We start from the raw sequence: 115,343 nt of genomic DNA on the forward strand, positions 1-115,343 counted from the left end.
ACGTAGTTCAGTTGGTAGAGCGCCAGTTTGTGGCACTGGTTGTCGTGGGTTCGAGTCCCATCGTTCACCCCATGTAAAAATATTAGTAGGCTGTAAGGAAATTGATTTAGCTTAATTATTTGCAAAAGCATCCTATTATAATTATTATTTTGGTTCACTAGCTCAGTCGGTAGAGCACATGACTTTTAATCATGGTGTCCCAGGTTCGATTCCCGGGTGAGCCACCAAATTGTTTAACCTAAAGCAGAGAAGGTATAGTTAAATATACTTTCATGCTTTAGTTTTTTTTATTATTCAGGAAAAATTATAATCGTATTAGAAAAGGTGAGTTAGGGCAATCAAGAACCTATATTCTGGTCTAAATTTAGCATATAGTTTTCTAGAGTTTTAAGTGTAAATCTCTTATTGTATAATATATAATAAAAATAACAGCTCTAAGGTAAATGTTAACCTTAGAGCTGTTAGATTTTAATAATATGCTGGGATGTTATTAAATATTTTTCTTAAAATAGTTTTTTTCTTTAAAATGGCTGTAGAGTAGCACATATCTTTAAAAGAAGCATATTCCTTAACAGTATGATTTTTGTAAAATACAAAATTTATAAGTTCAATTTCTTCTTCGCTTAAATTTCTAAGAGATAACTTTAAATCCTCATAATCACAGATTTCACATAATGAAGCCTCAATAGATATTTCTTGTGAAGGGATATCTTCTTCAAAACTAGCATTAAAACTTAAAGCATCATGACTGTCAGTAGAACTTCTGAAATTTGTTTTTCTAATCAAATCATTTACATTATTCTTTATTGCATTAGTAGCATAAGCAACAAACCTATGCTTCTCCAAATTATACATGGAAACAGATTTAAAAAGTGATTTATAACATTCCTGCTGAATATCGTAGGTGCTGTATCCATCAACAAAAGTTTTCTTTGAAATATTATAGATTAAAGGCTTAAACTCATCAGTTAATTTTTCTTTTGCGGTTTCATCATTATTTTTACATCTTATCACCAAATTTTCAATGTAATCAAAATTCATATGAACCTCCTTTCTCACTTAATGTTGCAAATTAAACTAATTGACTCACATATGTTGTATTTATTGTTAAGTTAATTTCTACATGTAGATATACGGCCAAGAATGTACAGTTTATATAAAAATAGAAAATAATTTATATTAATTTATTGGAGGTTAGCCTGAAGTAATATTTTTACTACATTTTAGAAGTTTTTGATTTACTCATCTAAATACAATAATGCATTTATGGAAAGTTTTGTAATACGATTAATTACGTGGATGACTAAGAAATGTTAGTAAGATAAGTTTTCTTATCTTTTGCAAGAATAAATAGTAGTGAGAATTGGTTGATTAATAGATAAGAATGGGAACAATAAGAGATTTAATGTGCTTAGAAGTATTTACATATATGATGTAGAAAATGTGTTTGGATACAATATGAAATTTAGTATAAAAAGAACTGTGGTAAAAAATAAATACAAAAATTATTTGGAAATAGGATTTTTGAATAAATTAAATTTGAAAAGTGTAAGAAAATAGTGGGAAATATTCATAAGAAATCTAGGCAAAAGGATAAAAAATGCGGCATAATAATAGTAATAGGCTATTTACTATATAGATATAGCCTATTACTATATTTTTTAGAAAAATGTAAAAACAGTATTATTAAAATGGACATTATGTCTGTAATGGGAAGCTTTTGATAAGTTTTTTTGAGCATTTAAAAGCAATCTAGTTTTTTACAGAAAAAGTAAGGTGTAAGCAAATTGTATACACTAATATAAAATATATTGATTTAGCAAAGGACAATGATTTTATATGGAGTGGTTTGAGCAGGTATGCTCTTAGTTGCAGGCCCATAGACAACAATTAGGTTTCTATTCCCTGGATATCTATTAAAGGCCTGATCGTTTGTTAGAATTATCTCAGTAGATTCGGCTATGTTGAGCTTTAAATTTCCATCGCTACTTATAAGTAGATAGTCAAAATAATCTACAGTAACATTTTGATTTTCTGTGTTTTTTGCCATAACAATTGCAGGATATTGCGGAGGATAAATAAGAAGAGCAGGTGCGTTTGCGTCAAAGAATCCAGTGACCTCGTCTCCAGCCACTACCATTTCATGATCCACAAAATAAGTTCCTGGAGATATCACAAAATTTACTGGTCCTCTTTCGATGCTTTCGAGTGACATTAATTTATAGCAACCTGCTGATTCATCATCTTGGGTTGGATAAAAATCTTCAATCATTGTAATGGTACCACTAATGGCCGTAAAACTTTGTATTGTATTTCTCCAATTTGCATTGAAAGAGAGGTGAGCTACTTGATTCATGTAGTAAGGGCAACAAGGAAATTGTTTATTATACATGTATTGTATTCTCCTTTATTTTGATGTAGTTATAAGTCTCATTATAATAGTATATTAGCTACGTTGAGAAGTGTTACTTAGTATCAAGTAGATATATGCACGAAGAGTAAACTTAGTCTGTTAATTTTAGAAGATATTTATCAAAAGCTTTTTAATCTAAGTATTACTTTTGCAAAGAGACTAAAATAGTCATTTAATTGATCACAATAACATTGATAAAAAAACGAGCAGGCTTCTTTTTTATTACTACTGAAACCAACCTATGAATAGGAAATGTTTTTGGTATTTTAAAATATATATTATGTATGGAGTATATCATCAAATAAGCTTTGAAAGTAGTAAATCTATGTAGAGGTATATAAGCTAATAGATTATAGAAAATGAGGTGTTAATCGATGATAAGTAATGAAGATATGAGAATTAGTAAATTTATAAGCCTTATACTCAGGCATAAACCAGAAGAAATTGGATTAACTTTAGATGAATATGGATATATTAGTACTCCTGATTTAATTAAGGGATTAAATAAAAAAGGATATAAGGTGACAATTTCAGATATTGAAAGAATTGTAGCTGAAGATGGTAAACAAAGATATTCATTTAATAATGATAAAACTAAAATTAAAGCAAACCAGGGCCATTCAATAAAAGTTAATCTTGAATTGCAAGCTATTAAGCCGCCTAAAGTATTATATCATGGAACTGCAAGCAGGTTTATAGATAGCATATGCAAAGAAGGTATTAAAAAACAGAATAGACAATACGTTCACTTATCAGCTGATATAGAAACAGCAACAAAAGTAGGTAAAAGACATGGAGAATTAGTTATATTTAAAATTAACAGTGAGCAGATGAATAAAGATGGATATAAATTCTTCCTATCTGAAAACAAAGTGTGGTTAACTGATTATGTTCCAGTAAAATATTTTGAGGTTTTTAGAACTAATTAGAATCCATATAATTCTATAAATAACCAGAGTTAGTTGTCAAAAATCAAAAATAATAACTAAAGCTAAAGAAAATTTAAATTTAATTGATTTTTATGTTTACAAAATGGAAGAAAAACTTCTTTAAGTATATATAAGGCAAATGAGTTAGCTAACCTCAAAAGCTTAATTAAAATTATTTTTATATTTTAGGAGGCAAAATTATGGGTTATTTAGGAATTAACATGTCAGGATCAAGTATACCAGTATATTCTACAAATATTGAGGATAATACAAGGATAGGAAGTTTGGGATACAAAGAACGATTTGCAGTTACAAGCAGTGGACCAATTGCAATAGTTATAAAGTTTGTAAATTCTTCAGGGAGTTGGGTTGATGGTAGATTAGATCCAGATGCTGATATTAGTGATTGGTGTGAATATTTATTTAGATCAAGCGCAATACCAGCTGGATATTTCCGCACTGATAGTGCAGTAAGAATGTATGATTCATCAGGAAGTTTTCAAGCATCATATCCGGCAGGCACAGTAGTAGTACCATATACTGAAAGTAGATCACAAAATGGTACAAGTCACCCAGATTATCTTAGAATCAGAGCATTATATGATAGAAATGGAAATCAAATTTCTGATGATACTTATGGTATGTTCATAGATTGCAGGATAAGATATAATTCAGGTAATACTCCTGTTTATGGAGATTGGAATTAATAAGATATTGTATTAATTTAAAATAGAGGACTGTAGTAGATTTGTCATTAAGCAAATCTTGCTACAGTCCTTCTTTATTGTTCTGTTATTTCTTTCATATAATCTATTCCAATGATAGTATTATTCTTTGAATTTGGGGTGAAACCAGAGTTATGAGATTCGTCATAATCGTATGCTAGACCTAATACAAAATTACCTTGATTAGAGGAGTAAACTATGTGAGTTTTTCCAGTGGAATTATCATATTTATTTCTTATTTCTTTTATATCATTAGGCAACACGCTTTTAGCAAGTTTTATTGCATCCTCGTAGGTTACTTTTGTTGGATTTACTTCACGTGCATAGGTATAGTCAGATAATATATTTTTGTATTTTTTATTATCTACATTAGGTATTCCAGCTTCACTGCCAACAAAGCTATTTTCAGTTTCATAGTAAGTAAGAGAAGAATCAGTTTTATCATAATTCAGTTTAGATTTATCCACTTCTTTATATCTTTTATCTCTTTCAGTATTATCTCTTTCTTCGTTTTCTTCAAAAATTGACTGATCTCTTGGAGAGTTTCCACGAGTTTCAGAATTATCATTTTTATTTGTATCTTTACTTGATTCTTCAGTTTTATTTTCAACTGTAGTTTGGTTTTTATCAGAATTTTCATTTTTACCTATTGAGTTGCAGCCTATAGCTGTAAAAGATAATATAATTAATGTTGCAAGTGTTATGTAATTAAGTTTTTTCAATATATGTCCTCCTTATATAGCTTTAAAAAATAGTAATAAGAGATTCAAATATTAATAGTCAAGCATTTAACATCATATTAAAGCTTTATCATGTTAAGCGTTAAAGTAAAAACTTGTATAACAAAATGTTAACATATAATAATAATAATTGAAACAAGGATAGAAGGAAAGAGTTACGGAAATAGAAAAGGATATATCCATTGCTATTAGGCTTAAAAACCTCATTAAATAAAAATTATAAGAAAATTATAGGTAAACTAGAGAAAGTGTGTAAGAAATTAAAAAAAAGAAGGCTTATAATAGTAAGTGGGAACAGAAGATAAGTTCCCTCTCATAAACATTAAATCTTCTATATAAAAAGTATCTGGCTTATTAATTTTAGCTGGGTACTTTTTTGTAATGGAAGTAATTTGTGAAAAGGTGGTGAGTGCTTGGCAATAAAATTTTAAAAAGCAAGCAGAAAATAAAATAGGGATTACAGGAGGAGGTTCATGATTAATGAATTAATTAATTCAATTAATGAAATGTTAGTTGAAAAATTCCCAAATACAAAAATATATACATCAAAGCTAGAGAAGGAAATTGTAAGACCTTCTTTTTTTATTCGCTACGTTACCAGCAGGCAAGCAGACTTAAATAGAAATAGTTATATGAATACCATAACTATGAAGATTATTTACTTTGGTCCGCTAGATGAGCTTATGAATGTTGATTTAATAGCTCAAAATGAAGTTTGGGATGCAATGAGGGAAATCTTTAGTGATGGATATATAAAGGTACTAGGGAGAACTGCAAAGATAAGAAAGTTGAGAGGTAGAGCAAAAATGTCAGAAATACACTTGAAACTCAAGATAGATCTTGCACAAGACAGAAACTTTAATGCCCCTCAAAGCCCTAAAGCAGGCACATTTAATTTTAAAATTTAAGGAGGAATAAAAATGGGAGAACCATCAGTAGAAATTATTTTTAAAGAAGCAGGAATAACTGCTGCAAAGAGAGGAACAAGAGGCGTAGTTGCACTTATATTAAAGGATACAATGCCAGCAAATTATAGTAATCCAATAAAAATGGATACTATAGATGAAATTCCAGAAGCTTTATCAGATTTTAATAAGGAACAAATAAAACTTGCCATGATAGGATATCAAAATCCACCAAAACAAGTGATTGCTTATATAGAAGCACCAGATGCAGCTAATTATTCAGAAGCTCAAAATTATTTGGAAACTATTAAATGGGATTATGTAGTAGTTCCAAGCATTGGTCAGACTGCAGATGGAAAGGCTGATACGGAGGCAAATATTACTTCAAGAGCAACAGATTTTGCTACATGGATTAAACAATTAAGAAGTGCTAAGGATATTAGAGTTAAAGCAGTACTTCCACATTGCCCAGCTGATAGTGAAGGAGTAATTAACTTTGCTACCGACGATATAAAAACAGCAGCTAGAACTTATACTGCTGCAGAATACTGTTCAAGAATTGCAGGAATGCTAGCAGGAACTTCGCTAAATATTAGTGCTACTTATGCACCACTTGCGGAAGTAGTAGATGTTCCGCATCTAAAGAAAGAAGAAAGAGATGCAGCAATTGATGCAGGAAAATTAATTTTAATTAACGATGGAAAGAAAGTCAAAATTGATAGAGCTGTAAATAGCTTTGTAACTACTATTGAAAATAAAGGTGAAGATTTTAAAAAGATTAAGATAGTAGATATTATGGATTTAATACATGATGATATTAAATCAACAGCTGAAGATAATTATATTGGAAAATATCCAAATGATTATGATCATAAGTGCTTGCTCATTGCAGCTATTAATGGTTATTTTGAAGGGCTAGAGCTTGAAGGATTGCTTGATAGCAGTATTGAAGGGCAAAATAGAGCAGAAATCGATTTAGATGCGCAAAAAGCTTACTTAAAGAGCCAAGGTGTAGATACTTCAACTATGAAAGATCAAGAAATAAAAGAAAGTAACACTGGTTCACAAGTTTTTGCTAAGGGACAAGTTGTTATTTTAGATGCAATAGAAGATATTAAATTTCAAATATATATTTAGGAGGTAATTATTATGCCACAAGCAAAGGATATTATAAATGGGACTTGGGGAGAAGTTTGGATTAATGGAGAATATGTTTCAGAGGTGTCAGCTCTTCAAGCAAAAGTCACTTTAACAAAGGTAGATGTTAATTTTACAAGGGATCTATGGAAGAGAAGTAAAGTAACAGGTATAGAAGGAAAGGGAACATTGAAATTACATCATATATCATCAAGAATGGCAATTTTAATGAAGGATAACATCAAACAAGGAAAGCAAACTGTATGTACTATAATTTCTAAATTAGCTGATCCAGATTCAGTAGGGGCTGAAAGAGTAGTACTTAAAGATGTTACTTTTGATGAATTAACATTAGCAGACTGGGAAGTTAAAAAGAATGTTGAAGATACAATTGCATTTACTTTCTCAGGCTATGATTTCTTAGACTTAATAGAACCACAATAAAACTACACTTAAGCGTAGAACCAACCAAAATTCGATACATATTTATTCCATAGGACTAAGAAAATTTTGCTGGAAGCCACTAAATGTCAGGTTGTATTCGCTTTAGTTTGTTCCAAATATAAAATTAGGACAAACTAAAGTGAAACAACCAACCATTAAGTGGCTTCAACAGCTTATTTTCTAATGCCTATTCCACAAATATGTATCGAATTTTTATGGTTAAATATACGCTTAAGTTCAGTAAATCAATAATATACAAAATAAGAAAAAACTTTAGTGAATTAAAGAGAAAAATTTTTAAACTTACTTAATTTTAAGAAATGGAGATGAAAGTTATGAATTTAGTTGAACAATTATTAAAAATAGATGCTGGCAAAATTGAGGTGCCTTCTAAGGAGTTAAAACTTAAGCTTGCTAAACTTGGAAATATGGAGATTACATTCACATGTAATGCTATTTCCATGGAGAGATACAATGAAATTCAAGAAAGAGTGCTTCAAGTAGATAAGAAAGGAAATATTCAAGGATTTGCAACAGCACAAGCAAAGATAGAAACAGTTCTTGCAGGAGTGCCAGAGCTTAGATCAGAAGAGCTTATGAAACATTTCAAAGCTCCAACACCAAAGGAACTTATGAATAAGATATTCTTACCTGGTGAAGTTGATATTTTAGCGGATACTGTAACTGAAATTTCAGGAGTAGAATCTACTAACAAAAAAGAAGATATAAAAAACTCATAAGCACTGATGAAACTGTTAATCTCTTATATTACTGCTGGAAACTTCATGGCAAGTGGCCAGCAGAAACAATTAATAGGGGATTTGGAGAAAAGATTATCATCAGTGCTTTTATTGAACAAGAAGTTGAAGATAAAAATAAGCAAATAGAATCCCTACAAGGGGGTGAGGTTTAATGGCGAATACAGTTAATATGAACCAAATAAATATGACTCAGATTAATACAGTAGTAAATCTTACGCAAAACGTTATCATCGGAGTTCAAAAGGCTCAAGAATCTATTGAGAGTTTAGGTGCAAAAGCTGTAGAAACTTCGCAGAAGGTGAATGAAACAGTTAAATCAGCTGGATTCGGTAATAAAATAGCTAGTGGTTTAAATTCAGCTAGGCAGGCTATTGGAGAAGTTGGAAATTCAACGGCTGGTTTTCTAAAGGATTGTATCGATGGAGCCGCAAAATCAGAAAAAACTAACAAAGATTTAGCACAAACAATTAAATCTACTGGTGGAGCCGCAGGATTCACAGCTGAAGAAGTAAGTAAAATGGCATCACAATTGAGTAATGCATCTACATTTGGTGCTGGAGCGATTAAAACAGGTCAGAGTATGCTACTTACATTTACTAACATAGGGAAGGATATTTTTCCTGCAGCCTCGCAAGCAATGGTAGATATGGCACAAAAAATGGGGACTGATCCTGTTGAAGCTAGCAAAGCATTAGGAAAAGCACTTAATGATCCAACTAAAGGACTTGCAGATTTAAACGGAATTGGCATTACATTCACAGATCAACAAAAAAAGCAAGTAGAAGCAATGCAAAAAACTGGGGATACGGCTGGGGCTCAGAAACTAATTTTAAACGAATTAAATAAAGAATTTGGTGGTCAGGCAGCAGTGGCAGCAGATACTTATGCTGGTAAGCTACAACAATTATCTAATACTATAAGTGGAATTAAAAGCAATATAGGTGATGCTTTATTACCTTATGCCAAAAAAGTAGCAGAAGTATTTTTGAATGTTGCCCAATCAATAAAAAATATACCACAACCAATAATGGACATAATTGCAAAGGCTTTAGGTCTTACAGCTGTCTTTGGAACATTAATTGGTGGCTTTGGCATGTTTAAGAATATGATAGGGACGTTTTATCAACCTCTTTCAGGAGTAATGGGTTTGTTTACTAAGTTATCACTTCCAATTATGATTGTTATCGGCGTAATCGCATTATTGGCAATGGCATTTGCTACTAATTTTGGTGGAATAAGAGACTTTGTTGTATCTGTTTTTAGCAAAATATCAAGTGCTGTAAAATCAGCAATTGATGTATTTAAGAAAACAGGAAGTGCAGCAGAAGGAATAGGAGTATTTTTTTCTAGTTTATTCGGGCCTAAAGTAGGTTCAATTGTAACAAGTACGATTAAAGTTATAATTGCAACAGTTAAATCAGTAATAGACTTTATTAAGGCACATATGCCACAAATACAAAGCATAATTCAAAATGTATTTAAAGGAATCCAATCAGTTTGGAACTCTATATTAAAGCCAGTACTAACATTTGCTATTCAAATTTTCAGTAAATTAATAAGCTTTGTAATTTCTAACTGGCCACTTATAAAACAAACTATTACGACTGTTATGACAGCCATTAAAACTGTTATAAGCACTGCTTTAAATATGATAATGGCCTTTTGGAATGTTCATGGGCAGACTATAAAAACAGTAGTGTCTTCAGCATTCAACATAATTAAAACAGTAATCATGACTGTACTTAACGTAATAACAGGAGTGATTAAAACTGTAATGCAAGTTATAAATGGAGATTGGTCAGGCGCATGGAATACTATAAAAAGTACTGTGGGAACAGTATTTAATGGTGCCATAGATATTATAAGAAATATATTAAATGCAATAGGTGCAGTATTTAAAGATGTGGCTAAAACTGCTATTAGTTGGGGTAAAGATATGATAATGGGAATTGTAGATGGTATAAGAGGAGCAGTGGGTTACATTGAAGATGCTATTTCAGGTGTAGCTGATAGGATAAGATCATTTCTTCATTTCTCAGTTCCAGATAAAGGACCTCTTACAGATTATGAAACATGGATGCCAGACTTTTTAAAAGGCATGGGCCGTGGTATTAAGGTTAATACTCATTTAGTAACTGAACCAATTAAAGATCTTGCAGTAGGAATAAAAACTGGTGTAAATAAAAACTTATCATCAGGAAACAAGACTGGTAGCCAAGGATTTAAAGGTACTTCTGGATTAACTAAAGATGATAGCTCACAAAATGGATTTGCAATAACAATAGCGAAGCTTGCAGATTCTATAATAATTAGAGAAGAAAGCGATATAGATAAAATTGCAACAGCTCTAGCCAATAAATTGAGTCAAACAGCTCTTGGAATGAGTTAGGAGGTATTTTAAAATGATAGAATTTTGGTTTAATCAAGACGATACATGGTTACAACTTCCTGTACCACCTTCTAGTTATTCACTTAAATTAGCTAACAACAATTCAGTAGTTAATGTAGAATCAATTGGAGAAATAAATATATTAGGAGATTCAAAGCTTTCAGAAATATCTTTTGAGAGCTTTTTTCCTGTCCATAAATATAAATTTTGTGCATATTCTGATATTCCTAAACCATTTGAGTGCGTTGCACAAATAGAAGCTTGGAGAAAAAGTAAAAAGCCAATAAGAGTGATACTTACAAATACAGATATCAACGATCTATTCTCTATAGAAACTTTTGAGTATGGAGAAAATGATGGAACTGGAGATATAAACTTTACATTAGCATTAAAGCAGTATAAGGCATTGAAGTTAAATGAAAAAATTGTAGGTCAGTGGGGGGCAAGCTTTAGTTTAACCGATGTAAATAATATATTGGGTGGTAATATATGATTAAAATATACAGCTTATATGAAGGTTGGCTTTTAACAGATATAACTCCAGTTTGTAAAAGTATTGAATTATCAGCATCAATAGATCAGCCAGCAAGAAAATGCTCATTTAGTATGTTATATTCCTTATCAGATATAAATGAGCCTAGAGTTCAAATATGTCCAGGAACATTAATAAAGATTGTAGATGAAACTTATGGAGAAATTTTTAGAGGTGAAGTTGTAGATAGGACTTTAGGAAGTTCAAATCAAGAAGAAACTTTTACTTGCTATGATTATATGAGGTTCATTATGAGTTCATCAACAAGTATGAATATTAAGAATATGTCGCCAGAAAATGTCGTATATAAAGCTTGTGAGGAATTAAACATCAAAGTTGGTGATGTAGTGGTAACTGGAATGCCGATAGGTAGACTATGTATAGATAAGAGTTATTATAGCATAATAATGCAGTGCTATAGTGAAGTTAGCAAGCAAAATGGAAAACAGTATGTTCCTATTATGAAAGCTGATACGTTCAATGTAATTGAGAAGGGGCAAATAATATCAGATTATTTGCTTCAATCTGCTAATGTGGATTTGTGCAATAATAACATAATAGATATGAGCTATAAGGATTCCTTAGAAAATATGATAAACAGAGTAAAAATTTTTGACGTTAACAATAACTACGTAGATCAAGTGGAGAATTCAGAGCTTGTAAAAAGATATGGTGTTTTCCAGACATCGTACACAGTGGAAGATGATAACAACACATATGATGTAGCGCAAAATAAGTTATATGGCTTCAGTGAAGAAATAGAAATTGAAGCCATTGGCAATTATAGCTGTTTAACAGGATATGCTGTTAAGGCAAAAATATGGTATTTAGACATATTGAAGGATGCAACTCTTTATGTTAATGCTGATACTCATACCTGGGAATGTGGAACAGGAAAATATACAATGAAGCTTACAGTAAGCTTAAGTAACAAAATGGATTTACAGGAGGTTGATAGCTAATGGATCCATATGTAAAAATGTTAAATTTAATGAAAAGAAAAGGTGCAGAAAGTAATCCTCTTTCCATATGCATTGCTAAGGTTAATTCTCCACCTCCTGAAATAATAATTCAAACAAATGATTTGCAGCTATATAAGGATGATCTTTATATAGCTGATTACTTATTATCAGGATATTCAAGACAAGCATCAGTAACAAATACTGATGGTACTGCAGTAAGCTTTCTAGATACAATAAAAATTGGTGATGAGCTAGCAGTATTGCCTACTAAGGATAATCAAACATGGATAATACTTTGTAAGGTGGTGAAATGTAGTGGCTAGTATATTACCTGAAACAAATTTAAACATGGCAAATAAACTTGCAGCATTTTCACAAGAAGAGAAAGTTACAGATATTCCTAAAGAATATGCTTGGGATTTTGAGAAAAATGATTTCAAACTTAAGGATGGAAAATTTCAAATTGTAGAAGGAATAGAAGCATTAAAAATATGGATATGGAAAGCTCTTAAAACCAGCAAAGGAAAGTATCCAATTTACAGCGATGCATATGGAAATGAATTTGAAAAAATAATTGGTAAAGGGTTCAGTAAAAGTTTAATCGAAAGTGAGGCTAAAAGGTTAACTTTAGAATGTTTAAAGGAAAATAAACACATATTAGGCGTAAAAAACTTTGAGGTGGATAAAAACAATGATATTTTAACCATAACTTTTACAGCAATAACTGATTGTGGGGAGGTGACAATTGATGTATGAAAATAATACTGAAGAAAATTTAAGATCACAAATGCTAGATAGTATTGATTCTGGAATATCCAAAAGTGAAGGATATTTTGTATATGATGCTATTGCTCCATCTGCTAAAACCATAGCAGATTATTATAAGGCTCTAGATACAATTTTGAAATTAGTATTTGGAGAGGAAGCTCCAGAGGTGCCCCAAGATGAGTATGATAAATTTATAGATAAAGATGCAGCAAGACATGGCTTAGAGAGGAAGCAAGGCTTATATTCAGTGGGGCAAGTGACTTTTTTAGGGTTAGAAAATTCTATAATATATGAAAATAGCATAGTTCAAACTGTTGAAGGCTTAAAATATAAGGTGACATCTCAAGGAAAAATTAAAGATGGAAAATGCATACTAGGAATTAAAGCAATAGAAATAGGCTCTAAATATAATGTTCCAGCTAATGCTATTGTTGAAATACCAATTAAAATAAATGGGATAACTAGTGTGAAAAATGAAAGTGCAACTACCAGTGGAACTGATACTGAAACTAGTGAAAATTTATTGGAAAGAATCATATCTAAAGAGAGAGAAGAGAGCAGCAGTGGAAATATATATGATTATGAAAAATGGGCTCTTCAGATATCTGGTGTTGAATATGTGAAAGTAAAACCTCTTTGGGATAAAAGCAATGGAATGAATGGAAATGGAACTGTAAAGGTAATAGTTGCAGGAAATAATGGAATGGAGCTAGATGATACTATAGTACAAAAAGTTAAACAATATATAGATCCAGCAGATGGTGAAGGAAGTGGAAAGGCACCAATAGGGGCTAAAGTAACTGTAGTATCAGTCAATCCATTAAAAATTGATGTTAATATACTTGGTCTTACTGTATTAGATGGATTTGATATAAAGGATGTTAAAGACAATATAAAAGAGTCTCTTGATAATTATTTTAAAACAATTCCAGTAGGCGGAGTTGTAAAAATAAATACTGTTGAGGCAAAGGTAGTAATGACAGCCGGAGTTAATGATATATCTTCAGTAAAAATAAACAATGATACTAAAAATATAATTACAGCGGATGAAGATAAGGCATCTTTGGGAGGGATAACTTATGAGTAATACAGCTGATTTTGAAGCATTTAAAAATATTAATATTGTAAGTCCTTCAAGTGAAAATAGTGGAAATGAGTCAAAATATAAGCTAGAAAGCTATGTTATTGATGAAATGAAGAATGGCTATATTTTCCAGGAAATATTTAATGCTTACGGACATAGCTTCGATAAATTAGGTTTGGATATTTCAGATTTATTCTTGCAAATTTTGCCTCAAACTGCAACTGAATGGGGATTGAAATTATGGGAAAAACGAGTTGGAATAACTACAAATAATGCTAAATCAATTGAAGAAAGAAGAGCAAGGGTATTAGCAAAGCTTAACTCTAAAGGCACAACAACAGTTGAAGTAATAAAGCAGATATGTAAGAGTTTTGTTTCAGAAGCTGAAATAATTCAGAATAACCCAGAATACTATTTTGAAGTGAATTTAATAAGTGATACAGGCTTTCCTTATGCTTTAGATAGCTTGTACGATTCAATAGAAATAGCTAAGCCGGCACATTTAGGCGTTAAATATAAACTAATATCCGTAAATCAATCACAAATGTACTATGGCTTAGCATCAATTATGGGAGAGACTATGACAGTTTATCCATGGAGAGCTAAAAATATTGAATTCAGCGGAAAAATGGAAAGTGGTATCAGCCAATGTACAGGTTCAGAAAGCATAACAATATATCCCAGTAAGGAGATGAGTTAATTTGGCAGAAAATTTTTATACGATTTTAACAAAATTAGGGAGAAAAAAATTATCAGCTTCAGCAGTTTCAGGTAGTAAAGTAAATTTTAAAACCCTAAAAGTTGGAGATGGAAACGGATCATATTATGAGCCTTCAGAGGAGCAAACATCAATTGTAAAAGAAGTTTGGTCAGGAAATATAAGTGCAATTTCAGCTGATGAATCAAATGAAAACTGGATAGTTGTAGAAACAGTAATACCAGCAGCCGATGGAGGATTTTTCATCAGAGAAGCTGGTATTTTTGATGATGCTGGAGATATGATTGCAATCACCAAATTATCAGAAACCTATAAACCAACAATTTTAGAAGGAAGCACAAAAGATTTAGTCATAAAAATCGTACTAGAAGTCAGAAATGCAAGCAGCATAGATCTTAAGATAGATCCAAATGTAGTAGTTGCAACTAAAGGAGATATACAAATACTACAGTCAAAATTTCAAGAAGTCAGTGCTAAGTTATCAGGGAAAATGCAATTGTATATTAATGAGACACTGCCAGCTATACCTGACAGAACAAGTGATACTTTGTATTTTAAAATAACAGATAAAATAACCAATGGCTTTGCAGACAATGTGAAGGTAAGTCCCAATATGGGTATTAAAATAGTTCAATAAGAAAGGATGATTATATAATGGCGAATTTAGATAAAGTAAGGATTCAATTATTAGATGAAAGTACAGGTGCAGTATTAAAGGAAGTAAATGTATTAACAAGCGCAGATGCAGTTACATTTGCTGATGGACAAACATTTCAACAAAAGTTAGATGGAGGATTATTAAAAGGTCCTCAGGGAGTTCAAGGTATACAAGGTGTGCAAGGACCAGCTGGAGATCCTTTTACAATTGCAAAAGTGTATAGTTCAGTTTCAGCTATGAATACAGGATTTGCTACAGATGGATTAAAAATAGGGAGCTTTGTGTTAATAGATACTGGAAATATTAATGATGCTGATAATGCAAAATTATATGTTAAGGGATCAACAGCATACACATATATAACAGATCTTAGCGGAGCAACAGGTATGCAGGGACCACAAGGAATCCAAGGCATACAAGGCCCACAAGGAGCAGCTGGAATTAGAGGATCTCAATGGTATAGTGGAACTGCAATAACAGGTACTAGCACCTCAGCAACAGTTTTTACTGGAAGTGGTATAACTTCAGCGCTAGTAAATGATCAATATTTTAATACAAGCACAGGAAATGTATATGTATGTACAGCTTCAGGAGATGCAAGCACAGCAAAATGGGTATATTCAATATGTTTAAAAGGAGCCACAGGCGCAACAGGTGCTGCTGGACCAACTGGTGCAACTGGACCACAAGGACCAGCAGGAGCAGACGGAGCAAGTATTAAAGTTGGTACTGATTATGCAAGTGGAACACAAGTTAAATTATTTCTAAAGACTATTTAAGGGGGAAAACAAATGGCAACAAAAAATATAGAAATACAAGATAGTACAGGAAATATATATTACCCACATACTGATGCATCAATTGTTAAATTTGGAGATTCAAATGTTAATGCAACATTGTCAGATATGGTATATCAGGTAGCGAGTGGATCTGCCACAGCAATAACACTTACAATTAAAGGAACTCTAGTAACTGGATATCCAATAACGTTTATAGCAAGTGCAAACAATGGCGGCGCTGCTACAACTATAAATGGTAAAAAATTATATAAGCCAGGAACAACAACATCACCAAACTTAATAGCAGGAAAGGCGTATACTGTATGGTATAACTCGATAAGTGACTGTTTTTTTATCAAAGCTAGTGCAGAAGGGGATGCAGATGTTTCTAGTGTACTAGCAACTAAGAAATTTAGTAATGATAATGATACAGGATTAGTTGGAACAATGCCTAATAATGGAGCTGTTTCATCTACTTTAACAAACAGTAATCAAGAATATATAATACCAGCAGGATTTCATAATGGGTTAGGAAAAATTAAAGTTATAGTAACTAATTTAGCAGCTGAAGCTATAAAAGCTGGTACGACTGTGGGTGGAATAGTTGGCACATTTACATCAGATGCTACTGCAGCTGCTTCAGATATCTCTAGTGGTAAAACTGCATATGTAAATGGAAATAAAGTTACAGGTACAGGCAGAGGATATTCACCAGGAACTACAGTTCTTTCTGGAAATATAGATTTAAAGTTCAATCAGAAATGGAAAAGTACTGAACATGGGTATTATAATACTGGTAATTATATGTGTAGTGATGGAAATTATGTTTATGGTTTTTTTTCACAATCAAGTCAATCAGCTGATTATATCGCTAAATATGATTTAAATGGAAATCTAATATGGCAAAAAACAATTGGTTATTACAGTGTAAAAATGTGCACTGATGATTCAGGTAATCTTTATGTATCATATCTTGATTTAGTTGTTACAAAATATGATACAAATGGTGTACAAAAATGGTCCTTTTCTAATAGTTATTATGATACTGCAACAGCTATGATATATGTAAATGGATATCTTATATTAAATCAAAACACCGGTATGATTAGATTTAACACAGCAGATGGAAGTTATAGTTCTGTTGCTGCTGATCCATCTAATACATCTGTCAAATGTATTGCACTTGCTGCTGGAAAAGACGGATGCTTTTATGCTGCAATGTCAAATAAAAATATAGTAAAATTTGATACTTCATTTAATAAGATATGGACTATTAATCCATCGACTTCTTCAAATCGTGTTAGTTTATTTGTAGATAACTCAAATAATCTTTGTATATTCATTACTGATAGTAAAGCATATAAATATGATTCCAATGGAAATAAAATATGGGAACAATCTATGGGAGATGGAGATTTAAAATTTGTAGACAAAAATAATTATTGGTATATAATAGGAGAACGTAAAACATCAATAACACAATTTAATCCAAATGGAGAAAGAACATGGATGTTCAATGATTCTGTATCAGATGCTTTGATACCTGAAACAATGTATGTAGATAATAATTTAAATGTTTATTATATGATTGATGCCATATGTAAAATGCGTTCTGAATATACAATAATAAGTTAATATAAAAAATGAAGGCTTTTAATAGGTCTTCTTTTTTATTTGTTTATATATAAGAATTTCCAAGTAATTTTATATTGAACAAAATCTGGAAGAAAGGAGAAATGTATGTATTTAATAAAGTTTTAGTCAATTAAATAAAAATGCAGTAAAAGATTACTATTAAGCTAAATAATCTTTTTTTATTTTTGTATAGTATATCATGACATGTAATAATGCCAAGTTTTTAGTATCATATAGACAAAAGAATTAACATTTATTTTTAATGGAAAGGAAGTAATACATGAATGAAGAATTGATTAAAGATAAAATTGAAACGTATGAAAGAAGGCTCAATAATCATGGAGAGAGATTAGATAAGCTTGAGCAAGATTCAAGGGAACTTAAGACAGAATTGAAGAATTTATGTGAAAACATTAAATCATTAACCAATATGATGAAGTGGTTTATAACTGCAATAGGAGGAGCTTTAATAAGCTTCTTCTTTTTTGCAATTGAAACCAAGATTTTAAGGTAAAGGATGGGGATAACAATGAAAGAAATATTAATTAATCAAATTTTACCTATAGTAGATACTTCAGTAGTGGCAATTTTAGCAGTGATAATCAAGCAGGTTGGAAATTCAATAATAGATTTCTTTATTCAGAAGAAAAGTGAAATAAGCCAAAAAATAAAGATCAATGAGCATCAGGAAGAAATAAATACTGCTAGGGAAGTATGGAATATAGTAGAAGAGAAATTTAGAATTACAGAAAATGCAACTGAGCTTTTAACATCGAAGGCAGATGAATTTGATAAGGTACTTATGGAGCGTATTCCAGGATTATCGAAAGAAAATTTAGAATTTTTAAGGCAAACTATAGCTGGGGAAGTTAATAAAGGCAGAGATATGTTAACAAAAGATTCGAAAGAACAATAAATCTTATAATAGAATATAGTTACAATTAGTAATACACATTATTTAATAAATATGGCTTTAATAAAAAACGCTTATTACTAATTATTTTCAAACCAGACTTAATGTTTATGTATATTATGCAAGCATTAAGCCTGGTCTTTTTTTGTTTGCATCAAATGAAATATGGAAATTATATATTCATGCATTTTAACCTTTTACTACACTCAATAAATGATAAGTACTATTTAATTCTATCACTTGGAATATTTGACAAAGGGCAAAAGTAAGATAAAATTATATATGAGTTCCAAAAATTTGTTAATCGAAGTTAAACCTTTAAAGCGGAAGTATAAAGTGGAATAATTTTAATGATTAGAAAGCTTGTTAAGTGGAGCTTATATATTATAAGAACTTAGGGGGAATAATAATGGTAAAATTAAAAAAATTAATAGCAGGATCACTAATAGCGGTATCAGTATTAGCGCTAACTCCAATAGGTGCAAGTGCAGAATGGAAGAGTAATAGTACTGGATGGTGGTATACAGAAGGTGACTCATATTCTACAGGTTGGAAAAAGATAGAAGGAAAATGGTATTATTTTTATGCTAGTGGTTATATGGCTAAAAACACAGTTATTGATGGATATGTCTTAAGCAATAATGGGGATTGGACAGGCCTAGAAACTAAATCTGATAAGATTTCAGTTTCATATCCTTCAAATTGGACTAAAACGACTTTAAAAGGAGATGATATTTACTATCTAGATAATCAGGGGACTAATGTGAACTTGGTTATAGATGGCATGGAGGGATATTCAGAAGAGGTTTATTTTAATTCAGCAGAAACTTATATAAAAAATCGCTCAGATATAAATAATTTACAAATTAAAGAGCGTAAATTTAATAATAATAATGCGTTAACTCTAAACTATTTTCATAATATTAATGGAATGGATGTGCAAGTAGAACAAGTAATGATTTGTAATAGTAACAAAGCATATTTATTTACACTTATGCAACGTGGAAAAATATCAGATGAAAATATGACATCTTTTGAAAGTATGTTAAATACAATAAAATTTGCATATTAATTCTTTAAATTAGGGGATAATCTTTAGTAAGGAGAGATATGCTTTTAATTATCTTACCTTGCTAAAGATAATACATATAATCAATGAACAATAGAAGATTAATTTGAAATAAATACATAAATAATTTTGAAGGTTCAAAATTATGCCACAGTTATAAATTTATACTTATGATTTAAATAGGTTATATTTTTAATTAATACTGAGATATGTGAAATAAGTTCCAACATAGTAATATTGTATTTAGGTAAAATTACATAACATAATAAACAATATATTTTAAAGATTAAATTATATGAGAAGGCGTATATATTCTTATAGAAAAGGAGAAAAAATGAGTACTACAAATGAGCAGAAAGTATATGAAATATTAGATTTATTAGGTATTAAGTATACTAAATATGAGCATAATCCAATATATACAGTTGAAGAAGCCCAAAATTTAGATATCGATATTCCAGGAGGTCATTGCAAAAATCTTTTTATTAGGAATAGAAAAGGAGATACCCATTACTTAGTTGTTTTAGATGAAAATAAGAGAGTTGATTTAAAGGCTTTAGATAAGCAAATTGGAAGTACTAGGTTATCGTTTGCATCAGAAGAACGTTTATATAAATATTTAAAGCTGAAACCAGGATCAGTTACTCCTTTTGGATTAATAAACGATTCTAATAGAGAAGTCATAGTATTAGTAGATAAAGAGTTAGGTAATCAAGATATTGTGAATTTTCATCCTAATGTAAATACAGCGACCATAGGAATTTCTTATAAAGATTTCGAAAAATTTATTATGTGGCATAAAAATGAATTTAAATGTATAGAGATATAGCTTAAATGGAGGAAAGTTTTATGGAGATATTAGGCAACTTAGGACCAAGCATAGTATTTCTTGTTGTTGGAGTTATACTAAAATTGTGGCCTCCTAAGGAGGTAAATAATTTTTATGGATATAGAACTTCTTTTTCAAAGAAAAACAATGATGTATGGAAAGAAGCAAATAGCTATAGTGGAACAATGATGATATTAGGCGCAGTTATATCAATAATTTTTTCCATCACGATAACTTTTTTATATGGGAATAATCCAGGAAAATCAAATATAATATGTGTTATGGGATCTTTAATAATTGTTTTAATATCAATATTTTATACAGAGGTTCATTTAAGAAAAGTATTTGATAAAGACGGTAAACGTAAATAAGAGTAATAATTCTACTTTTTACGTAGTTTTGTAGAAAAATATGTCATATTATGCTAAAATATCCCTATGCGAATATTATAACTAATGATAATTGTTATTAGCAATGGGGGTGTCATAAATGAAAGAAGAAAAGCTTAGTGAATATAAGAAAAGTCCAATTTTTTTAGTTATAGAAAATGGTTTAATTGTTGATGTTAGTGCACAGTTTATAGAATTAACAGAGTATAGATATGAGGAATTATTGAATAGTAGCATAATTAATGTATTTGAAAAATTAAGGGTTGGTCCAAACGTTAATACTAGCGATATTGATGAGAAGATCAACTATTTTTTGTTCACGAAATCTTTAGGAGTTAAATTTGTTAATATAAAAGTAATATGTGAGAAAGAAAAAGAGATATATATCTTTAGTGAAAAAATGAATTCTAATATTGAAATTAAACATTCATTTTTAAATGAATTAATTTTAGATAATTATTATGGAGTAGGAGTATATAGTCTTCCGGATATGACGCTTCTTAAAACTAATGAGAAGTATGTAAGTTTTATGGATGCGCCTTTTAATAAAATAGAAAATTGTATAGGAAAACATATATCTGAGTTTGTGACGGGTTTTAAGGGAAGTGCATATGAAAGGCTTTGGAATAACTTGATTAGAACTAAATGCGCATGTAATATAGATGAATATCAATATGATGGTTTTAGTAGAGGAATTACTTATTGGAGAATATCATTAATACCTATTTTTGAAGATGGTGAAATAAAATATTGCGTTGCAATGCTTACAGAAACAACTGAACAGGTGGTACATAGAAAAAAAATTGAGGAACAGGCAGAAATAATTAATCAGCAGAATTATACGTTAAAACGACAGGCAGACATGTTGAACTTATCAAGAGAAGCTATTTTTGCTTGGAAATTAAATGGAAGTATTACTTATTGGAATAAAGGTGCAGAGCTTATGTATGGCTATACCAGCGATGAGGCTGTTGGCTGCATAAGTCATGATTTATTAAAAACTGTTCGTTCGGTAGATATAAAAACTATTAAGGAGAGTATACTGGAAGATGGTGTATGGAGCGGTGAAATAGAGCATACTAAAAAAGATGGAAAAAAACTTATCATTGAAACAAGTCATCAAATTTTTGTTGATGAATATGGGCAGCTAGTAGTACTTGAAACTAATCGTGATATAACTGAAAGGAAGAAGTTAGAAGAGGAAATTAAACATCAAAAAGCTGAATTAGATGATATTATACAAAGTATAGACGATGCGCTGGTTATTTATGATAGTAATAAAAATTGCTATTTAACTAATAAATCTGCTGAAGAATATTTTAAGGATACTAATCTTAGGAGGATAAGTAATCCCAATAATTTTAAGTTTTATGATTTAAATGGAGATGAAATTCCTAAAGAAAAAATGACTATTTCAAAAGTATTTAGGGGAGAAGTAGTTATAAATGACATAATGACTCTAAAAAATGCTACTACAACAAAACATATTAGTTTAAATGGAAGACCTATTTATGATAGCAATGGAAATATAAAATTTGCAGTTCTTTGCTGTCATGATATTACACATGATATTGAAGCACAGATGCTTATAGAACAACAAAATAAAAAACTTGAAGCAATTATTAGCAGTGCATCAGATGGAATGTTTTTGTTTAATCCAGATAACAGTGTAACTTTATTAAATAAAGAATCAGAAAAATTTATATACGATATTAATGGATATAAAAGCATTGGTGATACGTGCAAAGATGCTAAATACTATGATAAAGATGGAAATCTGCTTGAAGTAAATGATCTACCAGGTATTAAGTTAAAGAATAGTGAGAGTATTAAAAACTTCATTATTACAGCTAAAGGACCAGATAAAACTATTCATTATAGTGTAAGCGCTTGCCCAATATATGATGATAGGAAAAATTTAATTACAAAATTGATTTCTGCTCATGATATTACGGAGCGGTTTAATAATGAAAGAAAAATATTGGAGCAAAAAGAGCAGTTACAGGCCATTCTTGATAATATGCAAGATTCAGTTTATGTTTTTAATAAAGATGGCGAAATTTTCTTGAAAAATAAGATGGCACAAAAAAGAATGAGCTATTATTGGGATTATAATCATCCAAAGGATACAAACAAAAAGTTTTTAGATTTAGATGGATCTGAGATTATAGCAGAAGATATACCACATTGTAAGATTATACGTGGAGAATATGTTAAAGAATACTTTATGAAGATAAAAATAGGGGCGTGTGAGCAATATGTTTCCGTGAGTGGAACTCCCGTTTTTGATAAAGAAGGAAACTTTGCTTATGGAATTATTAATAGTAGAGATATAACAGATTTCATGGAAAATCAGAAAGCTTTAGAAAAAATTCAAATCAAGCTTTTGGAAGCTGAACGAGAAAAAAATGAGACTCTTGAAAAAGCATTAGAAATGAAAGATGAATTTTTATCACTTATATCACATGAGTTTAGAACACCTCTTAATGTTATAAATTCTGCTATTCAAGCAATAGATTATTTTTGCAGTGAAGAATTATCGGACAGGCTCAAAAAGTACTTAAGGATGATAAGATTAAATTCATTTAGGCAGCTAAGACTAGTAAATAATATATTGGATATTACTAGAGCTAATGCAGGAAGAATAAAAGTTAATAAAAGCAACATAGATATAATATTTATGACTAAGGCTATTGTTGATTCGGTATATACGTATGCTAGTCAAAAGAGCATTGATATAATATTTTCATCATCCGTTAAACAAAAGATAGTTGGGATAGATGATGAAAAGTATGAAAGAATACTGCTCAATCTCTTATCAAATGCCATTAAATTTACTCCAGAAGGAAAATCAATTAGTGTAAAAATACTATCAAGAAGAGATGGCATTTGTATTGAAGTTAAAGATAAAGGTATAGGAATACCTCAGGAAAAAGCTGATGTAATTTTTGAAAGGTTTGGTCAGGTTGATAGTTCATTATCAAGGCAAGCAGAAGGAACTGGGATAGGTCTATCTTTAGTTAAGAAATTTGTTGAAGCAATTGGAGGAACTATATCTCTTAAAAGTAAGGTCGGAAGAGGAAGTTCTTTCTCAATATTTCTTCCTAGTGAAAGCATAGTTCAAGAGAAGGGTGAAAGCGAAGTGGTAGAGTTTTCTGGAAATCGTCTAATACAAACTATACATGTAGAGTTTTCGGATATTTATTCATAGAAAATTACCGTAGATTTTTATTAAACTATCTCATTGCTAAATGCAATTTATAAAAATATATTGCTAGTATTTATTACATATTCCATTTGAATTTTTATAGATTCTATGCTATAATTTTGAAAGATTTAATAGAATATTTTTTTATCGGTTGGACAAGTTTACGCTTGATTCCAAGAAATTTGTTTCTAGGGTGGGAAACTCTTATTTGAGTTTCCCACTTTTTTTATTACTATATCTAGCTAAAGTGCTAAATTAAAAATGCCAAGAGATTAACTTTAAATCATTTGTAATTTTGTTAATTATGGTGAAAATCTAATAGGAATTAAGCAGTAATCAAGTTCATTTTATGAAGAAAGGGCAGTGTTGAAATTGTTTTATGTATTAATATTATTATTGGTAGTGACATTTGTATTACCAATAGTATCAAAGAAAGTTGAAAATAATCTTGAAATATTTTTATTTATAGTAGGAGTATTAGCATGTGTCACATCAGGAGCTATAAATAAAGAATTATTTTTGGGAATTATTCAAAATAAATTTATGTATACAATAGCTGTTGCAGTACTAATTGGCGGATTTATATTTAAAGCTCTATCAACTCATATAGAAGGAGCACTTACATATATTCTTAAATATGTACCATTAAAATTTTTTGTATTTTTGTTAATAGTTATTATTGGGTTTTTATCAAGCATAATAACTGCCATTATTGCAGCTCTGCTTTTAGTAGAAATAGTTAGCATATTGCCGATAAGTAGAAAAAATAAAATCAATATTGATGTGGTTGCATGTTTTTCAATTGGAATCGGAGCTGTATTAACACCTATAGGAGAGCCATTGTCTACAATGATTGTTTCAAAACTTAATGTGAGCTTTTGGTATCTATTAGATAAGTATGGAGTTTATATAATACCTGCTATATTTATTCTTGGAATTATTGGTACATTTTATGGTATTCAAGAAAAAATAGAATCAAATGATACAGAAGAAATTATTATAGAAGAAACTAACAAGGAAATATTCATAAGAGCACTTAAAATTATTTTATTTATTATAGCTTTGGAATTACTTGGAGAAGGTTTTAAAACATTAATTGATACTTATGTAATAAATCTTCATACTGGCTATTTATACTGGTTTAATATGTCATCAGCCGTCCTTGATAATGCAACACTAGCAGCTGCTGAAATAAGTGTGAAAATGTCTGAGGTACAGGTTAAAGCGGTGTTAATGGGATTACTTATTAGTGGAGGAATGATGATTCCCGGGAATATTCCTAATATCATTTCTGCCGGTAAATTAAAAATTAACAGCAAGGAATGGATGAAGCTTGGGATTCCACTTGGAATGACTATCATGATAATTTATTATATTATTCTATTTAAAATATAGAATTTTTTGAAAAATGTAAAAATATTTAAAATCTATCAATAACGCTGATAATAAGAATCTAAAGCTAAAAAATGGTATTAATTTGCCATAATTTGAAAAAATGAGACTGTAAATAATTTCCGAAATATATTATAGTAGAATTATAATATATTAAGGGGGAACGTTGATAATGAGAGCAACAGGAATGGTAAGAAAAGTCGATGAACTCGGAAGAGTTGTAATTCCAAAGGAAACAAGGAAATTACTTTCAATTAATGAAAAGGACTCTTTAGAAATTTTTGAAGAAGAAAAGAAAATAATATTAAAAAAATATGCTCCTGGATGTATTTTTTGCGGCAATATAAAAAGTGTTACTAAATTTAAAGAAGTTGCTATCTGCGAAGAATGTATAAAAGAATTAAAGAAATTAAATACATAAGAAAATTACTAATGATGTAATTCTATTTAATCAAGGCTTAGATTTTTAGTATCAAACAAAAATCTAAGCCTTGATTTTAATACCATCTATTGATTATAAATTATTCTTAAAAGGAAAAAGTTATATTAACGAAACTCATAAATCCTCAAGATTTTATTATAGAAGTAAGTTTATTAGTAATTTTATTTATTAACAGGCTCCTATTTAAATGATAAAAGTGATAAAATTAGAGTATAATAACCATATTTTTTAATGAGTAATAATATCAATTATGGGTATTATATAATTGTGGTATTTTAGTAAATCTAAGTTAAAATATTTATATAAAAGGAAAGGAAGTGAGTATTTAGGCTAAGGAACTTATAGATTCGTATAGTGATATGCCTAAAGAAATGAGATGAGTTTATTTTTTAATAAAAAATCAATAGTAATAATTGTTATGACCTTGTTTATAACTATAATGGCAGGATGCTCGAATTCAAGTAAGCCTTCAGGTGATGCAGCAAATGATGGCAAAAACAGCAGTGAAACTAGTGAAAGCAGTGAAGACAAAAATTCAAAGTCAGATGCTTCTTCAGAAAATAGTAATGTTGAGACGTCAAATACTGAAAACAATGCACAGAAAGCCGTTCTTGATAATATTAAGAAATTATCTGAAGAGGGGAAGATTATTAACTGCGATTTCCCAGTAAAAACTTCAACTCTACAAGATATAGAAAAAAAGTGGGGAAAAGCAGATAAATCAGATTGGGTAGGAGAAGCAAAAGGGAATTATGCTACTTATTCAAATAAGAATGTTGTCTTTGGTACTAATAAAGGTGATCAAGTTTTTGAAGTTAGATCATTTGACAGTCAGCTAAAACAAATTTCACTTTCAGATGTTAAAGACTTTTTTGGTCAGCCAGATCATGATGTTACATCAAATGGGGAAAGGATTATAGGCTATAAATCTGGAAGCGAGTTTAAGATTTTATTTGTTTTTAAGGACTCTGGAAATGATCCTAAATTGGACCATTACTCGGTATTATATCCTAGTGGAACTAAAAATAATATGTCTGGTGATAAGGGCAGAGAATGGTAGATTAGTAATAAGGATATGCTTTGGAATATTTATTTTGAGGCATATCCTTATTATGTAATAAAAAATATAAATTAGTAGACATCGCTCCTAAAAACTCTAAGACAAATATCATAATATTTTTGCCTGCCACTAAGGCCATTTAATCCACCATTAACAGCTCTTGTTATAGTTTCAACAGAAGATCTGCTATCGCAAAGAGAATTCATATTATTAGTATACCACCAGAAACCAGCACTCATCCAAGGATAATTAGCTGCTACGTAGTTAACTCCGTCCATAATGTTTTTATCACGCATATAATTTGAAAAGCTTTGGTAGTTACTTCGTCCAGTTATTTGTATATAACCAGCACCCTTAAATTTTGGACCATCTCCAGGATATATGTTTCCTAAATCCTCACGACCTTCGTATTTATAACCAGGATCAACTTCTTTAGTGTAAAGTCCACATTCAGATTCATAACTGCATTGGCTTATAAAATGCCTTAACCTTGGAAATGTTATTATAGCAAATGTTTTTAAACAGCTATTTAGCTCATTAATTTGATTAATGGATACATTTTTCCAACCTACTTCATTAAGCTGATTTATTGAAACAATTTGTTCAGATGTTGAAGACGGCGGTGCACTTGGTGTTTGACTAACCAAAGCTGCTAATGTACTAGATCCAACCATTCCATCCGCCACAAGACCGTTTTCTCTTTGGAATTTTACTACTGTATTATAGGTATTAATACCAGCAATACCATCAACAGTTAAGACATAGCCTTTCCTATTAAGTTGCTGCTGAATTAATTGAATATCTGTTTTTAAAATAGTCCAAGTAGTATCATCAACCACACCATTAGCAGTTAATCCCTTTGAATTTTGGTATTTTATCACTGAATTATATGTTGTAGTTGAAAATTCCCCATTAACTATATCGAAATAGCAACATTTGATTTTTAAGGCATATTGCAGATAAGTAACGTAAGAACCAGTAGAGCCTTTTTCCAGTAACATAATCATATCTCCTTTAAAATTGTTAAACTAATCAAAATTTAAAAATGCATAACTTTATTTTCATATTATGCTTTATATAAACTCAAAAACTAAGTTTTCGCTAAAGATTTCACTTTAGTTAATTAGATAATGTTACTAATAAATATATTATGGATTTAAGGTAGTTATACAAAAAATTTAAGTGTTAACTTATGCTAAATGTTGAATATTTTTTAGGAGAAATTCCAACTGCATTTTTAAAGGTTTTTAGAAAATTAGTATAATCATTAAAACCACATTTTTCACAAACCTCATTAACATTTGTGCCATTAGCTAACAATGACTTAGCTATGGTTATTCTTCGTGCTGAAATATATTTATTTATAGTAGTTCCAGTAGCTGATTTAAATATTCTACATATATAAGATGGACTTAAATAAAAATGATTTGCTAAATAGTCAATGGTAATAGGTTCAGTAATATTTTCATTTATATATGTTATAATTTCCTGGACTTGTTGATTGTACTTGTAAGAGTGATCGTCAACATGTAAGTTATTATTTGCAATATAAATTCCATTTAATAAAGTAATTAGTTCTAAAAAAGATGCATATTCAATTATGTCAGAGCCATATCCATTAGTAGCTATTATTTTATTGATAAAATAAAGAAAATGTTGTTGCTGTTCTTTATTTAAAGAGACTTTATGATTAGAATTTTCACTACGATTTGTAAAACAATAACCTAAATCTGTTTTATCACTTGATATAGATTTAAGAAATTCTGGATGAATTGATATGACAATTCGTTCATGAGCCCTATCAACCTTGGAAACGTGATGACTTTCATATTGGTTAATTACAAATAGATCTCCAGGGCTAATGTCGTATAGCTTATTATGAATAAGTATTTGTTTTCCGCCGGATATAGAGTAATATATTTCATAACAATCATGTATATGTATGTCCATCGTTTTTTCTTCTTTATATAGGCGTGCAATAGAGAAATAGCGCTGTTCTAAGCAGTTCTTTATGGAAGCTTTACAAGAATTTTCTTCTTTCATAAATAAAACTTCTCCTTTCATTTTTAGTGTAAGTTTACTTTAAAAACATCAGTACCTAATATATAATGCATTCATTATATATCTATGGTTCAAGATTTGCAATATTTTCGAAAGGATATAACAAGAAATTGATTATATGTAGTGATATACTGTAAATATAAAATGTAACACATAGAGGAGGATTTTGATTATGGGAATTATGGACGGATTTTCATTAAAGGGAAAAATTGCATTAGTAACAGGTGCTTCTTATGGTATAGGGTTTAGTATCGCAAAGTCTTATGCTGAAGCAGGAGCTACTATTGTATTTAACGATATTAATCAAGAATTAGTAGATAAAGGGCTAGCAGCTTACGCAGAATTAGGAATAAAAGCTCATGGTTATGTTTGTGATGTAACAGATGAAGCTAAAGTAAATGAATTAGTTGAAAAAATTGAAAAAGAAGTAGGAGTAATTGATATTCTTGTAAATAATGCAGGTATAATCAGACGTATTCCAATGCTTGAAATGAAAGCTGAAGATTTCCGTAAGGTTATTGATGTAGATTTAAATGCACCATTTATTGTGTCTAAAGCAGTAATACCAGGAATGATAAAAAAAGGTCACGGAAAGATAATAAACATTTGTTCAATGATGAGTGAGTTAGGTAGAGAGACAGTTTCAGCATATGCAGCAGCAAAAGGTGGATTAAAGATGTTAACAAAGAACATTGCTTCTGAATATGGAGAATATAATATCCAATGTAATGGTATAGGGCCTGGATATATAGCTACACCACAAACAGCACCACTTAGAGAAGTTCAACCAGATGGTTCAAAACACCCATTTGATCAATTTATAATTGCAAAGACACCAGCAGCACGTTGGGGAACAGCAGAAGATTTAGCAGGACCAGCTGTATTCTTAGCATCTGATGCATCAGACTTTGTTAATGGTCACATTTTATATGTAGATGGTGGTATCTTAGCTTATATAGGAAAACAACCTCAATAGGAAAGGAACGATAGTATGAAAATAGCATTAATAAATGAAAACAGTCAAGCAGCAAAAAATTCAATTATATGTGAATCACTTAAAAAAGTTGTAGAGCCAAAAGGTCATGAAGTATTTAACTATGGAATGTATGGAGTAGAAGGTGAAGCGCAATTAACATATGTTCAAAATGGTATTTTAGCTGCAATATTATTAAACTCAGGAGCAGCAGATTATGTAGTTACAGGATGTGGAACAGGGGAAGGTGCAATGCTTGCATGTAATGCATTCCCAGGTGTTTTATGCGGTCATATAGTAGATCCATCTGATGCGTACATGTTTGCACAAATAAATGATGGAAATGCAATTTCTCTTCCGTTTGCCAAAGGATTTGGATGGGGAGCTGAATTAAATTTAGAATACATCTTTGAAAAATTATTTGAGGGTGAAAGTGGTCAAGGATATCCAAAGGATAGAGTAGTACCAGAACAAAGAAATAAAAAGATACTAGATGAAGTTAAAAAGGTAACACATACAGATATGTTAACAATCTTAAAGAATATAGATCAAGATTTATTAAAAGGTGCTGTAAGTGGAACTAATTTTAAAGAATATTTCTTTGATAACTGTAAGTGTAATGAAATAGCAGAGTATATTAAAAGGATATTATAATAAGTATCTGTAGGTATTAGAGAGAAATTAAAATGATTCGTAAAGGCATAAAAATGAAAGTATTTAAAGATTTTTATGATGAATATATGAAACGTCACGATGAAATCTGGCCTGAGATGGTGTAGATATGTTGCGCGAATATGGTGCGAAAAATTATTCTATTTTCTTAGATCCTGAGTCAAGCAGCTTATTTGGTTATTTGGAAATAGAAGATGAAGAGTTGTGGAATAAAAGTTCAGAAACAGAGATATGTCAAAAATGGTGGAAATATATGAAGGATATCATGGAAACTAATGAGGACAATAGTCCTGTTTCAGTTGAATTGAAAGAAGTATTTCATTTAGACTAGGTATAAGTCTATAGAAAAAGAAAATTATTAGGTATTTAAAATTTTCTTTATAAATTTTAATAACTCTCCAATTATAAAGTTGTTATACTGTATAATTGGAGAGCTATTTTGTTTAATTAATATAAAATTAATCACTAGGTTTTCACAATGAGAATCGAACATATATGAATATCAGCCAAAATTAGATACATATTTGTTCTATATTGCTGTGAAAATTTCACAAATATATATCCAATTCATCTGACTAGGATATTTCAAACTTTTAACGAGAAATCCTATATGGTCAAATTATTCTAAGAAATCTTCCCTTGTCGGTGTGAATACATCTAGTACTTCAGAACCTTCTTCTAAAACAATACAACCATGTGGAACATTTGAAGGGAATAATAAAGAATCTCCAGCAGCTACTATAGTTTCTTCACCATCTATAATGAATTTTAGCTTCCCTTTCAAAACGTAAGTAAATTGATCATGAGGATGAGTGTGAGGAACAACTGATGTAGTTGTCTTATCGAAAATAACTCTTGCTCCTAATAGAGAATCTCCATTAGCTAGAATTTTTCTTGTTGTATTATCGTCTGGATGTTGTATAATTGCATTTTCATTTTTAATAATCATAAAAGTCTCTCCTTTATAAATCGATTTACTAAAATAATATCATAGTTCTTATATATTTTCAAATTATATTTATAAAAAAATTTTATTTATGAAGTAGATAGGTATTTAAAAATAGAGAATATGCATTGCAATTGACTTCATTCATTCTAATGATTATCTAGTATTTATGCTAATAATGTTGCTGATATAGATTCATTATTAAAATATATATAGAAGATAAAAATATTTTATAAGATTATTGCAATCGCTATCATTATATGATAATATTTAATAAACCGGTTTAGTAAAAATATTATATATTAGTTTTGAAGAGAGGATATGAATGAAATATGGAGAAAGTTTTTTTATTAGTATCAACGGTATGCAAAGTTAAAAACTAATAAATATGGATAAGTTAATGAATTGTATGTAAACGAATTAATTTATTGTGGATTTCATTTTAAGAAAGAGTACTTATTAAAATTTTATTGGCCAATGTTACGAAAACTTAGAAATGCTTGCTATAAGTCTTGAAAATTGATTATTTATAAAATAAAGGAGATATATATTATGATGACAACGTTTATAGGAATTGTAAGGGAACCATCAGTGGTTATTGCGTTAGTGACTTTATTAGGATTATTATTTCAAAGAAAATCTATACCAGAGATAATTACAGGGACTATTAAATCTTTTATGGGATTTATTTTAATTAAGCTTGGCGGTTCAATAATTGGAGATTCATTAGCTATATTTGGAAAAATATTCACACATGCTTTTAATATTACAGGCATAATTCCAAGTAATGAAGCTGTACTATCGATCACTTTAGATACATTAGGTGTACAAGCATCTTTGATATTATTGTTTGCAATGCTTCTAAACATTATAATAGCTCGTTTCACAAAATTTAAGTTTATATATTTATCTCTGCATCTAATGTTATTCATGTCATGTGCTATTACAGCTGTTATGAATGGATTAGGTTATTCACAAATAATAACGATTATAATTGGAAGTATAATTGTAGGAATATATATGTCCATAGCTCCATTTGCGTTACGTAAAGCTAGTGCTGAAATCGTTGGCACAGATGAATATGTAGTAGGACATTCAGGAATGATTGCATATTTTATTTCATCCTTAGTTGGAAAGCTAGTAGGAAATAAGGAAAAGTCTACTGAATCAATAAATATGCCGAAATCAATATCATTTTTGAGAGATTCTATTGTAGCAACAACTTTAACAATGTTAGCACTGTTTTTAATTGCTGGAATCAAAGGTGGAACAGGATTTGTGTATGAATTATCAGGAGGTCTTAATTTCTTTGTATATTGCCTAAAGCAATCAGCTATGTTAGCGGGAGGATTGTTTGTTGCAAAACAAGGTGTAAACTTATTTACTGAAGAGATTGTACCTGCCTTTAAAGGATTTGCTGATGTATTTGCTCCAGGAGCGATCCCAGCAGTTGATGTGTTAGTTTTATTTGATAAAGCACCTAATGCAGTACTTATAGGATTCCTAGTAAGTTTGGCTACAGGAGTTGTATGTATATTAATATTTCCGATAATTGGATTACCTGTTATTGTTCCAGGGCTAATGGCTTGTTTTATTACTGGAGGTGCTGCTGCTATATATGGAAATGCAACTGGAGGTCTTCGTGGTGCAATAATAGGTAGCATTCTAGATGGATTATTCCTCTGTGTAATGCCAGCAGTTACATTGTTTATTTTTACAAGCATGAATGCAGGAAATGTAACATTTGCAGATTCAGATTTTACAGTTACTTCACTAATTCTTTGGTTTATAGCCAGATTTATATAGATAAATCCATAGAATATAACAAACTAATTAAATAAAAGTATGAATAATAGTAATATGTATAAATTCAGTAAGTTATAAAATAAATCTGAGCTATATATTGTTTATCTATAAAATTTAAAACTGAAAGTTAGATTTTATCTAGCTTTCAGTTTTATTTTATGTTAAATTTAAATTGTTTATATATGTAGTGCAATTGAGTTCCTACATTATTAGGTTTATTTTAGCATTTAATTTATTAAAATTCTAAATGTAAATTTATTATTACAAAATACATATGAGAATAGATTAAAAAATAATTATTTATGTTTCGTAATAAGATAAAGTTTAAGTAAGGTGGAAAATAGATGAAAGTAACAATTAAAGAGGTAGCTGAAAGAGCTAATGTATCAAAAAGTACAGTTTCTCAATTTTTAAATGAAAGATTTGAGTATATGAGCGATGATACTAAGAAAAAGATTGAAATGGCAATTGAAGAGTTAGACTATCAACCTAATCAATTGGCAAGAAGTTTAAAACAAAAACGTACAAATGTAATAGGGATTGTTGCTTCAACCATTAGATCTAGATTTACAATTGAAATTGTTAGGGCAGTTGAGGATGTTTGTCAAAAGAAAGGTATTCAGGTTTTGATTTGTAATACAGATGATAATCCAGAGAAAGAAAAATATTGTGTTGATTCTATGATATCTAGGCAAGTAGATGGATTAATTGTTTTTCCAACACGTCATAATATTGAATTATATCAAAACATTGTTTCGAGAAATTATCCTCTTGTTTTAATTGATAGACGAATAAAAGAAATTAATGCGAGTACTGTTGTTTTAGATAACTTATTAGCTAGCAAAAAAGCTGTAGATTTACTAGTAGAAAATGGTCATAAAAAGATTGGGATTTTATCTTTTCCTGTACAGAATAATTCTATAAGTAATCGTGTTGATAGGATTAAAGGATATCGCAATGCACTTAGAAGTCATGGAATATCTGTAAATAAAAATTTTATAAAATCTGGACCTCTAGATAAAATTTCAGGTATGATTCAAAGTTTGCTGAATGGAAAAGATAAACCAACAGCAGTAATTGCATCAAATGATATGATTCTTGAAAAATTATTGGTTTATGTAAAAGAAAATGGCATTTCTATTCCGGATGAATTGTCAGTCATTGGAATAGATGATGTATCATTTGCATCTTTTTATCAGCCATCGATTACGACTATTGCTCAGCCAGCTTATGATATGGGAAAAGAATGCGCGAAATTATTATTTGATCAAATTGAATATAACAATGGTAATTTAACATCTAACAACATATGTAATATTAAATTTGAACCTATTTTACTTGAAAGGGAATCGGTTTCTGACTTGTTAGGTGAGTTAAAATAAAGAATAAGCACTAAAGAATTAAAACTGTAAACAAATGTTTATGCTATAAAATACTTAAGTTGAAATTTTAAGGTGTTATCATAATTAAAAAAGTTGAATTAAAAATATATTGTTAAGATAAGTTATGACTTTAATCTATGGCAAAACCATATTCTTCAGATGAAAAATATATATAGAAATACTTTGTATTTCGTAAATTTAAATCAAAAACTCTAGCAGTACTACTAGAGTTTTTTGAAATAAAAGGGAGTATAAATAAAAGTATAATAGGAATAGCTATGTCTTATTTATTATAATGATCTAATAGCTATTTTGTTCCATAATTTTGAAATTATTGGATGTAAAATTTAATAGGAAATAACGAAAGTAGGTATGTTACAAAAAATTCAGGTGTATATTTATTAGTGTTAATATACTTATAAAATTAGAGTATCTATGAGTTTAGCAATATATAATAATTGGGAATTTAAATGTGAAAATTTAGGTTAAAAATTTGATTATATATTGAAACATCAAGTATTAAATTAAAATTAAGATTTGGCACAAATGGTTGAATATTACTATTTATTAATACATAATTATCATATAAACTAATTGTTTCGACTTTTCAGGAGGAAATTTTACATGAATAAATATTTGATTAATAGCAAGCTTTTAAAACAATTAGATATTACTATGTTTGTGACAGCTATTTTTATTACAATCTTTGGGATCATAAACATTTATAGTGTAACTCATATGAAGTTTGGATTCTATTATGCTGAACTGCAAATGTTGTGGCTAATTATTGGACTAGCAATTGTATATTTTATTTTAGTATTTGATTATAATACTATAGGTGGTTATGCAAAACTAATTTATTGGGCAGGAGTAGGACTTTTATTATTTAATGATATAACAAGCAAAGCAGTAAAAGGTGCATCATCATGGATAAGGATTGGAAATAGAGCTATAGAACCTGGTGAGTTTGTAAAGTTTGGATTAATACTAATCCTTGCAAAAAAGTTAGATGATCTAGATGGCGATATTAACAATCCAAAAAACTTTCTTATCTTATCTTTTTATGCCTTAATTCCAATGTTTCTAATTGTAATTCAACCTAATTTAGGAATGACTCTTATTTGTTTCTTTATTACGTTAGGAATATACTTCATTTCTGGATTAAACTTAAAGGTTCTTGTCGCAGGTTTTTTCTCAGTTGTCCCACTAAGTCTTATTATATGGTTTAGTGATATATTAAAACCATATCAAAGACAGAGAATATTGGTATTCTTGGATCCAGAATCATATCAGCAGAATGCTGGTTTTCAATTAATGCAGTCTATAACAGGTATTGGAGCTGGTGGGTTAATTGGCTCTGGATTTTTAAAAGGAGTTCGTGCATCCGGTGGCTTCATTCCTGAGGTCCATACTGATTTTATATTTTCTGCAGTTGGAGAGGAATGGGGATTTTTTGGGGCTCTTTTTCTCATAGCTTTATATAGTATTTTAATATATAAAATGATTAAGCATGCAAAAGAATCAAAAGATATTATTGGACGTCTCATTTGTGTTGGAACTGCATCTGGTTTCTTATTTTCAATTTTTCAGAACATTGGTATGACTATTGGAATTATGCCAATTGCAGGAATTGCTCTTCCATTTATGAGCTATGGAGGAAGCTCTATACTTGTAAATTTTATGTCATTAGGAATTGTATTAAATGTAGGAATGAGAAAAAGTAGACTTAACTTTTGTAGTTAAAATATATAGTCAATATATTTCATTTAATGAGTAATTATATATAAATTCTGTATAATTTATTAGTTATAAGACTATCCAACTTACAGTCTCTGATAGTTTAGACAACACCTCAATGTAATAAAAGCTTAGAATAGATATTATATATTTCGAATAAATAAAGTTAAGTATACAAAGGAAGATAAGCAATACTTATGGTAATTAATAAAATGGAACAATGTATGTTATTTAAAGCATACATTGTTCCATTTTACTTATAAAGATCTATAAATAATAAAAAGTATAATATATATTTTATTTCATAAGAATTTGTGCAGATTTATATAATTATGAAATAAGAGGCGATACAAATAAAATTATTGATAGAATTATAATAAATATAACTGTAGCCCAAGAAACAATATTTTGAGTCTTATTATTAACGTATTCACCCATTATACGCTTATCATTAATTAAAATTATCATAAATGTTAATATTATAGGAGATAGCAAACCAGCAATTTGCTGTGATACAAGTATAATTTGAATAAGCGATATTCCAGGAAGAAGTATAAATAATGCTCCAAGAACAATTATACCAGTATATATTCCAAAGAAAGCTGGAGCGTCCTTGTAATCATTATCCACACCACTTTCCCAGCCAAAAGCTTCACATATCGCATAGGACGTAGAAAGTGGGATGACAGCAGTAGCAAGAACTGAAGCACCAAAAAGTCCAGCGCCAAAAAGTATAAATGCAGCTTCACCAGCAAGTGGTTTTAAAGAAATTGCAGCCTCTTCTGCACTAGTTATTGTTATTCCAGCTTTATAAAGTGTTACGGCTGTACATACAATTATGAAAAATGCTACTGCATTCCCCCAGAAAGCGCCTAAATAAACATCAAGTTTTTCGTATTTATACTCAGATATACTGATTTTTTTATCTACTATTGATGATTGGAGGTAAAACTGCATATAAGGTGTAATTGTTGTACCAATCATTCCTATAAAGGTAAGAAGAAAACTTGTATTTAATTCAATGGTAGGCGTCATCATTGATTTCATTACGTGTCCCCAATCAGGTTTAGTTAAAAAAGCTGATATAATATAAGTAAAAAATACAAGAGTAAATAATAGGAAGATATTTTCTACTTTTTTATATGAACCTTTGGTAACAAGTAACCAGATTACTACAGAAACAATAGGGATAGATATATATTTGCTTACATCAAATAATTCTAAGCTTGCTGCAATTCCTGCAAAATCACCAAAAACAACACCCATATTGGCAACTAGTAAAATGGTCATTGCAAAGAAAGTAAGCTTAACTCCGAATTTTTCTCTAATTAAATCAGACAAACCTTTACCAGTTACCACCGCCATTCTTGCATTCATCTCCTGTATAACTGCAAGACTGAAAGTGATTAAAAGTAATCCCCATAGCATTTTATATCCATAAGACGCACCAACAGATGCATAAGTTGTAATCCCACCAGCATCATTTCCTGCATTAACAGTAATTAATCCTGGGCCAATAATAGTCATAATGAAAAGTAGCTTTTTAAATCTACCGGATAATACTTTCTTCATAGTGCAACCCTCCTTAAGCGTGAATGTTCATGGATACTGTCATTTAATGATACTACACCAACTAAATTATTATCTTCATCAATAACAGGAATTGAAACAAGATTATACTTATGCATTAAGCTTATAGCATCTTCTATTTCATCCGTATCCCTTAAACTTTCAGGTCTAGTTGTCATTATATTATAAAGTTTTGTATCTGGTTTTGAAGTAATAAGTGAGAATAAAGAAGTAACCCCAATAAGATTATCTTTATCATTTGTTATATATATATAATAACTTTCATCTTCATCAGGCGCATTTCCTTGAATCCACTTAAATACATCACTTACAGTTACATCAGGTAAGAAGGTTAGAAAATCTTTTGACATAATACTTCCTACAGTTTCTTTTTCGTATTCCATAAGCTCTCTAATTTCATCCTGACTTTCTTCGTCCATGTGTGTTAATAGTTTTTCAACTCTATCTTCATCCATCTCTTCTAAAATATCAGCTATTTCATCAGAAGGCATAATCTCAAGTATATCAGAAGCTTTTTCATCAGACATAGATTTTAATAAATTTACTTGAACATCAGTTTCGATTTCCTCGAGAACTTCAGCAGCTTTTTGATTGTTTAAGCTGTGAAATAATATATCTCTGCTTTTGGTATCAAGATCTTCGATTATATCTGCTAAATCTGCTGCGTGTAGAGTTTCAATTTTGCTTGCTGGCATTTGAAGTTGTAGATTGTTAACCCCAGTAGACAAAGTCTGCACATCATCCCATATAATTAACTTGTTTCTTAATCTATACTTTAAAGCTTCTGTTAATATTATAAAAGGATATTCTACACCAAGACGCCTGAGTAATCCTCTAGTTCCTATATCAACGGCAACAAGCTGCCATTTGGAATTTATATTTCCAAGTCGTACATCATTTACACGTTCTACTTTTTTGCCGTTTATGTCTACTATTTGTTTATCTAAGAAATCTCTTACTAAAAAAATATCATCTTCACCAGGAAACTTTATTGTAAGGCTCTCGCTATTAATTTTAATATGATACTTTTCTTTTTCATCTTTGAATATATCTAGCGCATCAGCAGATAGATAAAAAGATTTTTTCCAATTTGTAATTTGTATATATACTACAGTTGGTTTTTCTTGACTAAAATCAAGAATAAGGTCATTTAGTTTACCAATTATTTGGCCAGAAATATTATGAATTTCTTTATGAATAATTTTACTTACAAAGAAATTTGTTATTTTTTCCATGTTTTTCACCCTTTCAATTCAGGGCATAAAGAGAGTATCCAATTAATGCCCTAAAAATATTATTGCTTGAATTTAAATAAAAATGTATATTACAACTTTCCGTATCATGGTCATCCACTGGATACACCTCCTTTAAAAAATAATAAAAGCCCTTCACCATAAGTGAAGGGCACAATAATCAAACACAACATTATACAAATATACGGAATGCAGTAGCGCAAAGTACATTTGTTGTATTAACACCTTCACTCGTTGAGTTTTAGCACTATAGAGCATAGAAAACCATATGGTTTTCGGCTACATTAAGTAGAACCTTAATCCGGTAATACCTGTTGACCCATTGGCGTCTTTCGACGTTTCCGGGCAGCAGCATGTATCTATATAGGAGCCTCACCTAACAAAGTTTTTATTTAGCTTTTGTTTTCCGCCTTAATTTTACTACGACATGGTATAAGCCGTCAATAGTAGAAAAAAATTTTTTATATACATAGTAAGTGGATTTTTATGCAGTTATATTTTTAATATGGAAGTTATAAAACACTAAAGTAAGAATTGATTATAATTGCAAAAAATTAGAATAAAATGTAATATTAATATGATATAATAATATTATTAATTGAATGGATAGGGGACGATAAAATGGTAAAAAGGTTAATAATATCATCATTACTGGCCATATCAGTGATAGGGATTATTCCAGTATCAGCTTCTGCGACTTGGAAGCAAGATAAATATAAACATTCTTATTGGGTAGAGAATGGTGTAAAAGCTAAAGGATGGAAACAAATCAATGGAGACTGGTATTATTTTAAGGAAGATGGTTCAATAACAAACCAATGGATGGAGTATAATGGAAATTGGTATTATTTTTGGACAAATGGAGTTATGGCATCAAATTCTTGGTTGAAGAATAACGGAATGTGGTATTACTTTGATGGAAGTGGAAAATTAGTGCAAGATTCAATTATTATTGGAGATAAAAAATATGATTTTACCACTTTAACATTTATATTCTCAAAATACTTAACTACTGGTCAAAATATAAATATTGTTGGTGCAGACAATAAAAATATTTCAGATAGTCAAAACACAGCAAATAATCAAGTAAATCAATCATCTGAAAACAATGCAACAAGTAAGAATTAAGGAAAATAACAATATTTAATATAATATTTTAGATCTGGAAGACTAACAGATTGAAGTTGAATTATTCTGTTAGTCTTCTTTATTTTAAAGAAAATTACAGAATTTCGTATAATGAAAGTTTGGTGTCATTTTGCTTTAGATTTATTTATAAATATTATATGTGCATAAAGATTAAGCATGTCCTAAAAATATACTAGTAAATTCTAAGAATTAAGCAGTAAATGTTCAAGTTCTTCAAAACTATAGATTTCATAATTAGGGATTATCTTTGAATTATTCTCAAGTTTATCTGGATTATACCAGCAGGTATCTATATCGAAATTTATCCCGCCTTGAATATCAGAAGTTAAGCTATCTCCAACCATAAGGACCGTATTTTTATTAGTATGATGTATATTTTTTAAAGCATGTTCAAATATTTCTGGATTAGGTTTTGAGATGGAGATTTCCTCAGATATCACTACAGCTTCAAAATGTTTTGATATAATTGACTTTCTAATTCTATTTTCTTGTACAGCTGTGAGACCGTTGGTAATTATTAAGAGTTTATAGCTTTTACTCAAATGCTCTATAAGCTCTAGGCTGCCATCAAATAAAAAGGAGCAGTTAGACAAGTTTTTCATATATGATTTAGCAAATTCAATTTCATCAAAAGAAATTTTAAGTTTATCCGCAAGTCTTTTAAATCTTTCTACCTTAAGTTTTTCCTGAGTAATTAAGCCTTGTTCAAACTCTTTCCATATAGCAGTATTTATATCGTGATATATTTTTAAGTGGTAATTTTCATCGTAATTGATATTAAATTCGAGTATAGTGTTTTTGAAAGCCTCTCTTTCAGATTTTTTGAAATCAAATAAAGTATCGTCTGCATCAAATAGTATAACTTCATAGTTCATAATATGTCCTCCGTATAGTTGTATATAAATTTGTAAAAATCAAAATTTAATTTTATTTACAATGTCCTGTTAATAAAATAATATATTTATAGGAATTTGAAAATGACATAAGTCATGTTAGGAGAGTCTATGAAAAAAAATTTAGATAATAAACTTTTAAATTATTATATTAAAAAGCATAACATACAAAGCATATTTGATGACACGATACTAAAACATTTTCAGCTTCATTTCTATGAAAAAGAAGAATATATAATGAAGTCAGAAGAAAAACTTGAATATTATTATCTAATTGTAGATGGGAAAATTAAAGTGTTTTATCCTTTTGAAAATGGTAAATCAATGCTATTAAAATTTTATAGAGATTTTAATACTGTAGGAGATTTAGAACTTTTAAAAAACATTCCTATACTTTGCAATATTATTGCAGTAGAAGATACTTATTTAATAGGAATTCCATCAGATATATTAAGAGAAAACTATTTCGATAATACAAAGTTTTTACATTATTTAGTAGATTCTTTAAGTGAAAAACTTTATGTAACTATTAATAATAGCTCATATAATTTTGTGTATCCACTTATTAATAGGTTATCTAGTTATTTGATGGAACATATAATAGATGAAAGTTACATAATTTTAAATTCATCTTATTTAGAGATTGCTGAATTTTTAGGAACGACTTACAGGCATTTAAATAGAACGTTTAAAGAATTGGAATCACAGGGAATCATAAAGTGTGAAAATAAGAAGATAAATATACTAGATATGAAAAAATTAAATGAGCTTTCAAAAAACATTTATGTAAAATCTCTTTAATATAAATAATGGATGACTTTTAAGACGTGTAAGGGTATAACTTAAGAAGATAAAGTATGAAGTTAGTTAGATTAATTATGCAAACAGAAAATACTTAGGGAAATACGAACTCTAAGTATTTTTTAGTGCCAAAATATATCATAAAATCTTAAGGGATAAAATAAGCTTATTTAAATATTTTAAACATTGTGAAAATTTAAGGGCTTAGGCCTATTATGAAGTAAGCATGATTTAGCTATCTTGAGTGAGTATATGAAATAAGGTCTAAATTTATTTTACAACTATTTTGCAATTTCTTTGGAAGTTATGTTATATAATGGAGATGAAAGCTAAATTGAAGAATTTACTTTAAAATATCACGTTAGTTATTAGGGGGAAATACATAATTGAAGATAAATATTTTAATTTTAGAAGATGATGAAGCTATATCTAATTTAATACGGATAAGCCTAGGAATAGCTGGTTATGAATGCAAGCAGGTATTTGATGGAATGGAGGCTTTTAACTTAATTAAAAAAGAGTCTTTTGATCTTGTACTTATGGATATTATGCTGCCAGGTATGGATGGCTTTGAATTAATGAAGAGAATAAGAGGTTTAAATATACCAGTAATATTTCTGACCGCTAAAAATGGACTTGTTGATAAAATAACTGGCTTAAAATCTGGTGCAGAAGATTATATTGTTAAACCATTTGAAACAGTTGAATTATTAGCAAGAATTGAAATAGTACTAAGAAGATATTCAAAAAATAATAACTGTATAGAATTTAAAAGACTAAAAATATATGAAGACGAAAGAATTATAAAAAATGGAGATGAGACAATTGATCTTACTTTAAAGGAATTTGAGCTCATACTTTTGCTTGTGAAAAATAAAAATATGGCATTATCTAGGGAGTATTTATTAGAAAAAATTTGGGGATATGAGTATATGGGGGAGACCAGAACAATAGATACTCATATACAAAAAATAAGAAAAAAGCTTGATATTGGGGATAACATAAAAACTGTATATAAAATTGGATATAGGTTAGAGGAGTGAAATACATGAAGTTGTGGCTTAAAATATATCTTTTTTCGTTACTATTACTTGTATTCACTTTGAACATAGCTGGATTTATATTGATACAAAAACTTCATAATGATCTGCTAGAAAAAGAAGTTGATAAATGCCTTGCAGAACAAAAATTTGCTTCTTCACAATTAAGTGTTAATTCTATGTATATGCAGAAAATCTATTCAAGTAATACCTACGATATAAATATATTAATTGGGACTTTAATGGATGAATATAATAAGGCTACTAATAGTGGAGCAGAACAGCATGGAGACGTAGAAATTTTGGATTCTAGGAATAATATATTATTTTCAGACATGAAATTTCCATTTTCAAACGAAAAGGATGAACTAGAAGACCTTTTGCCAGGAAAAACTAACTATATTATTAGGACAGTAGATGGTAAACAGTATTTGTACGCTAGTAGCTTAGTTAATGTATATGACTATCCAATAAAAGTACACTATGCGAAAGATATTTCAAATATATATTCTGAAAAAATAAATCAATATGCTCTCTTTATGAAATTAGATATTTTAATCTGTTCTATTTTTGCTATATTTATGTTTTTTATAAGCAAATTAATAACAAAACCAATAAATACATTAATAGCTTCGACCCAGAAAATATCCCTTGGCCAGTATTCAGAAAGGGTGAAAATTAAATCAAGAGATGAGTTTAGCGTGCTTTCCAATAATTTTAATCTTATGGCACAGACAATAGAAGATAAAATAAACGAACTTGAAACATCTAATATTGAGAAGGAAACCTTTATAAATAATCTGACTCATGAACTTAAGACACCTTTAACTTCAATAATTGGATATGCAAATCTAATTAGAACATCAAAATATAATGAAGAGGTATTTGTTGAAGCTTCGGATTACATATATAAAGAAGGAAAAAGGCTTGAAAAGATGGCTTTTAAAATGATGGATTTAATTTATACAAAGACTCAAGAAATCGAGTTAATGCCTGAAAAAATATCTACTATAATAAACGAGGTTAGAAGATTGTTATCTAGTAAACTTAAAGATAAAAATATAGACCTAATTATTGAAGGAGAGGATTGCGTACTAGATATAGAAAAGGATCTAATTACTATGGCATTATCTAATCTAGTTGAAAATGCTATAAAAGCATCTAAAAATAATTCGAAAATATATATAAAAATATACACTTTTCAGAGTAAAACTCACCTATCTGTTGTAGATTCAGGTTTAGGAATAGCCAAAGAACATTTAGATAAACTTTGGCAGCCATTTTATGTGGTTGATAAAGCTAGAAGTAGAAAAAATAATGGAGCTGGAATAGGTCTTTCTATATGTAAAAAGATAGCAGAGGTTCATAATGCAGATATTAAAATAAATAGTAATTTAGGTATAGGAACGGAAGTTACTTTAATTTTTAATAGTCATATTGCTGAAATAAATGATAAGCATGTGAATTAAAAGGTACGAACGTAACTTATATACATATCTTAAAAATAGTTTTAGATAGTTTGAATAAAAATAATCGTAAATAGAAATAGAGAGTTCTGGATTTTTGATTGAGTTTATTAGTGAAGTATATGTAAGTTTACAACTATTTCACAACTATAATAAACTTTTGGGACATTCAAATTTTATACTTAAAGAGTGGGGTAAGTACTTACGCACAATTAAAAAATATATTATGGAGGGATTATTGTGCATTCTAAAAAAATAGTAGCAGTATTGTTAACAGTAGGAGTAGTAGCATCTACTTTTGCTATATTTAATCAAATTAATATGAAAGGAGCTTTTGCAGATACTATAAAACAAAATGTTGTCTACACTAAAGAGGATACTTCATCAGTTTCTCAAGATGATGGTACAGGAAAAATAACTGGTGATGAGGAGGAAGCTTATAAGCAGAAATCCTTAGGTATATTAAAAGAATATTTTAATATACCATCAGTTGAAGAAAATGAAGATTTTAAATTTAGTGCATGTATATTAAATGAAAAAACTTTGGATGAAATAAAGCCTAAAGAAAAAAAAGCTATACAAGATTTATACGATAAGAAAGAAATATCTAAGGAAGAATATGATAAGGAAATGGCTTATGCTGAAGAAAATGATAATGGACTTAAGGATAGGGTAGCAAAATTAAAGCACGGAATGGTTCAAACTGGATGGGTTGGAATTAATGAAGATAAATGCTATATGTTTGATTTTAATGAAAATACAAAGGAAATAGATAATGTATTGATTAGTGAAGGATATCTTGATGAATCCAAACCTAAGTTAACAATTTCCCAAGAACAATTAAAAAATACAGCTGAAGATTTTATTAAGCAGCATAAGCTAGGGGATATAGAAAAACCTAAATGTATACTTGTAGCAGGTGCGAGTGGACATCGTCTTTTTTATCAAGATGAAAATGATTCTTCTAAAAAAGTGGAGATATTTATTAGTCCATATACAGGTAAGGTAGATGGTTTTTCGATAAAAGCATATGCAGATTTAGAATACAGTATAGAAATTAATGAAACTAGGCTTGGCACTAAATAGGAAAACCTTAAGCTACTAGTCCTAATTCGGAATTAATATATTCTGGAAAGTTATTAACACCAGTTTTAATGCTAGCAGGATATATAACTCTATTAGATTTGATTATTCCTATGTTGTGATACCAATTACTGAAGCGTTAGCTAAATTTTTGCCAATGCATACCATGAATCAATCAGCAGATAATTAGTTTGGGTAGCTGGAGTAAATTCACCCGTGATATACTAATTATTCCATGAGTATGAGCCTAGAAGCCTTGAACTTGTGCTTCCATGTCTATTACAAAAAAGAAATAGCCTATGCCAATTTTATTTGATAATTTATTATATTATCAAATAAAATTTGTACAGGCTATTTTACATTTTATATGAGATTTGCAAAGATAATTTTAAACTTTCATAAATTATTTTGATTTTGTATTATATCTTAAATCTTTGAATTATTTCATTAAGTTTTTGTGAAAGTTCAGCTTGGCTTTGAGCAGATTTCGTAACATCTGAAAGAGCAAAGGTAACTTCGGTAATGCTATTTAATATTTCTTCCGTATTTGAAGCAGATTCCTGAGCTACTGAAGAAACATTTTGTATTGCACCGCTTATCTGCATTATAACTTCATCCATTTGTTTTGAAGAAGTGGCAGATTTATCTATAATATTACTTATAAATTCAGAATCCTTTTCATATTCAATTCCTGTATTCATAAGGAGTTCATAATTAGGTTTAACATTGTCAGCCATAAATTCAAGAACATCTTGTCCACTTTTTGATAGACTTTCCACAGAAGCTTCAACTTGTGATACCATGGTTTGAATATTATAAACTGCATTGGAAGATTGTTCAGCAAGTTTTCTAACTTCGTCAGCAACTACTGCAAAACCTTTTCCATGGTCACCAGCTCTAGCGGCCTCAATAGCAGCATTTAGAGCTAATAAATTTGTCTGCTCTGCTATACTTCCAATAGAATTTGCCATTATTCTAACTTCTGACACTATTTTAGAATTTTCAATTGATTCTAAAATGTTTAAACGATTTTTATCATAAATTAAATTACTTTCTTCAATACTTTTTGAAGATTTATTTCTAATATTATAAGCACGTTCTTTTATTTCATTTACTGATGCTAATGAATTTTCTGCATCTTTAGCAATGGAATTTATGGCGCTACTTATTTCTTCTGTTGATGCAGTTACTTCTTCTGTAGTAGCACTTAAATCTTGAACACCTTTAGATATATGCTCTGTGGATTCATTCACAATTTCCATTTTAGAAGCAATTTCTTCAGTAGTAGCAGAAAGTTCTTCGCTTGTGGCGCTTATATCACTTGAGCTGTTCATTATTTCAACAATTAAATTCTGTATATTTTCTTTTGCATTGTTTAATGCCATTGAAAGATTACCTATTTCGTCTTTAGAGTCAACAGTTATAGTTTTAGTTAAATCACCACTACCAATAGCTTCAGCAAAGATTAAAACTCTTTTTACTTGTTTTGAAATCATAAATGAAATTGATAAACCTAAAATAACAGCTAGTAGTAAACTAATAAGTATTATTGAGATTGTTATGTATAAAGATCTTTTAAAAGTTGAGTTATTTTCAGAATAAGAAGCATCGGCTTGGTTAACATTATTTTTTATTAATTCATCCATGCTCAAATATATATTTTTTCTGGTTTCGGTAACTTTAGAATAATTTTCATCAGCTTCACTAAAATTATTCTCATCTACGTATTTTATTATTGAGTTAGATAAATCAACATACTTATTAAAGTTTTCTTTAAGGTTTGAGAATGCAGGTTTCTCAGATTCAGAGATTAAAGTGCTTTCATATATTTTTATAAGTTCATTATTCTCGTCAATTAAGTCTTTAATGTCTTTTTTTACTGTATCTTTTTCACTGACATTTCTTTGATAAGCAAGTTTTAGCAAATCTGAACGTATATCAGAAATATTTTGCTTTAAAGTAGTTAAGTTATTTATTGAGGCCAAGTTATAATCATGCATGGAAGTTGCATTGTTATTAATTATATTCATATTATATAATCCAATAAAACCAACAATACATACCAAAATTGAAACAAAAGTAAAAGTAGAAATAAGTTTATGCGATATTTTTAAATTTTTAAACCAAATCATTAAATCAACCCCTCTTTATTTTTTTATGCGAAAGTTTTTTATTTTCCCACCTCCATTAAAAGTTCAATATAAATAGTTTATATTTGAGAAAAGTTGTAATTAAAAGTCTACATACTCCTTGATTTTAATTCATAGAAATTTAGTTTAAACTACCAGCTATTGCAAACCAAATAACACGATGTAAAATGAATTATATTATGTAGAATCTATATATTTATAATAATCGAAATTAAAATTAAAAAATTGAGAGAAAATAAAGAAAAATGCAGAAAAAACTAAAAATATAACCAAATATGGTTATAATATATCTTGAAATTTAAGGTGAGTTAAATAATTTTTTATAATAATATTAATATGGTTAAATTATTATGAGTGATGGTAGCCATGAAATCAATAATAAATATTTAGAAATGCTATAGTTATAATACTAACAAGTAGTAACATATTTAAAGACATAAAAAAGTATAATAGTAGATGAGACAGAGGAAGGGCATTGAAATAAATTATGCAATAAAATAATTAGTAAAAAGACAAGATTGATGCATTTAAAGAATAAAGAAGAATCAGCTATAAAGGAGAAGGTTCTTCTTTATTTTAATTATAGAAAAGTAATAGAATTAAACACATTTATTATCTAATTCAGGGTAGTGTTTAACCGACCAAGACTCAATTTCCTTAATAATACTAGTAAGCTCTTTTCCTTTATCAGTAAGAGAGTATTCAACTTTGGGTGGAATTTCTGCATAGACCTTTTTGCATACAAGTTCATCATTTTCTAATTCTTTAAGTTTTTCATTTAGCACTTTTTGACTTATTCCTTCAGTCATTCGTTGAAGTTCTAGGAATCTTTTTGGTTCATTATATAAATGACATAATAAAACTGCCTTCCATTTTCCTCTTATAAAATCCATTGCAAAATCCAATAAACACACATAACTTCTTCCGTTATAATTTACCATTTAGTTACCCGCTTTCATTTTTAAATATTTATAAATGTTACTAGATATTAGTATAAACAACCTGTCTGATAATATCAAATCAATTAAGCAAAATGTAAAATATATGTTAGTACTAATTTAGAAGATTGTATAAGATAATGGTTATTTTACCATGACTATTAGATAAGTTATATATTGCGAATTATAATAAGGACATTATTGTTTTATGAAAAATTTATTATGGCCTTACATGTAGGCTATTCAATAATTCTTACCAAAAAGTAAGTTGTCTAACTAAAAAGTGCGTACTTGTTACTTACATTACTGAGTTATATAATCACATCATGATTTTAATATTATGGAGGTATGTATTATGAAAGTAGTTGCTTTTAATGGAAGTCCTAAAAAGAATGGAAATACTTATGAGGCAATAAAAGCTGTAGCAGAAGAATTAAAGAAAGAGAATATAGATGTAGAAATAGTTCATGTTGGAAATAAGGTTATACGTGGATGTATGGCTTGTGGCGGATGTGCCAGAAATATGAACGAAAAGTGTGTTATGCAGAATGATGAAGTTAACGATTGGATTCAAAAGATGAAAGAAGCTGATGGAATCATTCTAGGCTCTCCAGTGCATTATTCTGCTATAGCAGGAACTATGAAATCATTTTTAGATCGTGCGTTTTATGTTACATCTGTAAATAATGGCATGCTTAGACACAAAGTAGGTGCAAGTGTTGTCGCAGTTAGAAGGTCTGGTGGAGTTCCAACATTTACTCAGTTAAATAATTATCTTAATTATTCTGAGATGTTAATGCCAACATCAAACTATTGGAACGTAGTTCACGGTACAGCACCAGGAGAAGCAGTTCAGGATGAAGAAGGAATGCAGATAATGAGAGTTTTAGGAAAGAACATGGCATGGCTATTAAAACTTGCTGATTCTGGGAAAGCTAATGTAGAAGAAAGTAAAGGTGAAGAGAAAATATTTACTAACTTTATTAGATAGTGTTTAAAATGATAATGACTAAATTAATTAAATTAGTATTTCAAAAATTAAATTCAATAAAATGGTATTAAAAAAATATATATATTTATAAGAATAGGATGAATTAAGTAACATCCTATTTTTATTTTTTATGCATGTAATATTATTCGTTTAAACCTGTCCATAATTTATTTAGAAGAATATCATTGTAATCTTGATTATATTCCCAAAACATTGCGCCACCGAGGCCTTTTGATTTTATATATTTAACTTTATAGTCAATTGATTCTTCATCCTCATAAGTAATAAATGAATCATAATTTTTTAAATAAGCAGCTTTTGCTTCATAATCCCAGTATCTAGTCCAACCATTTTTATTTATATAATTTTCAAGTAGATTTCCATATGAAAGATATTCATGACCATAATACCCATAAAAAGGAATGCCTAAATTAATTTTCATAGCTGGAACACCTGCCTGCAAAAATATGTTTACTGACTCATCACAGCTAAAACCTGATCCATAGGGGAAAGAAGTTGGATAAAGATTTGCATTATGAGCATTATAACCAAAGTCATAAGTCATTAAATTTATATAATCGCAGATATTTACTATTTCATTAATTTCAACATTATTAATGTAAAATTTATCTGCTCCAGCTGCAATACTGAGTATTTTATTCGTTCCAATTTTGTTACGTATAGATTTAAGTAAAAGCGTGAAATTTCCTTTATCTTTAGGAGTACATTTAATTAGGTTACAAGAGCCGCTAACAGGATATTCCCAATCAAGGTCTATTCCATCTATACCATAGTTATTTACGATATCCAGACAGCTATTTGCAAAACTATTCCGTGATGACTCTGAATAGGCTGCATCGGAAAAACCTTCAGCTCCCCAGCCACCTATTGAAAGGATAACTGCTAATTTAGGATTTTGAGATTTTAATGATACCAAATTCATTAAATTTTGAGCATCAGGAATGAAAATTGAACTGTTTATAATACTTCCAAAAGCATAATTAATATGGGTCAATTTGTTTGGATTTACATTAGTGGTAATACCATGTATATATCCTACTATTCTATATTTAGCTATATTAGGGGAATAATAAGATGAAGTTACCCTTTTTATTTCAATCAGTCCCTTCTAAATGCTTATAAAATATTTATATTTAATTATATTCTAAAATAATTACTTAATCCTTGTATTTACTTGGAATCTTTAGTAAAATACTTAAAAATAAGATTTAAGAGAGAAGGTGTTACATGAACAACAAACCATTATTCAAAAATTATATTAGTAACCTTGAAGTAATATTAGATAATATGTTTAATGCAATAATTGCAGTTGATAGTAACAGCAAAATATTTTTTATTAATGAAGCAGCTAGTATTCTTTTTGATATAGATAGTAAAGGTGGTTTAGGCAAGAATATTAATGAAATAATGCCAGATCCAGATATAGAATACTTTCTGTCAACTAAAAAAGAGGAAATTAAAAGGCCAATAGTAGTTAATGAATTGAATTTAATTTTGAGTATCATACCTTTTGGAGAAAATACTAATACACAAGGATCAATGCTGATTTTTAGTAATGTAACAAATTATAGTCAGTTAATTCATAAGCTTGAGGAAGAGAGGGATAGCAAAGAAATACTAAATACTGTAATTGAAACCGCTTATGATGGAATGATTATCATTGATAAGCAGGGGATAGTTACTATGATCAGTAATGCCTATACAGAATTTTTAGGGATTAAGAGGGAGGATGCTATCGGCAGGCATGTAAATGAAGTGATAGAAAATACTAGAATGCCAATAGTATTAGAAACTGGAAAAGAAGAAGTAGCACAACTTCATAAGATAAAAGGAAGCTATATGATAGCCTCAAGAATACCAATAGTAAAAAATGGAGAAATTATTGGGGTAGTGGGTAAGGTCTTATTTAGAAATGTAAAAGAATTAAATAGCCTTTATAAACGAATAAGCGTTATAGAAAAGGAATTAGCTACTTATAAATCAAGGTTTAGAGAATTCAATAAAGCAAATTATTCGCTTGAAAATATTATAGGTGAGAGTGAACCTATTGTTATGGCTAAAGCCATAGTTGAAAAAGCAGCTCATACAAATTCAAATGTTCTAATTTTAGGGGAAAGCGGGACAGGTAAAGAAATCTTTGCACATGCAATACATTCGGAAAGTAATAGACATGAAGGGCCATTTGTTAAAGTTAATTGTGCAGCAATTCCAAGTGATTTACTTGAATCAGAATTATTTGGCTACGAAGCAGGAGCTTTTACAGGTGCCAAAAAAGAAGGTAAGATAGGAAAATTCGAGATTGCAAATGAAGGTACTATATTTCTAGATGAGATTGGAGATATGCCTCTCCATATGCAGGTAAAGCTATTAAGAGTTATTCAAGAAAGAGAAGTTGAAAAGGTTGGTGGCGTAGCTAGTAAAAAGATTAATATTAGAATAATTGCTGCAACAAATAGAAATCTTGAAAGATTAGTTGAAGAAGGTAAGTTTCGTGAAGATTTATATTATAGACTTAATGTCGTAACAATCGAAATTCCACCTTTAAGAGAAAGAGGAAATGACATAATACTTATTTCTAATCATTTAATAAAAAAGCTTTCAGTTGATTTAGATAAGAAGGTTAGAGGAATCTCTAAGGAGGCTGAACAATATCTTAAAACCTATGAATGGAAGGGTAATGTAAGGGAATTAGAAAATATATTAGAGCGGGCTATAAACATTATGGAGAATAGTGAGATTATTGAAGTGAAAGATTTACCGAAAGAGATCACAGGCAAAAAGGTTTCAATGGTTCCTAAGAAGCTTCAAGATATTCTTGCTGAAAGTGAAAAAAATGCTATTATTCTTGCCCTTAGGGCTGCGGATGGTAATAAAACTAAGGCAGCAAAAATTCTTGATATAGGGCGTACTAGTTTATATGAGAAAATAGAAAAATATAAAATACAGACATAGTTGTTCGTTCTTACGAACAACTATGTTTTTTATGAAAAATAATTGTACGGAAAATCGCACATAATGTAAATGTTTACTTAAGGAATTGTACGGAATAACGAACAAAAACTTTCTATTATTAAGAATTTTTTATGAAATTACTTATAGAAAAGCGCAGTTTTACGTTGAATACATGCTCGAAATCTTGGCACGGATATTGCTTATATAAATAAGTGTAAAAGGAATTATAAATAAAATATTACACTCTTGCTTTATGGAGTATATAAAAGTGTGAAAAGGAGGAGTAAAGATGAACAAGATAATGTCGGTAGAACAAGCAATCGCCTTAATCAAAAGTGGAGACACAGTTGCATTTGGTGGATTTATAGGTGCTGGGCATGCAGAAGGGGTTTCTAAGAAACTTAAGGAAATATACTTAGAACAAGGTGCCCCTAATAATTTAACTCTTGTTTATGCAGCGGGACAAGGAGATGGTAAAGAAAAAGGTTTGAATCATTTAGGACAAGAAGGCCTTCTTTCAAAGGTAATAGGTGGACATTGGGGATTAGCTCCTAAGATCCAAAAACTCGCAATTGAAAATAAAATAAAGGCTTATAATCTTCCACAAGGAGTAATATCTAGTCTTTATAGAGATATTGCGGCAGGTAAACCAGGTACAATTACTCATGTTGGTTTAAAGACTTTCGTAGATCCAAGAGTTGAGGGAGGAAAATTAAATGAATGTACAACAGAGGATATTGTAAAGGTTATCGAAATTGATAATAAGGAATATCTCTACTACAAAGCATTTCCTATAGATGTATCTATATTAAGAGCAACATATGCAGATGAAGATGGAAATGCAACTCTTCAAAAGGAAGCAGCAACACTAGATGGTTTAGCTATGGCACAGGCAGCAAAAAATTCTGGTGGAAAAGTAATTCTTCAGGTTGAGAAAATAGTCTCTAAGGGAACTTTAGATCCAAAGCTTGTAAAAATCCCTGGAATACTTGTAGATGCTATAGTTGTAGCTAACAGTGAAGACCATATGCAGACATTTGCTGAAGCATTTAATCCAGCCTATAGTGGAGAAATAAGAATGCCAGTAGATTCTATCGAATGTCTTTCAATGGATGAGAGAAAAATAATAGCAAGGCGTTGTGCAATGGAACTTATACCAAATGCAGTAACTAATCTTGGTATAGGTATGCCGGAGGGAATTTCAATGGTTGCCAATGAAGAAGGAATAGGAGATACAATGAGATTAACTATTGAATCTGGTCCAATTGGTGGAATCCCAGCAGGAGGATTGAGCTTTGGTGCAGCTATAAACCCAGATAGCATTATAGATCAGTCATCTCAATTTGATTTTTATGATGGCGGAGGGTTAGATGTAGCATTTTTGGGACTAGCTCAATGCGATGAAAAAGGCAATATAAATGTAAGTAAATTTGGTCCTAAGATAGCTGGATGTGGAGGATTTATAAATATAACTCAAAATTCAAAAAAGGTTATATTCTGTGGCACATTTACAGCAGGAGGACTTAAAATTAATGTTGCTGATGGCAAGCTAGTAATCGAAAATGAGGGAAGATCAAAGAAGTTTATTAAGAATGTTGAACAAATCACATTCAGTGGAGATTACGCTAGAGATGTGAATCAACCAGTATTATATATAACTGAAAGGGCAGTTTTCAGATTAACAAAAGATGGAGTAACATTAGAAGAAATAGCTCCAGGGGTAGATTTACAAAAGGATATTATTGATCAAATGGACTTTAAGCCAATAATATCAAATAATTTAAAGACAATGGATGAAAGAATTTTTAAAGATAAGCCTATGAAGTTGAAGTAACAACTAATATAAGTGAATAGGATACGGATAAAATATTTGAAAAGAAAAATAATAAAATAACGGAGGTTTTGTATATGGCAGTTATAGGAATTTTATTAAGCTTAGCACTTTTAATGTTTATGGCCTATAAGGGGTTTTCAGTTATTGTTTTCGCACCTATATTTGCGATTATGGCAGCTATATTTTCAGGAATGGCGATTATGCCAACTTATACGGAAATATTCTTACCTAACTTGGGTAACTATGTAAAAGTTTACTTTCCGTTCTTCTTACTGGGTGCAGTATTTGGTAAGGTTATGGAGCAATCTGGTGCAGCAAAATCAATAGCAAAATTTATAGTAGATAAATTAGGAAAAAAACGAGCTATGCTATCTGTAATACTAGCAGCAGCTATACTAACTTATGGTGGAGTAAGTCTTTTCGTTGTAGCATTTGCTGTTTATCCATTTGCAGCTTCTATATTTAAAGAAGCAGATATACCAAAGAGACTTGTTCCTGCAACTATTGCTGTTGGTGCTTTCACATTCACAATGGACGCGCTTCCAGGAACACCTCAAATTCAAAATTCTATACCAATGAAATTCTTTAATACAGATTTATATGCAGCTCCTATATTTGGAACTCTAGGTGCAATTATGGTTTTAGTTTGTGGTGTATCCTACTTAGAATGGTGCAAACGCAAAGCTCAGGCAAAAGGAGAAGGATATGGAACAAACCATAAGCAAGAGCCTGTAATTGTTGAAGACAGCAGCTTGCCGAATCCATTTATATCAGCATTACCATTAGCATCGGTACTTATAGTGACTCTAGTTCTTCAAAAAGTTGTATTTCCTAAATGGGATATCGTTTCTTGGGTAACTAAAGCTCCATACAACATACCGGAAGCTGGTGTTGTAGGTTCAATGAATAACTGGGCTCTTATGATTGCACTTGTAATTGGTATTACTCTTGCAGTGTCAATTAACCCAAAACGTATGAAAGGAAACTTTGCTGCAGCAATTAATGCTGGTGCAATTGGATCACTTTTAGCAGTTATGAACACAGCATCAGAAGTAGGATTCGGTAATGTTATCAAAACTTTACCAGGATTTCAATCTATAGCTCATGCCTTAACTAATATTAACCCAGATGGAAGCCCATTACTTTCAGAGGCAGTTACAGTAAATGTTCTTTCAGGAGTTACAGGTTCTGCTTCAGGAGGAATGAGTATAGCACTTGATACTTTTGGAAAACAATATTTAACTTGGGCAAATAGTGTTGGAATAGATCCACAATTACTTCACCGTGTTGCTGCTATGGCTTCAGGTGGAATGGATACATTACCTCATAATGGTGCAGTTATAACTTTACTTGGAATTGCAGGGTTAACTCATAAACAATCATATAAAGATATATTTGTAATCACTTGCATAAAGACAGGAACTGTATTTGCATTAATAGCATTACAAAGCTTATTACATTTTGTTTAATTAGAATTGAAAATACTTACAAATAATATTTTGAAAATTATATAGCAAAGAAGGGGGAGTACTAGTGAAAGGATTAACTATAAAGGAATTAAAGATTGGAGATAAGGCATCTTTTCAAAAGACTATTACAGAAACTGATGTATATTTATATGCCGGAATAACAGGAGATTTAAATCCGGCTCATATAAATCAAGTTGAATCAGAAAAAACAATGTTTCAAGGTAGAATTGCTCATGGAATGTTAACTGCTGGCTTAGTATCTGCAGTATTAGGAATGCAATTGCCAGGTCCAGGTTCAATTTATCTTGGACAAGAACTAAAATTTACGGCTCCAGTAAAAATAGGAGATACAATTAAGGCTGAAGTAGAAGTGATAGAAAGAATTGAAGATAAAAATAGAATAAAATTAAGTACTATATGTACAAATCAAGATGGTGTTCAAGTGCTTAAAGGCATAGCAACAATAATGCCTCCTAAATAAAGACAAGCTCAAAAACAATGTGAATTTCATTAATTTGAAGTTCATATTGTTTTTATACATTAACTAAAAATATAAAAAATAATGAATGGATCTGCTTTGTATTATATGAAAGTATATTATTTTCTTAGAAGGATTTATGTATTAATGTTGAAGTGGAAGTTTTCTAAGTAAAATATTAAGTCTGTAGTCATTTGATTAAGATATGTAAGTAATAATCAAATGACTACAGACTTCTATTCATTTAAATAAAAAGTTTTTTATTAAGAATTTTTTTCAGCCCACAAACCATGTAAGTTGCAATATTCTCTAGCAAAAAGAACAGGTTCATCTACCTTAAAGAAAGCCTCAGGCTTTTCACCAGGTTTTAAGAATTTTTTATATACGTTACTTTCAGTATGAATTTCAATCCATTCTATATAGTGGTTATCAAGCATAGGATGTTCTACAGATCCTACCTTTACTAAAACTCCACCTTCAACTTTTTCAATTACAGGAACGTGCTTTTCTGTTGCTCCATCAGTAGTATTTTCAGCTTTAAGCTTCATTGGCTGATTACAACATACTAGTGTACCTCCAGCATTATGAACAACCTCCACAATATTACCGCAAATTTCACATTTATAAACTTGTTTCAATTCAGTCATTTTATTACCTCCTAAATTTAATTATAATTATTTGACTATTTCTTCATGATTTTTTTTGCAAGACCTTGGATATAAAGTTTTACTTTTTGCTAAATAACCAAGTTTAATTGTCATTACAACAGTCTTGTACTCTTTAAATTTATTTCTAAAATGTCTTTTTAATGACTAAGAATCTTAAAATTATTATTTATGTATATTTTAAGATTAAAATCATCAATGTGTTTAAAATTTAGCTGACATAATTAGAAAAAAATGAGAGTGTTATCTTTAAGACTATTATATACATAATAATTATATTAGTCAATAATAATTATTAATTAATAAAATAAATTTATAAAAATTATATGCTTTTATTATCTAATTGTTTATTGGAACATTGGGCCAGTATATTCTTCGTATGGTATACGAATAGCAGCTTCCGATTCATCTAATTTGTATGCTGTTCCTTCAATAGGATTTATTCCATGAACTAAGTTAGAACCTATTGTATAAATAGCGTTAGCCATAACGCTAGTATCTTGAACAGGAGAGCCTAACATAAAGCCTTTTGAAATTAATTCTTTAGCTTCAGGAACGCCATCCACTCCAACAATAGGAATTACTTTAGATTTATTTCCAATGTTATAGCCATATTTTTGTAATGCTTTAGTTGCACCAATTGCCATAGAATCATCATTTGAAATTATTGCTTCCACCTTACTTCCAAGTCTTAGGAATAATGCATCAACAGTATTTTGCGCTGTTTCTCTATCCCAATTTAAAACAGGTGACGCAAGTTCCTCTGTTTTAATTCCAGCCTGCTGTATAGTTGAAATAGAATATGCAGATCTATCTATAGATGTTTTATTAAGTCTTTCACCAATAAGCATAATGTATTGTAATACATTATCTTTATTTTTATCAATTAAATCTTTATGATTATTCCAAGCATCAGTAATAATTTTACCTTGTAAAGTACCAGCTTGTTTTGAATCAGTACCTACATATAGGGCTTTTTTATATGATTTTATAGCATCCATTGTAAGTGGTTCTCTATTAAAAACTATTACTGGAATTTCATATTTTGATATTTTATTAATTAAGTCTCCTATATCGTTAACATTAACCATATCTAGCAATATTAAATCAATTCCTTCATTAAGTTTGGTATCAAGTTCGGCATTTTGAGTTGATTGATTGAATTTCGCATCATAAAATGTAAAGATGACTTCGTTCGGATGTTGATTTTGTATATCTTCAAAATTTTTACGGAGAAATATAAGGTAATCATCATTAAGATCTGCCGAAAACAGGCCAACTCTAATAGTAGTTCTTTGTTTAGAATCTTCTGCAATAGCTGTATTATTGAGAAAGATGCTTCTAAGTACCGTACTAAATATTATGGTAATTGCAGTTATAGCTAATATCTTTTTTAATATTTTCATTTAAATCCTCCAATCCTGTGTACTTATAAATGTATTATACGTTTTAAGAAAAAGTTTATACTTAATCTAAGTATATCTATAAGTTAAAAATGATTTTCAGGATAAATAAAAAAGCCCCAATAATGGGGCTAAAAGTGGATAGTTTAAATCATGAAAACATCTATATTATATGAAATCTTCGTAAAAATATTCATGTAATATGGATATTATTTGAATGCAATATATATTGCGATAATACATTTACAGTGTTTGTTTAATATTATTGATATCCCTGCTTTTTAATTTCAATAGTAGATTATTTATAATCATATTTGCATCCAAGAATATTTAATGTAGTCTGCGCAGATTCTATGCCGTTAACTATAAGAACAATTTTATGAATGCCAGGATAGTGCTTACGAACAGTAAGATCTTCAAAGCTATGTATACGCGTACCTTGTAAATGTGCATTAGGTAACGATGTTTTGTCAGATAAAAAGAATAATTTACGTGATGATTTACCATTTGATTTTATAAAATCAATGCCATATTCCAAGCGGATATGTACTGGAGAACCCCAGTCTATATCCAGTGAATAATTTAACTCACAACTGCCTCCAATTTTAAGTTGGTTAGGTTGAACAGAGATTGAGGCATTTCTAAATATGGGATTTTCAGCTGAAGAGTTAGTGTAACCAAAGAGTGACATTGCCTTGGGATTAGCTCTTTTAATAAGGGTACGGCAGCCGCGTTTTAAAATCCAATCAGTATTTTGATTATGACATATCCAATTCTCCGCTATCGCTAAAACAGCGTCAGGATTATCTTTTGAAATGTCATTAAGGTTGTTAGCAACACTCTTACGAACATAAAGAGAGTCGTCTTTTTTCAAATTTTCTAACACTTTAAAAACAGGCGATGGATCGGCTTTAAACATCGGAAGAGCTATTCCCCAAGGAAGACGTGGTCGACAGCCTTCACTTGAAAGACGTCGTACATGTTCATTAGGAGATAATGACCACTTCATCATATATTCCATTACACCTCGAGGGGCATTCAATAAAAATGGTCGAATCGCAAACTCTGAAGATGACTGTTCAGTGAAACGTTCTAAGGCATCCATAGAGAGCTCAAAGTACTTCTCTTGCTTCCCATAGGTAGCAACAAAATCTGGAAAGAATAGATATGGAAAACCTACGCAACTCTTATTAATGGAGAATAAGATATTTAGGGCATTTTCAAAATCATTAGGAAGGTAGTCACCTAATATTTCAGCTATTCTATGAATACGAGCCTTTAAAGGTAATTCATCCCACGGATAAGCTAAAACTGAAGCAACAAAATCGATCTTATTAAATTCTGCATAAATATTGTGTATTTTATTTGCAAAATCATTTAAAAATTCTAACGTATAAATATTTTTTAGTGGTTCACTCATAAGTATTTCATAATCTCCTTGTAACTACTGTATCAAAAAACTTGATATTTTATTATAATTTGAATTTAAAATATACTAAAATATTTTAATGACGTAATCCTTATACAGTTAAATTTTATTTATTATTATTGTAATAAACTAAACTTGACTACATTATGTCAAGTTTTAGAAGTATATTTATTTATCATGTTACCTAAGCGGTTGATAATTTCGTTTCGAATATCTATAGGCTCTATAATTTCTAACATTGTCCCGAAGGAAAGAAGATAATTATAAATCCATTCACCCTCAGGCATCGAAATGTCTATGGAGTAAGAGCCATCTTTATCGATAGTTATATTTTCTTCATCAAAATCATCGTATACTCTATAGGCACCTTCTGAAGATATTTTTAGTTTAAGATGAATTAGTTCACTGAATTTTTCTGATGGTGAATCATCCATAAGATCTTGTAAATATTGATGTATACAACTTTCATCTGTAATATTAATATCATTCATTCGAGTTATCTTAAAGGTTCTAAACGCTGTTCTTTCAAGACAATATCCTTGTAGATACCAGGCTTTATCTTTAAATAACAATTTAAAAGGTTCAACATACCTATTACTTTTCATACCGTCAGCACTAAAATATGAGAAATTGATTACTTTTTGCTTTAGTATTGATTCTTTTATTAGATTGAAGATCTCTTTTTGTTTTCTTTCACTACCCCAATTAGAAAAATCAACTTCAATCCAATTAACATCACTTTTCTGAAAAAGATTGCTCAATTTTGATAATACGTCATTAATATCATCATATCCTACAGCGGAAAGGCTCTGTAGAGCAAGTAGAATTTTATCCTGTTCAACTTCAGAAAATAGTGATTTATCAAAAATGAATTTATCTACTAATGAAATACCGCCTCCTTTACCTTGACTTGAATATATAGGAATTCCAGCTTGGCATAGAGCATCAATATCTCTATAAATTGTTCTGACAGATACTTCGAAATGCTCTGATAGCTCCCTAGCTGTTATGGATTTTCTTTTGAGTAGAATATATATAATTTGAAACAATCTGCTAATTTGCATAATATCACCTCACATATAAATATATAATATATAACTTGACAACATAATGTCATATTATATCATTAATATAGAGAGCTTAACCTAAAAAACTTTAAAAGGGGTAATTTAAATGATAGGAATAATTGTAGGAACTCATGGAGATTTATCTAAAGAGTTAGTTAAATCGGCAGAAATGATTTATGGAGAACAAAAGAATATTGGATATGTTACGTTTAAGCCAGGAGAGGGAATTGAAAATTTATTAGATAAATACAATAAACTTATACAAGAATTAAATTGTACAGAAGGAATTTTAGTCATGGTTGATCTCTTCGGGGGAAGTCCATTTAATGCTGCTAGTATGATTGCATTAGAAAAGGAAGATATGGAGGTCATAACTGGAGTTAATATGCCAATGTTATTAGAAGTTTTTGCAAGTAGAGATATTTCATCAAGTCTTTCAGAGCTATTAGAGATTGCAAAAAATGGGGGCAAAAATGCAATAAAACAATTAGAGAAACAAACAGCTAGAAATTTAGATGATGACATATTATGAGCAAATAGGAGAACTAAACCTGAATGGGAGGAAGTTCTCCTATTTGCATTTAAGAAAATGTTAATTATAAATTTTATGAGAGTATAAACATTTATATGACTTATAAGAAATTATTTATAGAATAAAGTTTATAAAAATAGAAATTTATTATTTTTTTATATATTCTTGAAAAGTCAATTTGATTATAGGACTAGTTCCATCAAATTCATAGTTTGTATGACTAAGTGGATGAGCACCAGAAATTAAATTCAGTCCTACAGAATGTATGGCATCTGCATAAGCACGAGTATCTTGAATAACTGTACCTGTCATAATGCCCTGATCTATTAGTTTCCTAGATTCTGGTATTGCATCTACACCAACAACTGGAATGCATCTTGAATTGCCGCCTTTATTAAAACCATATTTTTGAAGTGCTTCAATAGCGCCAATAGCCATAGCGTCATTATTAGAAATTATAACCTCGACCTTACTATATAGATTTAGAATGGAAGATTGTATGTCGTCTCTTGCACAATCTTTATTCCAATTACATGTAGACGATAAGAGTTCTTCTGTTTTTATACCGGCATCATTAATTGTTTGAATAGAATATTTACTTCTTAAAGGTGTTGATGGATCGCCAATGGGTCCTTTTAGAATAATATACTGAATTACATTATCTTTATTTCTATCTAGGGTTTCTTTATTAGAAGTCCATGTGTCAATAAGAATCTTTCCTTGAAGGGAACCAGATTGGGCATCGTCCGCACCTATTATAACAGCTCGATTATAAGTTCTAATGCAATTTATTATTGGTTTACTTGGAATTAGTGTTACAATTAGCGGAATATTACGGCTGAATATTTTGCTAAGGGCACTTTGTGAAAAATTTGTGCTAGAGTTAATCAAGTCTAACACAAAAAGATCAAAGCTTTGATTGAATGACTCATCAATATTTTGATTTTGAATAGTTTCATTACCTTTTGAATCAAAGAATGTAAACAGGATTCTATTTTTATTTTCTTTTTCAACTTCCTCTAGATCTTTTTTTAAATTAGAAATAAACGGTGAACTAAAATTGCTTAAGAATACTGCAATCTTAACTTGATTTTGAGAATTAACATTTGGGCTGGCGTATACAGAGATTTCAATGTTATGCAAGAGTAATATTGAAATTATTATAAGAGATAGTGCATTTTTAAAAAGCTTCATTGTTGTCCTCCATAGTTAGTAAATTATTTGAAATACACATAGAGTTAGGTTGTCCCGTTTAAAAAAATTTATTCATGTGGAACTCACAATACGTCATATGCTTTTTTCAAATGGCAGTATAATCTTATTATTTGATAAATTTTATGCAGCTGATAAATCAAGAAATTCAAGGAGTACTGGATTAGGACTTTCTATTGTAAAATTGTTGGCTGAAAAAACAAATGCTAAGTCTGTAGCAGAAATAAATAGTGACATTTTAACTTTAAGAGTCTTATTCTTATAAAATGGTTTATAAGAATAAGACTCTTTATAGTGAGAAAACAAAGATAATTAACTTAAATCAATAAAATTTTTATAATTTTTAAAAAAGTTGAAGTGTTTTTTATTTATTAATCGTTATATTTAATGTAAGGATTAATTAAGGTGGTGATAGATATTGAAAAAGAACAATTTCCAAATTGCATAAAACAATATGAAAGGTTAATTATCACTATTTGTTTATCCTTCACAAAAAATTATTTTGATGCTGAAGATTTGGCTCAGCAAACATTTTTATCAGCATATCAAAATTGGGAAGGCTTTGATGGTGATAACCTTAAGGCTTGGCTTGCTAAAATTGCTGCAAATAAATGTAAGGATTATCTTAAGAGTAAGGCAAGAAAAACAGTTAGCTTGTCAGAAGATGAATATCAAGATCTTGAGTATAGAGGAGATTCGCCAGAGGAAACAGTAGTTAAAAAGAATACTACAGAGAGAATACAAATTTTATGCAACAAGCTAAAAGAGCCATATAGAACTGTAGCTATAAATTATTTTTGCAAAGATGTCAAACTATCACATTTAGCAAAGGAAACCGGGCAGAATATTAAAACTTTGGAAACGCAACTTTACAGGTCAAAAAAAATGTTAAAGGATTTATGGAAGGAGGAGTTCATGTGAATAATGGATTATTTGATAAAGAAGGTCATTTAACTGAAGAAACATTAACCATGCTAAAGTTTGATATTTTGGGCGACGAAGAAATGATAGATATATTAGAACATATTAGTGATTGTCAAATGTGTGCTGGTGAATTTGCTGATAGTTTTAAAGAAGATGAACTTGCAGAAGCTCCTTTAGGTTTTCAAGAAAAAGTACAAATTAAAATAAAAAGTAAGAGGCAAAGCAAGATTCAGTTCCGTTTTTATTGTGTTAAAGTTGCAGTTGCAGCTAGTGTGGCATTAGTATTGGTTTTTTCAAATGGATTAAATTCTTTGGTTAATACAGCGACAAATCATGTTAGACCATTGGATTCTAGGATTGTAGATTCGGTTAATGTAAATCTTAATAACTTTTCTGAAAAAATAATTAAACTGGAGGTTTTTAATAATGATCAAGAGAAAAAGTAGATTTTTGACTTTTGTTTTTTCAATGTTGCCAGGTGCAGGACATATGTATATGGGATTTATGAAAATAGGAGTATCTTTTATGTCTGTATTCTTCTTTTTAATATTTCTTTCTTCTTGGCTTAACATAGGACCGCTATTATATATAGCACCACTTATTTGGTTTTATTCTTTCTTTGATTGTACTAATAGAATGAATTTAAATGACGACGAACTTTTACTTTTAGAGGATAAGTACTTGTTTTCTATTGATAAGCTAGCAAAATTAGACAAAGATATATTTGAGAAACGCAGGCTTGCAGTAGGTGTTATATGCTTATTTTTAGGTGTATATTTAGTTATAGAAAATATAATGAGTATTTTAGAACCATATATTCCATACGAACTACGCCGCTTTATTATTTATGATTTAATGAGGGACATTCCTAAAGTAATCATAGGAGTAGCAATAGTTACACTTGGTATAAAACTTATCAAAGGGAAAAAAATGGAGAGTGAGATAGATGATTAAGGGGCGTAAGGTAGGCACATTAACCTCAGGACTTGCTTTAGTTATATTTGGGATAATGTTTTTACTAAGATTGTTTATAACTAATCTCAATGTTCTTTTAATTGTATCAATGTGGCCACTTATTTTAGTAAGTGTTGGAATAGAGATTATCGCAGCTTATATAATAAATAATCAAGAAAAAATGCAATATGATTTTAGTGCAATAATATTAGTTATTATTTTAGTGTTCTTTGCTATGGGAATGGGAGGAGCGGAATTTATAGTTACTCATTCGCCACAGTTTGGAGTAACAATTTAACCGAAATTTATGGAGTAAATATTTCGATTTATAAATTAAAGTTATATTTATTATGATTTAATGGTTAATAGATAAAAAGTGAATAATAAATTTATTATGTAAAAATAATTTAAATGAGTGCATATCATTTTAGATAGAATGAAGAATTGACTATAGATAGTAATGCATCTATAGTCAATAGCTATGGTAAAAAATAAGCCCAAGACATATCGAACTGTCTTGGGCTTATTTACTGTAATTGAAATTAAGCATCATAATTATCAACAGAATGCTGAAAAATAAATATTATATTGAGAAATAAAACTTCTATATTATAATATGATAAGAATTATTTTACTGAAAATATTAATGCCATTTCAATGATTGTTTCGAAATATTCATACTACGAATTCTGGTTTGTTTTTTGCAAGTTCAGTTTCTTTCATTTTATTAAAAGGTACTGCTGCTAATCCTAAAATTGCAATAACTGCTGTAAGCAAGAAGCACTTATTATAAACTTTATTACTTTCATCATTTTTTATGACAGTCATGTCATCTAAGACCTTATGGATCTCTTTTGTTTGAGTATTAAAGTTCTCTTCTATAGATGGCTTCATTTTATTAGGAACAGAAGCTAACACAGTATCCTCTTTGTCTTTAATTAATTTATCAACCATATCTTTCGAAAAGGAAGTATTTTTGCTTGTGTATGCAGTCTTTATTTTATCAATTATCGTAGATTTCACTTGATCTTCAAGAACTGTATTGTTATTAACAAGTTCGATTATTCTGCTTTTTGAATTATCTATAGATTGAGTAGTGTAATAGCTGCTTAATGTTGAAACTAAGGCTATAGCTAAACATGCAGTTAGTTGCCTAAAGCTGTTCAATATTCCTGAGAAGCCATACCATTCTTATCTTTTGAAACCTCGTCAAATGCACTTTTATATAATGGAGAGGTTGAAGCAACACCAAGTCCTACTACAATGAATGAGCCATAAATTATCTTCATATTGTTTGAACTATTCATAAATACAAACATAAGATCACCTAAAGATACAAAAATTATTGCTAATAATGAAATAACTCTAGCACCATACTTTTTAGATATAATGCCGAATATTGGAGAGGTGAGAAATGAGACACCGCTTACTATACCTAAAATAAGTCCAGATTTTAAGACAGAATAACCTAATTGGTTTTCTAGATAGAAATTCATTAAATAAGATATAGGCATATAAGCAAAGAATATTACTCCGACTATTATGATTGAAGAAGTAAAGCTTCTTATTTTAAATAATTTAAATTCTATCATTGGATTTTTTGATCTTAATTCATATATTAGGAAAGCAATAATTGAAATTGCTGAGGTTATTATTAAAGTAACAATTTTTGTACTGCCCCAGCCATATGAGCTTCCTTTAACAAGGAAAAAGGTTAGTGCTCCGATTCCATAAGCTAATAATATAGAACCAATAAAATCTATTCGCTTTTCAATTGTTCTATCATAACATTCTGTAAGACATTGAGCTCCAAAGATTAAAGAGATGATTATAAAAGGAACATTTACATAGAATATTGCTTTAAAACCAAAGGCTTCATTTAATATTCCTCCAACAACAGGACCAGAAGCTGCAGCTATAGAAATTGTCATACCAATTACAATGGCAAGTTTTGACATAGCATCTTTACCAAATAATTCGATACCTAAAGGAATAGCTAATGGAGCAAGAATTGCAGCTCCTATACCCTGCATGATTCTAAAAATTATAATCATGGAAAGGGAAGTGGAAAGACCACAAAGTATTGATGAAATACCAAATACTATAAGACCAATTATAAATAGTTTCTTTCTTCCAAAAATATCTGCGATTTTAGAGAAGTTTATTAAAAGAGCTGAGAATGGAATCAAGTAAGCGGTACTTACCCATGATATTCCTGTTATATCTGTGTTGAAGTAATCAGCCATAGAAGGCAAAGATACATTAACTATGGTTGAATCTAATACTGTTAAGAAGCAAGCTATTGCCAGTGAAATAAATGCTAATACTTTTTGTTTTTTATTCATGATGACCTCCAAAATCTTTATTATATGAATATGAAATTAAATTCATGTTTATATAATATACTGGAAAAAATTAAAAGTCAATACATGAAATGAATTTCATATTTTATTGACTTTTATTTTTTTATATTTTATTATTTAAATAGGTGATAAAGATGGAAAGAAAGACAAGAATACCAACACAAAAAAGAGCTTTAGAAAAATATGATAGAATTTTAGAAGCAGCTTATAAACTATTTAATGAAAAAGGTTATTATAATACTACGACAGCAGATATATCTAATGAAGCCAATGTAGCGACAGGTTCTGTATATGCCTATTTTGAAGATAAGAAGGAAATTTATCTTAAGGTAATTGAAAGAATTAACAAAAGTTTTGATTATCCAAGTCATGATTATTGGTTAGAAAATGCTGATAAGGAATTTGATAATGCTGAAGTAGTAAAACCACTATTTAAAGTATTTATAAAGATGATGTTAGATTATCACGACTGTTCTAAAACTTTTCATGATGAAATGGAAGCATTAACACTCTTAGATAAAGATGTAGCTGCTTTGAGGAAAGAATATGATGAGCAGAGAAAAGATAAAATAAAAGAAATTTTCAAAGCTTTATCTATACCTTTTAACAGCGAAGAGGAAGAAAGATTATTCTACCATTATTCATTTTTTATAACAGATGATGTATGCCATAAGATTAAATTTGATGATGAAATTAAAGACATAGATTTGTGCATTGAGAAATGTGTTAATATGCTATATTGCTTATTTAAAGATTGTACAAATTATATAAAGGTAACATAGGATATTAATTTACTGGCACGAGTGGCTTTATGGTCAACGTTATCTTTTAACATAAAGATAACGATATGATTAGTATAGTGAAAAATTTTCTTCATAGAAGTACATACTATTTATATATAGATTAAATTTATAGTATTAATATTATTTGTATATATTAAAAAAGCCCCGATAAAGGGGCAAAGAATGAATGCCTAGGTTTAAGAATAAACCCATTTTTAGTATACGTAAAGTTGAAATTTTTATACGAAATTATTGTTGAACTTTTATTAATATTTATGAAAATGCGGAATTTCTATTTTATGAGCAATTATTGGAGTATATATTGTAAAAGCAATAACAAATATAGTAAATTAGCATAGTATATAATTAGAAGTTTAATCAAAAGATTATAAATTTGATAATTTACGGAGGAAAAGAAATGGGATACAGATGTCATAGAAGAAGATATAGAAATTCTAATACTCTTGGAGCTGTAAGTAATAATAATAATAATAATTGTAACGGAACTCTTGGAGAAAATGTACGATGTAATTGTAATGGAACTCTTGGGGAAAATGTTCAATGCCGTTGTAGAAGAAATTATCCTTCAGCTGGTGCATTAGAAGATGCTTATAACCAAGGATATAAGGATGGATATTGTGCAGGAGTAGAAGCAGGGCGTGAAGAAGGATATTGTCAAGGATACCAAGAAGGTGCACAAGAAGGGTGCCAAGATGCAAAAGAAGCTGCTGTAAGGTGCATAAATAGTATTAGATGTAATTAGAGTAATAGATTTTTTATAATAAAAATTAAGAAATAGAGAGAGCAAGGTAGTTGTACAGTGCTGTCTCTATTTGATATTGCTATTGTTTTTTATGTAATTTTTATCATAGTTAATGAAAAGCCAAAGTGGGAACATAAGTGTGAATTTTACCTTGCTTGTATTCAGTAGTGTCCGCAAAAGGTTATATAATATAAAAAATCAACATTAAAAGAGGTCGATATCGTCATCAAGAAATAAAAACCAATGAGTTATTCGAAAAGTAACTAGGATGATACTTAAATTTAAGATTTTCATATATTAATACCGTGAAAAAAGTAAGTTATAAAATGCTTAGAGCAAAATAGAGGCTTTAAGCATTTTTTGTTTTTATGATAAAACGTAATTTGGAATCCAATAGTGAAAAAAATACATGAACTTATTGCGTTGAACATTGAACAGTGATAGTATTACATTGTTCAATAATTGAACTTACTGAACAGCGTAATATTATCAGGATTTATATTAATATATAAACATATTGTAAGTTACCATATATTCCTTAGAAAAATAAATCTTACTTTTTTGATATGTTTTATAGTATTTTTTATTGACAATACTTGGATGGTCTAGTAAGATATATTTAAAATTAAATCATAGTAATTCTATAGGAAAAGTAAAGAAGGGGGATGTGTATGAAAAATAAGAATTTAAAAAATAGCTGTAAAAAGAAATGGGGGAGGGAAATTAATCTATATGAATAATCAAGACACAGCTGCGAGAATAGTGAAAAGAAAAAGAGGTGAAATTTTTTATATTGGCATTTCTTTTACCTCTGTAGTCATTTTCTTTATTGTATGGGAAATTGCCACAAGTAAAGGCTTGATTAATCAAGTATTTCTTCCATCTCCTCAAAAAGTATGGCAGGCATTTATTGAATTAGTTCAGCAAGGTTATAAAGGAGAAAGCTTGTTATCTCATATTGCAATAAGTATGGAGAGACTTTTCATTGCTATTTTTTTTGCGATAATAATTGGTGTTCCTTTAGGACTTATTGCAGGCAGTTCAAGGATTGTAAGGGCGATTATAGATCCGTTTATTGAATTTTATCGTCCGCTTCCACCACTAGCGTATTATACATTAATTGTGCTTTGGTTTGGAATTGGAGATGAATCTAAAATTATTTTATTATTTTTAAATGCATTTGCACCTTTATTAATTGGGGTTATATTTAGCGTTCAAAAGGTACCAATAGATAGAATTAATGGAGCTAAATCTTTAGGGGCAAGTGGAATAAATCTTTTTATTAGTGTTATTTTCAGATCATGTTTACCAGATATATTAACTAGTCTTAGAACAGCTATTGGTGTTGCTTATGCAACTTTAGTTGCAGCAGAAATGGTTGCAGCTGTATCAGGAATAGGCTGGATGGTATTAGATGCAAGTAAATATCTTAGAAATGATATTGTATATGTTGGAGTTATAATTATGGGAATTATAGCAATTATATTAGATTCTTTCGTGAGATTTTTGATCAGAAAAGCTTCACCATGGCTAGAAAAATAAAAAAATAGAAAGTTCTTTATATTGAGTAATAGTGGATTATTAATAAAATCAATCAATGTACAAGCAGGTACATAGAGATATTTAAAGGAGTGTTATTTATGAAAATTAAAAAATATACAGTACTTCTGTCAGCTATTTTATCCGTTGGTATTTTAATAACAGGCTGCTCAGGAGCAAAAACAGCTAGTACAACAGGGAATACTCAAGCTTCAGATTCAGCGCTGCCAAAAGAAATACGTTTGGGATATTTTCAGTCTCCAAATGGAGAACTTCTTGCAAAAGGTGAAAAGTTACTTGAAAAAAAATTCCCAGGGATTTCAATTAAGTATGTTCAATTTGATGTTGGGCGTGATGTAAATGCTGCAATGGCTAGTGGATCTATAGATATTGCAACCATTGGTACACCTCCAGGAACAACTGGAATTGTTAATGACCTTCCTTATAAAATTTATTATTTACATGATATAATCGGTTCAAGTGAGGCACTTGTTGCAAAAAATACATCTGGAATCAATTCAATAGCAGATGTAAAGGGGAAAAAGATTGCAACTCCATTTGGTTCAACTTCACACTATAGCTTACTTGCTGCATTGAAACAAAATAATATTTCAGAAAATGATGTAACTATTTTAGATATGAGTGCACAAGACATTATAGCGGCATGGAGCAGAGGGGAAATTGATGGAGCTTATATTTGGCAGCCAGCACAATCAAAGCTAGTTTCAGATGGTGGAAAAGTAATACTTTCATCTGAAGATGTTGCTAAAGGCGGAGCTGTTACTGGTGAATTTGGTATTGTAAATAATGATTTTGCAGCTAAGTATCCAGATGTAGTTAAGGCATATATTGATATATTAGATGAAGCTACTAAGTCATATAAAACTCAATCAGATGATGTAGTAAAAACATTATCAGCAGAACTTGGATTAAGCGCTGAGGATACAAAGCAAGCTATGAATCAAATTTCTGTTTTAGATAAGTCTGAGCAGGCAAAATATATAGGAACAGCGGACAAGCAAGGGACACTACCACAAATTTTAAAGGATACAAGTGATTTCTTGTTAACTCAAAAAGCAGTTACTACTTCACCAGATATTGAAACTTTCAAGAAGGCGGTAAGAAACGATTTATATAATTAATAGAGGAGATATAATATGGAATCGTTAGTTGAAATAAATAGACCAGAAGAGAGAAAAGCAAATTGTTCTGTTGAATTAAAGAATGTTAATTTAATATATAAAAATGGAAAAGAGTATTCGAATGTCTTAAATAACATTGAGCTTAAATTATTTGATGATGATTTCGTTTGTGTTCTTGGGCCATCTGGATGTGGGAAAACTTCATTATTAAATGCTATCGCTGGATATAATACAGATATCTCAGGGCAAGTACTTATAAATGGAGCACCGCACACTAAGCCAAATCCAGATGTAGGAGTTGTTTTTCAGCAGCCTAACATCTTTCCTTGGTTAAGTGTTGAAAAGAATATTGAATTTGGACTTAAGATGAAGAAGATTCCTAAAAAAGAGCGAGCAGAAATCGTAAATCATTATGTTGACTTAGTTGGTTTAGAAAAAGCTAGAAAACTGCTTCCTCATCAATTGTCTGGAGGTATGAAGCAGCGTGCAGCAATTGCAAGAACATTAGCGGCAGACTCAAAAGTAGTTCTGCTTGATGAACCTTTTAGTGCATTAGATGCATTAACGAGAGAAGCTATGCAAAAACATCTAAAGAAGATATGGAAAGAAACTAATAAATGCTTTTTCTTTATTACTCATGATGTGGAAGAAGCGATTCTTTTATCAACCAGGATTATTGTAATGAATGCTAATCCGGGAAGAATTGTGAGTGATTTTAAAAATCCACTTCAACAATATGATGATAATAGCTTTAAAAAAATCAGAGTTTCAGAAGAATTTGGAGAGCTTAGAGATTCATTAATAGAATTGATTCAGGGAAATGATTTAGAAAATGAAGTTTAACAAATTATATGATATATCAAAGAAAGCGCACGATCTATTCACAAAAATAAGTATCAATATTAAGAGTAATAGAAATTTTTTTGTTGATTGTTCTCTTGGTGGAGGTACATTAACGACAGAATTGTTGAAGGGAGATAAATATTATGAAAAGAGCAGCACTTACTCAAAAATTATTGGTTTTGGGTGTAGATGGCATGGATCCAAGAGTGAGTCAAAAATTTTTAAAAGAAGGAAAAATGCCAAATTTAAAAAAGCTGATTGAACGTGGTTCAGCTAGAAATGATTTAAGACAAATTGGTGCAATTCCAACAATTACACCGCCTTGTTGGACAACACTTGCTACAGGTGCTTATCCAGGAACACATGGAATTACTTGTTATTGGAGACAATCCCCTGAAAGTCTTGATGCAGTTGTTTATAATATGGATTCGCGTAACTGCACTGCTGAACAGATTTGGAATATCACATCAGAAGCTGATTTAAAAACATTAGTTTGGCATTGGCCAGGCAGTTCTTGGCCGCCAACTTCTCATAGTGAAAACTTAAGTGTTGTTGATGGAACTCAGCCAGGATCTGTTAATATGGGAGTTGCACAACTTGATTGGGAAAAAGTTATTGTTGCTTCGCCTGAAATCGAAGAGGTTCGTTATGCACCAAGAGTCGAAAAGCCAGCAGGTGTTGGTTGCATAATTACAGATTTAGAAGGCACTTTAGACGATGAAGTTGATGACGAAATGATGGAACTTTGGTGGGGAGATACAGCCCGTCAAGGCGGTGAAATACGTACTTATGTTATGGATGATAATGATACGGAAATTGTTATTGGAAGTAAAGTGGCTTATGATATTGTAAATTCTCCACTTAAAGATGCAAAAGGTTGGAAAAACGCGCCAGAAGGAGCAAAAGAATTCACTATAATAACTTCAAGTGGTGTAACTAGTCGTCCAGCCTTAATTCTTAAAAATGAAGCTGGTGAATATGATAAAGTAGCAATTTATAAAAATAAGAAAGCAGATGAACCAATCGTCATTTTAGAGAAAGATAAGATGGTAACAGGGATAATAGACGATGTTACAAAAAAAGAAGTGACAAAGCCTGCATGCCGTTCAATGAAGATTTTAGAACTTCATCCACAAGGCAATAAAGTTAGAGTCTGGATTAGTAATGCTCTTGATATCTCAAATGATCAATTATGGCATCAAAAATCTTTATATAAAGATATTACCGAGAATGTTGGACATGTTCCGCCTGTTAGCTTAATCGGTGGAGAAGATGATGAACTAGTAAGAGAAATCTTTGAACCATCCTGGGCAATTTACGATAAGTGGCAGGCGGATTGTCTTAATTATTGCATTAAGGAGAAAAAATATGATGTAGTATTCTCTCATCTTCATAATATTGATTGTGCAGGACATCAATTATGGCATCTTGCTAAGACGCTTGAGCCATGGGATTACACTGATGAAAAAGTATATCAGGAATTTATTGAAAAATTCTATATACAAACAGACGATTATATTGGTGAATTCCTGCATCTATTAGATGAAGGATGGACTGTATTACTTGTAAGTGATCATGGGCTTATGGTTGGAGAAAATGTACCTCCAATTTTAGGTGAATATGGCGGATTAAATACAAAAGTCATGGAAGAGCTTGGGTATACAGTTTTGAAAAAAGATAAAGATGGTAATTCAACAAGAGAAGTAGATTGGGATAAAACAAGAGCTGTTCAGATTCGTAGTAATTATATTTATATTAATCTAAAAGGCCGTGATAAATATGGTATTGTAGATCCTAAAGATAAATATGATTTAGAAGAACAAATAATCTCTGACTTGTATAATTACAGAGATGATAAAACTGGTAAAAGAGTTGTGGGCATATGCCTTAGAAATAAAGATGCTGTTTTAATTGGTACTCATGGACCAGAATGTGGAGATATATTCTTTTCTATTGAAGAAAAATATAATAGACTTCATGGAGACAGCCTTTCAACTTCCGAAGGATATTTTGATACATCAGTATCACCAATCTTTGTAGCAGCAGGTTCTGGGATAAAGAATGGATTTACAACTGAACGTATTATAAGGCAAGTGGATGTTGCGCCTTCAGTTTCTGTATTACTAGGTTTACGTTACCCGGCACAGTGTGAAGGAGCCCCAATTTATCAAATATTCTCAGAAGATATTTAGGAATATCCGAAAAAATAACAAGTTCATCTGTTTTAATAAAAAATTAGTGCTATCGGAAAGTAAGAATTCTGATAGCTGCTTTTTAAAATGGGCAGAAAATTTATAAGGAAAACTAAATAATAAGCGCATAGAAGTTTTGCTTATTATTATAATGAATTTATTTAATAAATTGATTATAAGGTGTCCGGAATTATAGTCTCTTAAAATTACGGTTTTAAAATAATTATAGAGGAGTGAATAGTATGTCTTTACAACATTTAGATTCTAATGAATTTGATGAAATTATATATGACAACGCTGAATCCAGCCTAGTGATTTTTTCTAGGGAAAGCTGCAGTGTATGTCAAGGTGTAGTACCAATTTTAGAAGATTTAAAGTTAAAATATGATGGTAAGTATAATTTTTATTATGTTGACGTTGAAGAACAAAAGAATTTATTTCAGAGATTTTCTTTAAAAGGTGTTCCTCAAATTCTGTTTTTTAAAGATGGTGAGTACCAAGGAAAATTAGCCGGTCATGTGGAAGAAGATGCAGTTGAAGAAAAAATTGTTGAAGTTTTTGAGGAGTGATTAAAAGTATGGACGATATGACTAATTTCTACGATTTGATTATCATAGGTGGTGGCCCTGCAGGACTTTCAGCAGCAATTTATGGTGGAAGAGCTAAACTTAAAACTCTGGTAATTAATAAAGGAGTAGTTGGAGGTCTTGTAAATACAACAAGGGAAATAGTTAATTATCCTGGTTATGAACAAATTAGCGGGCCAGAACTTATGAAAAACTTTAAGAAACATGCAGAGAGCTTTGGAGTTGAGTTTCTAAGAGATGAGGTTGTAGATACTAATTTGTCCTTAAGAGAAAAACTCATTACCACTAAAAAAGGAAAGCAATTCTTAGCTAAGGCTATTATTATAGCTTGTGGCAGCGAACCTCGATCATTAAACATCTCTGGGGAAAAGAGACTCCAAGGCAATGGAGTAGCATACTGCGCAACTTGTGATGCAGAGTTTTTTGAAGGAGAACATGTTGTAGTAGTTGGAAGTGGTGATCAGGCTATTGAAGAAGGTCTGTATATTACAAAGTTTGCGCGTAAAGTGACTGTTATAGTGCTTCATGATGAAGGGATTCTAGATTGTAATAAAGTAAGTAGCGAAAGGGCTCTCAATAATGAAAAGATAGAGTTTATCTGGAATTCAACAATAGAGGAAGTTCTTGGGACTGAAAATGTAGAAGGAGTAAAAATTAAGAACTTAAAGACTGGAAATATAGAAGAGGTAAACTGCCAAGGTGTATTTTTCTTTGTAGGTATGGTACCATCAACTAATTTTCTAAAAAATAGCGGTCTTGAAGTTGATTCAAGAGGGTATATATCTGCAAATGAACTTATGGAAACTAGCTTTGAAGGAGTTTATGCAATAGGAGATAATAGAGTTAAATATTTAAGACAGGTTGTTTCCGCTGCTGGTGATGGAGCAACTGCGGCTGTGGCGGCTGAACGTTACATTGAAGAATTAAATGATTTTAATGAAAGTATTTTAAAAAGTGAAAAAAGAGTATTATTACTATTTTTAGATGCTTTAGTTAATGAAAGCTTAAGATTTAGAACACTGCTAGAAGAGGTAAATAGGGAATTAGTTGATTGCTATAGGATTAAAGAAGTAAATATAGCCACAAAGAAAAATCTTATAGGAAAATATAATGTTAGAAATGTGCCTGAAATAATTGTGTTAGATCATGGTAATGAAATTAAAAGATTAAAGTATACAATGGATAAAGAACAATTAAAAAGTCAATTATCCTAACTTGTCATCTTTATGGTAATAGTCAGTAAAATTTATTTCACCAACAAATAAGAATATAAATGTATCGTATAAATACTAAGAAGTAACAGGACTTGAGTTCAGTATTAATGAAAGAGAATATAATAAAAGATTTATATAAGGAAATAAGTTAATTAATGCATATGCAACTCCCAGTATTAATATAATATTTTATAAAATTTAAATATTAGTGAATCAAATTGCTATAACACTTAATATTATATGTAAATAAGGAATATTTGAATTAATTGAAATTTTACTTTAAATATTTCTTGTGATATGATTATATTAAAAAAATTTTATGTTGGAGGAAATATTTTTATGGATTTAGACCCGGAACAGACGAGTATCACGTCACAATTAATTTTAATAGTCATATTGACTTTGATCAATGCATTTTTCGCGTCAGCAGAAATGTCTATAGTATCATTAAATAAAAATAAAATAAAGCTTCTTGAGGAAGAAGGAAATAAGAAGGCCAAGCTTTTATTGAAACTTATGGAAGAGCCTACTAATTTTTTATCTACTGTACAGGTAGGAATAACTCTTGCAGGATTTTTTAGTAGTGCTTCAGCAGCAACAGGACTATCAAAGGATGTAGCTCTTTATTTAAAGGGACTTAATGTTCCTTACAGTGGACAAGTTGCCTTGGCATTAGTAACAATTGTATTATCTTATATTACCTTGGTATTTGGAGAACTTTTTCCAAAGAGAATAGCACTTAAAAAATCAGAAGCTATTGCAATGTTTTGTGTAAAGCCATTAGTGATTATAGCTAAAATTGCAGTTCCATTTGTAAGGTTGCTTTCAGCATCAACTAATATATTAGTTAAACTGATTGGGCTTGATAAAGAAGATTTAGGTGAAAAAGTATCAAAAGAGGAAATCAAATCTTATGTAGAAGCTGGACTAGAACATGGAGTCATAAATAAGACTGAAACAGAAATGATAAATAGCATATTTGAGTTTGATGATAAATTAGCATGCGAAGTAATGACACCGAGAACAGAAGTATATATGATTAATATAGAAGATCCATTAATGGAATATTTGGATGAATTGATTGATGAAAGATATTCAAGAGTTCCTGTTTACGAAGATGATACTGATAATATAATTGGTATTCTTTATATGAAGGATTTCTTTAGTGAAGCAAGAAAATATGGATTTGAAAATGTGGATATAAGAAGCATATTGCATCCACCTTATTTTGTTCCAGAAAATAGAAATATTGATAGGTTATTTAAGGAGCTTCAAAGTACTAAAAAGCATATTGCTGTATTAGTAGATGAGTATGGGGGATTTTCAGGTATAGTTTCTATTGAGGATTTAATAGAAGAAGTCATGGGAAATATAGATGATGAATATGATGAGGATGAGCCATCAATAGAAGAAATGGATAATGACACTTTTATGATATCAGGTATGCTTTCAATTAATGATTTTAATAATTACTTCGATACAGATATTAAAAGTGAGAATTATGATACTATGAGTGGTTTTATTATTGAAATTCTCGAACGTATTCCTAGTAATACAGATGAACAAGAGATAGAATATGAAAACTTGATCTTTAAAATAGAAGAAGTAAAGGAAAAAAGAATTAGTAAGATAAAGCTTTATATTCAGAAAGATGATGAAATTTTAGCTGTATTATAAGGCTGTAATATAAAATAAAAGTGGCTGTTTTAGAATAAAAGATAGAACAATATAAGTACTGTTTTTTTATTAAAGACTATTTATGTTGTTCTAAAAATTTATTTTATAACAGTCTTTTTATTTGCAGTTTTATAACTGATATTTAATGCAAATTGTGTGATATATCCTTAATTATGAAATATTAATATAGAAGTTAAGTGCAAGATAGATAATTATGTTGAAATTATGAATTACTCGAATGAAAACTTTTACAAAAAGTATATAAATTATACAAAAGATTAATGTATATTTATAAATTCATGCGATTACTGTAAATTAAAATATAAATATAGCATAATGTTAAATCTCCCTGCATAAATATCAAAGGTATTTCAATTTAAGGAGGAATTTTTATGAATACTAGGGCAGAACTGAAGAGATATGCCAAATATCAACTAAAAGGGAGGTGGGGACTGGCTATTGGAGGAATTTTTGTTGCTGGATTTCTAATTCCAATTATTTTTAATTTAATTTTAAGAGTTGTTAGAGAAAGTTTTGGTTTGAGTTTAATAGTATTTTTAGTAACAATATTTGTTAGTGCAGCAATAGGAGTTGGCATATGCAAATTTTCTCTAAACTATGCTGAAAGAGATAGTAACCCTAAATTTACAGATATATTTTCAGGATTTTCAATAATTCATAAAGCTGTAGGCCTATATATTTTATTGACTATAATTGTTACCATAGGATTATTTTTAGTGATAGTTCCAGGCATTATATTTATATATATGTTTTCACAATCATTTTTTATTTTAGCTGATGATAATAATAAGTCAATAATTGAATGTTTAAAAGAGAGCTCAGCTATTATGAAAGGGCATAAATTTGAGTACTTCGTCCTTACTTTAAGTTTTTTAGGGTGGATAATACTTGGAATGATTCCACTATGTATAGGGCTATTATGGGTGGTTCCTTATATGAACGTCACAGTGGCTACCTATTACTTAAAACTTAGAGATAGTTATAATAATAATGATAAAATAGCATAAAGAACAATAATTTATTATTCAGAAAAAATATATATATTGCAAAAATAATTCTTTATCATAATTCTAAAAATATTGTAAGAATTTTAGCTGTAATTGTGCATTGTGAATTGCGACATATATATTTATAAAATATTATATATGTTAAATTGAAGACTAAAGAAATTATACCTTCAGTAATGCCGTACGAAAGCGTTACTGAGGGATTTTTTATTTTTAAATACAAGTCAGTTTCTTAAATTTCAGTTCCTTATAAATTCCTTATAATTAACGTTTATTATTTAATTATAAGAGGAGGATTAAAGATGAACGAATTTATTTTAGAAACAAAAAACTTATGTAAAACATTTAAAGGGCAAGAGGCAGTTAAAGATATCTCAGTATCAGTTAAAGCGAATTCAATATATGGTTTGCTTGGTCCAAATGGAGCAGGAAAGTCAACACTATTAAAGATGGTTACGGGAATGCTTAGACCAAATTCAGGAGAAATCTTATTTGATGGACATACATGGAGTAGAAAGGATTTACGCGAAATTGGGTCGTTAATAGAATCAGCACCTTTGTATGAAAATTTGACGGCAAAAGAGAATTTAAAGGTTCGTACTACAGTACTTGGATTACCGGACTCAAGAATTGAAGAAGTTCTTCATGTAGTAGAGCTTGAAAATACAGGTAAAAAGAGAGCAGGACAATTTTCTATGGGAATGAAGCAGAGATTGGGGATTGCTATTGCATTACTTAATAATCCTAAACTCTTAATTTTAGATGAGCCAACTAACGGACTTGATCCATTTGGAATACAAGAATTAAGAGAGTTAATACGATCCTTTCCCAAGAAAGGCATTACGGTAATATTATCCAGTCATATGTTAAGTGAAGTAGAACAGATTGCTGATCATATTGGAATTATATCTGGCGGTATTTTAGGATATCAAGGAGAATTAAAAAAAGGTGAAGATTTAGAAAAATTATTTATAGATATCGCTAAACAATATAGGAGGGAGAAATAATGATGCTTAAATATTTTATTTCAGAAAATATGAAGATAAATCATACGTTTGTAAAGAAATTAGTATGGATAGCACCAATTATGGTAATTCTTCTTTCAGGATTTTTAGCATCAAACTATTTTCAGGTTGATATTTATAATTGGTGGTATACATTAATACTTCCTGGAGCTATCTCACTAGGAAGTTGCCTTTTATCAAGGATTGATGGTTATATGAAAAATAAAGCGGTTATATCACTTCCAGTGGATTTAGATAAAATATGGATTGCTAAAATATTGGTGGGAGTAAAGAATATCGCTATTTCTTGTATAGTTATTTTTATAGCTGGAGAGTTAAGTGTCTACTTTATTAAAATGGATAGCATATCACATATTTCGATGTTAAGTGGTTCAGCCGGAACTTTAGTGATCATTATAACCTCAATGTGGCAGGTTCCATTATACTTTTTTCTTGGAAATAAAATAGGACTATTTCCAACTATAGTATTAAGCCTAGCAGTTAATATATTTTCAATAGTTATGGCAGTAAAGGAGTTTTGGTGGATAAATCCTTTTTCGTATACATCGAGACTAATGTGTCCAATTTTAAAATTATTACCAAATGGTTTAATAGCTAAACCAGAAAGTCAAACTTTTACACCAGAGCTACTTAAGAGTTGGGGGATACCTCTTGGTATCGGAATTTCAATAGTTTTATTTATATTGATAACTTATTTAACAGCTAAATGGTATGATAGACAGGAGGCAAAGTAATATAATGAAAATTCTTCGCTTATTGAAGGCAGACTTTATAAAAATGAAGCACACACCCTTTTATTGGATTCATATTTGTTTACCAATTATAGGAACAATAATATTTTTGGAATATTATTCATTTTCAACTTGGAATTCTGTAAACAAAATAAATGGATATTTAGAAGTATTATCATTAACATTTCCTGTATTAATCGGAATTGTTTGTTCAATGGCTATAGAACAAGAAGTAATGGCTGGAAAATTTAAAGAAATGCTATCTATAGAATATGGAAAAGGAATGTGTCTTTTGAGTAAAATATTAATTCTACTTCTTACAGGTTTATTTTCGCTTAGTTTAGCGGTTGGCATTTTTTTCGCTGGATTTCAATTTATTTTAAGGCAAAATACTCTACCACTAAATTTTTACTTAAATATAATTTTTATTATATTTGGAGCTCAAATCTTCTTTTATTTATTTCACTTATGGTTGAGTATTAAAATAGGAAGTGGAGCATCGATAGGAATGGGCATACTTGAAAGCTTATTATCAGCTTTGCTGATTACAGGGCTTGGAGATGGAATATGGCAATGGATACCTTGTGGATGGTCAGTTAAATTTTGTGATAATTTTTTTGTGAAAGCTTCTGATTCCGCAGACAACTTTAATAAGCTGGCTGATATTAATACTGTATTTGGTAATAGCGCTATTGGGGTTAGAAATTGTGTTTTATTCACAATCTTCTTTGGGATTTATCTTGGAGTTTGGTTTAACTTTTTTGAAGGTAGGGGAGAGAAGTAACAATAATTTATACAATAATAAAGATTAGCTGGTAATATTGGGTATAATAGATGTAGGAGGGATGGAAATGGCATATATTCTAGCGATAGATGATGAGCAAGGCATATTAAAGGTTATAAAAGGTGCATTAGAAAGAGAAGGACATAATGTAACTATAGTTTCTAATCCTACGGATATATCAAAGGATCAGTATGTAAAATACGATTTAATTTTACTTGACGTAATGATGCCAGAAATAGATGGATTTTCTCTGTGCAAAGAGATACGTAGTCTGGTTGATTGTCCAATCATATTTTTGACAGCAAAAACTATGGAACAAGATATTGTAATGGGATTAAGTATTGGTGGAGATGATTATATATCAAAGCCTTTTAGTATATGTGAGCTTCGAGCAAGGGTAGCTGCACATTTAAGACGTGAACATAGGGAAAAACAAAATGCTTTTTCTATTTCTGATATAAAATTCAATATAACTGCAAAAGAGGCTTATTATAATGAAGAATTAGTACCTTTTACAAAAAGTGAGTATAATATATGCGAGTATCTTGCTCTAAATCATGGGCAGGTATTTTCCAAGGAGAGAATATATGAAAGTGTATTTGGTTTTGATGGAAATAGCGATACTACAGCGATTGTGGAGCATATTAAAAATATAAGAAATAAGTTTAAGAAGGTAGGAATAAACCCTATAGAAACTGTTTGGGGGATAGGATATAAATGGAAAGAATGAAGAAGCAAAAAAGCATTTCTAAGATTTTCGCAATATATATAATGTTCTTTTGTATAGTTACAATTCTTTTAGCTATATTTGATTTTATTCTATTTCAAATTGGTTTGAATAGTGGGTTTATTTTACCAGCAAACTACTATGAGCAGAAAATTGAAAAACAAAGAGAAGAAATAGCAAAAGTAGAGGGTGTTAAAGTAAAAGACTTTATACCGGATGAGTGTAATTATATAGTGTATGATTCTATTGGAAATGTATTTTATAGCAATGTATCAGAAACTAAAGCTATAGATATTTGGAATCTTGTGCAAAGTGATAAGAGGAGTGAAGGAAAATATTATTACAAAGTTATTTCAAGGGAGAATGGAATCTGTGTAGTTGAATACACCATAGGGGCAAGTTTTGTTAGCCCTGCTTTGAAAAAGTATGTTCAAAATGCTGAGCTTAGTTTTGTTTTTATATATTTTGTTTTGTTTAGTATTGAAATTATAATTCTATCTAGGTGCTTTAGAAGAAGAATATCTAAAGAACTACAGATTTTAAAAGAGACTACAGAAAATATACAGATGGAAAACTTAGAATTTGAGGTGAAATATTCGAATATATTAGAAATCAATGAAGTCATTTCTGCGCTTGATAAGATGAAGACAGAGTTGAATGATTCTCTAAGTAAACAATGGAAGATGGAAGAAGCACGCAAAGAGCAAATGGCAGCATTGGCTCATGATATAAAGACACCATTAACAATTATTAAGGGAAACTCTGAGCTTTTAAGTGAACTTAATTTAAAAGCAGATCAAGCCGAATTTAACGATAGTATATTAAACGAGATTAAGAATATAGAAGATTATATTAAATCATTAATAGAAATTATGAAAACCGAGAAAGAATCAACATTAGAAAAAAAGAAAATAAAGTTAGAAGAATTTATACAGGATATAATTGAACAAGGAATTTCCATAGGTATAAATAAAAAAGTAGAGTTTAGAAGTGAAATTAAACATATTCCAGAATTTATTATAGGAGATGAACTGGCTTTAAAGCGAGCTTTAAGCAATGTTATTTCGAACGCGGTTGAATATTGCTCTGAAAATGGGAAAATAGCATTTGGGGTTGATTCAGATAATGATAATATAAGATTCACCATTGAAGATTCAGGAAGAGGATTTACAGAAGAGGAATTACAGTTAGCTACAGAGCAGTTTTTCCAAGGCGACAAGAGTAGAAATTCTAAAAACCATTATGGTATGGGTTTATATATTGCAAAAAAATTTATGGAAAAACACAACGGGAATATTTCGCTTGGAAAATCAGAAAAGCTTGGGGGGGCTAAAGTTGTTATAGAATTACCTATTTTATTTAATTAATAGAAATAGTTAGCTAAATAATAGGAAATCATTTATTATTCAAACAACTATTAAACCTAAGTAAAATTAATATTTCTAATTATAAGCCTAATAAGAACCAAGAGTATAGATCTCTGTGAACATGGAGATTTTTACTCTTGGTTTTGTGATTTTATAAAACAATAAATAGAGGATTATTTTATAAAAGAGACATTATTGTAAAATCCAAATATGTAAAAGTTATACATTGACTTTGAGTATACTCTAGAATATATATTAGAATTAAAACAGTTTTGTAGAAAGAAGGCGAATTATATGAAATATATTAACTATATAAGAAGCGTAACTTAAGTTAATGGTATTTTCCATGTTACTAAAGATAAAGAAATCAATACATATAATGTATTGGTTATAAGGAATATTTATGTTTAACATTGTTATACAAATTTTAAAATCAAACAGGAAGTGAATTAAAATGAAAAACATTAAGACAAAAGTTATTCTATTGGTCGTAGCAGTTTGTTTTTTTAGTTTATTATGTTCTTCGACGATAAGTTATTATCTGTTTTATAGAACCACTGTGGTTGAATCAAAGGATAAACTAGGGGTACTATCTGAAAAATATGCAGAAACTATAGACAAATGGATAGCTAATCAAGGAAACTTTGTTAATGAAACAGCTGAAAACATCGAATTTAACAATAATTATGATAGTACAAACCTTTTGAAATATATGAAAGTTAAAGCAGAGTCAAATACCGATATTATGGATATATATTTTGGTTTTCAAGATAAAAGTTTTGTTGATGAAGATGGATGGATACCGGATAATGACTTTAATTGTACAGAGAGAGATTGGTATAAAGATGCTTTAAAAAGTGACTCAGTAATTTATTCTGATCCATACATAGATTCTGAAACTAAGAAGTTAGTCGTTACAGTTGCAAAATCAGTTAAAAAAGATGGAGCAGTCATAGGCGTTTTAGGTACTGACATAAATATGGAAAGTATCTCTAACGAGGTTCAGAAGGCACAACCTATAAATAACAGTTATGGATTTTTATTAGATGAAAAAGATGAATTTGTGATTCATCCCAATAAAGATTTTCAGCCGAGTGCAGATAAGCTAAAGAATATTAGAGATGTATTAAGTGGAAGTTTAAGTAGCATGGTTGGAAAGGATAGTTCTGAATCTAATATTGTAAAGCTAAAAGATTATGATGGAATAAATAAATATTTTGCAACAGCTCCTATTACTTCTTCAAAATGGACAATGGGTATTGCAGTTCCAAATGCTGAATTTTTAAAACCGCTAACCGGTTTAATTATCAGTTTTATTGCCATGTTTGTATTTTTAATGGTTATTTTTTCTATGGTTGCTTTATATTTTGCAAGTAAAATATCAAGACCGATTTCATTGGTAACTAATTTAATAAATAAAACTACTAGCCTAGATTTAGAAATGAAGAAAGAAGATGAATTCGAGAAATTACTTCAAAGTAAAGATGAAATTGGAATTATTGCTAGAGCTGTAACATCGCTAAGAAAAGAGTTAAGGGAAACTATTGAAGTTCTTAAAGAAAAATCAAAAGAGTTACTTGATCATTCAGAAGGAATTGCAGTTTCAACTAATGAAACGCTTCAGGGAATTCAAGGTATTTCTGCAACGGTGGATCAGCTTTCAGTTGGCGCATTAGACCAAGCAAGGAATACAGAACTTACTTCTGAAAAATTATTGCATCTTGGAGAGAAAATAGATGTCTCATCAAATAATGCAGATTTAGTAACAAAGTTTTCAAAAAAATCGCATCATATTAGCGAAGAAGGTATTAGTGCTTCAAGGGATCTTATGTATAATATCAATGCTAATAATGAAGCTTTGGAAAAAGTAATTAGAAATATAGACTTATTATCTAATAAATCAGGATCTGCAGGCAAAATAATAAATACAATTCAAGCGATTTCAGAACAAACTAATCTTCTTGCACTAAATGCAGCAATTGAGGCAGCAAAAGCAGGGGAAGCAGGTAAGGGATTTGCGGTTGTAGCAGATGAGATACGAAAACTTTCAGAACAGACTTCAAATTCCACTAAGGAGATAGAAAGCATTGTAAATGAAATTATAAGAGAGATAAATGCAGCTAAGAAAAGTATGGATGAAGAAAAAAACATAATGACAGAAGTAAGCAAAACTACTAAAGAAGCTATTAATACGTTCCAACTTATAAATAGTACATTTGATGATACTATAGAAAATATAGAAGAGTTAACTTCTAATATAAAGTCTATAGATGAAAATAAAGATTCAGCAATAAGCAGCATTCAAGAAATTTCAGCTGTAGCAGAGCAGTCAGCAGCTTCAATTGAAGAAGTTTCAGCAACTGTTTCAGAGCAATCTAATTCTATGGAAAAGATATCACATTCTGTAATAGAGCTTAAGAATATTGCAGATAAATTAGAACAAATAGTTGGAAAGTTTAATGTATAGAGTAAATAGTTAAATTAGAATAATAGGTATATTGCTAGGTTTATTTGAAATTCTGGCAATATATTTTTGAATATTGGTTAGAAAAATAATTAAAGTCATAAAATAATTCTTAGATTATTTTATGACTTTAATTATAGAATAGTTATTTGGGCTTCTTCTTCTACTCTTTGAATAGCTCCAACTGTTCTTAATAAAGTGCCAATACAAGAGTATACAAAACCAGTAGTTATATTTATGTTAGGTGTAATAGAAAAGTTACTTTTACCTGACTGAATGTTATTATATAGTTCGTTAAGCCTTATAAATGAAACTCTAGTATAAGAAAGAATCACATATACACCAAGACAGCTTGCAAATGCGGCTATTTCACTTGGAGTTGGATGTTGTACATCAGACTTCTGCTGATTCTGACCATTTTGCTGATTTTGATGTTGGTCTTGTTGCTGATTCTGCTGGTTTTGTTGTTCTTGTTGACTTGGGGATTGCTGTTGCTGCATCATTCTTTGAATTATTATCTGCTTAGCTTTTACTGCTGAAATGATACCAAGTACAGTCGCCAGTAAATCAACATATGATGTTTGCAGTTCTATATTAAGCAATTCTAAATCTAATTGATCGTTACCAGTTAGAAAATGTATGGTAGCATTATAATTCTCCTGCATATTATCACCTGAAAAATTAGTACACTATAATATATTGAAAATATGTGCTATTGTTCTGACTTTTTTTACAGTATACCTTATAAACGAGTAAAATATAGCATGTCATAATATAAAAATTAGCAGAACAGCAAAAATTACATTATGATATACTGCTTTATTTTGCAAAATAACAACTGAACATAGAATTTATCATTTGTAATATAGATATGTAGTTAACATTTTGAATTAAGATTTAAAAATTTTTTAGTTATTTTTCTGATATTGATAAAATAAAGTCATCTATCATTAATTTAAAGCTGTCTTCTAAGTTGACTGGATTTTGAAAATATCCGTGAGAGCTTAGGGAAACGAATCCATGTAATAAACTTCTTAAAGCCCTGCTTTTATGAATTATAAATATTTTATCACTGCTATAAAAGTCTAAAATTTTACGTATTATTGCATTACTTTCACTAGCTAAGCGCTTAACTTCATCACTTTCAGTACTTGGGATATTCACGTAAAGCTTATAGCCACTCTTGTTTTCAAATGCAAAATCTCGATATACATAAGCAAATTCTCTTATTGCAGTCTCTCCACTTTTCCCGATTAGTCGTTCCATTAAAGTTGAATTTAAGTTATTTAAAAAGTATATGGTCATTTTTATTTTAAGCTCTTCAATGTTGGCAAAATGATTATATAAAGACGGATATTTTATATCCAGTTTTTCTGCAATCTTTTGGAAAGTAATTTGATTAAGTCCAATTTCATCAGCTAGTAAAAAAGAAGCTTCAATAATTTTTTCCTTAGTTAAATTTCGTTTCTGAACCATTTTATCACCTCTTATAATTCTGATTAATAAAGATAGTTTAACATGATAGGTTATTTTTATCAAATTGGAAATGATTATTAAACTATAAGATGTAGTTTACAAATTATATTTTATAGTTTATTCTTATATTTAGAAGACAATATACAAGTTATTGTATTGGAATAACAAAACTAATTAGTAAGAAGGAATAAATTTATTATGGAAATGTGGAAAAGAAATTTAAAAGTTTGTTGGTTCGGAATGTTCGTGACAGGAATAGGCATGAGTCAGATAGCACCAGTATTACCACTATATATACAGCATTTAGGAATTCAAGATGCGGCTTCGATAGAGAGGCTTTCTGGAATTGCTTTTGGTAGTACGTTTATTATCTCAGCTATTTTTTCACCCATTTGGGGACATGCTGCTGACAAATTTGGGCGAAAACCAATGTTGCTTAGGGCAAGTCTTGGTATGGCTATAGTTATAAGCTGCATGGGATTTGCACCTAATGTATATGTATTAATAGCACTTAGGTTATTACAAGGAGCTATCACAGGATATAGCACAGCCTGTACTACCTTAATTGCAACTCAAACAGATAAAGAACATGCAGGATATGCTCTAGGAACTATTTCAACAGCGAATATTGCAGGTTCCTTACTTGGACCTACAATTGGAGGATTTGTAGGAGAGACTTTTGGTCTGCAAAATGTATTTTTTATAACAGGCGGGCTTATGCTCATTGCATTTATTACTACAGTATTATTTGTAAAGGAATCTTTTAGTCGTGAAGATAATAAAGTTTTAAGTTTCAAAGAAGTTTGGAATACAGTTCCGGAAAAAGGATTAACCATTACTTTGTTTATAACTTTTTTTATATTATCTGTAGCAATGTATTCGGTAGAGCCAATAGTAACAGTTTATGTTACCCAACTATCTAAGGAAGCGAGTCATATTGCATTAATAGCGGGAATAACTTTTTCTGCATCAGGGTTTGCTAATATAATTGCAGCTCCAAGGCTTGGAAGGATCTCTGATAAAGTAGGAGCACATAAAGTTATGCTAATATGTCTCATAATAGCTGGAATAATATTCATACCTCAAGCTTTTGTAACGAACACTTGGGAGCTTATGGGGCTTAGGTTTTTACTAGGACTCACAGTTGGTGGTCTTAACCCTTCTGTTAATATATTGGTTAAGAAAATTACACCATCCGCTCTTACAGGTAGAGTATTTGGTTTTAGTATGGCAGCAGGATATCTAGGTGTATTTGCAGGATCAGTTCTAGGAGGACAAATCGCAGGATATTTAGGAATAAAATGCGTATTTTTTGTAACGAGTGCATTGTTATTAATTAATGCAGTGCTAGTATATTTTAAAGTGTATAATAAACTTAATATAAATAATAATCATAGAATGGAGAAGTATGAAAAGGGGATAAGAAATGGAAAACTTCAAGTCAGTGGAAAATAAATTTATTAATATAGAAAAAACTGCATTAGTTCTTATAGATTTGCAAAATGGAATCGTAAATAGAGAACTTTCACTTCCTAGGATTGGAAGAATTAGAACAAGCGAAGAAGTAATTTCAGCATTAAAATAATTAAAAACAAAAAGTAGCGAAAAAGATACAATGCATATAATACATAAGCATTGTATCTTTTTTACTGTAATTAAATTTACAGTTTAGAAAACATTTTATTTATTATTCTTATCGAATATAACTTTTCCAGGACACACTTCAGATTGGCCAAACCACATGCACTTTGCACAATTTAAACATTTTCCAGTATCTTTTCCATCCATAGCATGGTTTGCCCAATTAGGATTTATAAGAATCCCTTTACCAATATCAACGATATCTACATTTGTTTCATTTAATATTTCTTCTGCAATTTCGGCTGAATTAATTCCATTAACTGCAAATACTGGAATTGATACTTCTTGCTTGATCTTCTCAGCAGCATAAACAGCATTGGAATACTTATAATTTTTGCTTATATTAATTTCTTGTTCATTAAAGAATCCATAAGAAATATCAAGAAAATCTATTCCACTCTTATCTAATATTTTAGCATAACTTACTCCATCTTCTATTGATGGTTCAAATCCTCCTAGACGAATTCCAATAACAAATTCTTCAGGAGTTACTTTTCTAATTCCTTCTAGTATTTCTAGTACAAATCTTTCTGGGTTAGTGCCATATTCATCAGTTCTTTTATTAACATTCTTATTTAAAAATTGACTTATTAAGTAACCATGACATCCGTGTAGCTCAACACCATCATATCCAGCTTCATAAGCTCTTCTTACAGCTTCAATATAGTCTTTTTGTATTGATTCTATATCTTCTTTAGTCATTTCACGTCCAATAACTGTTCCGGCAAAACCTTTATATTCATATGGACTTGGACATAGAGGAGATTTAGAGATTCCTGTAACTCCAGCATGATGAATTTGAATAAATATTTTACATCCTTCTTCATGAACTGCATTAACTATGTTTTTTAATCCTTCAATTTGGTTATCTTCCCAAATTCCAATTTGCTTTTCTGATAATCTTCCATCTTTATTAATACATGTAGCTTCTTGTATTATAAGTCCTGGACCGCCTTTAGCTAATTCCTTATAACGGTCTAAATTTTCTGATGTTACATATCCATCTTTGGCTAAACCTACAACCATTGGAGGTACACATATGCGGTTTTTTATTTCTATATTTTTAATACTAAATTCTGAGAATAACTTTTTCAAAATATTCACACTCCCATTTTGACTTATTTACATATTACCATTTGTCTGGTATGTTAATATTATAATTTAATAGGGAACATAGTAACAAGTACGCACATTTTTGTGCCTTGGTTTTTGGAGGATTACTTATGAAAAATGAAATAGAAAAAGTACAAAACAAGTATTCTAAAGCATGTCCTGTCCTTAGAGCTCTTGAAATTATAGGAGGTAAGTGGAGGCTACCTATTATATGGGAGATATCAGTTGCAAAGAGTATTCGATATAATGAACTTAAAAGGAGTATACCCGGTATAACTAATATTATGCTAACTCGATCTTTGCAGGCATTAGAAGAACATGGACTTGTGAAAAGAATAGAATATAATAAAATTCCACCGCATGTAGAATATTCTTTAACAGATGACTGTAATGAGTTACTTCCTGCATTAGCAATCATTAATGAATGGGGAAAAAGAGTATGGCCGGAACATAAGGAATGAAGTTAAACCTGAAGCAAAATAAAAGAGTTTAAACGTGATAAATATTTATCTTTAAATATAATTATGGTTTCCTAGCGTTTGATGCTAGGAATTATTTTTTAACTTCATTTGTATAACAAACACAAACCGCGTTTCTTCCATTCTCTTTTGCATTATACAAGGCATTGTCAGCACGCCTAAACCAGCTATGAAAATCTTCAACTGCATCTTTTTCGGCTATGCCTATGCTAACAGTTATTTTATTTACAAATTTGAATCTATGATTTTCTATGGATAATCTTATTGTTTCAGCAATTATAGTACTCTCTTTTGAATTTGTGAAGGGGAGTACTGCAACAAATTCTTCTCCTCCCCATCTAACAAGAATGTCTTCTTTCCTAAGGCACTGTTTAATAATCATAGCTGTTTCAGATAAAACTAGGTCTCCAGCACTATGTCCATAGGTATCATTAACTTTTTTAAAGTGATCAATATCAAGAACCAACATTGATACAAGACTCTTTTCTTTTTCGAGTTGAAGAATTTTATTTACAACTGTTTCTTCAAAATAGCGTCTATTATATATATTGGTAAGTTTATCTGTTATAACTTCTAATTGAAGCCTATTATTAACTTCTTTTTCATGTTTTATTTGTTTTATAATTCCGATGGTAAATAATAATGTTTCAATAGATGCAGCAGGATAGCATGTGCTAAATGCAAAGATATTCCATTCCAGTAAACCGTAAGAACCTAAAATATATATGATAAAGCCGGTAAATAGTATAAATATGCCAACCAAGTAATATATAGATCCCATACCAAATTTAAAATAAGAATATATTGAAATAAGAATATATAATCCTACTAGGATCATCTGCAAATATAAAATATCATAAGTAAATCCGTCAGGAATAATTTTAGATATATAGAGAGAAAGTACGAGAAAAAGTATTGAAAGTTTAAAAAAATTATTTAATATGGGCATGTGTTTTTTTATATCTAAGTATGAATATATAAATAAAACCCAGGTTGAAGCGGCCATTGCACCTAATGCTATAAGCCTGTTATTACTATTAAATCCTAGAATTAATTTTTGCATTCCAGATAAGCAATATAGTAGTGAAAGCAGTGATCCTGTAAAAAGTGAATGAAATAAATACTTCTTATCTTTTGATGAAAAGAATAGAATCATATTCATAATAAGCATTCCTAGGAGTACACCCAAATTACCGATATAAAAACATGCTAACAAGTTTTGAATAATATAAAAGTTACTGTCTTTTGCTAGAAGTAAATTAAATACATTTGAATCCCAAGTTGAATTTATATAGATATCTCTATTAAAATCAATATTTTCAGGTAGATTAATATATGGAAAAATAAAGTATTCATTAGGCTTTTCAGTTACATACTTGCCATCAGTAGTTGGAATATAAAATTGAATATTTTCAATGAATTCACAATCAATGTACATTATATTATCAGTGCTAGCTTGTTCACCTTGTAATCTTAGTTTAAGCCAGACTTTTTGAACATCTTCAGGAAAGTAGATATTTTTAGAATTGTTTTTTTCAAATTTAATATAACTATTATCTGCTACTTGGTTTATTTCTGCATATTGATTATCTTTAGGGATGAAGTATTCTACATTGTTTGATAAGTTTATATATTTATCATCATCAATAAGTTCAAAATAACTATATTTTAGAACCTTTACAAAATTTGTTAATAGTATAATTGAAATAATAATTATGCCCGTTAGAGCTACAAAATTTACCTCCTTCAATTTTATTGATATATTTTTTAACATACTGCCACCCCATATTAATGTTTTTAGATTAATGAACTTTATATTCCTGAAAATATTTATTAGATTTAATATATTTTATTTTATATGTTTCTACTATGTTCTTTATTTTAGTACATTATTAAGCTACTTTTTTCTATAATTAAAGCTAAATTGTTTATAACAAAAGTATGATTAATTGCATTATAATTCACGATAAGTATTATTATACCATATAAATTTTACATGATATTTTTATGTTTATAATCTTATGATTATTTTTAAATCGTATCGGTATTTGATTATAATCATTTTAAAATTTATGATATAATGATTAAATTGTTAAAGAGTTAAAATCAGTAATATATTTAGATAAGCATAAAACATAAGAGGGAAGTATGACTAAAATAAACATAATTTCAAATAAAAGAAAAAAAGAACGAATAAAGATTAATAATTTAAATGATTTTAAAGATGCATTGAAAAAAGAAGGCTATAAAATAAATTACTTTGATGAAGAGAAATTTAAAATAGAAGTTGCCAAGGCTTTTAAAGTAGAGAATAGTCTCATAGAGGAATTATATAAATGTATTGGTGAGGAGCAGGCCACTTACAGAGCAGATGATGTTAGTGATTTAATTAATTACATGAAAAAAATAATACTATTTGAATATGAACATGATAGATTATGGAAAAAAATAAATTCAATAAAAATATTAAATATAAATAGGATTGAATATGAGCGAGATGCAGTATCTAGAGATGATGTTAAAGATATGCTGATTGACATAAAAGAAGTTAAAAAAAGAGTATCCAGAATAGTAAGTGAAAAAGAAAAAGAGAAATTAGAAATTTTGGAAAAAGAATTAGATAATGATTATTTATATTCAAAGGATATTGAGCTTTTGAAGAAAATGCTTCTTATTAAAGAAGAAAGAGTAAAAGAAAGTTATAATATTAATACTAAAGTTAAAACAATATCTATAGAAATTCCAAAGCAAATAGATTATCACTATATAAGACCACAAAAAGGCACTGTTGAATATCATCAACATCTAAGTAATAATATACCGAGAATGCAGCGATTAATAAAGAATATTAATAAGTATATGAAAGCCGATGAAGAAGAAAGATCAATATTTAAAATAAATCAAAGTAAAACATTACAGGATTCTATAAATATTGCAGTAGCAATATATGATAATAAAGAATTCAAGGCGATAAGCGGAAGTAATAATATAAAGGATTATTGTCATGCACCAACGAAAGATGAATCATTTTTTAAAAGTAATAAAGTTAACAAATTGGGTGAGTTTGGAATTGGATATGACAGAATCAATGATAGTGAAAAAAAGATAATTGAAGAAATACATAAACAGATAGAAGCAAAAGTATTGAAAGATGAGGGAAACTTAACTTTATATAGCAAATGGGAGCCTTGTCCAAGTTGCTGCTTTGTAATTAGCCAGTTTTGCAAAAAGCATCCTAATATAGAAGTTCAAGTTAAGTACCATAAGAAATATGGTGAATAAAAGACATATATTATTTGAAAAATAAAGATGGGACCAACGACAATACATAAATATGCTGTCGTTGGTTTTGATTTATATAGATAATTTATATTTCACCTTGATAGTCAAATTCATCATCATCTTTATGTATGTCAGAATCAGAATATCTAACTGATGTGGGAATTCTTTCTGTAGAGTCTGGATTTTTTGTATTAACAGGGCTTACGTCGCTTGAACCATGAGTATATTTTGAACGTGAAGCATGACTGTTAGCGTATCTTACTTTTTCTGAATCAAGGGATGGATCGTCCTCAGATGAATGGATATCAATAATTTTTTCAGTATCATAGACGCTTGGTGTTTGATCATCTAGTGTTTTTCCTCTTTTCATTGAAATCACTCCTAACATAATAATCTAAAAAATTATTTATAATATATTAAAATACTCTAAATAAAAATTTAAATAACTTAAAGATAAGTTATATAGTTATTATTGAAAAAAGTAAACTTATTAATACGTGGAAGATTTAGTTTTGTAAATATTTAATGAAGATAAAACTAATTAATTATACTTGATTAAATGCTAAAAATTATATTAAGAAAACTTAAATTATGAATTTAACATTTGTAAGCTCCTCACTAAGTATCCACAGTTTTTTTGCTAGATTTTTATCTATAGCCCAAGGGCGAACACCATTATCTTTCAAACTGTCATAAGGAACAGCCTCAGCGATATTGCAGTCTTCACAGTAAACTCCACCCATTCCATCTAAAATACTATTTGTAGCACACCATACAGAGGTTGCTGCACCTTGTTCAATGGTTTTAAATTCATTTGATTTTGTATTAGTGTCATCTTTTCTAGTGTTAGTTTTTAGTTCTTGTACAGTAGTTTTTCCATTAACAGAGAATCTTCCAAGATTTGTAGTTGGAATTAAACCTGGGTGAACTGAGAAAGCCCTAACACCATGGGTTTTTCCTAATCTGTCTAATTCAACGGCGAATAATGAATTAGCAGATTTTGATTGAGCATAAGCCTTCCAACTATCATATTCTGTTTTTTGAAAGTTTGGATCATCAAAATTGACTCCGCCAAGACGCTGCGCTCTTGATGAAACTGAAATAACTCTAGCACTTTTAGCATTTTTTAGAGCAGGCCAAAGTCGTGCTGTTAACTGGAAATGACCTAGATGATTTGTCGCAAATTGAGATTCATAACCTCTTTTGTCCCTTATTAGTGGAGGTGCCATTATTCCAGCGCTATTTATTAAAATATGAAGAGATCTTTGAGAATTTATAAACTTTTGTGCGAAACTATCAATAGACATTGGATCCATAAGGTCTAAATGTTCAATTTCTATATTTGGAATATTATCCATAGCTCCTTTTGCTTTTTCTATATCTCTAGCAGGAATTATTACTGTTGCACCAGCTTCAGCTAAAACTTTTGCTGTTTCCATCCCAATTCCAGAATATCCGCCAGTAACAATTGCAATTTTACCTTTCAAGTTTATACCATCTATAACATCTTTTGCAGTTGTAAAAAAATTATATTTTGAATTTATTGGTGTTTGAGTAGTATTTTTCATATATCTTTCTCCTTAAAAAATAATTTGATTTACAAGATTATAGAAATGAAAGAATAACATTCTTTTCACCAATCTTGTAGTATAAGATGAGTATATTTGTTAGAGTGCAGTGTAAGTCAATAGGAAATTTTCTTATATTTTTTTAGTTATTTTCTAATGTATTGATTTTTAGATATATTAACTTTTATAATAACTAATATGATGAAACTGAAATAAGAGAAAATGATAAATAAAAAAATGAAAGATGATTTTATCGTCTTATAAGTAGAGTTCAGTAATATATTTCATTAAGCATAGAGATTTGCATATATAGATAATATATCTAGATGAAGTAATTTTATAGTGTATGAATTTTGCTAATAGAACTTATAGATTTAAATAATTTTTGAGATATTTGGGAGTGTGACTTATGAAATATTCAATGAAAGAAGTTTCTGAAAAATTTAATATAACACCGTATACATTAAGATATTATGAGCGTGAGGGGTTATTGCCTTTTGTTCAACGCGATAATAATGGCAGAAGAATATACACAGATGTTGATCTGGGATCTATTCAGCTTGTTAACTGCATGAGGGCTACAGGAATGTCAATTGCGTATATAAAAAATTATGTCAGTTTGACTACAAAGGGAAAGGATACAGTGGATGAAAGAAGAAATATTATGCTTGAACAAAAAGAAATACTTAAGGAAGAAATCAAAAAATATAATGATCTTCTAGAACTTGTAAATATGAAACTAGACTACTATGATGAGAAGATTTCTAGAGATGAACTGAAAGAGATTATAACTGAAAGAAATAATAAGAACTAAAAATATGAATTGATATCTGAGAGTCACTTTAAGTAATGATTGATAGGAAATATTATAGCTGTTAGGTAACGCGTACAAGCGGCTGGAAATATTTATTGTATTCTGTATGCAAAAATGATGTATAATATGGTATGGGAATTAGCATTTAAACAAAGGAAAGGAATAAAGGATATGAACTTATACAGCAAATATTTTAATAAGTATAAAATTCCATTTGGGATAGCTGTTTTTTGTGTTGCATCTGAAGCAATTTGTGATTTGCTCGGTCCAACACTTATGTCTAACATAATTAATACAGGAATTGAGCAAGGATCACTTTCTAAAGTTTATTACTGGGGAATGCTTATGCTTATAGTAACTGCAATTGGAGCTGTTTTCGCAGTTACAAGAAATATTTTAGCAAGTAAGGTATCTCAAAGAATGGGAGCAGATCTTAGGTATGACTTATTTGAAAAGATTGTTTATTTTTCAGAATTAAGCACAGATAAGATTGAAAGTGGATCTCTAATTACACGTATGACAAATGATACGGCACAGGTTATATTGTTCGTTAATGGAATTATGAGAATTTTTTTAAAGGCTCCGATTACATGCATAGGTAGTATTGTGCTTGCAACACTGCTTAATTTTAGGTTGAGCCTCATTATATATGGTGTTGTTGCGATTGTGTCGATACTTATTATTATTAGTATGAAGTTAAGTTATCCGCGTTTTTATGAATTACAAAAGGCGATGGATAAAGTAAATTCAGTTGTTCAGGAATATCTTATAGGTGTACGCTTAGTCAAGGCCTTTGGAACATATAATAAGGAAAGTAGTAAGTTTGAAAATGCAAATACAAACTTAATGGAAAAAGGAATATCATCTCAAAGTGTTATTACATTTGTGTCACCACTTATAACTCTTACTGTTGGAATTGGAACAATAATTGTAATTTCAGCAGGTAGCAGTCTCTTTTCAGCAAACCTTGCAAATCCAGGAGATATATCAGCGTTTGTAATTTATATGGCACAAATTCTTACCTCATTAATTATGATAACAAATATATTCAATACATTTGTAAGAACCAAGGCTTCTACTGCTCGTATTAAAGAAATAGTTGATTGTGATGGAGATTTTTCTCATGATGGTGAAATGAAAGAATTAAATGGTAATATTGAATTTAGAGATGTTACATTTGCATATCCAAATGGTAGTGGTGTACCTGCTTTAAATAATCTATCGTTTTCTATTAGAAGTGGACAAAGTTTAGCTATAATTGGTCCAACAGGCAGCGGGAAATCTACTATTGCATGGCTTCTTTTGCGATTTTATGATGTGAACAAGGGAAAAATTTTAATTGACGGCTACGATGTTAAAGAATTAAATGTTGATTCTGTACGAAATAGCATTGCTATAGTGCCGCAGAAACCAATGCTTTTTTCTGGTTATGTCGCTGAAAATATTAGATGGGGTAAAAGGGAAGCGAGCAATGTGATGGTTCATGAGGCTTCTGAAAAGGCACAAGCAGGTTTTATAAATAATATGAAAGATGGATATGAAAGTATGTTAGGGAGTGCTGGAGTTAATCTTTCGGGTGGCCAAAAGCAATGTATTTCTATAGCTCGTGGAATACTTAGGGATTCGTCTGTAATTATATTAGATGATGCAACAAGTGCATTAGATTCAGTAACAGAAGCAAAGGTTAGAGAAAACTTAGGTTCAAAAACAAGTAATCAAACTGTGATTACAATCACTCAACGTTGTGGAACAGCGATGTTTGCAGACAGAATTTTGGTTATGGATAATGGATCTAAGGTTGGATATGGAACTCATGATGAATTAATGCAAAGCTGTGAAGTATATAGAGATATTTATAAAACGCAAATAGAGAGCAGCAAGGAGGTATAGGATATTATGACACAACAATTTTCTAAAACTGAAGTAAAAGTACCTTCTATTAGTGAGAGACGTGTGGGTGGAGGCGGAAATCGCTTTGCACCTACACAAAAAGCTAAAAATGCTAGAGGCACATTAGTGCGTATTATTAAAATATACATGCGTTTTGCTAAGACGATCTTTCTAGCTATGATTTTTACAGCTTTTTCATCAGCAATTTCTGTTGGGATTCCTTATTTTGTAGGAAAGACTTTTGATACATTTAGAATAGCAACAAGAACTGTAGATAAATCGACTCTTATATTATTTTTAACTATAATTGCAGTTTTGTATGGAGTTAATTGTCTTATTTCATGGATAAATGGTGTTATTATGCTTAAAGTTTCACAAAAACTTGTTTTTGTAATACGTGCAGAGTTTTTTGAAAAGATGCAGAGGCTTCCTTTGAAATTTTATGATACACGTTCCCATGGAGATACAATGAGTAGAATCACAAATGATGTAGACAATATTAGCTCTACAATTGCACAAACAACTACACAGTTAATATCAAGTATTTTAACTTTAGTTGGATCTTTTATGGTTATGATAGTGTTAAATGTTCCCCTTACACTAGTTGTTTTATTATGTATACCTCTAGTTATACTTTTAACACGTGTAATTGCAACGCATAGCCGCAAATATTTCCTAGCTCAGCAAAGAAATTTAGGCTCACTTAATGGCGTAATTGAGGAAAATATATTAGGACTAAAGATGGTAAAGGCTTTTAATAAACAGGAGGATGTCCTAAAACAATTTGAAAAGATAAACGAAAATCTATATGAAAGCAGTAATAAAGCGCAAATATGGTCTGGGTATATGATGCCTCTTATGAATGTTATTAATAACTTTATTTTTGCAGTTGTTGCAATTGTTGGTGGTATGCTATCCGTAGGGTATGGTGTAGCTGTTGGAACTGTAGTTAGTTTTTTAAGCTATTCAAAACAATTTTCACAGCCATTAAATTCTGTAGCAGGTATGTTTAATACAATTCAATCAGCACTTGCTGGGGCAGAACGTGTTTTTGAGATTTTAGATAATGAAGAAGAAAGTGAAGATTTTAAAGATGCAATTGAGATAAAGCAACCAAATGGTGATGTAACCTTTGAAAATGTATATTTTTCATATGATAAGTCTATACCTATATTAAAGAATGTGAGTTTTAAAGTTAAAGCAGGAGAAACAGTTGCGCTAGTAGGAGAGACTGGAGCAGGAAAAACTACTATTGTGAATCTTCTTACTCGATTTTATGATGCAGACAGTGGAAATATATTCATTGATGATGAGCCTATTACGAATATAAAAAGAAATAGTCTTAGGAAATGCTTCTCTGTTGTGCTTCAAGATACTTGTCTTTTCACTGGAACGATTATGGATAATATTCGTTATTCTAAAAAAGATGCAACAGATGAACAGGTTGTAAATGCTGCTAAAATAGCTCATGCTCATGAATTTATTGATAAACTTCCTAAAGGTTATCAAACATTGGTTTCTGGAGCTACAGATAACTTAAGTCAAGGGCAGCGCCAATTAATGTCTATTGCTAGAGCAGTTCTGTGTGATAGCCCGATTTTAATTTTGGACGAAGCAACTAGCAGTGTAGATACAAAGACCGAAAAAGATATTCAACATGCATTATTAAGATTAATGAAAAACCGTACTAGCTTTTTAATAGCACACAGATTATCGACTATTAGAGATGCAGATCGCATTATGGTAATTGGTGGTGGAAAAATATTAGAAAGTGGAAACCACAAAAGTCTTATGAATGAAAAAGGTGAGTATTACAAAATGGTTATTAGTCAAATGGGAAAATTAATTGAGGAGTAAATTTTAATTAGGAGGAAGAAAAATGAAAATTGCAGAAGGATTAGATGTACTTGAATTGGGTAGCGAAGAAAGAAGAATGAATGCCACACTAATTTGGGATGATAAAAATGTTATTTTAATAGATGCAGGATTACCTGGACAAATAGAAAATATTCGCGAAGAAGTGGAAAAAGCAGGTGTATCATTTGACAGAATCAATAAAATAATTATTACTCATCACGATTTAGATCATATGGGCAGCTTATCAAGTATTGTTAAAAATTCTAAAAGTGAAATAGAAGTGTTAGCACATAGTGGAGAAAGACCTTATATTGAGGGAGATAAAATCGGTATAAAAATTACTCCTGAGCGTTTGAGTTCAATGCCAGATTCTATGAAAGAAACCATAAAGCAACTTAAAACAAAAGTTAATAGGATTGTTAAAGATGAAGAGGAACTTTCTTATTGTGGAGGAATAGAGGTGATTTATACCCCAGGACATACTCCGGGACATATTTGTCTCTATCTAAGAAAGTATAAGGCATTGGTAACTGGAGACGCAATGAATGTTGTAAATAATGAATTAATTGGTCCTAATCCAGAATATACATTTGATATGAAGCAAGCAATGGAATCTCTTAAGAAGCTCACAAAATATGATATAGAAACAGTCATCTGTTATCATGGTGGAGTATTTACAAAAAGCTCAAATGAGAGGATTGCAAAATTAGCTAATAGTTAAGAAGAATATAAAGATAGTAGCTTTATTATGAAGCTTCTATCTTTTTTATATTCTATTAAAAAAATTTCCATTAAATTTATAATTATTAGTGAAGGATATATTAATAATATTTTTTTTATTTGCAGATAATATAAAGTAGTAAAATAAATGTAGAAGTTAGAGGCTGATTATGAAAAAAACATTATATGATTATAGAGATAAAATTAAAAAATTGCCAGTAAAAGAGAAATACAATAAGAATGAACTATTGATAAAAGATTTTTTAATTGATAAGAAAGAAGATCTTGAAATATATTATTCGCCTCATAATGAATACATAAATTTAGACGCAAGGGTATTTATTGTTGGCATAACTCCAGGATTTCAGCAAATGAGTACGGCCATTGCTACTGCAAGAAGAGAGTTAGAGAACTCTGATAATATTAAAGAAATTCAGTATAAATGTAAGAAAGCAGGAAGGTTTAGCGGTAGTCTTAGAAAAAACTTAATTGATATGTTAGATAAAATAGAGCTTAATAAGAGTCTAAAAATAGATAATTGCAGCCAATTGTTTGAAGAAAAAGATTATTTATTGCACACATTTTCATTAATACCTTATGCAGTCTTTGTAAAAGGAAAAAACTATTCAGGTCACACTCCAAAACTTATTAAGAATGAATTTTTGATGAAATATATTTATGAAAATTTTATTTATGAATTAAAAGCATTAAATAATTTAGATAAAATTCTTATAGTACCATTAGGCAGGTCAGTAGAGGAAGTATTATACAAGCTATGTGAAAATAAAATTATAAACGAAAAGCAAATATTAAGAGGTTTTCCACATCCATCTGGGGCTAATGTAAATAGATTAGTTCAACTAGAGGAAAATAAGGAGAAGATGATTAATACAGTAAGAAATAATTTTAATTAAAAAGAACAAAAATCAATGTTAAAGCACATTATATATAAAATAAAGTCTAAAAGAGGGTTAAAGTGTATACCTTCTTTCTTTATATTTAAAACAAAATTTAAAGATTCTTAAGATTTTACTAAATAGATTTTAATATTTAAGATTTATACTAATTCTATGATTTAACTAAAAGAGAAGAATTCAAGGAGGCTTTCAATATGAAGCTAGTAAAATTTTTAATTGAATATTTTAAATCACCTAGAACTATAGGGGCTGTAGCACCTAGTTCAGAGAAACTTGCAGAGAAAATGGTAGGAGACATAGATTTTAAAAATTCTGAGGTTATAATTGAGTACGGGCCAGGGACTGGGGTTTTTACGGACAAGCTTGTAAAAAGAAAAAAGAGAGAGACATTATTAATGTTATTTGAATATAATGAAGAATTTTGCAGACAATTAGAAGAGAAATATAAAGGAGAAGATGATATTATAATAATAAATGATTCTGCTGAAAATGTAGACAAACATTTAGCAAAATATAATCTTAGCAGAGTAGATTATGTTGTATCGGGGCTGCCTTTTGCTAGTCTTCCTAAAGATGTTTCAAATAAAATTTTAAGACAAACTAGAAATATATTAAAAAGAAATGGATTATTTATAACATTTCAATATACTCTTTTGAAAAAAGAATTTATTACTGGATATTTTAAAAAGATAAATATAGAAAGAGTTATCTTTAACTTACCACCAGCCTATGTTTTGAAATGTATAAATTCTTAAGAGAAAGAGGAGATTTACTTTGTATATTCAAGAAGAAATGAAATATCATACAATAATCTCATTTAATTATATAAATATGAAAGAAGACTAGCAAATAAACGCTAGTCTTCTTATTGCTGAAATTTAGAATAAAAACATAATAAAATTTAAAGATAGATTACTGAAAAGCTTAGTCTACACTGATGGAATTAAGAACTCTGAATCTATCATTGCATAAATCTATTCTAACCTTATTGTTTTCAAAAACATTTTTAGAAATCTCTTTTGATATTGCTTTCATAGGTTCTACATAGCTTGTATCACTTTTATAGTCACCTTCTACAACGAGAGATAAAATATAGAGTGTATCTTGTTTATCAATCTTAACGTCCACTTTTGAACTAGGAGTGAAGTATCCTTCTGAATTTAAATAATCTCCAAGTTTTTTCGCTTGGGATTCTGTTATCTTATTAGTATAAAATAAGTGATTTTCGCCATAATCAAGAGCATTTTTTGGTACGTAAATTGAGTATAGAATTGAAGCAGCAGACAAAGAAAAAATCAAAAGCCCTATGATTATAGGAAATAAATACGAAGCACTTTGCCCTCCATTTTGAATATGTTCATTATACAGCTTTAACTGTGTGAACATAAGAATTATTCCTAAAGCTATATTAATACTGAAAAATATGATAGAAGTATTAATTGATAATATAGGCAGCAGTGCAATAAGTGCTATAAACACTAAGATACTCGTTAAAAGAAATATCCACTTCTTTTTTTGACTTCCAGATCGACCATAATTCAAAGCAGACATGATCCCAGCTGGTAGAAATGAGAAAAATACGGAAAATATAATAAATGATTTCGGATTCCACAGTTTTGTTGTAGGTAATTTATTAACCTTTGTCATGAAGATGCCTCCTTAGAATTGTCTTTACAATAATTATATCATAGTTTATGGAAGCAAAATATGTTAATTCCAATTTATGTAATAAATTTGGTTTTGACTAGATAAACGTTTTTACATTAACTTAACAAAAATTATAAATACTTTTAATAAGATTATGTTATATTTCAACTATATTTACAAGAGCTACTATAATAGCTAATAAGCAGAAATATGGGGAGATTATAATATGTTAAATTCATTAGTTGATAATTTAAAATATAATGAGGCAGAGGAGTTGGAAAATATATTAAATAGTAAAAATATAACTACAGTTTATCAACCCATTGTTTCACTTTTAGATGGGGAAATCATAGGGTATGAGGCGTTAAGCAGAGGGCCGATAGACTCACCATTGCAAAATCCAGATAAGTTATTTAACGCTGCTCAGGTTTATAATAAAACATGGGAGTTAGAACAATTATGTAGAATAAAAGCTATTAAAAGAGCTACAAATATTGAAAAAAATAAATATCTTTTTATAAATGTAGATCCCCATATTTTTAAAGATGAAAAATTTAAGAAGGGTTTTACTAAAGAATTTCTTGCAGAACATAACATGTCACCTGATTGTATAATATTTGAGATTACGGAAAAGACGTGTATAGAAGATTACAAAGGATTTAAACAGGCTCTTAGCAATTATGTAGATCAAGGATATAAAATTGCGATTGATGATACTGGTTCAGGATATTCTGGGCTTAAGATGCTTAATGAAACAAAGCCACATTATGTAAAAATTGACATGGATCTAATTAGAAATATAAATGAAGATTCGTTTAAACAATCATTAGTAGAATGCTTTGTTAAGCTATCGGAAGCAACAAATATGAAGCTTATTGCTGAGGGAATAGAAACAGAAGAAGAATTGAGAACATTAGTAAACTTAGGCGTCTATGCAGGACAAGGTTTCTTACTAAGTCGTCCAGCAGGAACTTTTCTAGATATACCTAATCAGATTAGAGATTTAATTGTAAGGTGTAATAAATTCAAGGATAATGTGTATTATAACTATCAGTCAAGCTGTATAGGCGAAATTGTTAGACATGATAGTCCGTTTGGGCCTAAAACTTATTGTGGTGATATTAAAGAATATTTTGATTCTAACGATATTACTGGAGCCTGTATAGTAAATAATGATGTACCATTAGGTCTTATTATGAAACATACGTTAGACTCGGCGCTTGCTACAAAATATGGTGTTGCAATTTTTACAAAACGTCCTGTTTCTTTAGTTATGGATACAAATCCTTTAGTTGTAGATTACAACACACCAGTAACAGAAGTTTCAAGGCTAGCAATGTCTAGGAAAACACAAAATATATATGATTATATTATCGTAACTAACAATAATAAATACTGTGGAATGGTTACAATAAGATCTTTGTTAAATTATACTACAATGCTAGAATGTAACTACGCGAGACAACTTAATCCCCTTACTGAGCTACCAGGTAATACCGCTATACAAAATAATATAATGAATATAATTAAAACAAAACGCAAATGTTGTATTCTTTATCTAGATCTAGATAATTTTAAAGTTTATAATGATACGTACGGATTTGAAAATGGAGATAGGATTCTTAAATATACATCTCAATTAATACAATCTGAAATAAAATCACTTTTCCCTTATAATGGATTCATTGGACATATAGGAGGAGATGATTTTGTAAGTATTTTAGAAAATCCAATTGAAGAATGTGAAGAAGTGTGTGAAAAAATTATAAAGAAGTTTAATGATGGGATTTTGAATTTTTTTAATGAAAAAGATAGAAGTAATAGATATATCACGGCGACAGACAGATATGGAAAAAATGGTATATTTCCACTTACTTCTCTTTCAATTGCAGGAATTTATGGTGAGCTCAATGATTACTCGAATTCAGAAGAAGTAGGGGTAGCTGTAGCAGCAATAAAAAAAGAAGTTAAATGTATTCTTGGGAGTTGCTATTTAATAAAACCGGTTAATTGAAATCGGATTATTACCTTTATTGGTAATTCATAGAAAATAAAAAATGCTTAGTATATAAAGACTAAGCATTTTTTATTATTTTATACGAACTAATCTTTCCAAATATGCAATAGAGAATCTTTTGAACTTTTTGCAAATACATCGGTTCTATTAGAGCTCCAAGAAACAGCTGCAGGATCTAAAGTGAAGGAACCACCGATTGTTTGCCAATCGCTCCAGCGCGAACCGTTCCATGTTTTCGTGATTAATTGGTTACTTTGATTTCGTGCAAATACCTCTAGCCTATTAGAAGCTCGAGAAGATACAGCAGGGGCAGATGCTAAATTTCCACCAAGATCTTCAAAGTCATTCCAACGAGAACCATCCCACCATTTATGATATAGACGATTACCTTGTCCACGAACAAATACATCAATTCTATTATTTCCCCAAGAAACAGCTGCAGGGCCAGAAGTTAGAACGCCACCAAGGTTTTCAAAGTCGCTCCAGCGAGAGCCGTCCCACCATTTGTGATAAAGAGCATTATCTGTTCCACGGACAAATGTATCTATTCTATTTGCGGCCCAGGAAGAAGCAGCAGGTGCAGATGTTAAGACTCCACCAAGATTTTCAAAATCACTCCAACGAGAGCCATCCCACCACTTATGGTACATTGCGTTATTTGAACCTTTACCAAATACATCGATCCTATTATTTCCCCAAGAAACAGCTGCAGGAGAAGAAGTTAGAAGACCACCAAGGTTTTCGAAATCACTCCAGCGAGAGCCGTCCCACCATTTGTGGTAGAGAGCATTATCGGATCCAGTTACAAATACATCAAGCCTGTTTGCAGACCAAGAAGAAACTCCAGGAGAATATTTTAAAACTCCGCCAAGATCTTCCCATTTACTCCAACCACTACTAGGCGATGGAGTAGGATTTGGACCAGGAGCTGGTGAAGGTTTAATGTTTCTAAGAGTAAATTCAATTATAGATCTAAAAGTGAGATTAATAACGTTGTTAGGAACACCTAGAGAACGAAGAGAAAGAAAAATTGAATTATTTCTTCTTCTAAAGTCATTAAAAATTCTATTTACACTTTGATTTATATTTCCCGGATATGTTTGAGCATTATCTAAAGTGAAAGCAATAGCGGTTCTAAAATAGTTATCGCCAACTCCTTGGAGTAGTGAGAAAAGCTGAGGCATTTGATTACGCATTAATCTTAATATTCTATTAACTTCTTGGTCAGAAGCTCTATAAGAGTCTGAGTGAATTTCTTTAGTCAATAAGTTTGAATCTTGAAATTCATAAGAATCTTCGTATCTATCAAATCTTGATATTTCATCATTATCGCTGAAATTTTTCATTTGTTCATCAAAAAATGGACAAGTGTTTTTCTGCATACAATACGGGCAGTAAAAAAAATCATCGTTATACATTGAGAATCTCCTTGTATTTTTGCTATGGCAGTAAAGCCTGTCTCATTCATTTTATGATTACGGTTTAGGTATGTTACAGAGATAGTAAATTTAATATACATATGTTGAAATTGAGTTTCTATATTCAAAAAAATAATAGATCTTAAGCAAGAGTATAAATACAGTAATGAAAGGCTTCAAGTTGTTATTGGAGATTTTGATTCATCAAATGAAAATAGAAAATACTATATAAAGAATTGACAATAAATACAAAGAAACTAAGTTCTAAGAGTTGAAAAATATTATTTTTAAAATAAAACTATATTACCTTGACAAATTTAAAAGGTGAAACTAAAATAATATATGTTAGAAATCTAACAAACTGATGGGAGCATAAGTATGGATAAAGAGGTACACATTGGGAAAAAATTGAGTATGTTATCTAGGAGATTGCATAGAAGAATAGATAAGGAAGCTTCACAATATGGTGTGACTGGAGTTCAAGCTAGGATTCTTGGCTTCATATATCATAAATCAGATAAAAAAGACATTTTTCAGAAAGATATAGAAGAGGAACTTGATATTAGACGTTCCTCAGTGACAAGCGTACTTCAATTGATGGAGAAGAATGGGCATATTAAGAGAATAAGTGTATCAGAAGATGCACGTCTGAAAAAAATAGTATTGACAGAAAAAGGAATGGGGATTCAAAGAAATGTATATGAGTTTATCCTTAGAGTTGAAAAATCATTAAGAGATGAGTTAAATGAGGATGAATTCAATATATTAGTTTCTTTAATTGATAGATTAGCTAAGAAAATTGCAGATTAAAGCACATTCAAAAAATAACAAGTACATTTGCCAGCCTATTTTCCACCATACTACGTTGGCAAATTGACCTAATAGGCCCGCTATGAGGGCAATTTGCCTCCTTGCCTGATGAAAAATATCCATGGCAACTTTGGACTTGTTATTTATTTTCATGTGCTATGCAATTTTTTTTGAGCTATTAGTTAGAAACCTAACAAAGAAGGAGGAAAATTATGATAAAAAGATTAGCAGGTTTTGTAGCAGAATTTAAAAGAGATAGTATTCTAACTCCATTATATGTTGCATTAGAAGTAGTTATGGAAACAATTATTCCGCTTTTAATGGCATGGATTATTGATAATGGGGTGGGAAAAGGTAATGTGAAATATGTAAGTATTGTTGGTGGGGCAATGATAATAACATCATTTTTATCTCTTACTTTTGGAGTTTTAGGTGGCGTACATGCAGCTAAAGCTTCATCGGGGTTTGCTAGAAATTTAAGAAAGGGAATGTATTATAATATACAAAATTTTTCCTTTTCAAATATAGATAAATACTCTACAGCTGGACTTGTAACAAGATTGACTACAGATGTAACAAATGTTCAAAATGCATTCCAAATGATAATAAGAATGGCTGTAAGGGCTCCATTTATGCTTATATCCGCTACAACAATGTGTTTTTATATTAATGCAAAATTATCTATGATATTTATAGGTGCTATAGTTTTTCTTGGAGTTATACTATATTTCATTATGACTACAGTACACCCATATTTTGTTGAAGTTTTTAAAAAGTATGATGATTTGAATGCCAGTGTACAAGAAAATTTAACTGGAATTAGAGCAGTGAAGGCTTATGTAAGAGAAGAGCATGAAACAAGCAAGTTTTATAAAGCTTCTAAAACTTTATACAAATATTTTATAAGAGCTGAAAAACTAATCATAGTTAATGCTCCAGCAATGCAATTTACAGTTTATACATGTATTTTGCTTTTATCTTGGCTTGGTGCAAAAATGATTGTTTCAAATACTATGTCAACTGGAGAATTGATGAGTTTATTTACTTATACTCTTAATATATTAATGAGTTTAATGTTCCTTTCGATGGTATTTGTAATGGTAATTATGTCTAAATCATCAGCTGAAAGAATTACAGAAGTTTTAAATGAAAAAAGTGATTTGGCAAATGATGAAAATCCAGTTTATGAAGTAAAAGATGGATCTATAACTTTTAATAATGTTGGCTTTTCCTATAACAAAAATAAGGACAACCTTGCTTTAGAAAATATCAATTTGAAAATTAATTCTGGTGAGACTATTGGAATTATAGGAGGAACAGGAAGTTCAAAAACTACCCTTGTTCAGCTTATTCCAAGATTGTATGATGCTACAAATGGTAGTGTTGAGGTCGGAGGAGTTGATGTTCGAAAATATGATATAGAAACACTTAGAGATGAGGTTTCTATGGTATTACAAAAGAATGTTTTATTTTCTGGAACAATAAAAGAGAATTTAAGATGGGGAAATAAAGATGCCTCTGATGAAGAGTTAATAGATGCCAGCACACAAGCACAAGCAGATGAATTTATAGAAAGTCTTCCAAATAAGTATGACACTTTTATAGAACAAGGCGGAACAAATGTATCTGGAGGGCAAAAGCAAAGATTATGTATTGCAAGAGCGCTACTTAAAAAACCTAAAATATTAATTTTAGATGATTCAACAAGTGCGGTAGATACTAAAACTGATGCTTTAATCAGGAAAGCATTTAAAGAAACAATACCAAATACTACAAAGATTATTATTGCTCAGCGTATTTCTTCAGTTCAAGATGCAGATAAAATTGTTGTATTAAATGATGGGAAAATAGATGGATTTGGAACTCATGAAGAATTACTAAAATCAAATGAAATATATAGTGAAGTTTACGAATCTCAAATGAAAGGGGCGAGCGACAATGAGTAAAGATAGTAGTAGCAATAGAACTCCTAGAATGATGGGACGTGGTGGACGTGCTCCTGTAAAAGCTAATAAAGATTCTTTGAAAATACTAAAAAGATTATTAGCGTATATACTTAAGGAATATAAGTTTTTGTTTTTTATGGTATTAGTAACTATTATTATAAGTTCTCTTGCTAATGTTATTGGAACATTATTTTTAAGAAATTTAATTGATGATTATATAACACCACTCTTAAATAAACCAGAATCAGATTTTGGCCCGCTTCTTAAAATGATAATTACCATGGCAGTAATTTATTATGTTGGAGTTATATCAACTTATATATATAGCCGTATAATGATTGTAATCTCACAAGGATCACTAAAAAGAATAAGAGATGATATGTTTGCTCATATGGAGAATTTACCAATAAAGTTCTTCGATACACATGCTCATGGAGATTTAATGAGTTTATATACAAATGATACAGATGCTTTAAGGCAAATGATAAGCCAAGGAATACCACAATTATTATCAGCTATCATAACTGTTGTCAGTATATTTGCTTCAATGATATATTTAAGTATTCCTTTAACAGGCGTTGAAATTATAATTATATTATTGATGTTTAGAGTTACTAAAATTATTGGTGCAAAGAGTGGAAAATATTTTGGTCTTCAACAAAAAGATATAGGCGCAGTAAATGGATATATAGAAGAAATGATGGAAGGGCAAAAGGTTGTAAAAGTCTTTTGCCATGAAGAAGAAGCAAAAGCTAACTTTGATAGATTAAATGATATGCTCTTTAATAGTGCAAATAATGCAAATAAATATGCTAATGTCTTGATGCCTATTATGGGTAACATTGGATATATAAATTATGTAGCTGTTGCTATCTTTGGATCAGTTCTAGCTATTGGTGCATTTGGTGGATTTACACTTGGTGGACTTGCAGCATTTTTGCAATTAACAAGAAACTTTAGTCAAACAATCAATCAAATGGCTCAACAATTCAATTTTGTTATTATGGCACTTGCGGGGGCAGAACGTATATTCAAGCTTCTTGATGAAAAGAAAGAAACAGATGAAGGTTATGTTACTTTGGTAAATGCTAAGGAAAATGAAGATGGGGAATTAGAGGAGTGCAAAGAGCGTACTGGAATTTGGGCATGGAAACATCCTCATGAAGATGGAACTATTACGTATACAAAGCTTCTCGGTGAAGTAGTATTTGATGATGTGGACTTTGGATATAATGATGAAAAGATAATTTTGCATAATATAAAGCTATATGCTAAACAAGGACAAAAAATAGCATTTGTAGGTGCTACAGGAGCAGGTAAAACCACTATTACTAATTTAATAAACCGCTTCTATGATATTCAAGATGGAAAGATAAGATATGATGGCATTAATATCAATAAGATTAAAAAGGATGACTTAAGAAGATCTCTTGGAATAGTGCTTCAAGATGCACATCTTTTCACTGGAACAGTAGCAGATAATATTAGATATGGTAAATTAGATGCTACAGATGAAGAAGTAGTTGCAGCAGCAAAACTTGCAAATGCAGATACGTTTATAAGACACCTTCCAAATGGTTATGATACAGTTCTTACAGGAGATGGAGGCAGCCTTTCACAAGGTCAAAGGCAGTTATTAACAATTGCTAGAGCAGCAATAGCTGATCCACCAGTTTTAATCTTGGATGAAGCAACTTCAAGCATCGATACAAGAACAGAAAGAATTGTTCAAGAAGGAATGGATAAACTTATGAAAGGAAGAACAGTTTTTGTAATTGCTCATAGACTTTCAACAATCAAAAACTCTGATGTAATTATGGTATTAGACCAAGGTAGAATTATTGAAAGAGGAAATCATGATGATCTAATAAAAGAAAAAGGTAAGTATTATCAATTATATACAGGAGCTTTTGAATTATCATAAAGCTGAAACTTAATGACCACAAAATTGTGGTCATTAAATTTTTCATTCTTTAGGGACTTATAATTCAGTAAAATCCATGAAGAATTTTTTTGAACACATTTATTAGCTCGGTTTAGTATTTTATGAGAATAAAAAATAAATAATATTCACTTGCATATAATGATCTTATATGCAGAATAAAACTCTTATTAAAAGACAATCTATGATTATAACCAATATAGGAGGGTCTTGAAATGAGTGTATTTAAAAAGATATATATATTTACAATAATTTCATTTGTAATAATAATTATGCTAGTAGGTAGTATCTCGAAAAGTTTAGCAATTAATTTAAATGGGGCTTCAATAATTCCAGTAAAAGTAGCTATGTTTCAATCTAGAGAAGATGATCAATATAATATTGAGGTTAGAAAGAACTTAGAAGAGATTCAGAAAGAAAATGAGGGCAAGGTTGAGTTCACTTTTTTTGATGGAAAAGGAAATCAGGTTATACAAAACGAAAGTATTTACGAAGCTATTAATGATCATTTTGATTTGTTTGTAATAAATCTGGTTGATACAAAGGTAGATACTATAAGTGATGTAATTAATAAAATTGAAAAAAATAATATACCATTAATTTTAGATGGAACACCTAATAAAGATATATTAAATTTTATTACCCCTTACAAGAGTATTGTTTTTCTTGGAACTGATACAGAGCAATCTGGAGTTCTAGAAGGTAAGATAATTGTTGATTCATGGAATGCCAATAAGGGAGCTATAGATAAAAATAGAGATAATATACTTCAATATATTATGCTTCAGGGAAAAATAGATCATCCTGGTACTATTGATAGAACAAAGTATTCTATTTCAACAATTAATGATGCCGGAATAAAAACCCAGGAACTTGCAATACAAAGTTGTAATTGGGATGAAGAATGTGCTAGAGCGGGTATTGACTCATTATTTTTAAGATATGGCAATAATGTTGAAGCAATTATCGCAAATAATGATGCTATGGCCATAGGAGCTGTTAAAGCGCTTCAGAAATATGGGTATAATAAAGGTGATAAAAATAAAAATGTTTTGGTAGTTGGGATTGATGCTATTCCAGAAGCTATGGAATTAGTAGATAAAGGATTTATGACTGGGACAGTTATTCAAGATGCAAGTGCAGAAGCTCAAGCAATATATTCTGTAGGCATGAACTTAATTAAGGGAAATGATCCTCTAGAAGGTACAAAATATAAATTTGATGATAATAGGATTTTACGTATGCCTTACCGTGAATATGTAAAATGAATTAGAATTTGGAGAATTATTGCAATGTAATATTTCTCAGTAGTATAATTATGGTAGTTTTATTGTTATGGGGGATACAGAGAATGAATAATGTAAATGTTGGATGTCCTAGATGTGGGAGTTTAAATGTCAAAGTAGTAAGTGATATTACGGAAACCACGAAAGGCTTTGGTGCAGGAAAAGGCTGCTTAGGATATATATGTTTAGGTCCTATTGGATTGCTATGTGGAATGCTCGGCATGGGAAAAACTAAAACTAAGACAAATACGTATAGGGTGTGTGCAGATTGTGGGGCAAGATTTAAATAATGTAACGGATAAGAAAACAAAGTTCTGGATACTTCTTATGAAGGCTGGTGCACTTAGTGGTTGTCATCAAATGTATGAAAGGAGTTTCAGTTTTAGGGGATTTCAATTTCCAGTGTGTGCAAGGTGTACTGGAATTTATTTGGGGTATATAATTGCAGTGATTTTGTTTGTAGTCAAAGCAAAGATTAGTTTAAAGATCTGTGGAGTATTGATTTTAATTATGATTTGTGATGGTTTACTACAATTATTTAAAATTAAGAAATCAACTAATATTAGAAGGCTAATTACAGGAGTTTCATTTGGAATCGGATTAGCCTTCTTATTAATGTATGCAATTAAAACATTATGTGAAAAAGTATAAATACATAAAAGTTATTTAATTAAAAATTGCAGAGTAACTTCAGATGAAAAGGTGGAAGGGCAATATCAAGCTGAATATATTGCAGATTATTTTAAAAATAAAAATAATATTAAAGTGGTTTTATTAAAAGGTGAGAAGAACCATGCAGCTATTAAAGAGCGTACGAAGGCAGTAAAAGAAACTTTCAAGGAAAAAGGAATAGATGCTGATTATGTTTTTGAGGATAATGCAGATTGGAGCAGGGCAAAAGCTAAGGAGCTGTTTAATATATTCCTGTCTACAGGTAGAAAATTTGACTGTGTAATTGCTAATAATGATGAAATGGCACTTGGAGTGATGGATTTATTTAAAGAAAATAAAATCGATACTTCATTAATTCCAATTGTGGGAATTGATGCTACATCAGATGGATGCAAGGCTATTGTAGATGGAGGTTTACAATTTACTGTTTATCAGTCTGCGAAAGACCAAAGTAAAAATGCTGTTCAGGCAGCTATTCAACTAGGATCAAATGGTAAGTTATCTAATATGGAAAATTTTGCGCAGGACGGTAAGCATATATGGGTTCCATTTGAAAAAGTAACAAAGGATAACGTGAAAAATTATATATACTGATTGAAATTTAATAAATAAAGTCGTGCATGTAGCAATATAAATGCACGACTTTATTTATTATTGGGGGCTATATCACTAATAGGTTTGCCACTTGAAAATTACTATTTTGCAAGAGTCACATGTAAGTAGGTGAGGAGAATACAATAAAAATAAAACAATAAAAATTATGTCTAAAGCCCTTCATATGTCTGAGAGAAAAACTTATATAATTAAAAGAATGAATTTATGATAGATGAGAAAACTAAGATTATAATAATTAATAAAAAAATAATACGGAGTATAATAAATATATAAATAGATTAAGGATAATAATATAGCAATTGCGGGAGGGATAATTATGAACAAGTATTTATTGGATACTAATGTTGTAATAGGGCTCTGGAAACAGTATCCTTCGATTATTAATAAACTCATAGAAGATGAGAAAATAATAATTTTAAAAGAAGTGAGTGAAGAGCTTGTTGTCAAGGAAAGGAAAGAATACAAAGGTCAACAAGTACTATCAGAAAGATTCTGTAAATTGCTATTTTCAATTATAGAAATAAATAAGAATAATCTCGAAGAATTTTCATCAAAATTAAATATAAAGTATTCTAAAAGTGGTAATATATATTTAAATAGTATAAATAAATTATCACAGAATGATTTGTTACTTTTATATGCGTGTCATTCAGATGATAGTCTTATATTAGTGACAGAAGATAAATATTTATATAATGCTGCAAATCAAATATTAGGTGAGGATAAAGTTATGACATTAAATATGATGATAGAAGAGCAATATAGTGAGGTAAATTAAGTTGGACAATTTGAATAATGATAAGGAACTATTAGATTTAATAAAAGACAAAAGAATGAGCGCGATATATTTTACAGGAGGAGCTTGTGGGGCGTGTGAAGTCATTAAAACTAAGATTGAAGATATTTTAAAAAAATTTCCTGAAATTAAGAGTGGAGAAGTAAATGCAGAAAAGCATTTAGATTTAGCAGCAAAATATAATGTATTTTCTGTACCAATATTTCTACTTTATATAGAAGGCAAGGAAAGCATAAGAGTAGGAAGAAATTTAGATTTACTAGAATTAGAAGCAAGTGTAAAGAGATATTATGAAATGATATTCTAATTTAAAGGCGAATATAACTTTCTATATATTATTACAGTATAAAAAACTGCTTTGGATATTAATTTTATAGCAGTTTTTTTACGGTTAATGTAGAATAAAATCTATTTCAGATATTGTTTCTGATGCTTTTAGAGGTTATGTCCTTAAAAG

Annotated in this window: 109 protein-coding genes, 1 tRNA gene, 3 pseudogenes, 1 riboswitch and 1 other annotated feature; of the genes and pseudogenes, 85 read left to right on the top strand and 28 right to left on the bottom strand. The window is 29.9% G+C overall.

Features of this window, described 5'->3' with window-relative positions:
• Positions 1-151 precede the first annotated feature (151 nt).
• Positions 152-227, top strand: a tRNA-Lys gene (locus tag L3B96_RS05655).
• Positions 228-468: 241 nt separating this feature from the next.
• Here L3B96_RS05655 and L3B96_RS05660 read toward each other — a convergent pair.
• Together L3B96_RS05660 and L3B96_RS05665 are read right to left on the bottom strand one after the other, a co-directional pair.
• Positions 469-1,041 carry a sigma-70 family RNA polymerase sigma factor gene (locus L3B96_RS05660; RefSeq protein ID WP_238859224.1) on the bottom strand — a complete coding sequence of 191 codons (573 nt, stop codon included), beginning with the start codon at positions 1,039-1,041 and terminating at the stop codon, positions 469-471.
• A gap of 775 nt (positions 1,042-1,816) precedes the next feature.
• Positions 1,817-2,392 carry a hypothetical protein gene (locus L3B96_RS05665; RefSeq protein ID WP_171780574.1) on the bottom strand — a complete coding sequence of 192 codons (576 nt, stop codon included), beginning with the start codon at positions 2,390-2,392 and terminating at the stop codon, positions 1,817-1,819.
• A 395-nt stretch (positions 2,393-2,787) separates the two neighbouring features.
• Here L3B96_RS05665 and L3B96_RS05670 point away from each other — a divergent pair, with 395 nt between their 5' ends.
• Together L3B96_RS05670 and L3B96_RS05675 are read left to right on the top strand one after the other, a co-directional pair.
• The gene (locus L3B96_RS05670; RefSeq protein ID WP_012059579.1) at positions 2,788-3,342 is read left to right on the top strand and encodes an RNA 2'-phosphotransferase; all 555 of its coding nucleotides are present in this window, start codon (positions 2,788-2,790) and stop codon (positions 3,340-3,342) included.
• Between the two features lie 200 nt (positions 3,343-3,542).
• Positions 3,543-4,049 (top strand): hypothetical protein, encoded by a 507-nt coding sequence (locus tag L3B96_RS05675; RefSeq protein ID WP_012059578.1) that lies wholly within the window; start codon positions 3,543-3,545, stop codon positions 4,047-4,049.
• Between the two features lie 74 nt (positions 4,050-4,123).
• Here L3B96_RS05675 and L3B96_RS05680 read toward each other — a convergent pair whose 3' ends face one another.
• A complete protein-coding gene (locus tag L3B96_RS05680) occupies positions 4,124-4,789 on the bottom strand; it encodes a hypothetical protein (RefSeq protein WP_012059577.1) in 666 nt (221 codons plus the stop codon).
• 491 nt (positions 4,790-5,280) lie between these two features.
• Here L3B96_RS05680 and L3B96_RS05685 point away from each other — a divergent pair, with 491 nt between their 5' ends.
• From L3B96_RS05685 to L3B96_RS05800, 24 genes are all read left to right on the top strand, one after another.
• Complete coding sequence (locus L3B96_RS05685; RefSeq protein WP_012059576.1) at positions 5,281-5,715, top strand: DUF6838 family protein; 435 nt, start codon at positions 5,281-5,283, stop codon at positions 5,713-5,715.
• 12 nt (positions 5,716-5,727) lie between these two features.
• Positions 5,728-6,849, top strand: coding sequence for a phage tail sheath subtilisin-like domain-containing protein (locus L3B96_RS05690; protein WP_238859240.1), 1,122 nt, complete (start codon positions 5,728-5,730; stop codon positions 6,847-6,849).
• Between the two features lie 12 nt (positions 6,850-6,861).
• On the top strand, positions 6,862-7,293 hold the full coding sequence (locus L3B96_RS05695; RefSeq protein ID WP_012059574.1) for a phage tail tube protein: 432 nt from the start codon (positions 6,862-6,864) through the stop codon (positions 7,291-7,293).
• Positions 7,294-7,628: 335 nt separating this feature from the next.
• Positions 7,629-8,033 carry an XkdN-like protein gene (locus L3B96_RS05700; protein WP_238859242.1) on the top strand — a complete coding sequence of 135 codons (405 nt, stop codon included), beginning with the start codon at positions 7,629-7,631 and terminating at the stop codon, positions 8,031-8,033.
• 6 nt (positions 8,034-8,039) lie between these two features.
• Entirely contained in the window at positions 8,040-8,180 is a 141-nt protein-coding gene (locus L3B96_RS05705) for a hypothetical protein (protein WP_238859244.1), read from the top strand.
• Positions 8,181-8,205: 25 nt separating this feature from the next.
• Positions 8,206-10,443, top strand: coding sequence for a phage tail length tape measure family protein (locus L3B96_RS05710; RefSeq protein ID WP_238859246.1), 2,238 nt, complete (start codon positions 8,206-8,208; stop codon positions 10,441-10,443).
• Between the two features lie 13 nt (positions 10,444-10,456).
• Positions 10,457-10,936 (top strand): hypothetical protein, encoded by a 480-nt coding sequence (locus L3B96_RS05715; protein WP_238859256.1) that lies wholly within the window; start codon positions 10,457-10,459, stop codon positions 10,934-10,936.
• Positions 10,933-11,937 carry a terminase gene (locus tag L3B96_RS05720; RefSeq protein WP_238859258.1) on the top strand — a complete coding sequence of 335 codons (1,005 nt, stop codon included), beginning with the start codon at positions 10,933-10,935 and terminating at the stop codon, positions 11,935-11,937. The genes L3B96_RS05715 and L3B96_RS05720 overlap by 4 nt, the downstream gene beginning before the upstream one ends.
• The gene (locus tag L3B96_RS05725; protein WP_012059569.1) at positions 11,937-12,260 is read left to right on the top strand and encodes a DUF2577 domain-containing protein; all 324 of its coding nucleotides are present in this window, start codon (positions 11,937-11,939) and stop codon (positions 12,258-12,260) included. The genes L3B96_RS05720 and L3B96_RS05725 overlap by 1 nt, the downstream gene beginning before the upstream one ends.
• Positions 12,253-12,693: a DUF2634 domain-containing protein gene (locus tag L3B96_RS05730; protein ID WP_238859260.1), complete on the top strand. Its 441-nt coding sequence runs from the start codon at positions 12,253-12,255 to the stop codon at positions 12,691-12,693. Before L3B96_RS05725 ends, L3B96_RS05730 begins: the two co-directional genes overlap by 8 nt.
• Entirely contained in the window at positions 12,686-13,792 is a 1,107-nt protein-coding gene (locus tag L3B96_RS05735) for a baseplate J/gp47 family protein (protein ID WP_238859262.1), read from the top strand. The genes L3B96_RS05730 and L3B96_RS05735 overlap by 8 nt, the downstream gene beginning before the upstream one ends.
• Positions 13,785-14,489, top strand: coding sequence for a putative phage tail protein (locus L3B96_RS05740; protein WP_238859264.1), 705 nt, complete (start codon positions 13,785-13,787; stop codon positions 14,487-14,489). The genes L3B96_RS05735 and L3B96_RS05740 overlap by 8 nt, the downstream gene beginning before the upstream one ends.
• 1 nt (position 14,490) lies before the next feature.
• The gene (locus tag L3B96_RS05745; protein ID WP_238859266.1) at positions 14,491-15,144 is read left to right on the top strand and encodes a phage tail protein; all 654 of its coding nucleotides are present in this window, start codon (positions 14,491-14,493) and stop codon (positions 15,142-15,144) included.
• A gap of 17 nt (positions 15,145-15,161) precedes the next feature.
• Entirely contained in the window at positions 15,162-15,944 is a 783-nt protein-coding gene (locus L3B96_RS05750) for a hypothetical protein (RefSeq protein WP_087703321.1), read from the top strand.
• Between the two features lie 12 nt (positions 15,945-15,956).
• Positions 15,957-17,579 (top strand): hypothetical protein, encoded by a 1,623-nt coding sequence (locus L3B96_RS05755; RefSeq protein WP_238859268.1) that lies wholly within the window; start codon positions 15,957-15,959, stop codon positions 17,577-17,579.
• 280 nt (positions 17,580-17,859) lie between these two features.
• Positions 17,860-18,093: a hemolysin XhlA family protein gene (locus tag L3B96_RS05760; protein ID WP_012059559.1), complete on the top strand. Its 234-nt coding sequence runs from the start codon at positions 17,860-17,862 to the stop codon at positions 18,091-18,093.
• A 15-nt stretch (positions 18,094-18,108) separates the two neighbouring features.
• Positions 18,109-18,495 (top strand): hypothetical protein, encoded by a 387-nt coding sequence (locus L3B96_RS05765; protein ID WP_012059558.1) that lies wholly within the window; start codon positions 18,109-18,111, stop codon positions 18,493-18,495.
• Between the two features lie 406 nt (positions 18,496-18,901).
• Positions 18,902-19,564 carry a PsbP-related protein gene (locus L3B96_RS05770; RefSeq protein ID WP_173708339.1) on the top strand — a complete coding sequence of 221 codons (663 nt, stop codon included), beginning with the start codon at positions 18,902-18,904 and terminating at the stop codon, positions 19,562-19,564.
• Positions 19,565-19,895: 331 nt separating this feature from the next.
• Positions 19,896-20,390: a prolyl-tRNA synthetase associated domain-containing protein gene (locus tag L3B96_RS05775; RefSeq protein WP_238859270.1), complete on the top strand. Its 495-nt coding sequence runs from the start codon at positions 19,896-19,898 to the stop codon at positions 20,388-20,390.
• Between the two features lie 20 nt (positions 20,391-20,410).
• Positions 20,411-20,761, top strand: a complete 351-nt coding sequence (locus L3B96_RS05780) for an SdpI family protein (RefSeq protein ID WP_077831368.1) — start codon at positions 20,411-20,413, stop codon at positions 20,759-20,761.
• A 118-nt stretch (positions 20,762-20,879) separates the two neighbouring features.
• Positions 20,880-23,990 (top strand): PAS domain S-box protein, encoded by a 3,111-nt coding sequence (locus L3B96_RS05785; protein ID WP_238859272.1) that lies wholly within the window; start codon positions 20,880-20,882, stop codon positions 23,988-23,990.
• 146 nt (positions 23,991-24,136) lie between these two features.
• Positions 24,137-24,190, top strand: a sequence feature (sodium ion sensor (DUF1646 type); this cis-regulatory element may regulate processes involved in with the transportation of sodium ions).
• 160 nt (positions 24,191-24,350) lie between these two features.
• Positions 24,351-25,382, top strand: coding sequence for a DUF1646 family protein (locus L3B96_RS05790; protein ID WP_238859274.1), 1,032 nt, complete (start codon positions 24,351-24,353; stop codon positions 25,380-25,382).
• 169 nt (positions 25,383-25,551) lie between these two features.
• Positions 25,552-25,800 carry an AbrB/MazE/SpoVT family DNA-binding domain-containing protein gene (locus L3B96_RS05795; protein ID WP_012059552.1) on the top strand — a complete coding sequence of 83 codons (249 nt, stop codon included), beginning with the start codon at positions 25,552-25,554 and terminating at the stop codon, positions 25,798-25,800.
• A 397-nt stretch (positions 25,801-26,197) separates the two neighbouring features.
• Positions 26,198-26,881 carry a YjgB family protein gene (locus L3B96_RS05800; RefSeq protein ID WP_238859276.1) on the top strand — a complete coding sequence of 228 codons (684 nt, stop codon included), beginning with the start codon at positions 26,198-26,200 and terminating at the stop codon, positions 26,879-26,881.
• Between the two features lie 71 nt (positions 26,882-26,952).
• Here L3B96_RS05800 and L3B96_RS05805 read toward each other — a convergent pair whose 3' ends face one another.
• Together L3B96_RS05805 and L3B96_RS05810 are read right to left on the bottom strand one after the other, a co-directional pair.
• A complete protein-coding gene (locus L3B96_RS05805; RefSeq protein ID WP_238859286.1) occupies positions 26,953-27,882 on the bottom strand; it encodes a peptidoglycan-binding protein in 930 nt (309 codons plus the stop codon).
• 184 nt (positions 27,883-28,066) lie between these two features.
• Positions 28,067-28,924, bottom strand: a complete 858-nt coding sequence (locus tag L3B96_RS05810; protein ID WP_238859634.1) for an AraC family transcriptional regulator — start codon at positions 28,922-28,924, stop codon at positions 28,067-28,069.
• Between the two features lie 190 nt (positions 28,925-29,114).
• Between L3B96_RS05810 and L3B96_RS05815 the strand changes: the two genes are divergently transcribed.
• The 3 genes and pseudogenes from L3B96_RS05815 (at position 29,115) to rhaM (ending at position 30,918) form a co-directional block, all read left to right on the top strand.
• On the top strand, positions 29,115-29,918 hold the full coding sequence (locus L3B96_RS05815) for a gluconate 5-dehydrogenase (protein ID WP_012059548.1): 804 nt from the start codon (positions 29,115-29,117) through the stop codon (positions 29,916-29,918).
• A gap of 15 nt (positions 29,919-29,933) precedes the next feature.
• Positions 29,934-30,569 carry an RpiB/LacA/LacB family sugar-phosphate isomerase gene (locus L3B96_RS05820; RefSeq protein WP_238859288.1) on the top strand — a complete coding sequence of 212 codons (636 nt, stop codon included), beginning with the start codon at positions 29,934-29,936 and terminating at the stop codon, positions 30,567-30,569.
• Positions 30,570-30,601: 32 nt separating this feature from the next.
• A pseudogene (rhaM, locus tag L3B96_RS05825) lies at positions 30,602-30,918 on the top strand (L-rhamnose mutarotase).
• A gap of 288 nt (positions 30,919-31,206) precedes the next feature.
• Here rhaM and L3B96_RS05830 read toward each other — a convergent pair.
• Entirely contained in the window at positions 31,207-31,536 is a 330-nt protein-coding gene (locus L3B96_RS05830) for a cupin domain-containing protein (protein ID WP_041898162.1), read from the bottom strand.
• Between the two features lie 549 nt (positions 31,537-32,085).
• On the opposite strand from L3B96_RS05830, the gene L3B96_RS05835 reads away from it, so the two are divergent.
• The 3 genes from L3B96_RS05835 to rodA all read left to right on the top strand — a co-directional run bounded on the left by L3B96_RS05835 (position 32,086) and on the right by rodA (position 36,464).
• Positions 32,086-33,339 carry a PTS ascorbate transporter subunit IIC gene (locus L3B96_RS05835; protein WP_207716456.1) on the top strand — a complete coding sequence of 418 codons (1,254 nt, stop codon included), beginning with the start codon at positions 32,086-32,088 and terminating at the stop codon, positions 33,337-33,339.
• A gap of 344 nt (positions 33,340-33,683) precedes the next feature.
• Positions 33,684-34,721, top strand: coding sequence for a LacI family DNA-binding transcriptional regulator (locus L3B96_RS05840; RefSeq protein WP_012059543.1), 1,038 nt, complete (start codon positions 33,684-33,686; stop codon positions 34,719-34,721).
• Between the two features lie 624 nt (positions 34,722-35,345).
• On the top strand, positions 35,346-36,464 hold the full coding sequence (rodA, locus tag L3B96_RS05845) for a rod shape-determining protein RodA (RefSeq protein WP_238859290.1): 1,119 nt from the start codon (positions 35,346-35,348) through the stop codon (positions 36,462-36,464).
• A 324-nt stretch (positions 36,465-36,788) separates the two neighbouring features.
• Here the strand turns inward: rodA and L3B96_RS05850 are convergent, their stop codons facing one another.
• Entirely contained in the window at positions 36,789-38,030 is a 1,242-nt protein-coding gene (locus L3B96_RS05850; RefSeq protein ID WP_238859292.1) for an Nramp family divalent metal transporter, read from the bottom strand.
• The gene (locus tag L3B96_RS05855; protein WP_012059540.1) at positions 38,027-39,283 is read right to left on the bottom strand and encodes a CBS domain-containing protein; all 1,257 of its coding nucleotides are present in this window, start codon (positions 39,281-39,283) and stop codon (positions 38,027-38,029) included. The genes L3B96_RS05850 and L3B96_RS05855 overlap by 4 nt, the downstream gene beginning before the upstream one ends.
• 237 nt (positions 39,284-39,520) lie before the next feature.
• Positions 39,521-39,692: riboswitch (M-box (ykoK) riboswitch) on the bottom strand.
• A gap of 230 nt (positions 39,693-39,922) precedes the next feature.
• Between L3B96_RS05855 and L3B96_RS05860 the strand changes: the two genes are divergently transcribed.
• The gene (locus tag L3B96_RS05860; RefSeq protein WP_017210989.1) at positions 39,923-40,429 is read left to right on the top strand and encodes a cell wall-binding protein; all 507 of its coding nucleotides are present in this window, start codon (positions 39,923-39,925) and stop codon (positions 40,427-40,429) included.
• Between the two features lie 203 nt (positions 40,430-40,632).
• Here L3B96_RS05860 and L3B96_RS05865 read toward each other — a convergent pair whose 3' ends face one another.
• Complete coding sequence (locus L3B96_RS05865; protein WP_238859294.1) at positions 40,633-41,325, bottom strand: YjjG family noncanonical pyrimidine nucleotidase; 693 nt, start codon at positions 41,323-41,325, stop codon at positions 40,633-40,635.
• 129 nt (positions 41,326-41,454) lie between these two features.
• Between L3B96_RS05865 and L3B96_RS05870 the strand changes: the two genes are divergently transcribed.
• The 4 genes from L3B96_RS05870 (at position 41,455) to L3B96_RS05885 (ending at position 45,736) form a co-directional block, all read left to right on the top strand.
• Positions 41,455-42,144: a helix-turn-helix domain-containing protein gene (locus L3B96_RS05870; protein WP_238859296.1), complete on the top strand. Its 690-nt coding sequence runs from the start codon at positions 41,455-41,457 to the stop codon at positions 42,142-42,144.
• 386 nt (positions 42,145-42,530) lie between these two features.
• A complete protein-coding gene (locus tag L3B96_RS05875) occupies positions 42,531-43,187 on the top strand; it encodes a response regulator transcription factor (protein WP_238859298.1) in 657 nt (218 codons plus the stop codon).
• Between the two features lie 5 nt (positions 43,188-43,192).
• On the top strand, positions 43,193-44,653 hold the full coding sequence (locus L3B96_RS05880; protein ID WP_023976057.1) for a HAMP domain-containing sensor histidine kinase: 1,461 nt from the start codon (positions 43,193-43,195) through the stop codon (positions 44,651-44,653).
• 237 nt (positions 44,654-44,890) lie between these two features.
• Complete coding sequence (locus L3B96_RS05885) at positions 44,891-45,736, top strand: hypothetical protein (protein ID WP_077829175.1); 846 nt, start codon at positions 44,891-44,893, stop codon at positions 45,734-45,736.
• 55 nt (positions 45,737-45,791) lie between these two features.
• Here L3B96_RS05885 and L3B96_RS05890 read toward each other — a convergent pair.
• The 3 genes and pseudogenes from L3B96_RS05890 to L3B96_RS05900 form a co-directional block, all read right to left on the bottom strand.
• A pseudogene (locus L3B96_RS05890) lies at positions 45,792-45,945 on the bottom strand (IS701 family transposase); the annotation flags it as partial.
• 207 nt (positions 45,946-46,152) lie between these two features.
• Positions 46,153-47,865: a methyl-accepting chemotaxis protein gene (locus tag L3B96_RS05895; protein WP_238859300.1), complete on the bottom strand. Its 1,713-nt coding sequence runs from the start codon at positions 47,863-47,865 to the stop codon at positions 46,153-46,155.
• A 617-nt stretch (positions 47,866-48,482) separates the two neighbouring features.
• Entirely contained in the window at positions 48,483-48,824 is a 342-nt protein-coding gene (locus L3B96_RS05900) for a helix-turn-helix domain-containing protein (protein ID WP_012059532.1), read from the bottom strand.
• A gap of 352 nt (positions 48,825-49,176) precedes the next feature.
• Here L3B96_RS05900 and L3B96_RS05905 point away from each other — a divergent pair, with 352 nt between their 5' ends.
• A complete protein-coding gene (locus L3B96_RS05905; protein ID WP_017210998.1) occupies positions 49,177-49,812 on the top strand; it encodes a flavodoxin family protein in 636 nt (211 codons plus the stop codon).
• A 142-nt stretch (positions 49,813-49,954) separates the two neighbouring features.
• Here L3B96_RS05905 and L3B96_RS05910 read toward each other — a convergent pair whose 3' ends face one another.
• Positions 49,955-50,935 (bottom strand): glycoside hydrolase family 18 protein, encoded by a 981-nt coding sequence (locus L3B96_RS05910; RefSeq protein WP_275297116.1) that lies wholly within the window; start codon positions 50,933-50,935, stop codon positions 49,955-49,957.
• A 125-nt stretch (positions 50,936-51,060) separates the two neighbouring features.
• Here L3B96_RS05910 and L3B96_RS05915 point away from each other — a divergent pair, with 125 nt between their 5' ends.
• The 4 genes from L3B96_RS05915 (at position 51,061) to L3B96_RS05930 (ending at position 56,569) form a co-directional block, all read left to right on the top strand.
• Positions 51,061-52,785 carry a sigma-54-dependent Fis family transcriptional regulator gene (locus L3B96_RS05915; protein WP_023976051.1) on the top strand — a complete coding sequence of 575 codons (1,725 nt, stop codon included), beginning with the start codon at positions 51,061-51,063 and terminating at the stop codon, positions 52,783-52,785.
• Between the two features lie 289 nt (positions 52,786-53,074).
• The gene (locus L3B96_RS05920) at positions 53,075-54,619 is read left to right on the top strand and encodes an acyl CoA:acetate/3-ketoacid CoA transferase (RefSeq protein WP_012059528.1); all 1,545 of its coding nucleotides are present in this window, start codon (positions 53,075-53,077) and stop codon (positions 54,617-54,619) included.
• 74 nt (positions 54,620-54,693) lie between these two features.
• A complete protein-coding gene (locus L3B96_RS05925) occupies positions 54,694-56,088 on the top strand; it encodes a GntP family permease (RefSeq protein ID WP_012059527.1) in 1,395 nt (464 codons plus the stop codon).
• 64 nt (positions 56,089-56,152) lie between these two features.
• Positions 56,153-56,569 (top strand): MaoC family dehydratase, encoded by a 417-nt coding sequence (locus tag L3B96_RS05930; protein ID WP_012059526.1) that lies wholly within the window; start codon positions 56,153-56,155, stop codon positions 56,567-56,569.
• Positions 56,570-56,829: 260 nt separating this feature from the next.
• Here L3B96_RS05930 and L3B96_RS05935 read toward each other — a convergent pair whose 3' ends face one another.
• From L3B96_RS05935 to L3B96_RS05950, 4 genes are all read right to left on the bottom strand, one after another.
• Entirely contained in the window at positions 56,830-57,213 is a 384-nt protein-coding gene (locus tag L3B96_RS05935) for a desulfoferrodoxin (protein WP_012059525.1), read from the bottom strand.
• 365 nt (positions 57,214-57,578) lie between these two features.
• Positions 57,579-58,637 carry a galactose ABC transporter substrate-binding protein gene (locus L3B96_RS05940; protein ID WP_238859304.1) on the bottom strand — a complete coding sequence of 353 codons (1,059 nt, stop codon included), beginning with the start codon at positions 58,635-58,637 and terminating at the stop codon, positions 57,579-57,581.
• Positions 58,638-58,932: 295 nt separating this feature from the next.
• The gene (locus L3B96_RS05945; RefSeq protein WP_023976050.1) at positions 58,933-60,054 is read right to left on the bottom strand and encodes a DNA alkylation repair protein; all 1,122 of its coding nucleotides are present in this window, start codon (positions 60,052-60,054) and stop codon (positions 58,933-58,935) included.
• Positions 60,055-60,212: 158 nt separating this feature from the next.
• The gene (locus L3B96_RS05950) at positions 60,213-61,127 is read right to left on the bottom strand and encodes a YafY family protein (RefSeq protein WP_023976049.1); all 915 of its coding nucleotides are present in this window, start codon (positions 61,125-61,127) and stop codon (positions 60,213-60,215) included.
• A gap of 109 nt (positions 61,128-61,236) precedes the next feature.
• On the opposite strand from L3B96_RS05950, the gene L3B96_RS05955 reads away from it, so the two are divergent.
• Positions 61,237-61,662 carry a mannose/fructose/sorbose PTS transporter subunit IIA gene (locus L3B96_RS05955; RefSeq protein ID WP_238859305.1) on the top strand — a complete coding sequence of 142 codons (426 nt, stop codon included), beginning with the start codon at positions 61,237-61,239 and terminating at the stop codon, positions 61,660-61,662.
• Between the two features lie 147 nt (positions 61,663-61,809).
• Here L3B96_RS05955 and L3B96_RS05960 read toward each other — a convergent pair whose 3' ends face one another.
• Positions 61,810-62,856, bottom strand: a complete 1,047-nt coding sequence (locus tag L3B96_RS05960) for a galactose ABC transporter substrate-binding protein (RefSeq protein ID WP_238859307.1) — start codon at positions 62,854-62,856, stop codon at positions 61,810-61,812.
• Positions 62,857-62,932: 76 nt separating this feature from the next.
• Between L3B96_RS05960 and L3B96_RS05965 the strand changes: the two genes are divergently transcribed.
• The 5 genes from L3B96_RS05965 to L3B96_RS05985 all read left to right on the top strand — a co-directional run bounded on the left by L3B96_RS05965 (position 62,933) and on the right by L3B96_RS05985 (position 65,050).
• A complete protein-coding gene (locus tag L3B96_RS05965; RefSeq protein WP_238859309.1) occupies positions 62,933-63,139 on the top strand; it encodes a hypothetical protein in 207 nt (68 codons plus the stop codon).
• A gap of 143 nt (positions 63,140-63,282) precedes the next feature.
• Positions 63,283-63,795: a sigma-70 family RNA polymerase sigma factor gene (locus tag L3B96_RS05970; RefSeq protein WP_026015777.1), complete on the top strand. Its 513-nt coding sequence runs from the start codon at positions 63,283-63,285 to the stop codon at positions 63,793-63,795.
• Entirely contained in the window at positions 63,792-64,244 is a 453-nt protein-coding gene (locus tag L3B96_RS05975; RefSeq protein WP_023976046.1) for a hypothetical protein, read from the top strand. Before L3B96_RS05970 ends, L3B96_RS05975 begins: the two co-directional genes overlap by 4 nt.
• The gene (locus L3B96_RS05980) at positions 64,225-64,752 is read left to right on the top strand and encodes a hypothetical protein (RefSeq protein WP_023976045.1); all 528 of its coding nucleotides are present in this window, start codon (positions 64,225-64,227) and stop codon (positions 64,750-64,752) included. Before L3B96_RS05975 ends, L3B96_RS05980 begins: the two co-directional genes overlap by 20 nt.
• Positions 64,745-65,050: a hypothetical protein gene (locus L3B96_RS05985; RefSeq protein ID WP_023976044.1), complete on the top strand. Its 306-nt coding sequence runs from the start codon at positions 64,745-64,747 to the stop codon at positions 65,048-65,050. The genes L3B96_RS05980 and L3B96_RS05985 overlap by 8 nt, the downstream gene beginning before the upstream one ends.
• A 377-nt stretch (positions 65,051-65,427) precedes the next feature.
• Here the strand turns inward: L3B96_RS05985 and L3B96_RS05990 are convergent, their stop codons facing one another.
• Positions 65,428-65,919, bottom strand: a complete 492-nt coding sequence (locus L3B96_RS05990; RefSeq protein ID WP_238859311.1) for a hypothetical protein — start codon at positions 65,917-65,919, stop codon at positions 65,428-65,430.
• Positions 65,916-67,097, bottom strand: coding sequence for a DHA2 family efflux MFS transporter permease subunit (locus tag L3B96_RS05995; RefSeq protein WP_238859313.1), 1,182 nt, complete (start codon positions 67,095-67,097; stop codon positions 65,916-65,918). The genes L3B96_RS05990 and L3B96_RS05995 overlap by 4 nt, the downstream gene beginning before the upstream one ends.
• 152 nt (positions 67,098-67,249) lie before the next feature.
• Here L3B96_RS05995 and L3B96_RS06000 point away from each other — a divergent pair, with 152 nt between their 5' ends.
• The 16 genes from L3B96_RS06000 to L3B96_RS06075 all read left to right on the top strand — a co-directional run bounded on the left by L3B96_RS06000 (position 67,250) and on the right by L3B96_RS06075 (position 85,983).
• Entirely contained in the window at positions 67,250-67,897 is a 648-nt protein-coding gene (locus L3B96_RS06000; RefSeq protein ID WP_017211011.1) for a TetR/AcrR family transcriptional regulator, read from the top strand.
• Positions 67,898-68,315: 418 nt separating this feature from the next.
• Positions 68,316-68,660, top strand: coding sequence for a hypothetical protein (locus tag L3B96_RS06005; RefSeq protein WP_012059512.1), 345 nt, complete (start codon positions 68,316-68,318; stop codon positions 68,658-68,660).
• 732 nt (positions 68,661-69,392) lie between these two features.
• Complete coding sequence (locus L3B96_RS06010) at positions 69,393-70,202, top strand: ABC transporter permease subunit (RefSeq protein WP_023976042.1); 810 nt, start codon at positions 69,393-69,395, stop codon at positions 70,200-70,202.
• Positions 70,203-70,300: 98 nt separating this feature from the next.
• Entirely contained in the window at positions 70,301-71,341 is a 1,041-nt protein-coding gene (locus L3B96_RS06015; protein ID WP_236897226.1) for an ABC transporter substrate-binding protein, read from the top strand.
• A gap of 15 nt (positions 71,342-71,356) precedes the next feature.
• Positions 71,357-72,184 (top strand): ABC transporter ATP-binding protein, encoded by an 828-nt coding sequence (locus L3B96_RS06020; protein WP_012059509.1) that lies wholly within the window; start codon positions 71,357-71,359, stop codon positions 72,182-72,184.
• A 143-nt stretch (positions 72,185-72,327) separates the two neighbouring features.
• Complete coding sequence (locus L3B96_RS06025) at positions 72,328-74,376, top strand: alkaline phosphatase family protein (RefSeq protein WP_238859325.1); 2,049 nt, start codon at positions 72,328-72,330, stop codon at positions 74,374-74,376.
• A gap of 242 nt (positions 74,377-74,618) precedes the next feature.
• Positions 74,619-74,945 carry a thioredoxin family protein gene (locus tag L3B96_RS06030; RefSeq protein ID WP_012059507.1) on the top strand — a complete coding sequence of 109 codons (327 nt, stop codon included), beginning with the start codon at positions 74,619-74,621 and terminating at the stop codon, positions 74,943-74,945.
• An 8-nt stretch (positions 74,946-74,953) separates the two neighbouring features.
• Positions 74,954-76,177, top strand: a complete 1,224-nt coding sequence (gene trxB, locus L3B96_RS06035; RefSeq protein WP_238859327.1) for a thioredoxin-disulfide reductase — start codon at positions 74,954-74,956, stop codon at positions 76,175-76,177.
• Between the two features lie 339 nt (positions 76,178-76,516).
• Positions 76,517-77,854, top strand: coding sequence for a hemolysin family protein (locus tag L3B96_RS06040; protein WP_238859329.1), 1,338 nt, complete (start codon positions 76,517-76,519; stop codon positions 77,852-77,854).
• 392 nt (positions 77,855-78,246) lie between these two features.
• Positions 78,247-78,882 carry a DUF975 family protein gene (locus L3B96_RS06045; protein WP_238859331.1) on the top strand — a complete coding sequence of 212 codons (636 nt, stop codon included), beginning with the start codon at positions 78,247-78,249 and terminating at the stop codon, positions 78,880-78,882.
• A 302-nt stretch (positions 78,883-79,184) separates the two neighbouring features.
• Entirely contained in the window at positions 79,185-79,889 is a 705-nt protein-coding gene (locus L3B96_RS06050; RefSeq protein WP_238859334.1) for a lantibiotic protection ABC transporter ATP-binding protein, read from the top strand.
• 2 nt (positions 79,890-79,891) lie between these two features.
• Positions 79,892-80,641 (top strand): lantibiotic immunity ABC transporter MutE/EpiE family permease subunit, encoded by a 750-nt coding sequence (locus L3B96_RS06055; protein WP_238859635.1) that lies wholly within the window; start codon positions 79,892-79,894, stop codon positions 80,639-80,641.
• A gap of 4 nt (positions 80,642-80,645) precedes the next feature.
• On the top strand, positions 80,646-81,422 hold the full coding sequence (locus L3B96_RS06060; RefSeq protein ID WP_238859335.1) for a lantibiotic immunity ABC transporter MutG family permease subunit: 777 nt from the start codon (positions 80,646-80,648) through the stop codon (positions 81,420-81,422).
• Positions 81,423-81,489: 67 nt separating this feature from the next.
• Positions 81,490-82,152, top strand: a complete 663-nt coding sequence (locus L3B96_RS06065; RefSeq protein ID WP_238859337.1) for a response regulator transcription factor — start codon at positions 81,490-81,492, stop codon at positions 82,150-82,152.
• Complete coding sequence (locus tag L3B96_RS06070; RefSeq protein ID WP_238859339.1) at positions 82,140-83,516, top strand: HAMP domain-containing sensor histidine kinase; 1,377 nt, start codon at positions 82,140-82,142, stop codon at positions 83,514-83,516. Before L3B96_RS06065 ends, L3B96_RS06070 begins: the two co-directional genes overlap by 13 nt.
• Before the next feature lie 454 nt (positions 83,517-83,970).
• Positions 83,971-85,983, top strand: a complete 2,013-nt coding sequence (locus L3B96_RS06075) for a methyl-accepting chemotaxis protein (RefSeq protein WP_238859341.1) — start codon at positions 83,971-83,973, stop codon at positions 85,981-85,983.
• Positions 85,984-86,114: 131 nt separating this feature from the next.
• On the opposite strand, the gene L3B96_RS06080 is transcribed toward L3B96_RS06075, so the two are convergent.
• Both L3B96_RS06080 and L3B96_RS06085 read right to left on the bottom strand, forming a co-directional pair.
• The gene (locus L3B96_RS06080) at positions 86,115-86,645 is read right to left on the bottom strand and encodes a hypothetical protein (protein ID WP_238859343.1); all 531 of its coding nucleotides are present in this window, start codon (positions 86,643-86,645) and stop codon (positions 86,115-86,117) included.
• 247 nt (positions 86,646-86,892) lie between these two features.
• Positions 86,893-87,456 carry a TetR/AcrR family transcriptional regulator gene (locus L3B96_RS06085; RefSeq protein ID WP_012059496.1) on the bottom strand — a complete coding sequence of 188 codons (564 nt, stop codon included), beginning with the start codon at positions 87,454-87,456 and terminating at the stop codon, positions 86,893-86,895.
• A gap of 198 nt (positions 87,457-87,654) precedes the next feature.
• Between L3B96_RS06085 and L3B96_RS06090 the strand changes: the two genes are divergently transcribed.
• A complete protein-coding gene (locus L3B96_RS06090) occupies positions 87,655-88,911 on the top strand; it encodes a multidrug efflux MFS transporter (protein ID WP_012059495.1) in 1,257 nt (418 codons plus the stop codon).
• A pseudogene (locus tag L3B96_RS06095) lies at positions 88,883-88,984 on the top strand (hydrolase); the annotation flags it as partial. The gene L3B96_RS06090 and the pseudogene L3B96_RS06095, both read left to right, overlap by 29 nt.
• A 152-nt stretch (positions 88,985-89,136) precedes the next feature.
• Here L3B96_RS06095 and L3B96_RS06100 read toward each other — a convergent pair.
• Positions 89,137-90,192, bottom strand: a complete 1,056-nt coding sequence (locus L3B96_RS06100; RefSeq protein WP_238859344.1) for an NADH:flavin oxidoreductase — start codon at positions 90,190-90,192, stop codon at positions 89,137-89,139.
• Positions 90,193-90,320: 128 nt separating this feature from the next.
• Between L3B96_RS06100 and L3B96_RS06105 the strand changes: the two genes are divergently transcribed.
• Positions 90,321-90,671: a helix-turn-helix domain-containing protein gene (locus L3B96_RS06105; RefSeq protein WP_238859347.1), complete on the top strand. Its 351-nt coding sequence runs from the start codon at positions 90,321-90,323 to the stop codon at positions 90,669-90,671.
• Between the two features lie 91 nt (positions 90,672-90,762).
• Here L3B96_RS06105 and L3B96_RS06110 read toward each other — a convergent pair whose 3' ends face one another.
• Positions 90,763-92,463, bottom strand: a complete 1,701-nt coding sequence (locus L3B96_RS06110; protein ID WP_238859349.1) for a GGDEF domain-containing protein — start codon at positions 92,461-92,463, stop codon at positions 90,763-90,765.
• 374 nt (positions 92,464-92,837) lie between these two features.
• Between L3B96_RS06110 and L3B96_RS06115 the strand changes: the two genes are divergently transcribed.
• Entirely contained in the window at positions 92,838-93,971 is a 1,134-nt protein-coding gene (locus L3B96_RS06115; protein WP_012059491.1) for a deaminase domain-containing protein, read from the top strand.
• Between the two features lie 85 nt (positions 93,972-94,056).
• On the opposite strand, the gene L3B96_RS06120 is transcribed toward L3B96_RS06115, so the two are convergent.
• Positions 94,057-94,359: a hypothetical protein gene (locus tag L3B96_RS06120; protein ID WP_238859351.1), complete on the bottom strand. Its 303-nt coding sequence runs from the start codon at positions 94,357-94,359 to the stop codon at positions 94,057-94,059.
• A 196-nt stretch (positions 94,360-94,555) separates the two neighbouring features.
• Complete coding sequence (locus tag L3B96_RS06125) at positions 94,556-95,539, bottom strand: SDR family NAD(P)-dependent oxidoreductase (RefSeq protein WP_238859368.1); 984 nt, start codon at positions 95,537-95,539, stop codon at positions 94,556-94,558.
• Between the two features lie 409 nt (positions 95,540-95,948).
• Here L3B96_RS06125 and L3B96_RS06130 point away from each other — a divergent pair, with 409 nt between their 5' ends.
• The 6 genes from L3B96_RS06130 to L3B96_RS06155 all read left to right on the top strand — a co-directional run bounded on the left by L3B96_RS06130 (position 95,949) and on the right by L3B96_RS06155 (position 102,492).
• On the top strand, positions 95,949-96,353 hold the full coding sequence (locus tag L3B96_RS06130) for a MerR family transcriptional regulator (RefSeq protein ID WP_012059488.1): 405 nt from the start codon (positions 95,949-95,951) through the stop codon (positions 96,351-96,353).
• A 171-nt stretch (positions 96,354-96,524) separates the two neighbouring features.
• The gene (locus L3B96_RS06135; protein WP_238859637.1) at positions 96,525-98,243 is read left to right on the top strand and encodes an ABC transporter ATP-binding protein; all 1,719 of its coding nucleotides are present in this window, start codon (positions 96,525-96,527) and stop codon (positions 98,241-98,243) included.
• 6 nt (positions 98,244-98,249) lie between these two features.
• Complete coding sequence (locus L3B96_RS06140; protein ID WP_238859371.1) at positions 98,250-100,100, top strand: ABC transporter ATP-binding protein; 1,851 nt, start codon at positions 98,250-98,252, stop codon at positions 100,098-100,100.
• 22 nt (positions 100,101-100,122) lie between these two features.
• Positions 100,123-100,821, top strand: coding sequence for an MBL fold metallo-hydrolase (locus L3B96_RS06145; RefSeq protein WP_238859373.1), 699 nt, complete (start codon positions 100,123-100,125; stop codon positions 100,819-100,821).
• Between the two features lie 169 nt (positions 100,822-100,990).
• Positions 100,991-101,734 carry a hypothetical protein gene (locus tag L3B96_RS06150; protein ID WP_238859374.1) on the top strand — a complete coding sequence of 248 codons (744 nt, stop codon included), beginning with the start codon at positions 100,991-100,993 and terminating at the stop codon, positions 101,732-101,734.
• Between the two features lie 197 nt (positions 101,735-101,931).
• The gene (locus tag L3B96_RS06155; RefSeq protein ID WP_238859377.1) at positions 101,932-102,492 is read left to right on the top strand and encodes an rRNA adenine N-6-methyltransferase family protein; all 561 of its coding nucleotides are present in this window, start codon (positions 101,932-101,934) and stop codon (positions 102,490-102,492) included.
• A gap of 169 nt (positions 102,493-102,661) precedes the next feature.
• Here the strand turns inward: L3B96_RS06155 and L3B96_RS06160 are convergent, their stop codons facing one another.
• Complete coding sequence (locus tag L3B96_RS06160; RefSeq protein ID WP_238859379.1) at positions 102,662-103,384, bottom strand: hypothetical protein; 723 nt, start codon at positions 103,382-103,384, stop codon at positions 102,662-102,664.
• Between the two features lie 226 nt (positions 103,385-103,610).
• Between L3B96_RS06160 and L3B96_RS06165 the strand changes: the two genes are divergently transcribed.
• Positions 103,611-105,398 (top strand): GGDEF domain-containing protein, encoded by a 1,788-nt coding sequence (locus L3B96_RS06165; protein WP_023976478.1) that lies wholly within the window; start codon positions 103,611-103,613, stop codon positions 105,396-105,398.
• 89 nt (positions 105,399-105,487) lie between these two features.
• Here L3B96_RS06165 and L3B96_RS06170 read toward each other — a convergent pair whose 3' ends face one another.
• The gene (locus L3B96_RS06170) at positions 105,488-106,819 is read right to left on the bottom strand and encodes a DUF346 domain-containing protein (RefSeq protein ID WP_236897251.1); all 1,332 of its coding nucleotides are present in this window, start codon (positions 106,817-106,819) and stop codon (positions 105,488-105,490) included.
• Positions 106,820-107,197: 378 nt separating this feature from the next.
• On the opposite strand from L3B96_RS06170, the gene L3B96_RS06175 reads away from it, so the two are divergent.
• The 9 genes from L3B96_RS06175 to L3B96_RS06215 all read left to right on the top strand — a co-directional run bounded on the left by L3B96_RS06175 (position 107,198) and on the right by L3B96_RS06215 (position 115,193).
• The gene (locus L3B96_RS06175) at positions 107,198-107,629 is read left to right on the top strand and encodes a MarR family winged helix-turn-helix transcriptional regulator (RefSeq protein ID WP_023976476.1); all 432 of its coding nucleotides are present in this window, start codon (positions 107,198-107,200) and stop codon (positions 107,627-107,629) included.
• Positions 107,630-107,841: 212 nt separating this feature from the next.
• On the top strand, positions 107,842-109,575 hold the full coding sequence (locus L3B96_RS06180; protein WP_238859381.1) for an ABC transporter ATP-binding protein: 1,734 nt from the start codon (positions 107,842-107,844) through the stop codon (positions 109,573-109,575).
• Positions 109,576-109,606: 31 nt separating this feature from the next.
• Entirely contained in the window at positions 109,607-111,499 is a 1,893-nt protein-coding gene (locus tag L3B96_RS06185; protein ID WP_238859639.1) for an ABC transporter ATP-binding protein, read from the top strand.
• A 233-nt stretch (positions 111,500-111,732) separates the two neighbouring features.
• Entirely contained in the window at positions 111,733-112,785 is a 1,053-nt protein-coding gene (locus tag L3B96_RS06190) for a galactose ABC transporter substrate-binding protein (protein ID WP_238859389.1), read from the top strand.
• A gap of 83 nt (positions 112,786-112,868) precedes the next feature.
• Complete coding sequence (locus L3B96_RS06195; RefSeq protein WP_065416141.1) at positions 112,869-113,093, top strand: hypothetical protein; 225 nt, start codon at positions 112,869-112,871, stop codon at positions 113,091-113,093.
• Complete coding sequence (locus L3B96_RS06200) at positions 113,074-113,454, top strand: DUF2085 domain-containing protein (protein ID WP_343073062.1); 381 nt, start codon at positions 113,074-113,076, stop codon at positions 113,452-113,454. The genes L3B96_RS06195 and L3B96_RS06200 overlap by 20 nt, the downstream gene beginning before the upstream one ends.
• A gap of 18 nt (positions 113,455-113,472) precedes the next feature.
• Positions 113,473-114,069: a substrate-binding domain-containing protein gene (locus L3B96_RS06205; RefSeq protein WP_343073067.1), complete on the top strand. Its 597-nt coding sequence runs from the start codon at positions 113,473-113,475 to the stop codon at positions 114,067-114,069.
• 337 nt (positions 114,070-114,406) lie between these two features.
• Complete coding sequence (locus L3B96_RS06210; protein WP_236897265.1) at positions 114,407-114,868, top strand: PIN domain-containing protein; 462 nt, start codon at positions 114,407-114,409, stop codon at positions 114,866-114,868.
• A gap of 1 nt (position 114,869) precedes the next feature.
• Positions 114,870-115,193 carry a thioredoxin family protein gene (locus L3B96_RS06215; protein WP_173710087.1) on the top strand — a complete coding sequence of 108 codons (324 nt, stop codon included), beginning with the start codon at positions 114,870-114,872 and terminating at the stop codon, positions 115,191-115,193.
• Positions 115,194-115,343: the final 150 nt, after the last annotated feature.

Origin of the sequence: Clostridium sp. YIM B02569 (assembly GCF_022320765.1) — a bacterium.
Taxonomy (GTDB): Bacteria; Bacillota; Clostridia; order Clostridiales; family Clostridiaceae; genus Clostridium; species Clostridium beijerinckii.

Coding starts and splice junctions, on each gene's coding strand:
- L3B96_RS05660 (WP_238859224.1), bottom strand. CDS start 1,041: ATGAATTTTGATTACATTGAAAATTTGGTGATAAGATGTAAAAATAAT.
- L3B96_RS05665 (WP_171780574.1), bottom strand. CDS start 2,392: ATGTATAATAAACAATTTCCTTGTTGCCCTTACTACATGAATCAAGTA.
- L3B96_RS05670 (WP_012059579.1), top strand. CDS start 2,788: ATGATAAGTAATGAAGATATGAGAATTAGTAAATTTATAAGCCTTATA.
- L3B96_RS05675 (WP_012059578.1), top strand. CDS start 3,543: ATGGGTTATTTAGGAATTAACATGTCAGGATCAAGTATACCAGTATAT.
- L3B96_RS05685 (WP_012059576.1), top strand. CDS start 5,281: ATGATTAATGAATTAATTAATTCAATTAATGAAATGTTAGTTGAAAAA.
- L3B96_RS05690 (WP_238859240.1), top strand. CDS start 5,728: ATGGGAGAACCATCAGTAGAAATTATTTTTAAAGAAGCAGGAATAACT.
- L3B96_RS05695 (WP_012059574.1), top strand. CDS start 6,862: ATGCCACAAGCAAAGGATATTATAAATGGGACTTGGGGAGAAGTTTGG.
- L3B96_RS05700 (WP_238859242.1), top strand. CDS start 7,629: ATGAATTTAGTTGAACAATTATTAAAAATAGATGCTGGCAAAATTGAG.
- L3B96_RS05705 (WP_238859244.1), top strand. CDS start 8,040: ATGAAACTGTTAATCTCTTATATTACTGCTGGAAACTTCATGGCAAGT.
- L3B96_RS05710 (WP_238859246.1), top strand. CDS start 8,206: ATGGCGAATACAGTTAATATGAACCAAATAAATATGACTCAGATTAAT.
- L3B96_RS05715 (WP_238859256.1), top strand. CDS start 10,457: ATGATAGAATTTTGGTTTAATCAAGACGATACATGGTTACAACTTCCT.
- L3B96_RS05720 (WP_238859258.1), top strand. CDS start 10,933: ATGATTAAAATATACAGCTTATATGAAGGTTGGCTTTTAACAGATATA.
- L3B96_RS05725 (WP_012059569.1), top strand. CDS start 11,937: ATGGATCCATATGTAAAAATGTTAAATTTAATGAAAAGAAAAGGTGCA.
- L3B96_RS05735 (WP_238859262.1), top strand. CDS start 12,686: ATGTATGAAAATAATACTGAAGAAAATTTAAGATCACAAATGCTAGAT.
- L3B96_RS05740 (WP_238859264.1), top strand. CDS start 13,785: ATGAGTAATACAGCTGATTTTGAAGCATTTAAAAATATTAATATTGTA.
- L3B96_RS05750 (WP_087703321.1), top strand. CDS start 15,162: ATGGCGAATTTAGATAAAGTAAGGATTCAATTATTAGATGAAAGTACA.
- L3B96_RS05755 (WP_238859268.1), top strand. CDS start 15,957: ATGGCAACAAAAAATATAGAAATACAAGATAGTACAGGAAATATATAT.
- L3B96_RS05760 (WP_012059559.1), top strand. CDS start 17,860: ATGAATGAAGAATTGATTAAAGATAAAATTGAAACGTATGAAAGAAGG.
- L3B96_RS05765 (WP_012059558.1), top strand. CDS start 18,109: ATGAAAGAAATATTAATTAATCAAATTTTACCTATAGTAGATACTTCA.
- L3B96_RS05770 (WP_173708339.1), top strand. CDS start 18,902: ATGGTAAAATTAAAAAAATTAATAGCAGGATCACTAATAGCGGTATCA.
- L3B96_RS05775 (WP_238859270.1), top strand. CDS start 19,896: ATGAGTACTACAAATGAGCAGAAAGTATATGAAATATTAGATTTATTA.
- L3B96_RS05780 (WP_077831368.1), top strand. CDS start 20,411: ATGGAGATATTAGGCAACTTAGGACCAAGCATAGTATTTCTTGTTGTT.
- L3B96_RS05785 (WP_238859272.1), top strand. CDS start 20,880: ATGAAAGAAGAAAAGCTTAGTGAATATAAGAAAAGTCCAATTTTTTTA.
- L3B96_RS05795 (WP_012059552.1), top strand. CDS start 25,552: ATGAGAGCAACAGGAATGGTAAGAAAAGTCGATGAACTCGGAAGAGTT.
- L3B96_RS05800 (WP_238859276.1), top strand. CDS start 26,198: ATGAGTTTATTTTTTAATAAAAAATCAATAGTAATAATTGTTATGACC.
- L3B96_RS05805 (WP_238859286.1), bottom strand. CDS start 27,882: ATGTTACTGGAAAAAGGCTCTACTGGTTCTTACGTTACTTATCTGCAA.
- L3B96_RS05810 (WP_238859634.1), bottom strand. CDS start 28,924: ATGAAAGAAGAAAATTCTTGTAAAGCTTCCATAAAGAACTGCTTAGAA.
- L3B96_RS05815 (WP_012059548.1), top strand. CDS start 29,115: ATGGGAATTATGGACGGATTTTCATTAAAGGGAAAAATTGCATTAGTA.
- L3B96_RS05820 (WP_238859288.1), top strand. CDS start 29,934: ATGAAAATAGCATTAATAAATGAAAACAGTCAAGCAGCAAAAAATTCA.
- L3B96_RS05830 (WP_041898162.1), bottom strand. CDS start 31,536: ATGATTATTAAAAATGAAAATGCAATTATACAACATCCAGACGATAAT.
- L3B96_RS05835 (WP_207716456.1), top strand. CDS start 32,086: ATGATGACAACGTTTATAGGAATTGTAAGGGAACCATCAGTGGTTATT.
- L3B96_RS05840 (WP_012059543.1), top strand. CDS start 33,684: ATGAAAGTAACAATTAAAGAGGTAGCTGAAAGAGCTAATGTATCAAAA.
- rodA (WP_238859290.1), top strand. CDS start 35,346: ATGAATAAATATTTGATTAATAGCAAGCTTTTAAAACAATTAGATATT.
- L3B96_RS05850 (WP_238859292.1), bottom strand. CDS start 38,030: ATGAAGAAAGTATTATCCGGTAGATTTAAAAAGCTACTTTTCATTATG.
- L3B96_RS05855 (WP_012059540.1), bottom strand. CDS start 39,283: ATGGAAAAAATAACAAATTTCTTTGTAAGTAAAATTATTCATAAAGAA.
- L3B96_RS05860 (WP_017210989.1), top strand. CDS start 39,923: ATGGTAAAAAGGTTAATAATATCATCATTACTGGCCATATCAGTGATA.
- L3B96_RS05865 (WP_238859294.1), bottom strand. CDS start 41,325: ATGAACTATGAAGTTATACTATTTGATGCAGACGATACTTTATTTGAT.
- L3B96_RS05870 (WP_238859296.1), top strand. CDS start 41,455: ATGAAAAAAAATTTAGATAATAAACTTTTAAATTATTATATTAAAAAG.
- L3B96_RS05880 (WP_023976057.1), top strand. CDS start 43,193: ATGAAGTTGTGGCTTAAAATATATCTTTTTTCGTTACTATTACTTGTA.
- L3B96_RS05895 (WP_238859300.1), bottom strand. CDS start 47,865: ATGATTTGGTTTAAAAATTTAAAAATATCGCATAAACTTATTTCTACT.
- L3B96_RS05900 (WP_012059532.1), bottom strand. CDS start 48,824: ATGGTAAATTATAACGGAAGAAGTTATGTGTGTTTATTGGATTTTGCA.
- L3B96_RS05905 (WP_017210998.1), top strand. CDS start 49,177: ATGAAAGTAGTTGCTTTTAATGGAAGTCCTAAAAAGAATGGAAATACT.
- L3B96_RS05915 (WP_023976051.1), top strand. CDS start 51,061: ATGAACAACAAACCATTATTCAAAAATTATATTAGTAACCTTGAAGTA.
- L3B96_RS05920 (WP_012059528.1), top strand. CDS start 53,075: ATGAACAAGATAATGTCGGTAGAACAAGCAATCGCCTTAATCAAAAGT.
- L3B96_RS05925 (WP_012059527.1), top strand. CDS start 54,694: ATGGCAGTTATAGGAATTTTATTAAGCTTAGCACTTTTAATGTTTATG.
- L3B96_RS05935 (WP_012059525.1), bottom strand. CDS start 57,213: ATGACTGAATTGAAACAAGTTTATAAATGTGAAATTTGCGGTAATATT.
- L3B96_RS05940 (WP_238859304.1), bottom strand. CDS start 58,637: ATGAAAATATTAAAAAAGATATTAGCTATAACTGCAATTACCATAATA.
- L3B96_RS05945 (WP_023976050.1), bottom strand. CDS start 60,054: ATGAGTGAACCACTAAAAAATATTTATACGTTAGAATTTTTAAATGAT.
- L3B96_RS05950 (WP_023976049.1), bottom strand. CDS start 61,127: ATGCAAATTAGCAGATTGTTTCAAATTATATATATTCTACTCAAAAGA.
- L3B96_RS05955 (WP_238859305.1), top strand. CDS start 61,237: ATGATAGGAATAATTGTAGGAACTCATGGAGATTTATCTAAAGAGTTA.
- L3B96_RS05960 (WP_238859307.1), bottom strand. CDS start 62,856: ATGAAGCTTTTTAAAAATGCACTATCTCTTATAATAATTTCAATATTA.
- L3B96_RS05980 (WP_023976045.1), top strand. CDS start 64,225: ATGATCAAGAGAAAAAGTAGATTTTTGACTTTTGTTTTTTCAATGTTG.
- L3B96_RS05985 (WP_023976044.1), top strand. CDS start 64,745: ATGATTAAGGGGCGTAAGGTAGGCACATTAACCTCAGGACTTGCTTTA.
- L3B96_RS05995 (WP_238859313.1), bottom strand. CDS start 67,097: ATGAATAAAAAACAAAAAGTATTAGCATTTATTTCACTGGCAATAGCT.
- L3B96_RS06000 (WP_017211011.1), top strand. CDS start 67,250: ATGGAAAGAAAGACAAGAATACCAACACAAAAAAGAGCTTTAGAAAAA.
- L3B96_RS06005 (WP_012059512.1), top strand. CDS start 68,316: ATGGGATACAGATGTCATAGAAGAAGATATAGAAATTCTAATACTCTT.
- L3B96_RS06010 (WP_023976042.1), top strand. CDS start 69,393: ATGAATAATCAAGACACAGCTGCGAGAATAGTGAAAAGAAAAAGAGGT.
- L3B96_RS06015 (WP_236897226.1), top strand. CDS start 70,301: ATGAAAATTAAAAAATATACAGTACTTCTGTCAGCTATTTTATCCGTT.
- L3B96_RS06020 (WP_012059509.1), top strand. CDS start 71,357: ATGGAATCGTTAGTTGAAATAAATAGACCAGAAGAGAGAAAAGCAAAT.
- L3B96_RS06025 (WP_238859325.1), top strand. CDS start 72,328: ATGAAAAGAGCAGCACTTACTCAAAAATTATTGGTTTTGGGTGTAGAT.
- L3B96_RS06030 (WP_012059507.1), top strand. CDS start 74,619: ATGTCTTTACAACATTTAGATTCTAATGAATTTGATGAAATTATATAT.
- trxB (WP_238859327.1), top strand. CDS start 74,954: ATGGACGATATGACTAATTTCTACGATTTGATTATCATAGGTGGTGGC.
- L3B96_RS06040 (WP_238859329.1), top strand. CDS start 76,517: ATGGATTTAGACCCGGAACAGACGAGTATCACGTCACAATTAATTTTA.
- L3B96_RS06045 (WP_238859331.1), top strand. CDS start 78,247: ATGAATACTAGGGCAGAACTGAAGAGATATGCCAAATATCAACTAAAA.
- L3B96_RS06050 (WP_238859334.1), top strand. CDS start 79,185: ATGAACGAATTTATTTTAGAAACAAAAAACTTATGTAAAACATTTAAA.
- L3B96_RS06055 (WP_238859635.1), top strand. CDS start 79,892: ATGCTTAAATATTTTATTTCAGAAAATATGAAGATAAATCATACGTTT.
- L3B96_RS06060 (WP_238859335.1), top strand. CDS start 80,646: ATGAAAATTCTTCGCTTATTGAAGGCAGACTTTATAAAAATGAAGCAC.
- L3B96_RS06065 (WP_238859337.1), top strand. CDS start 81,490: ATGGCATATATTCTAGCGATAGATGATGAGCAAGGCATATTAAAGGTT.
- L3B96_RS06070 (WP_238859339.1), top strand. CDS start 82,140: ATGGAAAGAATGAAGAAGCAAAAAAGCATTTCTAAGATTTTCGCAATA.
- L3B96_RS06075 (WP_238859341.1), top strand. CDS start 83,971: ATGAAAAACATTAAGACAAAAGTTATTCTATTGGTCGTAGCAGTTTGT.
- L3B96_RS06080 (WP_238859343.1), bottom strand. CDS start 86,645: ATGCAGGAGAATTATAATGCTACCATACATTTTCTAACTGGTAACGAT.
- L3B96_RS06085 (WP_012059496.1), bottom strand. CDS start 87,456: ATGGTTCAGAAACGAAATTTAACTAAGGAAAAAATTATTGAAGCTTCT.
- L3B96_RS06090 (WP_012059495.1), top strand. CDS start 87,655: ATGGAAATGTGGAAAAGAAATTTAAAAGTTTGTTGGTTCGGAATGTTC.
- L3B96_RS06105 (WP_238859347.1), top strand. CDS start 90,321: ATGAAAAATGAAATAGAAAAAGTACAAAACAAGTATTCTAAAGCATGT.
- L3B96_RS06110 (WP_238859349.1), bottom strand. CDS start 92,463: ATGTTAAAAAATATATCAATAAAATTGAAGGAGGTAAATTTTGTAGCT.
- L3B96_RS06115 (WP_012059491.1), top strand. CDS start 92,838: ATGACTAAAATAAACATAATTTCAAATAAAAGAAAAAAAGAACGAATA.
- L3B96_RS06120 (WP_238859351.1), bottom strand. CDS start 94,359: ATGTTAGGAGTGATTTCAATGAAAAGAGGAAAAACACTAGATGATCAA.
- L3B96_RS06125 (WP_238859368.1), bottom strand. CDS start 95,539: ATGAAAAATACTACTCAAACACCAATAAATTCAAAATATAATTTTTTT.
- L3B96_RS06130 (WP_012059488.1), top strand. CDS start 95,949: ATGAAATATTCAATGAAAGAAGTTTCTGAAAAATTTAATATAACACCG.
- L3B96_RS06135 (WP_238859637.1), top strand. CDS start 96,525: ATGAACTTATACAGCAAATATTTTAATAAGTATAAAATTCCATTTGGG.
- L3B96_RS06140 (WP_238859371.1), top strand. CDS start 98,250: ATGACACAACAATTTTCTAAAACTGAAGTAAAAGTACCTTCTATTAGT.
- L3B96_RS06145 (WP_238859373.1), top strand. CDS start 100,123: ATGAAAATTGCAGAAGGATTAGATGTACTTGAATTGGGTAGCGAAGAA.
- L3B96_RS06150 (WP_238859374.1), top strand. CDS start 100,991: ATGAAAAAAACATTATATGATTATAGAGATAAAATTAAAAAATTGCCA.
- L3B96_RS06155 (WP_238859377.1), top strand. CDS start 101,932: ATGAAGCTAGTAAAATTTTTAATTGAATATTTTAAATCACCTAGAACT.
- L3B96_RS06160 (WP_238859379.1), bottom strand. CDS start 103,384: ATGACAAAGGTTAATAAATTACCTACAACAAAACTGTGGAATCCGAAA.
- L3B96_RS06165 (WP_023976478.1), top strand. CDS start 103,611: ATGTTAAATTCATTAGTTGATAATTTAAAATATAATGAGGCAGAGGAG.
- L3B96_RS06170 (WP_236897251.1), bottom strand. CDS start 106,819: ATGTATAACGATGATTTTTTTTACTGCCCGTATTGTATGCAGAAAAAC.
- L3B96_RS06175 (WP_023976476.1), top strand. CDS start 107,198: ATGGATAAAGAGGTACACATTGGGAAAAAATTGAGTATGTTATCTAGG.
- L3B96_RS06180 (WP_238859381.1), top strand. CDS start 107,842: ATGATAAAAAGATTAGCAGGTTTTGTAGCAGAATTTAAAAGAGATAGT.
- L3B96_RS06185 (WP_238859639.1), top strand. CDS start 109,607: ATGGGACGTGGTGGACGTGCTCCTGTAAAAGCTAATAAAGATTCTTTG.
- L3B96_RS06190 (WP_238859389.1), top strand. CDS start 111,733: ATGAGTGTATTTAAAAAGATATATATATTTACAATAATTTCATTTGTA.
- L3B96_RS06195 (WP_065416141.1), top strand. CDS start 112,869: ATGAATAATGTAAATGTTGGATGTCCTAGATGTGGGAGTTTAAATGTC.
- L3B96_RS06210 (WP_236897265.1), top strand. CDS start 114,407: ATGAACAAGTATTTATTGGATACTAATGTTGTAATAGGGCTCTGGAAA.